The sequence below is a fragment of the Hominenteromicrobium sp. genome (genome assembly GCF_046974225.1).
Classification (GTDB): domain Bacteria; phylum Bacillota; class Clostridia; order Oscillospirales; family Acutalibacteraceae; genus Hominenteromicrobium; species Hominenteromicrobium mulieris.
In genome coordinates this window covers 1-87402 of record NZ_JBKWAE010000012.1, presented here as the reverse complement: position 1 = coordinate 87402, position 87402 = coordinate 1, and the positions used below count along the sequence as shown (strand labels likewise).

The following is an 87402-nucleotide window of genomic DNA, read 5'->3' as shown; positions in this document are numbered from 1 at the left end:
TTTTCGCCGATGAGCTGCTCTAAGCGCATATCGGACGGGACGGTGAAACGGAGCGTCTCATAATCCGACGAGAAAGCGGATTTTGCGAAGAACAGCAAGCCGTTGAACGCCTCGGCATCGCACGCGAGGAAACCGCCGGGGCTTTGGAACGTGTGGGTGCAGTCAAGATATGTGACGCCGTCTTCTTCGATTTTATGGGTAATCATCAGGCCGCGCGGCTGATTTTCGTTATTGTACCAGACGAATGCGTAGCGCTTATCGTTCCAGAGGTTCGCTTTTTCGAGACTTTTATCATACGTTTCGCGGACGGCGGAGAGGTTGTGGTCTGCATAGAACGCGTTATAGACGGTGAGAAGCGGGGTGAAATCGCCGCCGGGGAAGATCTGCTCGACGTGCCCGCCGACATCCTGCGGCTTCATCGCTGTGAACGGCACCGACCAGCGGTATTCCGGCGCACCGGCTTCAAAGCCGAACTTACGGTAATACTGCATGCTGAACGGATACAAAAAAGCGAACGTGAAATCGTTTGCGTACATGTCTTTGAGAGAGGCCGTCATGCAAGCGCGGATAACGCCGCCGCGGCGGTACTGCGGCAATGTAGAAACACCGCCTACACCGCCGAGCTTATACGTGCCGCCGTCGAAGCGGCAGAGGTACTCACGGCTGTTCACAACACCGCAGATGGTCTCATCGTCGTCTAAAAATGTGCCAAAGCAGCGGTTGCGGGCGTCTTCCCTCTTTTCTTCTTCGGTGCGCTCACGGGCGGCGCTTTCTTTGGCTTTTTCGAGGTCGTAATCTCCCTCAAAGGCGACAGCCATGGTGAGATTTGATTTCCAGTTTTCTTCCGGGCGCAGTAATCTTGTTTTCATACAACCTTCCTCCGTTTTGCAAAAAAACCGGCAAGCGAAAAGGAACTTGCCGGTTTTTGTCTTTATATTGTGATATATATTAAATATATTCTAGTATACGGGCTTATTCCGAAAGGGCACGGATGATTTCATCCATGTGCATGCCGCGGGAACCTTTGCACAGCACGGCATCACCGGGATGCAGACGGTCTTTCAGATACGCGATGGCTTCCGCATTCGAGGCGAACCACACGCTGTTCTCACGATTTTTAAAGCCCTCGACGATGTACTTTGCGAGCGGGCCGACGCCGATAAGGACATCGGTGCCGTTTTCCGCCGCAAACGCACCGGTTTCATAGTGGCCGCGCTCTGCGTAATCGCCGAGCTCCAGCATATCGGCAAGTACGGCGTACTTTTTGCCGGTCGCTTTCAGGCCGCCGAGAATTTTCAAAGCGGCACGCATGGAATCGGGGCTGGCGTTATAGGTATCATCGATCAGCGTGACGCCGTGCGCTTCTTTAATCTGCTGGCGCATGGCGGGCGGTGCATAGGTGCGGATGGCCGCGACGGCTTTTTCCTCCGGAACGCCGACTTCCACAGCGACCGCGACGGCGGCAAGGGCGTTGCGCACGTTGTGCTCGCCGGCAGCGGGGACGTACATTTCTACGCGTTTACCGTCGTGCACACAGATAAACCTTGTTCCCTCCGTATCGGCCTCAAGCTCTACGGCGCGCCAGTCGCAATTTTCACCGAGACCGAAGCGCACGATCTGCTTTTCCGGGGTGCTTTTTAATGTGGAAAGCAGGTCGTCATCGCCGTTTACGAACACCTTGCTGCCGTTTGGCAGGTAATCCGTGATGCCGAACTTCTCTTTCATGATGTTCTCGCGTGTTTTCATAAACTCGATGTGCGACACGCCGATATTCGTCATGACGGCGATGTTCGGCTTTGCGACTTTTGCGATGCGCTCCATCTCGCCGGGCATACTGACACCCATTTCGACAACGGCGGCTTCGTCCTCCGGCGTGATGCGCAGAACGGTCATGGGCAGGCCGATCTGGCTGTTCGCGTTGCCGGCGGTTTTCATCGTTTTGAGACCGGCGGAAACAGCTAAAGCGACCATTTCCTTTGTAGTGGTCTTGCCTACGCTGCCCGTGATGCCGATGACCGGGATATTGAAGCGCTCGCGATAGCGTTCCGCGACCTTTTGCAGTGCCGCGCGGGTGTTTTCAACGTAGACAACATCGCCTGCGGGGGCATCGAGCGGCTCTTCGGAAAAAGTCGCTGCCGCGCCCGATGCGAAGACCTGCGGGATAAAGCGGTGTGCATCGGTGTTTTCGCCGCGGATGGGCACGAACATTTTGCCGGGCGTCGTCTCGCGGCTGTCGGTATAAAACGACGTAACGGTATTTTCGCCGCTGCCGACGAGCCTGCCGCCGCACATTTCGGCGATCTCAGATACCTTTAAATTCATAAATGCAGTAGTTTCCTTTCGTTTAGCGCACCGAAGCGAGGGAGCCCATCGGATCCCACGGCTGGAGCGTGATCGGCTCTTGCTCAAGCGCTTTGCGCTGTTCTTCTGTGAGGTACTTTTTATCGACGACGACCTGATACATATACTCGTCGAACCAAGCGTCGCTCATGATGTAGTAGCCGTCTACACCGGCATCCTTGCCCCAGCTGTTTTCGACTCTCCAGCGGTTCGGCTTACCGTTATCGTCGAGGTTGACGCCCTGGAAGACCATGGCGTGCGTCATGAGGCTCTGGCCGTAATCGAGGCGCTGAGCTTTATCCATGGTGAACTCGGTGTTGAAGAGCGTTTCGAGGTCAAGAGCGTTCAGATCCATAACGCCGCCGTCGCGAACGCTGCGCTTGCCGACATCGCAGCCGAACCAAACCGGCAGGCCGTCCTTCATCTGGGCGATGGCTGCCGCTTTCAGGTCTTCAATGGGCAGGTTGAGGTACTTGACGGGTCGGCCCTCTGCGACGTTACCAAGGAACGCGACGGTGTAGGTCTTGCCATAGGGCTTATCGGACGTCGGCGCATTGATGAGGCTGATGTACTGGGAAAGATCCATATCGACGTACTTTTTGAAGAACGACTGCGGAGTGATGCCGAGGTCGCGCACGAAGCCGTTCGGGGTCTTGACCTCGAAATCGAACTTCACAGGCGGCTTGCCGAGGCTGATGCACAGCATGTTATAGATGGTCTGCATCATGTCGTCCTTCTTTGCACGGAGTTCTTCCATGGAAGCGCCGTTCTGATACGCGGTGCGCAGCGTGCAGGCAAACTCACGCAGCTTTTCGGTGAGGTAGCCGATGATCTCACGCGTGGAGGAGGATGCGGCGGTTTCCGGCATGATTTCCTTCGGCACGACGCCGTACTTCTCTACGAGGTTTGCGAACATATCCCACTGACCGCCGTCGCCGAGCGGACCGGAAAGCAAATATGTAACAAGGCGGCCTGCGGTGGGCTCGTTGAGCGTCTCTAAGATGCTCTCGAGGAAATAGTTGCTCTTTTCAAGCTTATCGAAAAACAGCGCGTAGTTCTGGGAGAGCTCAAACGTTTTGACGCCGAGCTTTTTGATGATGCGAAAGCGCATGGTGTTGAGCGCCGCGAACATCCAGCAGCGGCCGCTCTGCTTCTGATTCGTGATGTCGCCCTGCTCCAAAGAAATGTTGAACGTATGGCGCATTTCGCGGGCGTTCTCAAAGCGCACGGCGGCGTTGTTGACCCCATTCTTCGTGACAGCATCCATGGCGATACGGTTCGCGCGGTCACCGTCGAACGCGGTCTCATAAGAAGCGAGCTGTTCCAGTGTGATTTCCTTATTCATTTCTGCACAAGTCCTTTCCCGAAAGTAATTTATGAGCTTTATTTCATGGAATCAAGGATTTCCCGAATGACGACACGCTCGTCAAACGGGTATTTCTTACCCTCGATCTCCTGATAATCTTCGTGACCCTTGCCTGCGAGGACAATAATGTCGCCGGGTTGTGCGTTTTCAATGCACCAGCGGATGGCTTCGCGGCGGTCTGGAATTTCAATGTATTTGCCGTCGGTCTTTGCAAGGCCGACCTTAATGTCCGCTAAAATATCGAGCACATTTTCGTAACGGGAGTTATCTGCCGTGATGACGGAGAGATCGGCTAAATTGCCGCTGACCTCGCCCATCTCGAAACGGCGCACCTTGGGGCGATTGCCGCCTGCGCCGAACATGCAGATGAGGCGCTTCGGGTTATAGGCGCGCAGCGTTGTCAAAATGCTCTGCATGCTGACGGCGTTGTGCGCATAATCGATGAGCAGAGTGAAATCGCCGGGCATCGGCACAGGCTCCACGCGGCCCTTGACCTTGACGGTTTTAAGCCCCTGCTGCATGGCAGTGACGGGGATATTCAAAACGCTGCATGCCGTGATGGCGCACAGGGCGTTATAGACGTTGAACTTGCCGGGGATGGCGACATCCGCGGTAAAATTCAGCTTGCCTGTGACGGAGAAGCGCACGCCGAGGAACCCCGGTGTTGTAACGAGTTCTTCCCCATGCGCAACAAAATCGGCCGATTTATCGTAGCCGTAGGTAACAATATTGCACGTATGATTTTTGATGATGCCGGTATAATTCGGGTCATCGATATTGATGATGCCGGTGCGGCACATGCGGAACAGCATGCTTTTGCACGCCATGTACTCTGCCATATCTTTATGCTCTGCGCCGCCGATGTGATCCTCGGAGAAATTCGTGAAGAGGCCGAGCTCAAACGTGAAGCCTGCAACGCGGTGATCTTTAAGACCGATGGACGAGACCTCCATAACGCAGTATTCGCAGCCGGCGTCGACCATTTGGCACATGAACTTCTGCACCTCGTAGTTTTCGGGTGTGGTGTTATCGGTTTGAACGAGGGTATCGCCGTACAGTACGCCGATAGTGCCGATGACGCCGGTTTTATGGCCTGCGGCCTCCAGAATGGAGCGCATCATGAACGCGGTGGTCGTTTTGCCCTTGGTGCCCGTGATGCCGATGACGTGCATCTGCTCTGCGGGGTGGCCGAAGAACTCGGCGCTCAAATATGCGAGGGCAAGGCGGGTGTTCTCCGTTAAAATGACCGGCACAGGCGCTTCCACGGGCTCCTCTGCGATAATGACGGCGGCGCCTTTTTCCGCTGCCATTTTCGCATACTTATGGCCATCTGCATTCGCACCGCGCAGGCAGACGAACGCGCAGCCCGGCACAGCCTTGCGGGAATCGTACACAAGGTCGGTAATGTCGACGTCCGGCACCTGCTCTGCGCGGTACTCGATGGCGGTTAAAAGTTGTTTCAGTTTCATTTTTATCCCATCCTTTTTCGTGAATTCGGATGATGTATACCGACATGGTATACTATGTGCTTATTATAGTCCGTCTGCGTGGTTCTGTCAAAGAAAAAAGAGAGCTGCGCGTAAAAATGTGCAGCTCTCTCATTTAATTTTCGGTATTTGCGGGTTCGTCGTTCAAAAGACGCTCGTACAGCTTTACGCTGTCGTTGCGGTAATCGATCTTTTCCTGCTTTTTGAACGCAGCGCCGTCTTCTGTACGGACGGCGACCTTGAGCTCACCGAGGACGGAAAGCACGCTTTCTTTCGTTGCGCCCTCCTCGTTATAGTGGTTGAGCTCTAAGTTGTTCAGCGCCGGAATGTCCTTCCAAAGGTAATAGTCGTTATCGGTGCCGTCTACGGGGCCGAAAAAGCCTTCTAACTCATCCTGGTCGAGGTATTTATAGCTTTCGTCATCGTAGGCGAAGATCATACTGTCACCGGCGGAGGCATCGGTCGCGAACTTGACGAACGAGGCTTGCAGCTCTGATGTTTCAAACTCCGAGGTGCCGCTTGTATTGAAGCGGCAGAAATTCATGGCGACGTATGTTTTGCCGTCGCCGTTGCGGTCGTCTGCATATTTCTCGAAAAGCTCCTGAATATCGGTTTGCAGGTCGCTCGGCACGGTATACTGCGTCATGACGGTGATGGTATAATCGGGTTTCGTTTTGGATGCGACCGAATACACAAAGTAGCTAACGACGGCAATGGCGAGCACGACGAGCAGAACATGCACCTTGTGGTAATCCCACCAGTTTTTGCGTTTATCCGCCGCGGTCTGCGGCTTGATTTCGTTTTTATGAATGGTGTCTTCCGTATCGTCCAGCAGATACCGCTCTCGTGCCATGTGATTTCCTCATCTCTTCTTTAATATTCTTTGGCTGTGTGGTTTTTGAAAAAGCTTGAGCATAACTTTATTCGTTTGCTTTACGGTGGCTTTATGCAATTTTATGTTTATTTTACGACATTGTTCTTTCTAAAAAGCCAATTCGCTGTGAACAAATTGTAAAATACAAAAGCACTGCCCGCAAACACAGGCAGTGCTTTTATTGTAACACAGATTAAATTTGTGTCAAGCTTTATCGAACTCAGTCTACGACCTCGTAACCCTTATCTTCGATGGCTTTCTTGAGCTCGGCATCGGAAATTTCAGCATTGAGCTGAATGACCGCCGTGCCCTTTTCGTGGCTGACTTCTGCGGATGTGACCTGCGGGAACGCCTCCAGACACTTTTTAACAGTGGCTTCGCAATGCGGGCACATCATGCCGTTAATCTTAATTGTTTTTTCCATGGTTTTTGTCTCCTTTACCTCGATGGTTTTCATTTCGGCGGGTTTTGCCGATTTTATTTTTTTATCGTGCTTCGTGCTGCGGATGTTAAATAAATTCAGACGAAGCGCGTTTGTGACGACACAGAAGCTCGAAAGGCTCATGGCTGCCGCGCCGAACATGGGGTTCAGCTGCCAGCCGAGCAGGTTAATGAACACGCCTGCCGCGAGCGGGATGCCGATGATGTTATAAATGAACGCCCAGAACAGGTTTTCGTGGATATTGCGCAATGTGGCGCGGCTTAAACGGATGCCCGCAGGAACATCGGACAGGCGGCTCTTCATGAGCACGACGTCCGCGGCGTCGATGGCGATATCCGTACCGGCGCCGATGGCGACACCGATGTCGGCTCTGGTAAGGGCGGGCGCGTCGTTGATGCCGTCGCCGACCATCATGACTTCCCCCTGCTCCCTGAGCTTGCGGATGACGTTTTCCTTGCCGTCCGGCAGGACGCCTGCGATGACTTCATTAACCCCTGCCTGTCGGCCGATGGCCTCTGCGGTGCGGGCATTATCGCCGGTGAGCATGACGACGCGGATGCCCATGTTCTGCAATTCGCGGATGGCCTGCGGGCTGTCTTCCTTGATGACATCCGCCACGGCGATAACGCCGATAAGCTTACCGCCCTTGCTGAAATACAGCGGGGTTTTGCCGGACTGCGCGAGGGCTTCGGCCTTTTCTTTAAAATCTGCGGGGACATCTGTCTGCGTGGAGATGAACTTCAGGTTGCCGCCTGCGAGGACTTCGCCATTCAGGGCAGCGGTGAGGCCATTGCCGGGCTTTGCCATGAAGTCTGTGACTTCTTTTGCCTGCACGCCGATCTCCTCAGCGCGCGCCATGATGGCTTTGGCGAGCGGGTGCTCGCTCTTTTTCTCGAGCGCACTTGCGGCTTCGAGAAGGTTTTTTTCAGCAATACCCGGGGCGGGTAAAATATCCGTAACGCGAGGCTCGCCGCTTGTGATGGTGCCGGTTTTATCGAGCGCGACGATCTGCACCTTGCCGGTTTTTTCGAGCGAAACGGCGGTTTTGAACAGTATGCCGTTTTTCGCGCCCATGCCGCTGCCGACCATGATGGCGACCGGCGTTGCGAGGCCGAGTGCGCACGGGCAGCTGATGACGAGCACAGAGATGCCGCGTGCAAGCGCGTAGCCGAACGTCTGCCCAACGAGCATCCAGACGATGAACGTAACAACAGCGATGCAGATGACGGTCGGGACAAACACGCCGGAAACCTTATCGGCGATCTTCGCGATCGGCGCTTTCGTTGCGGCGGCATCGCTGACCATGCGGATGATTTGAGAGAGCGTGGTATCTTCGCCGACGCGCGTTGCTTCGCAGCGCAGGAAGCCGGACTGGTTCACGGTCGCGGCGGAAACAGCATCGCCCACGGTCTTATCGACCGGGATGCTCTCACCGGTGAGGGCAGATTCATTGACGGCGCTGGCGCCTTCCAAGACGATGCCGTCTACGGGGATATTCTCACCGGGGCGCACGACAAACACATCGCCGCGGCGGACCTCGGAAACGGGCACGGTGACCTCTTGACCGTCCCGCACGAGCACGGCGGTTTTCGGCGCGAGGTTCATGAGACTCTTTAAAGCATCGGTCGTGCGGCCTTTGGAGCGCGCTTCCAGCATTTTGCCGACCGTGATGAGCGTTAAGATCATGGCGGCAGACTCGAAGTAGAACTCGTGCATGTAGCCCATGACAGCGGCCATATCACCGCGCATCTGGGCATCCGTCATGGCGAACAGCGCGTAGGTGCTGTACAGGAACGACGCGCCCGAGCCAAGCGCCACGAGGGTATCCATATTCGGTGCGCGGTGGATGAGCCCCTTAAATCCGCTGATGAAGAACTTCTGGTTGATGACCATGATGATGATGGTAAGAAGCATTTGGATAAGGCCCATCGCGACGTGGTTGTCTTTGAGAAAATTCGGCAGCGGCCAGCCCCACATCATGTGCCCCATGGAGATGTACATGAGGACAGCCAAAAAGCCGACGGACGCGATGAGTCTCTTTTTGAGTTTTGGAGTTTCGCGGTCTTTCAGGGCATCTTCTGCAGCAAAGTTGGGGCTTGTGCTATTCTGTGCCGCACCTTTTTGGGACGCGCCGTAGCCGGCATCTTCCACGGCCTTGATAATACTTTCCGGCGAAGCCGTGCCCTCAACGCCCATGGAGTTCGTGAGCAGGCTGACCGAGCAGGACGTAACGCCCGGCACTTTGCTGACCGCTTTTTCCACACGGGTGCTGCACGCTGCGCAGCTCATACCCGTGACGTTATACTGTTCCATTTTCTTCCCTTCCTTTCATAAAAATGCGCCGAAAATTATCGCATCAGCTTTTGCAGTGTGGCGACAAGCTCATCGATGACTTCATCGTTTCCTGCACGGATGTCGTCCGCAACACAATTCTTGATGTGGTTTGCGAGCAGCTCTTTCGTAAATGCGTTGAGCGCCGCGTTGGCTGCCGCGACCTGCACGAGGATGTCCGGGCAGTAAGCGCTTTTCTCCACCATGCCGCGAATGCCGCGGATCTGCCCTTCGATGCGGTTTAATCTGTGGATGAGTTTTTTGTACTCCTCATCGGAGCGGTGCTTTGTTTTATGACAGCCGCAGCACTTCTCTTCGGTTTTTTCTTCGGTGCAGCCTGTGCACGCTTCCGTATCGGTTGCATTGCTTTTGCAGCAAGCGTGCATCTCTTTTTCTTCTGTATGTTCCAACGGAATTCTCCTTTCCGATTTCGCTTTATATACCCTCTTGGGGTATCTTGATTATATACCCACATAGGGTATATTGTCAACTCTTATTTTAGCTTTTTTTCAAAAATATTCTGCCCGGATTTTCGACCTGCATTTAAAGTAAAAAGCACCGCTTGGCTTTTGGCTCAAAACGGTGCTTTGGGTGTTAATCTTAGCTTGACTTACACTTCGTATTCCATTTTCTCCGGCGTCCAGTCCTTGAGGACCTCGAGCATATCGACGGCAGTTTCTTTGGCGCCCTTGAGGTCGTGCTCTTTGTAGTTGCCGCACTCTTCGCGGCGGCTGCCGGGGATCTCTCCCTCAAAATCGCGGATGAACGCGAAGGATTCCTGCACGAGATGCAGGGCATCTAGGCGGCTCACGTTGTCGCGCAGGAGGAAATAGAAGCCCGTGCGGCAGCCCATGGGGCCGACGTAGATGACGGAATCGGACAACGCGGAGTTGCGCGCATACGTGGCGAAAAGATGCTCGAACGTGTGGAGCGCGCCGTTTGAGAGGTAATCTCCGGCGTTCGGCACTTTCATGCGCAGGTCGTAGGTTACAACATCGCCGTCGATGCGGGAAACGTACATGCCTTTTTTGAGCTTATCATGATTGACGGAAAAGCTGGCGATTTTTTTCATACTCTATCATCACTTTCTTTATAAATTCACGGATTTCTTAGAGTATACCACGCTTTTCTTTGAATTTCAATTCCGTCTTATTTTTCGACGGTGACGGTTTTCGGCTCGTAACCGGCGCGCCAGACGGTCTGCTTCAAAACGACTTCTTCGACGGGCTTCTTTGTGTAGATACGAGCGAATTTGCCGGCGAGGTCGACCTTTGCCATGCGGTCCGGCTGCTCGTTGAACGCGTTTTCAATGCGCATGGCGCAGTTTTTGCAGTGCATACCCTCGATGTCCATGCGGTAAACGTGGTCGTAGTCGTTCACGTTCGTATCCTGCGGCTTGACGTGCTTCACTTCATCGCCGCCACCGCCGCAGCAGCCGTTCTTCAATTTTTTGCGATAGCTGATGACCGCAAAAATACAAATAGCCGCAATCACCACACAGATGATGATCGTAGCAGGGCTGATGTCCGCGCCGGTCGCATTCAAAATATATGTACGCATTTAAACCGCTTCCTTTTGTGAAAATAGTTCTTGTGAGAGAAGACTCTCATATACCCTTTGGGGGTATCTTGATTATATACCTCGGCAATATAAAATGTCAAGAGAAAAAGTTAGCGATTTCTAACTTATTTTGAATTCATGTGTTGCTGCGCGTGTGGAAAATAAAAAATGCCGCCCGGCACTGTTCTAAACACAGCAGTCGAGCGGCGTTTTCGTTTACTTTTTACGGTTTCGCGTTCCAGAGGGTAACTTTCCCGGTTTCGCGGGTCTTGTTCATATCGATGATGCGCTGGTTCGACGAGCCGCGAAAGCGCAGGGAAATGTCCTTGAGTTCATCGACGAATGCGCCGTCGACAAGCACGTCGAGCAGGGACAGGAATTCGTCCGTGACCTCGCAGCGGTTGCGGCCGCCGTCTTTCAGCATATCGGTCTCCAGGGTGGAACCGGAATAGCACCAGATGTCCTTTTCGGGGTATAGCTTGCGAACGCGGTGCAGAAACGGCACCAAAGCGCGTTGATTCTGCGGCTCCATGGGCTCGCCGCCGAGCAAAGTTAAACCGTTGATGAAACCGGGTGCAAGGGCTGCGAGCACCTCGTCTTCCGTTTCTTTTGTAAACGGCTTGCCGTAGTTGAAATCCCACGTTTCGGCGTTGAAGCAGTTTTTGCAGTGGCGCGTGCAGCCGGAGACGAACAGCGTGACGCGCACGCCGATGCCGTTTGCGATGTCGGTTTTTTTGATCTCACCGTAATTCATGATGGTTTCCTCTATTCATGAAATACCGCACAAAGCGCCTGCCCTGTGCGGTACTGTTTATTCTTGATTTTGACTTAATTACAAGTGCAGCACGCGCTCTTTGATTTCGGCGGTACGGCCCTGGTTCCAGAACTGGGTGCCGATGTAACCGCAGGTGCGGCGGGCGACGTTCATGGTATCCTGGTCGCGGTTGCCGCAGTTCGGGCACTCCCAGACGAGCTTGCCGTCATCCTCGACGATCTGAATCTCACCGTCGTAGCCGCACTTCTGGCAATAATCGCTCTTGGTGTTAAGCTCGGCGTACATGATGTTATCGTAGATATAGCGGATGATCTGCAGGACGGCTTCGAGGTTATTCTGCATGTTCGGGACCTCGACATAGCTGATCGCACCGCCGGTGGAAAGCGCCTGGAACTGCGACTCGAAGCGGAGCTTTTCAAACGCATCAATATGCTCGGTGACGTGGACGTGGTAGCTGTTTGTGATATACGGCTTATCCGTGACGCCCGGGATGATGCCGAAGCGGCGCTGGAGGCACTTTGCGAACTTGTACGTGGTGCTTTCAAGCGGCGTGCCGTACAGACCGAAGCCGATGGTGGTCTCTGCCTTCCATTTTTCGCACGCAGCGTTCATGTACTTCATGACAGCGAGTGCAAACGGCGTTGCGCTGGGGTCCGTGTGGGATTTGCCCGTCATGTAGCGCACGCACTCGCACAGACCGGCATAGCCGAGCGAAATGGTGGAATAGCCGCCGTAGAGAAGCGCATCGATGGGCTCGCCTTTTTTGAGACGGGAGATTGCGCCGTACTGCCAGAGGATTGGCGCGGCGTCGGACAATGTGCCCTTCAAGCGGTTGTGGCGGCACATGAGTGCGCGGTAGCACAGGTCGAGGCGCTCATCGAAGACCTTCCAGAATTTTTCCATATCGCCGCCGGAGCTGAGCGCAACATCGACAAGATTCAGTGTGACGACGCCCTGATTGAAGCGGCCGTAGAACTTATAGTTGCCGTTTTCATCCTTCCACGGGCTTAACGCGCTGCGGCAACCCATGACCGGGAAGCAGTTGCCTTCTTTGAGCTCTTTCATCTTCTTTTCGGAGATGTAGTCCGGCACCATGCGCTTTGCGGTGCACTTTGCGGCAAGCTCGGTGAGGTAATAGTATTCGCTGCCGGGGGTAATGTTATCCTCCTGCAAAACATAAATGAGCTTCGGGAATGCCGGGGTAACCCACACACCCTTTTCGTTTTTGACGCCCTCATAGCGCTGGAGCAGCACTTCCTCGATAATCATGGCGAGGTCGCGCTTTTCGCGCTCGTTTTTCGCCTCGTTCAGATACATAAACACGGTGATGAACGGCGCCTGACCGTTCGTCGTCATCAAAGTCACGACCTGATACTGGATGGTCTGCACGCCGCGCTTGATCTCCTCACGCAGACGGCGCTCCACCATTTTGGAGATTTGAGCCTCATCCGGGGAAACGCCAAGCTCGCCGATCTCGACTTCGACCTCACGGCGGATTTTCTCGCGGGAGATCTGCACGAACGGCGCGAGGTGTGCGAGGCTGATGCTCTGGCCGCCGTACTGGTTACTTGCAACCTGCGCGACGATTTGCGTGGCGATGTTGCAGGCGGTGGAGAAGCTGTGCGGCTTTTCAATGAGCGTGCCGGTGATGACCGTGCCGTTTTGCAGCATGTCTTCGAGGTTTACGAGGTCGCAGTTGTGCATGTGCTGCGCGAAATAGTCCATATCATGGAAATGGATGATGCCCTGCTCATGTGCTTCGACGATTTCGCGCGGAAGCAAAATGCGGCGCGTGATGTCTTTGGAAACCTCGCCGGCCATGTAATCGCGCTGGACGCTGTTTACGGTTGGATTTTTATTCGCGTTTTCCTGCTTGACTTCCTCGTTGTTGCACTCGATAAGGCTGAGAATCTGGTTATCGGTGGTATTGGCGCGGCGCGCAAGCGAACGCGTATAGCGGTAACAGATATACTCCTTAGCGACATCGAACGCACCCTGCCCCATGATCTGCTTTTCTACGAGGTCCTGTATTTCTTCCACGGACGCTGCACGCCCCATGGCGACGCACGCTCCTTCGACATTTGCAGCAATTGTGCGAATTTGCTCGTTCGTAAGTCTCTGACGCTCGTCGATCTCTTTATTTGCCTTGGAGACAGCGACGATAATCTTCGTGATATCGAACGCTGCTTCCGAGCCGTTTCTCTTAATAATCTTCATGTTCCTTACCGCTCCTTCATACCGCCCGCGGGAGCTGCATGTTTCCAGCCCCTTTGGTTTTCATAATCAGTTTCCATAATTTTCTTTATATTGAATATTTATGCGTAACCACAAGATATTGTGTTCGTTTTTGCGGTTCCTGCCGCAAGCACCCTACCAGTATACACCTAAGTTGGCATCTTGTCGAGTAGTAAATGCGCTTTATTTTAAATTTCTTTTTGTACCCTTTTACCCATTGTGCAATAAAGCGTGAAAGGACACTGCAGAGCGGCGCGGCAAAGCGCGGGTTTGGATGTAAAAAAGGGCGGTCATTGACCGCCCTTGCAGGAACCCATGCAGCTGGGTTCCCTACGTTTTGAATGTCCCCCGGACATTCAAATCAACCTTCCTAATTTTATGTAGGCAAAGAGATTTCGCTTTCTGATAAAAGCAACTTAGGGCGCTGTCCTAAGTACCCGCAGTCTTTTGAAAAAGGCTGGCGAAAACTTTTGACCACCGTTACGGGAAGCTTCTTTTCTTACTCTTCCTCTGCTTTTTCCGGCAGAAGATCTGTCATGCTTTTGAGGCTGATGCCGAGTGTGGACATATTGTGCAGGAGTGCGGAGGTAGTCGGCTGGATGATTCCGCCTACGCCGAGCAGGATAAGCATGAGGTTGAAGCCGACGATGAAACGGTAGTTGCGGTGGATGCGCGCCATGAGCGCAGTGCTGAGCTGACGCAGGGTGACGAGCTCATAGAGATCGCCTGCCGCAACGGTGATGTCCGCGATCTCTCTGGCAATGGCGGCGCCGGTATTGATGGCAACGCCGACGCTTGCTTCGGACAGCGCCGGAGAATCGTTCACGCCGTCGCCGACCATGATAACGGTGCGGCCCATTTCTTTTTCGCGGCGGATGAAGTTCGCCTTATCCTCCGGCAGCACTTCGGCGTAGAACTCGTCCACGCCGACCTCTGCTGCAACGGCTTCGGCGGTCTTGCGATTATCGCCGGTCATCATGACAACCTTCTTGATGCCGCAAGCGTGCAGAGCGCAGATGGCGTCCTTTGCTTCCTTACGCAGCGGGTCGGAGATACAGATGACGGCTGCGAGCACACCGGAAATGCACAGATAAAGGTGCGAATACTCGGCCGGAAGTGCGTTGAACTTCGCTTCTTCGCCCTCCGGGATCACGCAGCCCTCGTCTTCAAAAACGAAGTGCGCGCTGCCGATGATGACCTTTTTGCCCTCCACAGTGCTGGAAATGCCGTGCGCGACGACGTATTCCACGCGAGAATGGTACTCTTCGTGGGAGAGGCCGCGGTCCTTGGCTTCGGCCACGACAGCGTTTGCCATGGAGTGCGGGTAATGCTCCTCAAGGCAGGCGGCAAGGCGCAGCATTTCGCTTTCCTCACGGTCGCCGAACGTTTCGATCATGGCAACACGCGGTGTTGCGTACGTCAGCGTGCCGGTTTTATCGAACACAATGGTATCGGCGTTTGCAACGGCCTCCATGAAGCGGCCGCCCTTGACGGAAATATGGTGTGCGCTGCTCTCGCGCATTGCGGACAGCACCGCGATCGGCATGGAGAGCTTTAATGCGCAGGAGAAATCGACCATCAGCACGGCGAGCATCTTTGTGACGTTGCGTGTGAGCAGATAGGTCAGCGCCGTGCCGCCAAGCGTGTACGGCACAAGCTTATCGGCAAGGCGGGAAGCCTTGTCTTCTGCGGTGGATTTCAATTTTTCGGATTCTTCGATCATGTGGACGATGCGGTCATAACGGCCGCCGCCCATAGCTTTTTCGACGCAGATGACGCACTCGCCCTCTTCGGCGACGGTGCCGGCATACACGTAGCTGCCGACGGACTTCTGCACCGGCAGAGATTCGCCGGTCATAGAGGCTTGATTGACCAAAGCTTCACCCTCGACGACCTTACCGTCAAGCGGAATCATATTGCCCGTGCGCACAACGATGCGGTCGCCCGCCTGAATGTCGCCGATCGGCATGAGCACCTCGGTGCCGTTCGTCTTGAGCCAGACCTTATCGACATTGAGGGACATGGCGCCCGCGAGGTCGGCAACAGACTTTTTGTGCGTCCACTCCTCGAGAATCTCGCCGAGGCGCAGCATGAACATGACGGAGCCTGCCGTATCGAAATCGCCGCGCACAAGAGAAACGGTGACGGCAGTGGCATCAAGCACAGCAACGGAGAGATGGCCGTGCAGCAGCGCCTTAACGCCCTCTTTGATGTACTTTGCGGAGCGGATGATGGCAAGCATCATGCGAATGGGCGCCGGGAAGAACATTTTAGCCATGGCGCGGCGCAGCACCGTGAAGACGAGCTTGTCTTCAAACTCGCGGTTCAATGCGCGGGCGGTGTGATCCGGCACAAGCTCCATGCTTTCGGCTTTTGCGAACGAGAATGTCGCGAGCGCACGAATAAGGGATGTGCGGTCGTTTTGATAGACGATGACGGCGTCCTGTGTGCGGTCGTAGACCTTAACTTCCTTTACGCCGTCCACGGCGCGCAGGTAATACTCTAAAACATCGGCTTCTTTCAGCGTCATGCGGCCGCAGACGAGATGTACACGCATGTGCCCGCGCGCTTCATGCAGAATTTTACACTTCATAACTTTATCCTTCTATGCAACAATATATTGGAAGCTCCGAAAAGCGGAGCGGATGAACGAAAAAAGAGAGCCGCTTTCGGCGGCTCTCCGGTAATTCAGACCCGGGATAGACCCGCGATCAAGCTTCGGTGGATTCTTCCGCGGAAGCAGCTTCTTCCGTGCATGCGCAAGCTGCATCTTCGATGACCTCTGCGGCAGCATCGGCAGCGCGCTGCTCGTTGATCTCCTTAGCGTCGGTCAGGATGTCGTTTGCGTTCTCCTTGATGGTCGTGACCGTTGTCATGACACACTCCTTGGCACGCAGAGCAGCTGCAGTGGTCTCGGTGTAGACCTTCTTAGCATCCTTGCTGCTGAGCACCTTGATGCCGGCGGTACCAAACAGAACACCTGCTGCGAAAAGACCGATTTTTGCCCAATTCATAAAAATACCTCCTGTATTGCGGGCCGCATTTTAACCATGCGGCTCATAAAATTATTTTTTCATGTGTCCGCTGATGAGAGTCAGCACAAAGAACAAAACGGTAAGCCTTGCAAAATGCTTATGCATTTTCATATTCATTCACCACCTTGTTTGTTCTGGCAAAAGAATAGCACGATTTTTACCTAACTTCAACAGTTTTCACACAAAAAACACAATTTTCTATTATTTGTAAAAAACAACCTGCAAGTTAGCCGTACCATTTTGGACAATTTGTTAAAACAGAATCGGTTAGTTTAAACAACCACAGGTTTCATGCCGGATTTTGCGGTTTCAGTACAGACGCGCACACGATGTACATACAGCTCAAAAGAAACATTTTGGCAATTTTCGAACCAAAAAGACGAAATTGCTCCATTTAGACTTTCGATATAACTTTTTCTTTCCGCAGCATTGGAATACAGCGGTTTACATTGCGCTTATAGGAACAATTAGACGCGCCACAGGTATTCTCTATTTCCCACTCTGTACGGTACACGAGGACTGACAACAAAACACTGTGCGTCGGTATGGCGCTTGCAGGCAAACGCAGCGGCAAAAGTTACCGCGTTTATATCGTGATGGGCGATGGCGAGGAATACAAGAGCATCATGCACGACTTTGACGAACGAGAGGAGGCGCAGTGCCATGAATAAAATTCCGAACCGGCAGGCCATTTGCGACACACTGATGAAATCCGCCGCGCATGACCCGGACATTACCGAGCTGTACCTTTCCACCATTGACAGTTAAAGTCTATTGAATTTCAAAACGCATATTCGCAAGGCAAAACCGCGAATGTGCGTTTTTTCACTGTTTTTACACCTTGCGGTTGACAACGCACGCGGTTTTGTAATAGACTGGAGATAACGCCGAAATGCGGCGAAGAATCTTGGGATAAGAGGTAAGTTTACTATGAAAAAAGGTGCGAAACGCAACCAAATTATCAGCGAGCTTTTACATGTGACGGACGAGGAATTCACGGATGAGGAACTGATTCATCAGCTGATTGCAACGGAAGTCACAAAAAACGCAGACAAGGACGAGCACATGACGTTTGGGCAGCGTGCCGCGGACGCAGTGGCGCGCTTTGCGGGCAGTTGGGCGTTTATTTTCAGTTTTATCGCCGTCATGGTCATTTGGATGGTCATAAACCTCGTTTTGGGTTCGAGAGCATTTGACGAATACCCGTTTATTCTATTAAACCTCGTACTTTCGTGCATTGCTGCCGTGCAAGCGCCGCTCATCATGATGAGCCAGAACCGCCAAGAAGCGAAAGACCGTCAGCGTGCAGAGAATGACTATAAGATCAACTTAAAAAGCGAGCTCATCATCGATGATCTGCACAAAAAGCTCGACCTTGTTCTGGAAAACCAAAAGAAGATCAATCGCCGCTTGGATAAGATTGAAGCGGAGATTGCGCCGGAAAACAAGGAAAAATAACGCTTTACACATAAAAATTTGGGAAATCGTATTAAAAAAGCATCACCATCCGTAAAGGAACGACGGCGGATATCTCCGCCGTTTTGGAACAGAAAAAGCAGATGCACCCGATGTGGATTCGGGGCATCTGCTTTTTGCTGTCTTTCGATTTCAAATTTTACTCTGCTTCGCTCAAAAGCATACGGTCATTATCGAGGGCTTTGCCGGCGGCTTGCTTGAAGCGGTCGAGGAGGTCGGCAACAGTCATGTGGGCACGCTCTTCGCCGGTGACGTCCAGAATGATCTTACCGGCGTTCATCATGATGGTGCGGTTGCCGAGCTCCAGTGCGGACTGCATATTGTGCGTAATCATCATACACGTGAGGTGGTTTTCCTCCACGGTGTTTTTCGTGATCTCGAGCACCTTTTCGGCGGTGGCGGGGTCAAGCGCGGCGGTATGCTCATCGAGCAGAAGGAGCTTCGGCGGGTTATATGTGGCCATCATAAGCGTGAGCGCCTGACGTTGGCCGCCGGAAAGCAAACCCACGGGCTGGGTCATGCGGTCTTCGAGCCCCATACCGAGCAGGGAGAGGCGTTCGCGAAACGCCTGTCTGTCCTTGCGGGAGATGGAGCTGAGCCAACCGCCGTGCCCCGCTGCGAGCGCGAGGTTTTCTTCGATGGTCATGCCCGGTGCGCTGCCGCGCATGGGGTCCTGAAACAGGCGGCCGATACTGCGGGCACGCTTATACTCCGGCATGAACGTGATGTCCTTGCCGTCAAGCTCAATCTTGCCGCTGTCCGTGAAAAAGCTGCCGGAAATGGCGTTGAAGAGCGTGGATTTGCCCGCGCCGTTTGCGCCGATGACGGTGATGAAATCGCCCTTTGCGGCGTGGAAGCTGAGGTCTTCGATCGCCTTTTTGGCGTTGACCGTGCCGGGGTTGAAGGTCTTCGAGATATGCGTGAGTTTAAGCATGGGTGCGCTCCTTTCCGAAACGGCGCTTCAGATACGGAAGCTGTTTTTTGAGGTACGGCCCGGAGATTGCCAGAATGACAATAACGGACGAGACGAACTTGAGCATGAACGCGGGCAGGTTGAATCGCAGCGCGATGGTATACACAAGGCGGAACACGAACGCACCGACGACCATGCCGAAGATACGCAGCGGAATTTTGCCCTTGCCGAAGAATGCGCCGCCGATGAGGAGCGATGCCAGCGCAACCGTAACCATACCGGTGCCGATATCGATGCTGACAGACTTTTGCGACTGCGCGAGCAAGCAGCCTGAAAGCGCCGTAAACGCATTGGAAATGCACAGGCCGATGATGGTCGTTTTAACCGGGTTGATGGACGAGGAGCGAACCATGTCCGGGTTATTGCCCGTCGCACGAATGGCGAGGCCGAGGCGTGTGCGGAGGAAAAGTCCCAAAACGACCGCCACGAGTACAACCGTGATGGTGATGACGATAAGCTTATATTGCCCCGCAAGCGGTGTGTTTTCGAGCACCGAACGCATTTTGGTGAAGACCGTATCGGAATTATTGAGGTTCAGAAGCGACGCGCCGTTCATGATGCCGATGTTGACGGAATAAAGCGCGGTATTGACGATGATGCCGGCAAGCAGACTATCAATGCCCATTTTCGTCTGTAAAAGAGCCGTGACGAAGCCGGAGACCATGCCGATCGCCATAGCGGCGGGGATTGCCAGAAACGGATGCCCGGAAAGCGCGACGGACGCGCCGACGACCGCGCCGAGCGTGAAGCAACCGTCTGTGGAAAGGTCGCATACGTTCAGCATGGAATAGCTCAAAAACAGTGCCAAAACAGTCAGCGAGCTGATGAGACCGAGCTCCAGCGCTGTCTGCCCAAGGGTCAGGATTGAATCGAAAGACATACAAAAACTCCTCGTTTTGCAGATTTGTGGTGATATGCCGAAGCCACGCGCCCGAAAACCGGGTGCATGGCAGCGGTGATTGCATTCTTATGGGTAAGTAAGGTATTGATGAAGTATGGTAGTATGAAGTGTTTGAAAGCTTATGGGGTAGGATAAGCTTTTGAGAGATTTAAATTAAGACTCGAGATCGCTGAAGCTCTCTGCGGTCGTGATCTCCTCCACTCTCGTGCAGTACGGGGCAAAAGCTTCGGAGACGGTATCGAAGTCGAGGCCGAGCTTTTCGCAGATTTCGGTGTTGACCGTTGCGGTGCCGTTGTCGAATGTGATGACCGGTGTGGCCGCCGGGTCTTTGCCTTCGGTGAGGATGGAAGCGATCATATCTGCGGTCTCACGGCCGAGGTTTGCGTAATCGACGCCGTAGCCGAGGAACGCGCCGTTGAGGGCGAAGGAATCGGCGCCGGTGTAGTGCGGGATGCCTGCGTCGGCAAAGGTCTCGTAAATAGCGAGCTCTGCCTTCATGATGGTGTTATCGGTCGGGGTGAACACGGCGTCTACACCGTCGGAAACGAGAGCCTGTGCGGCGAGCGCGACTTCTTCAGCGGTCGTTGCGGTGCGCTCTACATATTCAACACCTTTGTCGTCGAGGTACGCCTTTGCGTGCTCGATGGCGGCGGTAGAGGAATCCTGTCCTACGTCGTACAAAAGGCCGATCTTCTTGGCATCGGGGTTCTGGGCGAAGATGAGGTTCATGACGGAGTTGGTATCGAGGTTATCGGAGGAGCCCGTCACGTTGCTGCCCGGCTCTTCAAGGGAAGCGACAAGACCCGCGCCGACCGGGTCGGACACGGCGGCGAACACGACAGGCGTTTTGCTGTCTTCGGTTGCAGACTGCATCGCCATGGCGACCGGGGTCGCGACACCGACCATGAGATCTACGTTATCGGCTGCAAAGTTTGCGATGATCTGATTCATGACGTTCGCGTCGGCGTTACAGTTGTCGTACTTCACGTTGATTGTGATGCCCTGCTCGCTTTCGATCTCGGCGAGACGTGCATTGATGTTCTCAACGATCTGGTTTAAGGAAGCGTCATCGACGTAATTGCAGATGCCGATGGTGTACGATGCGCCGGAAGATTCTTCGCTTGCGGTGCTCTTTTCACTCGTCACACTGCTTTCGGAAGCGGCGGACGAAGAAGCGTCGCTTGACGCGGAGGACGTGGAAGAAGCTGTGCTCTGACCGCTGCAAGCGGCGAGGCTGAGGGTCATAGCGGCAACGGTGATCATGGCAAATACGTTTCTGAGTTTCATAAATTTATCGATCCTTTCAGGTTTGTTTTAATGCGTTCAAATGCGGGTTCAAAATTTCGGATGCAGCGCGGCTGCGCCATCGTTTTGTGTAAACAAACATGAAATAACCTCCCTGAAAAACAAAAAATCCTGTCCCTGCAATCACTTGCTGGGACAGGATCAAAATTCCTGCGGTGCCACCCGGCTTGGTATGTGAAACACACACCCTCTTACGCGTACCATCATACGCAGACCTTTGTTTACGGAGAGCCACACTCCGTCTCACATACTCAGGAAATCCTTTTCTGTTCGCCCTCAGAAGTCCATTCCGCTTTATCTTTCCGCCGTGATCCCACCATCCACGACTCTCTGTGAGAAAAGTTGCCTAAAGCGTACTCACTCTTCCTCAACGGTTTAGTGCATTGTAGCACACATTTTTTAGGTTGTCAATTAGGTTTTTGAAAAAATCTTGATTTTTTGTAAAAAAGATAAATTCTGTTAAAAATGGCCCATCAGCAATGCTCAAGATTTATAAGCCACTCGGCGCAGGCGTTCTCTACGACGAGCCTTGCCGCAAGGGCGGAATTGCCCGGAGCTAAGCCATACCCACCGCTCGTTGCGAGTGGCAGAGTCCCTATCGCCTTATTATGCAAATCGTATTGCGGTCATCCTGTGACCTTTTTGTTATTCAAATGCAGCACGCGGTCGCACTTTTCGGAGATGAACGCATCGTGCGTGACGATGATGCAAATTTTGTCTTGGCAGACCTGCTTCAGAGCCTCAAACATGCCCTCTGCGGAGGCTTTATCGAGGTTTGCGGTGGGCTCGTCGAGCACGAAGACCGGGCGGTCATCGTAGAAAATGCGCGCCAAAGCGACCTTGCGGCGCTGACCGCTGGAGAGATTCTTGCCCTCCGGCTCGATCTCGCACTCCGCTGTTTTTTCGTTTACAAACTCCGTGAGGTTGGCGAGTTCGACAGCCTTGCGGAACTTTTTCTCGTCAAACGGCTGATCCATGCAGATATTCTCTTTGAGCGTGCCCGCAAAAACGGAGACAAAGCCGGAATCGTAGCTTAAATAATTCCGAATCTCCGCGCCGTGCACGGTTTTATTGCCGATTTTGAGCTCGACCTCGCCGCCCGTGGGTGTATAGAAGCCGATGAGCAGCTTTGTGAGCGTGCTTTTGCCGCTGCCGTTTTCGCCGGTAAGCGCAACGATCTCGCCCGTGTGCACCTGCGTTTCGGCGTGGGACAGGATAACTTTTTCTTCGTCATACGCAAAGGAGAGGTCTTTGGCGGTGAGCGCTGCATCACCTGCATTCTGAACAGAGGGCTTTGCCGTTTGCGTGGTGTCTTCGGTCGGCATGGAGAGGATTTCCCCGATGCGGTTTGTGGAGACCTTCACTTCGTTGACCTCGGCCATCCAGCCCGAAATGTGCAGGAACGGGCCGTAGAAGAAGCTGACGAGGTTCACGACGGCGATGAGCGTGCCGACGGTCGTTTCGCCGCGCACGACAAGGAACGAGCCCATGCCGAGCGCGATGATGAACATGCCGACGCCGAGGAAGTTATTGAGGAAACCGATAGCGCCCTGCAAAACGCTGAGTTTTCCGACGTACTTCTGCTTTTGCGCGTATGTATCCCCCACGCGCTTCTGCACCCAGCCGAGCACGCCGTAGGACTTAAACAGCATGTACTGGCTCAAAAACTCCTGTAAGATATTGCGGTTTTTGTCTTCGTTCTGCATGATCTGAATGCTGTTCATCTCAAGCTTCGGGGAGATGCGGATCATGGTGAAAATGAGGATCGGCACAATGACGATCATGACGACCGCGAGTTTCCACTCGAGAAGGAACATCAGAATAAAGCTGACGACGAACGTGAAGCTCTCGAAAAAGATGCTCGGGATGAGCGTTTTGGAGTAGAAATTCGAGAGGGTTTCCGCGTCTTTTGTCATGCGCGTGAAGTAGTTATCCGCTGCGCCGCTGTCGAACGTCCTAAGGTCTGTGCGGTATAGGTGCTCCACCATGGCGCTGCGCAGAGAAAGCTCCATGCGGCAGGAAAGCTTGCCCTGAAAAACGGACGTAACGACCTGCGAGATGCCGAGCAAGAGCAAAACGCCGACCGCGATGATAAGACATGTGGTGAGCGGCATGGCGCTTGCGTTTGTGGCGATGTCGAGGAACATTTTCATCAAAACAGACACCGCGATGACGGAAACGCCCAGCAGCACGGAAAAAATAACGAGCAAAATAAACTGCGGAACGTTTTGACGGATGAGGTGAAGGGAATACCGGTTTTGCTCTTTCTTCATTTCAAAATCTCCTTTTTGTTGTCTGAACTCATCATGTGACAACATGAAAATTCAGCCGTTTATTTGTTTTTGTGCAAAAGATCGACTTGCTCTCCCGTTTAACGCCAGTATACTATATCATCAAAAATTTGTCTACTTTTTTGCAAAACCATCTATTTTAACAATCAATTCGTCGAAATTTCCGCAAAATGACGAAAGCCGACGGCAGGGGCTTTTTCGCTCTGCCATCGGCTTTTATAAGATTAAAATACTTTTAATCCGTAAGCTGTGCTTTTTGCGCGCGGGCAAACCACGGGTACAAAAGGCCCGAGTAGTGCAGCTTAAAACGCGTTTTGAAGCTTGTATTCTTGTTCGTCGTGACGAGGTGCTCCAAAAAGCTCTGTACCGTGCGCTCCTCATACACCTCGAGCGCGATGCCGCCGTAGACCGCCTTTTCCAGCAGCTCGCACACGCGGGTGTAGCTGCCCGGTTCGATATTCGGAAACGCGTTCACGATAGCCGCGTCTACCTCTGCGGTGTTCCAGCCGATGCTGGCTTCTATGTTCCAAAGGCGCAGATAGCAAAGAATCTTTCTGCCGAGGAACAAAATGCGCTCCTGATTTTTGGCGCTCCTGAACTTTTTGATTTCCGTCATATAGATCACGCCGCGAGCAATCTCGAAGAGCAGAAAGAGGACGGTCAAAAGCAGCACGAGCGCCGCCGCGATGCCAAGCAGCAGATTTGCGGCATTGATCGCCGTGCCGACCGGGTCTGTAAACGGGCCGGAGTTATTGCCCGGCTTCGTGACCGGCGAAACATCAATCCGGCTGTCTTCAAGTGCGGCCGTTTTGTGCACGTTATCCGGCGTATCGACCATATCCCGCAAGGTGACGGCGTCATAATAATAGCCCGGCGTGGTATCGATCGGCAACCAGCCGACGCCGTCAAAATATACCTCGGCCCATGCGTGAGCGTCCTGCCCGGTGAGCGTGGTGTCGCCGCTTGCAATCCGTTCTGCGGGGGCGTAATAGCCCTCCACGTAGCGCGCGGGGATACCGTGCGCACGCAGCGCCTGCACGGCGGCAGAGGCATACTGCACCGCGTTGCCGCTGTGACTTTTCGTTAAGAACCAGCGGATGGGGTCGGTGCCAACCGGCGCGGCTTCGGGGCTATCCGTATACGCGGCCTGCCACTCCAGCACGTCGCGCACGCGGCGCACAGCGCTGTACACGCCGTCCGTCCGGGATTCATAATTGTCCCAGAACATGGACTGCAAAAGCGGCAGAAGGTCTGCTTCCACAGCGGTGTATGTATCGTACACAAAATCACGATAAACTTCCTCGGCCTCACAGTAGGCGGCCTGTGCATCGGTCACGGGGTCTGTCACCCACGCTTCCGCCACGGTCAGCTCCGAGGGGCGGGAGCCGGAGCGCTCATCAAACGTATATTCATGCACGCCGGTGAGCATAAAGCTGTTAAAGCGCGTGTCTTTTTCTTCAAACGCGCCGCTCCAATCTGTTCCGGAAACAGAGGACGGCGTGTAGACGTAGGAGCGTTCCGCGCCGCTTACTGTGACACTGACGCGGTTTTCGGACGGTTTGCTGTCCGATGTTGACAGGCTGTAATACTGCGAGACCTGCATGAGCGGGTCAAAATTATGGTCTTGAAGCCACTTTAAAATGCCGCTCTGTTCACCGCCGTAGGCTGCATCCGGCATGGCGCGCCATGCGCCGTCTTCGTAATCGCCGCCGACAAAGCCGCGCAGGTAAAAGCTCTTTTTCTGCCCGCTCTGCACCGTCAGCATCTCCTCTCCGGTCTCGTGCAGTATATCGGCTTTGGAGATATCGCCCTCGGGCAATGTGGCTTCGCCGTAGCGCAGCGTATGCACGCCCTCTTCGGTGTTTTCACGCAGCGTATCAACCGCGGAGATGTTGCCCGCAGGCAGCACCAGCGCAAAACCGATAAGAAACACCGCTGTGACCGCCCACATCACACCGGCGTGCAGCGTGCGGTAAGCAGCTTTGCAGGAGGTATACTCGCCGAGCAGGCCGCACAGCAAAAGCGCCGTTGCAAGCGGACTGAATGCCTCGCCGACAAGCCCGATGAGCACCCATATAAGGCAATAAACGGCAACAGGACCGCGTCTGCCGCCGCGCGTACACAACCAAGATACGAGCGCGCACAGCATTGTCAAAAGCAATGTGAAGGCGATGATGTCGCCTGCGAGGTCTGTCGTCGGCAGCAGTGCCGCGCCGCCCTCATGCGCCGCATTCCAACGCGTGATAAGGCGATTCACCCAGCTCATACCGCCGGAAAGCGGGTTGCCGGTGACAAAGCAGACCGGCAGAAAAACAAGCCACGGCACAGCCGCCGCGGCACGGTATATGTTCTTTTTCGCACCGAGATAATCCCCTGCGATGCAGCCCAGAAGCACCGTGACGGCACCGCCGAGCGGCAAGACGAAAAGACCCTTTAAATCAACATTCCAGATGACCATGAGCGCTATGAGCGCGCCCGCCGTAAGCAGGGCCGCGCGCAGGGAGCGCCACAGCAGATACGCTGCTTTGTTTTCGTTTTTTTCCGGGTAGACCGTAACGGTCTGCGGATGTTTCATGCGCGTCCCCTCTCTCAGCACAAAATGCGGTAAACTTCATCTTCGATTCGCTCGGCAGGCAGCTCTACCACTTCGTAGCCGCCGCCCACCGCAATATGCTGCAATTTGCCGCCGGACACCGCACTGATGACGGTAGTGCCGATGCGACCCTCAAGCGGTTTTAAGGACGCGGTGTATGGACCCGCGGTGAGCAGCACCAGGCGCGCATACTGACGATCCATCTGCTGTGTGAGGAAATACCGCATGCCGGCGCCCTCGGTTTGCTGCAGTGGGAAGCACATCCAGTGCATGAGCATCTGCTGGAAATCCTTCTGCGTGCGCACCTCGTAAATTTCGAGGCCATTACGCGTAGGCACGGCGGCGCTGAACGTGATGTGCTGCTGCACAAGCTGCGTGCCCACGGCCGCTGCTACGGCTGCCGCGGCGTTCAGTTCTTCGAGCGGCGTCGGTTCGCCGTTTTTCTCTATGCCGAAATCCATAAGCAGCACGATGTTATACAGCGACGGGTCGCTTGCCTGCCGCAGAATGAGCGTATCGGTCTTGCCGGAAAGCTTCCAATGAATGGATCGGACGTCATCGCCCGGCACATACTCGCGCAAATCGAACATCTCGCTTGGGTCGTTGCCCTTGCGGTTCTGCATTTTGCCTTCGGGCTGCGGCGTACCGGCCGAAGCCTGCGAAAGCAACAGCTGTACCTTCATGCGGCGCGGGTAAATGACCGTGCGCACAGGGGCAAACGGTGCTGTCTGCACGTTAAAGAGATTCAGCACGTCGCGCACGCAGATGCGTTTGCAGGAAAAGCGCAGCTCGCCGCACTGCTCTGCGGGCACCTTGATCGTGTAGTTGCTCTGCCCCGATGTGAGCGGAAGCAAAAAGCGCCTTTCTTTTTTGGTGCCAAGCAGCGTGCTCTGCGTTTCAAGCTCCAAAAAGATCTCCTGCGCGGCAAGCAGCTTTTTATCGGAATTTACGATGATGTTCAGGTTAACGTCCTTGCCTTGCTGACCACCGGGGCGAACACGCATAGAAACGCGAATGCTGTGTGCATCATGTAAAACGAGCACACCGTTAATAACCATGAGCAGCAATAAAACGATCAGCACCGTCAGCAAAAACGGCTTACTGTATAGGAACAGCAGCACTGCTGCCGTCAATAGGACAAGCCCATAGGCCAGTCTGTTTTTCCACATATCCGCTTACCTTTCCGTACCGGGCTTGATCTGCTGCAAAATCTCAGCCAGAATATCGCGCACCGTTATGCCGTCCACCTGTGCCTGCGGGCGCAGAATGAGACGGTGTGCGCAGACATCGAAAAACACGCTCTGCACGTCTTCCGGCACCACGTAGTTGCGCTCGCGCAAAACGGCACCGGCACGCGCCATTTTGACGAGTGCGGAAACGCCGCGGGGCGAAATACCAAGCTCAACGAGCGGGTGCACACGGGTGGCCTCGCAAAGGCGGATGGTGTAGCTCAGCACGCTGTCCGCAACGCGCACGGAGGTGAGGTAGTTCTGCACCTCCAAAAGATTCTGCGCGTTCGTGACGGGGCGCACATCGGAAAGCGGGTTGGAATAACGCTGTGCGTTAATGATGCGCATCTGGTTTTCAAGGCTCGGGTAGCCGATGGAAAGGCAGATCATGAAACGGTCGAGCTGCGATTCCGGCAAAGACTGCGTACCGGCGGAACCGACCGGATTCTGCGTTGCGATGCAGATAAACGGCGAGGGCAGCACGTGCGTTTCGCCGTCTACCGTAACCGTGTGCTCCTCCATGACCTCCAGCAGTGCGGACTGCGTTTTCGGGGAGGTACGGTTGATCTCATCGGCGAGCAGCAGCTGGCAGTTTGCCGCACCGTCGCGGTACTCAAAGTGGTTTGTTTCGCGGTTGAACACCGTGAAGCCTGTGATGTCGGACGGCAGGGTATCCGGCGTAAACTGGATACGCTTGCTGGAAAGGCCCAACGTTTTGGAGAACGCCACAGCGAGGGTCGTTTTACCGACACCCGGGCAGTCTTCCAAAAGAATATGGCCGCCGGCATAAATGGTCATCAAAACTTTTTTTACGATCTCGTTCTTGCCGATAAAGGCTTTGCTGACCTCTGCAAGGATAGCTTTGGATTGCTCTACGATCATTCTGACAGTTCCTCCTCATTTGTATCCGATGTATTCGACACGCTGCCGCTTTCCGTCGGTTGCTCTGTTGCTTTTTCTTCGGGCTCGGAGTCGCTTTCCGTTTCTCCCGCGGTGGTGGAAGTACCTTCCGTTCCGGGCACATTGGTGTCCGGGTTCTCCGTACCGCCTGCGTCCTTGCCGGTAAATCCGTTTTCTTCTGTCCCTTCCGAGAGTTCTGCGTCTTTCGCTTTACCCGGATTTTCGGTCTCGCCTTTTTTGTCCTCTGTGTCGGTGTCTTTATTGCTGTCATCCTTCTTGACAGGCTCTACACCGCAGGTGAGGGTATCGCCGTCACTGAGCAGCTCCAGACCCATGATGCCGCGCAGACGGTTTTCTGCCGTGAGCAGCTTTTCATAAATAACGGCTTCAATCTCGTCATCGGTGGGCTCCTCGCCTTTTTCCTCCAAAAGCCGGTTGGCGATGATACCGCGCATTTCCGCAAGGTCATGGTAGCCTGCAAACGGGAAAGTCCACGCCGTAATGTACTGTGCCTGCAGCTCGCCGTCACCGTTAAAATCTACGACCATAAACGAAACTCTCTCGTCTTCTATGCCAAAGGTGAACGGTGTGCCGACTTCAAAACCTGCAAGCTCCGGTATACTGTTCATGAAGGAATAGATTGTCACATTCTCAGACTCTACACCGGCCAGCATGTTCTGGTTGAGGCCAACCAGGTCATCGAGCAGATATAGCTTCTCAAGCGCTTTCGCATTGGAAAACGCGCCTTCTGCGATGTAGTCGAACGCCCAACCGGACGGCAGGCCCATATTATCGCCGGAAACAAAAATGCTCTGCAAATTGCTCGGCGAGCCGATGAGCGTGATCGTCCCGGCACCTTCATTTACGCGGTACGGGAAATACTCTGTAGGCTCTGTGGCGTTTTCAATACCGAAATAAGCGCGCATGCGGTTCTCCGACGTGAGCAGACGGTCATACATTACAGCATCCACCTCTTCATCGGACGGATAGCGCATCGTCTCATTTAGCAGCTTCATCTGCACGTCATCCCACATATACTGGTAAGCGCTCTTGTCCAACATATCGAGATAGCCTAAGAATGGATACCGCCACTTTTTGATGAAATCCCCTTCGGAGCCTTTCGGGATGGAGATATGCAGGTTTTGAAGTTCTTCCTCCTCTGTCCAACTCGGATTAAACCGGAAGTCATAGCCGGTCATGGAAAGTTCCAGCTCCGGCGGCGTATACGAATTGAACTGCAGCAAACGCAGGGCGTTGCAGCCGTTGAAGGCATACAGTGGTATGGAGGCTGCGCCGTTCCAGAACGACACAGAGTTGAACTCCATTTTTTCAAGGTTCGAGCAATATGCAAATGCGGTGGCTTCTATGGAGCCGAGCGTACCGACAAACGTGACAGAGGTAATCCCCGCACAGCTATCAAACGCACCCTGCGCCATCTGAATCGTCCACGTGCTCCATTCCGAGCCGACGGACACATTGCCGCTTAAATCGGATTTATATAAACTGTACGCATCGAAGTAATAGAGATCCGAAAGGTCTTCCCAGTTTATGGTGAATGCGCCGCTTTCGCTTGTTACATCTGCCATGGCGTAGTTGAAAAGCTCCGCTGTGGTGCTTGGCAGCGTGACTTCGCTGTTCACCGTTTTGCCGGAGCGTAATGCAAGCCAAGGTGCAGGCGGTGTACTGTTTCCGTCTTCATCTTCCGAACCGGCGTCCATGCCATACAGCATATAGGTGCCGCCGATATCGACCAATTCATAATCCGCCACACCGCTTTCTGCCGTAAAGCTGGTGCAATGGCTGCTGTAACCGATGTTATCTGTCGGTACATAGAAGTAATAGTTATTGTAGGCAGAACTGTAATGGTTATCTTTTACAACCGGGTCGTAGCCGTTCACCATGTAGCCGCAGTAGGCTCTGGAGCCGACAAAGCGCAGCGAGGGGCAATTATCCAAAGATTCATCGCCGATGATAACCGTGCCCGTCGTTTCGATCATGACGCCCTCGAGAGCATCACAGCCGTAGAACGCGCGGTTGCCGATCTCGGTGACAGCTTCCGGCAGAATGGCCCATTGCAGGGAATCGCAGTTTTCAAATGCGGAGGTGCCGACGGTCGTGATGATGACTTCGGTGCCGTCATCGGCCGTGACGATACCGTCAAAGCGCGTGACGTCGGCCGGTACGGAGAGCAGTGTGCCGGACTTTTCCCCGTTTGCGTTCACTTCGGTGTAATACTCGTAGCCGTCTTTCGTCGTTGTGAGCAGCGAGAGGAGAAGGTCTTCCGGCGCGCCGGAATCCGCAAGCTGCTTTGAGAGCATATCCACCTGCGTCTGTGTACTGCACAGCACGCGTTTGATATTGCTTCCCGCAAAGCAATCCTTATCGAGTGTGAGGATCGTCATTTCTTTCGGGATAACGAGCGTATCAAGGTCGCTTGACAGCGCGAAGGCGTTTTCGCCGATGCTCTTGATGGCCGTTGTGAGCTTGAGACTGCTGCCTGCACCCACGACTGCACCGAGCTTACCCTCTTTGGTATACACCATACCGCCCGAAACCATATACATCGTATCGGGGGCCGAAGCCTTGGCGAGCGTGTTGCCGGACTCCGGCGAGAATGCTTTGCCGTCGGTTAAAAGCATCTGCTCGAAAAGATTGTCCTGCACGAGGACTTCACAGTCTGTGAGGTATGTATAATCGATATCCGGCAGTTCTTCTGTTTCGGCCTCCAGATGAATCCTTTTCAGGCTGTTGTTTGCCGGAATATCCATTCTTCGAATGGTATTCGGCACGGAGATTTCCTCTACCTTATACGGCAGAGCGCGGATTTCTGTTCTGTTCTTATTCAGCAGCATGCCGTCTTCCGTGGAGACGTAGACCGGGTTGTTTTCGTCCACCACATAGCCTTCGCCAACCAAAAGGTTACCGGCGGTGCTGTTGATATAAAGGACGGTATCCGGCACTTCGAGGTAATCTACCTCAAGCTTCTCGCTCCAATCGAGATCAATGGCCTGCACATACTGCGGTACAGAGAGGCGATGTGCCGCCATGTTCTCGCTTGTTTCGTTCTTCCACCAATCGACCATACGCGTATACTGCGGCGTGTAGGATTTCATGGTTTGAAGATAGACGAGCGTGTTATACATGAAATTTATGTCATAGGTATCACGGTCCATCCAGTAGGAGTTGAGCGCGATATCGAAGCCCTGCGGCACATCTACAAAATCTGCCGGCTCCAAAATGTGGCGGCCCTTTTCTATGGGGTAGAACCACGATACAAGCTCGCCGTGCTCCATCCAGCCCGGGAAAAGCTTGTCCATGGAAACCATGGCATCAAAGCCGAGGAACGTTTTCTGATAAGAGAACAGGTTTTCTTCGGAACCGACCGTCGGGTACTGGTCTTCGTTAAGGACGGCAGACGAATCGATGGTGGCGTTTTCTTCTTTGATCTGCTCGGAAAGCAGGAAGAAACGCACTTGCTCAACGGTATACGGCACGAGATACTCGCGCCATGCACTTTTTTGCGAAAAGCGATATTCTGTGCGGATCACAACATTCAGATCGGATACATCTTCCGGCAGCGTAACCGGGAAATCCTTAATCCACGTTTTGCCGTTATCGTATGAAATGCCGGTGACGCGCACGTATTTATCGTAAGCATCGGCATCCCAGTAATACGTGACCATATCGGAGCCGATCACATAGGTATCGAGCAGGCAGTAAATATCCTCCGCCGAAACGGTCTGGCCGGCGTAAAGGCTGGGTACACCGTAATCGTATGGCTTCATAATCGTGATTATCGGCTCGCCGGTCGTATCATCCGTATTGATACCCGGTACGTGATCTTCGTCATACGGTTTATTCGTGATATGGTCGGAGCCGGAGCCCGGGCGCGGTGTCGGCTTTACGAGCACAGGGTCCTTTGCGGTATCTGCCGGACGCGGTGTAGGTGCCGGAGTCGGGGCAGTGGTAGGCTGCGGTTCTTCCGTTTCATTCGGCGAAGTTGTGGGCTGCGGAACAGATGTCGGGTTTGCCGACGCGCCGGCTCTGCCGTGGAGCCGCCCGGGTTGGTGCCGTTATTATCCTCGCCGGGGGTATTGCTGTCCCCGTTATTATTGTTGCCACCGTTTGACGGCAGCGGGTTCGGCACCTGCGTAGGATTATTGATAATGATATCGGCATTATCCTTATCATCGATGATGTCGTAGCCGGGAGTCTGCGTATTGCCGTTTTCCGGCTGCTGCACCGTCGTTTGCTGCGCATTGCTCTGCTGCGGCGGCTGTGTATCTGTATCCGTATTCGGCTTATTGATTGTCAGCGAATTCTGGTTTTCCGCATCGGGTACCTGCTGATCTTCAAAAAGATAATCTGCACGCTGCGAATTCTGCGGACGACCCTGCGCATCGGCGCTCTGGTCTTTTTCCCAGTAAGCGCTTTCATCCTCCTGCGTGCCGGAATCGCTGTTTTGCGTGTCCTTATCTTCCGGAAACAGCACCTGATTCGTTTGCAGGTCTCTCTTCTGATCGGACGGCACATAAGTATTCCCAAGCCGCTGATACGCCGCCACACTGCTTACGCACAGTGCCACCGCGGTGAGCACCGCAGCCGCAGTCTTTATGGACTTTCTCTTATCCATGCGTTCACCTATCCTTATTCAAAAACACACCGATCTCTTTTTGCAGGCGCCTAAAGTCGACCGGCTTTGAGAAATGACTGTTCATACCGCTTTCTTTGGAGAGACGCTCGTCCTCCACGAAAGCATCTGCGGAAAGACCGAAGATCGGAATCGTCTTCGCGTCTTCCCTATTAAGCGCACGAATATGCCGTGTAGCTGTGCGGCCATCCATGACCGGCATCTGCACGTCCATTAAAATGAAATCGTAATGACCGGCAGGCTGCGCAGAGAAGCGTTCTACCGCGACCTCGCCGTTTTCTGCAACGTCCACTTCGGCACCCATCTCCTGCAAAATCTCAACGGCGATCATTGCGTTGATTTCGTTATCTTCCGCAAGGAGGATGTGACGGCCCTTGAAGCTGTCCTGCATTTTCTCTTCTGCATCGTCTTCGGACAACGCCTTGACCTTTGCGGTCTGCTCCGGCGCTTCGGCTTCGGGCAGGTGCAGGTACACGGAGAAATCGGAACCCTTGCCCGGCTCGCTTTCGACAACGATTTCACCGCCCATTAAACGCACAATGTGGTCGGTGATGGCCATGCCAAGGCCGGTGCCGCCGTAGCGCTTCGTGGTTTCTATGCTTTCCTGCTCAAACGGACGGAAAATGCGGTTGATGAATTCCGGCGCCATGCCGATGCCGGTATCGTGCACGCGAACCATGAGGTCTACATGACCTGCACTCCGCATCATCTGGCGGAACGTGACGATGATCTCGCCCTCGCTTGTGAATTTTACGGCGTTTGAAAGGAAATTGATGATGGCCTGACTGATGCGCAGCTCGTCGCCGATCACGTAATCGACGGTCATATCTTCAAAGCGCACCTCGTAGTGCACGCCGCGGGCTTCGAGGTTCTTTGCAAACATATCATAAAGGCGGTCGGCGAGCTGGCGCAGGCTAAACGGCTTGCTTTCAAGCTGCACGCGGCCCGCTTCGATACGGGACATATCCAAAATATCGTTGATGAGCGAAAGCAGGTGGTCGGAAAGCTCGTCGACTTTCTCAAGATACTGCATCGCGGGGTTATCTTTTTCAAGCTTGCCCTCTGCCAGCGTAAGCATGCCGATGATGCCGTTCATCGGCGTGCGGATCTCATGCGACATGCGGGAAAGGAACGTGGTTTTCGACTGGTTGGCTTCCTCCGCCTGCATCAGGCGCTCTTCATAGCCCTGTATGCGGCGGTGCATTTCAGTCGTTTTGTGAAAAGCGAAAAAGTCGTATCCTTTTGTGCCGCTTTGCATAACGTGCACAGTGATCCACTCGCCGTTCTGCATGCGGAATTCTGCGGTCATCGGTTCTTTTCCGTCCCACGCGAGATAGTCCCGCCAAATGTTGCGACCGCTTTTGCGGTCGTGCAGGCACGGCTCAAGGCTCGCAATGTCCTCCTGCAGACGTGCGAGAGAAATGCCAAGCAGACTTTCGATATCGCCCATCTCGTAGACCGGCATTTTGTCTGAACGGCGCATCAGGAGACATACTTCGTCATCCTGCTTAGATAAGTCGCACATGAGCACGTCCTGCACGCTGTGGCCATCCGGCTCTGCGGCACGATTTTTCTTTTTACCGCGTGCAAAGCACAGCAGCCAAACCGCCAGAATAACCTCAAGGCAAAGAATGATGATAAGCCAGAAATTATTTCCGAGCGTCTCCAAAAGTTTTGTGAACATATTCATGCGGCATTCTCCTTTTTTCCTCTATTGTAAGCTGCCGCCGCAGCGCGCGACCTATTCTCCTCCAAACCGTTCCGTCGCATTACACAGGGAACCAAACGCAAATAAAGCCGGTCTATAAAACCGGCATATTTACTAAGTCATATAATATCGCTTGCAATTCATAGAAAAGAAGATCGTTTTGGGTGCAGAAACCAAAGCGGGAGCGCAAAAGTACTCCGGCTTACAGGCTTTTGAACGGTTTTTTCTTCTCATAAAATACATACGGTCTCTTTTCTCAATTCTTTTGATCGCGCTCAAATTCCACTCAATCGAGCTTTTCGATGGCCTCCACGATCTCCTTCTGATCTTTGCAGACCTCTTCAAAAAGCGATTCGTCCGTCAGCGGAACGGCGCCGCGCACGGCCTCCGTTAAAGCGGATGCCGATTTTTGCAGGCGATCGAAGCCGAGGTTCTGTGCCACACCCTTTAAGGTGTGCGCCGCAATGAAAACATCTTTCCAGCTTTTGGCTTCCACAGCCGCTGCAAGCCGGTTATAGGTCGGGTCGTTTGCGTATTTGCGCACGAACTTGCCGATCATTGCCTCATTCGGGATGCGTTTCATCACGTTTTTGAGGTCGCCGCCGATTTTCTGATATAATTCTTCAAGCTCCATGATCTGTCACCTTTCTGCAACTTCTATCTGCTTTCCGCATGATTAGCGTTCGCGTGTTTCGCTTTATTTTCGTACATGCGCAGGTCTGCCTGCCGAATGGCTTCGGAGAGCGGGTGTACGCGGTATACGCCGCCAAGGCTGACATCAAGCTTCACCTCGGGGTAATCCGGCAATTTTGTCTCCTGCACGGCGCGTCTGAGCTGCTTTAAACGCTCATAAAAAACCTCTTCGCCGATCTTGGAGAAGATGAGGAGGAATTCGTCCCCGCCGTAGCGGATGAGCGTATCGCTGCCGCGGATGCCGGAACGGATTGTATTCGCGATGGTTTTCAGCGCTTCATCGCCCACAGGGTGGCCGTATGTATCGTTAATCTGCTTAAAAAGGTCAACATCCACGATTGCTACGGCATCTGCGCTTTCCAAATTGGACTGGAAACTCTCAAGATACAGTCTCGTGTACGTTCCGGTCAAGGCATCGCGGTAGAAGTTCATAAACGAAGAACGCGTTGGCGCATCGTTGTCGCCGCCGCAGCGTGCGCACTCCGCTTCGTCTTCATGCGAAGCAATCTCCAGTGTGCAGGTACGTCCGTTGACGTTGATATGTTTAGAAAGCACGAAGTACATTTGCCTGTCACGCATTTCCAGCTTGGTGACCCACTCTTTTCCTTCCAGAGAGCGGGAAGAAATACAGTTTTCGCACGGCTCGTTTCTGCCCCAAATTTCATAGCAGTGTATCGGCGTAGTGATTACTTTGCCGTCTTTATCCAGCTCAAGGTTCTCGTTCGTTTTCGGATCAACAAGGCGCACAACCTCAAACACGCGGCTCAAATCTTTCAAAAGATGAGACACACTATATTCAGAGCATTTTTCGAGCGCTTCTTCTCCGCGCCGCACCATTTCATCCTGAATATCTTCAAAGCGTCCAAGCACGCCGGCATAATTTTTGTATTTAGTTGTCCAAAGCGATTTTACCGTAAGGCGCTGCCAGCGATATTCACCGTTAACGGGGATCTGCACAATCATTTTCACTTCCGGTCTTTCCGGCGTTGTTGCTTTCAGCTTTTCACGCATCGCGAGCCAATCCTTTTCAGAGAGCAGCGAAACGTCGTTCCATTCCGTCAGATACATGGATTTTTCTCGTTGATCGACCGGCGCATTCCAATCTTTGAGATGTACGGTATTTGTCCAGTGGTCAAATTCAAACTGGATACCGCCGCACTGCTCTGCGAAGAATTCCGCCTTTTTCTGCTCGAAGGTGAGCAGGCTGTGCGCACGGTTATTAGGCATAAGTTCTTTTTGCTCGAGCATTTCATCGGAAAGGCGCTTTGCTTCCTGACGGTAATCGAACCGTCTGGGGTCTGTGTGCATGTTCTCGAAAAGCTGATCCTGCACGTCCAAAAGGCACTGTATCAAAAGCGGATTGAAAGCGCCGCATTCGCCGTTTGTAATCATTTTAATAGCGGTCGCGTGGTCGAACGACTTTTTGTAGCAGCGTTCGCTTGTAAGCGCATCGTACACGTCTGCCATGGCAACGACCTGCGCGGAAATCGGAATCTCATCGCTCTTGAGACCATCCGGATAGCCGCGGCCGTCCCAACGCTCGTGGTGCCAGCGGCAGATCTCATGCGCCAGATTCATCAGCGTTTCGGATTGCTGCGTACCGAGGTCACGCAGCATCGAGTCACCGATGGCGGCGTGATTCTTCATAATCTCCCACTCTTCGGGGTCAAGCTTGCCGGGTTTATTTAAAATCGCTTTCGGAACGCTGATCTTACCGATGTCGTGCAGTGCGGAAACCGAAGCGATCATAGAGATATCCGTTTCCGTCAGCGGGTATTTATCCGTGATCTCAATCAAGCGGCGCAGGAGAATGTCCGTCATCATGCGCACATGCAGAATATGCTGGCCGCTTTCGTTGTTGCGGTATTCGATAACATGGCTCAAAATATTGATCATCGTGTTGTTCGTCTTTTCACGCTCGTAGACCTGCTCCTCCACAAGGCGCACAAGGCGCTTTTGGCGGGCATACAACATGAGCGTATTTTCGACACGGCGGCGGACGACCGTCAGATCGAACGGTCTGCTGATGTAATCCGAAGCGCCGAGGTCATAGCCGCGGCGGATGAAATCCACATCGCTTTCGGACGAGATGATGATAACCGGCACCTCGCTGATCCAATGCCGCAGATTCATAATCTCCAGAACGCCGAAACCGTCCATTTTCGGCATGTTGATGTCGAGCATCACGAGGTCGATATCCTCGTTTTTTTCGAGGATATCGACGGCTTCTGTGCCGTCTTTTGCCATGACATATTCATATTTATCGCTGAGTATTTCCTCAAGGAGCATTTGGTTCATTTCCGAATCGTCCGCGATGAGTATTTTTTCCTTTAAACTCATAGATTTCTCCTTGCAGCGCTTTCTGTTTCGTCTCACAATTTATTCTTTATCGGAAAGCGCTTTCATTTTTACCGATAGAATGACTTGCCAAAGACAGAATTCGCTATATTCTCTGCAAATTCGTCAAAAAGTGGATAAAAAGCAGCAATTCTATCTATTCTGTACAATAAAGAACACTATTTAAATACACTGTTTTTCTATTTTATCATATTTGCTTTTTACGTGCAAGAAAAATCGCAAGAAAAATCGCATGAAATCATACTTTTCAAAAAACAAAGCGTATACAAATTCTTTATTGCAAAAACACCGCGCCTGCGGAGCATTCCGTTTGGCGCGGTGTTTCTCAGTTTTCTGTATTGCGGATGTCTTCGGCGCGGGCGCGGCCCTCTGCGGTGTCTTCGGTCGTCACATTGAGCTTTTCCACTTCAAAGGTGGTTTCGGCCAGCGTGTTTTTATTTTCGCTGTCTTTTACGCTCAGCTGCACTGTGAAAAGGGCAGTAACATCGTCATACGTTAAGCTTCCTACCTCAGCTTTAATACCGTAGGGGTACGCCTTTGCGGGCAGAATGTCCTTGCCGCCAAGCTGCACATGCCCTTCCGGCGTAGTGGTAAACGCGGTGTAATCGCCGCTGCCGAACTGCTGGCTGAAAAAGCCCGTAACGCTGCCGCTGCCGTCTACTTTCAGTGTGCCGGAATAGCGCAGCTCATCGCTGATGGTGGTCGTAAGCGTGGAGCACAGTACCTGCGCTTCCGAATATGAAACGGATTTTGCGTAGGAGCGCACGCCGAGCTGCACCCCCAACACCATCACCATGCTGACAAGCACCAAAATGGCGACTGTGCAGAGCATTTCCACGAGCGTTAAGCCTTTTTTATCTTTCAGCTTCAAGTTCCCGCCCCCTGCTCTTTGCTTTCCCTGTAATACGTGTAGCCGTTTTCGCTTGTGTATTCATCGACTTGAACATGGATGATTTTTGTGGCACTGTTTTTATCCTTAATGATCAGCGTTTTGGTTTCGCTGCCCTTGACGGCATTCTTATACGTTAAAGCCACATCGGTTTTGCGCACCTTGGCATTTACCTTGGATGCCGTGGAAACTGCGGTGGAGAGAAAAAGCATAACGAGCACCACGACCACGATGGCCATGAGCGTTTCCACCAGTGTTTCCGCTTTTTGTGAACGCAGCTTTTTCAACCCGTTACCTCCTTTTGCAGCTTTGCCTTATTCCATTCGAGTGTTCGGGTGACGACCTGCGTGGAGCCCGTATCGCCGGAGGTTCTTTCCTCCGTCAATTTGCCCTCCATAGTCAACACCATGCGGCAGGGGTGTTCGGAACCCACACCGTTTGTGAATGTTGCAGTGAGGTTATACACCTTGCTGCTTTCGTCACTGCCGGTGCCGACTGATACAAGGATTTCTGCCGATACATCTTCATAACCGTCTACGGAGAACGTGTAGGTCTTTGCATAAGTGGACGTCGTGTTCACACCTATAAACCGTGCGCCGATGTCATTGATCATATCTCCCACCGCACATGTGGCCTTTATCGTATCATTCGTCGTAGTGGTCGTTCCATCCGCATGCGTCACCGTGGTCGTAACATCTTTATACCGGCCCGTAAGGCTTTGGAAATCGTCGCGCACGAGCTCGGCGGCAGAGCTGACCGCGAGGTAGGCCTGCTGCTGTTCTTTTTCCGAGCGCTTATTTACGGCGGCGCTGGTGGCGGCGGAGATGATGACCGCGCTCACCATGATGCCGACCAGCATAAGCAGCAGCGCCATCAGCATGGAAGCGCCCCTTTGGCTATTCAGTTTTCTGCGGATCGCCTGCATTTTCGGCACCTGCCTTTTTGTTGATTTACGGTTCAACGGTCTCGCCGCCTGCTGCGGTATCTTCCCAAACGGCGTAGAGAGTGAGTTCGGTCTTATTCTCCATCGCCATAGAACCTATGATGTTCCCGATCAAGCTTGCATCTGTATAATCAGCCGTTGTACTTGAAGCATCAAACGCCCAACCCTTAAAGGTGGATGCTCCCTTTTTGAACGTATTCTGCGGAAGGCTGTCCGTCGTTTGAATCTTATCATAAGCATACGAAACAGCAGGCATCGTACCCGAACCGCCGTTGGCATTAAACTGGATGGTATAGGTGTTCGGAACCGCCTTGATCTCGGTATCTGCGAAGATCTCGGGGAGATTATCAAAGTCAAACGTATAGCCTAAAATAGCTGTTGCCAACTTGTTCTTTTCTTCTTCCGTTAACGTCGGCTTTTCTCCGTAAGATACCTTTTTCTCCAGCACCGAATCGCCGTTTACCGTTACAAACTTCACCTTATACTCATTGGAAACAATAGTGTACGGGGTGATGAGGTTGTAGGTCACGTCGCCGTTTTTGAGGACGATCTTTAGGGTAATCTCACCTGCCGCGGCGGATTCCACCTTTACAGCGCGGTATTGGAATTTCGTGTCGTTCGTTTCTGTCGTCCACTTATCGTTTACCGTCACTTTGTAGGTGTGATTTTCATCGGTCGTGATGCCGTCTTCACCCACGGTGTAGGTCGTTTCCCCTGCGGTGATCTCGATTTGATCGACCGTAAAGCCTTTCAAATCGGTATACGCATCCGTTGCGTAGAGGAACAGCGCACTTCCCTGCATGGCGGGGCGGTTTTCCGGGTATTCAACGGTCGTACCGGTGTAGGAGGTCGTGGATTTTTTCGGCGTGTGCGGCAAAGAAATCTGGTTATAGACGCTGCCGTTTGTCAGGCCAAGCACATCACTTGGCTTTGTTGTAGCGCTGATATACAGCGTAGCCGTGACCTCTTTTGCGGGCTCCGCGGCAGTTGCCGCGCCGTACGGATATGTGCACGTGATGCTCACCGTGGCTTCGCCCGCAGCAAAGCCGGTAAGCGGCAAGGAGAACGTGCCGTCTGCGTTCAGCTTGATATCGTCCTTACTGCACTCGATGACATCCTGCTGCACGCCGTTGTTATCGACAGCAATCTCCCATCTAAGCGTCTTTTCGGTCTCGACAAGCAGCTGCTTGTCGTTTGCGTCCTTTACGGTCAGCGTGATCGTATCGGTGTCGCCGGAATAAACCGAAATGTTCGTAGAAGAAGCCTCCAGCTTGAGCGATGCCGTAACTTCGATTGTAAGGCGCGCGATGTAATTGCCGAGCTTCGCCTCTGCGACGACCGTGCCGACATTCTGCCCGATGAATGTGACATCGTAGCAGTTATTCTCACGATTATACACAATGCGGCTGACTGTTGCTGCGGCCTTATCGTTTGTGAGTTCGTTTCTGTTTTCGTCGTACAGCTTGATTTCCGGCGGCACTGCGCTCGTATCTACGTCGCTGCTGGCGATAAGCAAATGTGTCTGCAAAAGCGCCTTGCCGTCTTCGTTGTCGTTCAAAGTGCTGTCTTCCGCTTTCGTTTTGATATCCGCAAGCAGGTCGAGCTTCCGGGAATTTTCTTCCCATAAGAGACCGATGCGCGGCCAGCGGCCGTAATGCAAATTGACTGTGCTGCCGAAGATATCGGTCTGTGTCAGAACCGTCGGGAACGGATAGTTAAGCCCCTGCAGCGCCGTATCATTGCCCGGGAAGCTATATTTGCCGTCGATGTTCTGCCCCTGCTCGGTGATGGTGACGGTGGAGAAGCTCTTATAGCTTGAGCCGGACTGGTAGTTCTTGTTCAGTTTCGTTAAGAAATCGCTGCTCTGCATTTCGGCATACGTTAAGTACGGGGTGGAATCGTTGTACAACATAATCCTACGGTCATACCAATCCAAAGTCCGGTTGAGATTTAGGTCACTCCAACTTTGAGGATTTTTGCCATATGCACGATAATCGTCTGTCTCTAATACGGCAGACTCAAGCGCATAGCAATTATAAATCTCAATATAGTCATTATTAACAGCAGTAAATGCCTGCTGCATTTCACCATTAGAAGCGATTGCTTGCGTACTCTTAATAATGTTTTTTTCTCCCCACTGACCACCACTGCGTCTTGGCATGTCAACATAGCTATAAGAATTATAAACTCTCATGACATTTTTGACTGTGCCTATCAAGCTATCAAGACCGTCATTGCGCAAAACGATACCGCCGACTAAGCCGCCCATCCAAATATTTGCACCTGCATTCCAATTTTTGTACCCCATAGAAGATATGCTGCTCATGGAACCACCGGCATAGCAATAATTCACTGTTCCGCGGGAAACACCGGCAATACCGCCGACGCGCAGATTTTGATAACCGCCATTATAGCCGATATTGATAATAATGTCTGTTACAGCGGAGCAATTTGTAATATTCATGTTTGTCATGCCGACAAGGCCGCCGACACTGCCGCCGCCCCAACCCGGGGCGTTTGCATGGTTATCCTGAATGGTATAGCCGGAAACCGTACAGTTTGTAAATACACTTGCAGGATTGTCTCTGCCGGCCGCAAAGCCGACAAGACCGCCAACGCAATACCAGCTCACACCGTCTTTTGCGGCTTCGATTACATTGCCTTCATTCGAGTATACGACCACATTTTTAACCGTTGCACCGACCGTGATGCCAAAAATACCAACACATTCCGCATTGCTGTGAATTTCAACATTTTTGATCGTATATGCCTGTCCGTCATAATGAGAAGCAAAATATGACATTGTCGGATCAGCTTTTGCTGTATCGCCTGCATTATCATACATGCTTCCGATAGGCGTGAAGTTATTGGTCTTACCGAGTGTACGGTATTCCGAGGAAGCATTCAAATCGTGTGTTTGATTCCAATACAGCTCTTTGCCGCTTCCCGATACCGTGCGAGTATCGCCGTAAACCTGATACGTGTATTTATCCTTAAACGTATTCCAATCCCATTTGTTCTGAGACACAATGGAGGTGCTTGTATTGTGCTTTCCGGAATTCCAGTTGATAAACTGCAGCTGCGAGACGGAGCGAATCTCGTAAGCGTTGCCGTTGGCGCCGGGTTCGACGTCACCTGTTTTTGTCATTTTGTTCTGTACTTCGGAGCTATCGAGGCTCATAGAGTTTGCAAAGAACGGGTTGACGGTGTAGATGTATACGGTAGCATCTGTTCCGCTGCCGTAATCCAGCCACCATGTGCCGTTTGCTTTGCTGCCGGTCAAATACATTTTGTCTTCGCCGGTTTCATATGCGACAAACGTATAGCCGGGCATCTGCTTACCGAGCGCTTCGCCGGCTTTTGCATTTTCTGCAACGCTCATGAAGTTTTCATTGAAGTATACAGCACTTAATAAAGTCTTCAAATTATTGCTGTTCGCATAGAAATAGCCGTAGCCGTAATGCGTTACAACGCCGCCGTCGTCGTGCTCTTCACAGAGAGAATCGCCCTTTAAGATGTCGTTGTTTGCGCTGGAAATTTCATTGCCCTGGCTTGTGCCCACGTAGCTGAAGTGGTAGCCGCTGTTGCTGCCGCTGTCTTCATATTCCCAGTAGAACACACCGAGCGTACCGATGTCCTTCTGCACGGGCCAATCGCCGTAATGCACGGTCTTCCCTGCTGCATTGCGCACGACTGCCGGGTAGATATAATAATCGCCGGTCGTTTCTTTGGCATTATAGGTGCAATCTGCCTTTTTGAAATTGCTGATTGTTTTGTTTTGCAGCTCGCTGCCCGTAAGGGGCTCACCCGCCGCGTTATCTTTGAATTCGTTCGTGGAGGTGTTGTAAGCATAAAGCGTGCCTCTATACGAATACGTGCCGCCGTCCAGATAATAGCACTGGTATGCCGAACCGCCGGTATGCGCAAAGCCGTAGGACTCCGCATCGCCGGAAGCTGTCAGCGCCGTAGCGCTGTAGCTGCGGCGAATCATGCCGCTGGCGTTGTTCGCCGCAAAGCCCGCGACCCACACGGTGCTGTTTCGCGCGCCGCGCACCTGAATGCTGCCAAGCGCGTAGGAATCCGAAACAGAGGCGTGGTTCACGCCCGCAAAGCCGCCCGCATAGGTGTTAGAGTTCGTATTTGCAAAGCGAATGGACGGGCAGTCCGAAGCGCTGTTGCGGATGGTGCCGTAGTTGCTGCCGACAAAGCCGCCGAGCGAAGCCGTGCTGGCGCTGTAACCGTAATACTCCATGGTATAGCCGGAAACCGAGCAGTTTGAAACCGTGCCGCGGTTATAACCGACGAGCACGCCCATGCTGACGCGCGACGCACTGCCGGAAGCCGAATTACCGCCCTGCGCATTGACATAGGCCACCGTGTTACTGCCGTCGCCGACAAGGAACACATTGCGCACCGCGGCAGCGGACGACGTATAACCGAACATGCCGATGTAAAGGGATTTTGCTTTAAAGGAAATTTCCCCTATCGTATTGCAGCCGCCGTTATACACAGCCGTAAACGGTTTATCCCCTGTGCCGATCGGCGCCTGTGTGCTAATCTTTGCAGGCACAACGTCATCATATTTTGTCCACTCATACCTGCTGTAATCGATGTTGAGTTCCTGACGGAACACACTGTCCTTTACGGCATCCGCATACTGCGGGTAGTAAAGGCTCAACGCATACAGCTGGCGGGCGGAGCGGATGCAGACCGTTTCCGGCGCTTGCGGCTTATTTTCGTTGACCGTCACCGTTTTTGCGAAATGCGGATTGTAGTAATACTCCGTATTCGTGTTGTTTGCGGTGTCTTCTATCGTGATCTTCTGGTAGAATGTATCCGGCTCTGCGGTGTCGATATACTTGGTGTTGACGACCTCTTTTGAGAGCGGATAGAGATAATACTTCGTATTTGTCGCGTCGTCAGTCGTTTCAATTGCGCTACCAAACGATACCCGTGCCGTTTGGTCGTTTGCATACGTCACGGTAACGTTATCGGTCGCATCTTTCTTTTCGATATACGCCAGCGCATAGCCGTCGCCGACGACAAACTTACTCGTTTTGAGCGTGGAAAGGTTCGCGCCGTAGAAGCCGTAAGTTTCGTCTTCGTAGCGCTCGTAATAAACCAGTGCGCCGGATTCAAACTCCGCCTGCCAGTCGCCGTAGTGGTTCAGCTTTTCAAGGCGCGGATACGTGTAATACGTAAGGCCCTGATCCATCAAGTTATACGGAAACGTAGCCGCGCCGGAGGACGACGTGAACGCCTCGGAGATTTCTTTTTTTGCAAAGCCCGATTCACTGAGTTCTTTATAGGTTTTCGGCTTGGTTTGATTGTCGTTTTCCCACTTGCTTGTGCCGCCTTCGGAAAGACCGCCGTCTGTCAGATAATATACCTTTGAGGCACTGCCCATTGCATTGACCGTGGAATGAACCTTTGCGTTTTCTTCAACATTGTAAACACACGCAGAATAACCGCCTGTAGCGTTCACATTGGAGCCGCCTACTAAGCCGAAAGCATCGACGGTCGCCGTTTGGTAACCCGCTGCATAGAAATCCTTTAAGGTGATAGAGGTTCCCGTTGCGGCCACTTCAGACCCGCCCTCTGCCTTTGCGATAAGGCCGCCCGTTCTGGCTGCCGTCAAATAGCAATCCGCATAGGAATCGGTTATCGTTGCCGCATGATACACGGCACCGATGAGGCCGCCTGCTGCGCCGCCGTCTGCACGAATGACCGTAGACGCGGAGCTGTCCGTAACGGATACGCTGCCCGTTTTCGTCACCATGCCGATAAGTCCGCCGACGACTTTACCCTCGAGCCACGGCTTCACTTTTTCCGGGGAATCGACCGTTTCGATATCTGCGAGGTCGCCCTTTTTGGAGCTGAGGTATACACGGGTATTTGTGATTTTCACGGTATCGGAAACAGAACCGATGAGCGCACCGACGTTCTGGCCTCCATTATCAATCCTCATGCCGGTAAGCGTCACGTTTTTGATCTCACCGTTAAATGTACTGAACAGACCAACATCGCTCTTAGACGTATCTGTAATATGCAAATTCGAGATAGAGGAATACAGCTTTACGTTATCGACCTCGGAATAGCCGTCATAGCTTTTGAGATACTTATTTGTGATGGGCGTAAAGGTGTCGCGGTAAAAGGAATACCAGTCTTCGTTGTCGGCGGTATCATCCGCAAAAGAAAGGTCACTGACCTGCACGGCGCTGGTAATCGTCTTGGAAACATGGGAGGCCTCGTCCAAATTCTGCAAATGGCGGCCGTAGGCGATGAGCGCCGTGCCGGCCGGGGTGCCTTCGGCATAGCGGAACAGGCTGTTCGTTTTGCGGGTGTAGCTTTTGCCGTCCACATTGGCGTTTTGGCTTTCTACGGAAAGCGTGACGGTGATGTCTGTGCCGCACGCAAGCTTATGGTCGGTCTGATTATAGAAGCGCGTCTTTTCGCTTTCCAAGCTATCCATAACCCACGTGTAGTACCAAGTTTTGCTGTTCAGCTGGCGAAGCTCGCTGTATTTTACGACCTTTACATATTCGTTCCGGCCGTCCGAAACCTTGATATTGAACGTCAGCTCATCGGCATAGGGGTTGTTGCAGTAGAACGTTGCCGTCAGCTTCTCGCGGTTATCGATGGAGATGTCCGGCTTTAGAGTGTCGGTTGTGCCGGAGATCACACGCGCACCGCCGTAGTAGCCGATCTTCGCACCGTTGTGCAGGCGGGTTTGACGCACACGCATACGGTTTAAGTATGTGGGCAGCGTGGTGGAGACATCACCGCTTGTGATCTCCTCTTCGCTGTAAAACGCGCCGTACACACTGCCGCTTTCGGGGTCGTACTCGATAACCCAGTGGTTGTTCCAAAGCTCGGCATCTACGGAAGATTCCGGCAGAACGGAAGCTGCCGCCTTGCCGACCGCCACGCGGTCTGCGGAAACGACGTAGCAGAGCGTGTCTTTTGTGATGGCGTCTTCCGCATCTTCTTCGGGAGCATCCAGCGGAATGAGACCAACCTTTGCAACGCCGTTATCCTTTTTTTCATCGTACTGATAAAGGCTTTCGTAGCCGCCGGCGCGCAGCTCGGACATGCGATTCTGCACGGCAACGTAAAGGATCTCCGCTTTACTGTCGAGTTCTTTTTGGCGCAGATTCTTCCGGATCGTCACAAGCGAGAGAACCGCCACGGCAAACAGCACGATGACAATGGCCACAACGATCAAAAGCTCGGACATGGTAAAGCCGGCTTTCCCCTTTCTTCTATTTTTCAAATTCTTCATATCCCGTGAAAAATTCATGCGTTTTGCTCCTGAGAAAAATATGGAAACCGTAAAACAGTATAAGTCTTTTTAAACACAGAAAACCGGCAAGCAAAAAACAGCTTCCGGCCTGTGTTGCACCAGCTATTTTTGAAGTTCAAAATACGTAATATACAGGTTTACCTGCACATTGCCGGAGCTGCCGGAATTTTCAAACTGCACGCTGATGTCCGATATTTGGTTTGTAAAATCGCTGTTATGCAGCGCATCAATGATGGCGCGCGTTTCGGCGTAGGTGTTCGTTGTAAAGGCCATGTTGATGGGGCGGCACATGATGTAGCCATCGTTCAGTGCCGAGACCTGACCGAAATCCAGCGAATAATCGACGGAAGCCGAAAGAATGCTGTTCAACTCAACGAGCAGCTTGCCGGAATTGTCATAATTCGGGATGGGCGTGGGGTCGCCCTCGGCATAGATTTCCTCGAGCTCCTTCTGCATCTGGCTCATGCGCGTCAAAAGCGCGGTGTTCTGCAAAATCTCGTCCTGCTCCGCGGCCGTTTCGGACTGATACTCGTCGATGGAATTGTTGATGGGCTCCAAGATGAGCTTAAAATATGCGATGACGATGAGCAGCACGGTGAGGACGAGCAGCATCACTTTTTCGCGCGTTGTAAAGGCTCTTTTCATGCTGTGGCCTCCCCTTCCGCCGTGTCAGCCGGCTGTAATGTGATCGTCACGGAGAAATCGAGGTCTTCGCCTGCCGTTTTTTCGGTGGAGGCGATTGTAAGGTCAGCAGCCTTTACAATGGGCTGCTGCTGTAAAATCTCAAACATGGCGGAAATCTCCTGCAGATTCAAGCCGGACATGGAAACAATCATCACGTCGTCCGAAATGGTGACGGCCTTTATAGTGCCGTAGGGCTGCAGATAGTTCTCCATGAGGTCAAGCACTTCCTGTCTGTCCACAGAAACGAACGCGCCGGAATCCTCCTGCTGCATCCATTTTCTGGAATAGGTGCGGTACTCCTCTTCGACCTCGGGGTATTTCTCCACGGCGCTCTGCATTTCGGTATACTGGGCATGCACGGTGTTGTAAGCACTTTCTGCGGCACTTTGGCGCGCAAGCTGGTCAAGTACGCCGAATTTCACGACGAGCACCACAAGCACGATAATGACCGCCGTGCCGATAGAAAGCGTCATGACGCTTTGGGAGTGCGACTCGCGCTTTGCAAGGTTGACGGTTCTTTTGGTGGGGTATTTTACGGGCTTTTTGGCGCCGTTCCCCATGCCGAGTTCAAGCTTCATTCCAACGCCTCCTTACTTTTGCAGCGCGCAGCCGATCGCTTTGATGTAAAGCCACGCCGCTTCCAATGCGTCGTGCTGAGGAAGCAGCTCCTCGGCGTTATGTACGTCCAGATCCGTCACACGGCAGATGGCCGCGCGGATCTGATCTACCGCCACACCGCCGCCGCAAAGATAAATTCTCCGGAGCGAGCGCTCGCGGTTATTGTAATTATAGAAGTTGACGGCCTTCATGATTTCGATCGCCATGCGGTTAAACAGCTCGGCGCTCACGTCTTCGGAAAGCACGTCGTTGTAATCGGACAAAATGTGTGCGTGTGCCATGTGAATATCCACGCCGCGCACATCGGAAATCGTCTGCTCAAGGTCGCGCAGGCCGAGGTCGCCGGAGCGCTTCGTGGTGAAATTGCCGTCCTGCAGAATGTGCATACGGATGCCGTTGTGGCCGAGGTCTACAAAGCAGTAATCGCTGCCCGCGGGCGCATTTGTGCGCTGCATGTAATCCTCCGTCAGCGCAGCGTAGGCGCATTCCTCCGGCATGGCGACCTTCAAATTGAAGCCCGCACGGCGCAGCATGGCGCGGTATTCTTCCACGGTGCTTTTTAAGGTGGCGCAAACGAAAAGCTGCAATTCTTTCACATTGCCCTCTTCGTCTTTCACCGTATCCTGCACGGCGTAGTCGAAATAATACTTATTCTTTTCCTGCGTCAGGTAATCTTTAAATTCAAACGGCAGGTTATACAACAGTTGGCCGTCCGTCATGGCGGGCACGGTCACGTTGCGGGTGAACACCAGCGTGCCGGGCAGAATGACCGCCGCCGCACCGCGGGAGATGCCGTTTTCTTTCGCCATTTCCTTGATAAAATCCGCCATGGCGTCCATGGAGACGATTTCGCCGCCGGAGACCATATTATCCGGCAATTCTTTTGCCATAACCTTTTTCAGTTTGCCGCCTGTAAAGCATACGGCTTTTACCATGCACTCACCAATGTCGAATGCCGTGATTTGTCCGGGCATGGTACAGACACCTCGCTTTCTTCTTTATCCCTATCCGTCAAGCTGTAAAGCTTTTGTTCTTTCTGTTAAAATAAGCTCAAATACACGCCGATGATCTCGCTGCCGCAAAGGAGCGTGAGAATCGCTGCCGCCGAGATGGACGGCCCCCACGGAAAAAGCTTTCCGTCTTCTTCCTCTGCCCCGTCTCCTGTGGTACGTTTTTCCGGGAAAATAAACGCGAAGACGATGCCGAGCACGCACGCGATGAGCAGGCACAGAATGTTCCGCTGCCAGCCGAGAAACAAGCCGGTGAGGAACAGCAGTTTAATATCGCCGCCGCCCATGGCTTCCATTTGGCGCACTTTTTCGTATAAGAGCACGATGAGCAGTAAACCGCCGCCAACGGCGAAGCCGCCGAGCAGCGCATCCATAAGGTTTTCGAGCACATTCCCCTGCAAAAACAGGAAAACAACACGCACGACGATCCCCGTCACGATGAAACGGTCCGGGATCATATACCCCTCCAAATCCGTGAATGCAGCGGCGAGCAGCAGGCACGCCAGCAAAATGTATTCAAGGGCTTGGAGCGAAATATCATATTTTAGCACGAGCAGCAAAAACGTAAGCGCCGTTAACACTTCCGCAAAGACATGTCCCGCAGAGAGCTTTGCGCCGCAGTATTTGCAGCGGCCTTTGTGGATAATGTAGCTCACAACGGGAATTAAATCTCCCGCGCCGAGCACGTGGCCGCAGACGTCGCAGTGCGAGCGCCCGTGTAAAACAGATTCGCCGTGGACGATACGCCACGCCATGCAGTTGAGAAAGCTTCCCATGCACGCGCCGAGCACCACCGTAAGCACACAAATATAAATTGTAATCGCCGGTGAAACCCAAAGCATACTGCGTCCCCTTTTTATGAAAACCTAAAGTGAAAAATCAAATGAACAAATCGCGGGGGAGCCGCAACCCCCGGCCCCCTCAATAGATTTGTTTCAATTAAGAGTTGTAAAAAACGCTGATTAGGCGAGATTAGTCACCAGTGCCAGCGCCAACTTTGATATCAATCGTGTTGGTATCATAGTGATATGTGTAAGTAACATTCTGACCCTTTTCCCACTTATTTACAGACTTGCCTGCAATTTCAACATTATCAGACGGTTTACCCTGTGTGGTATATGCATCATCGCCAGCCGTCGTGGAAACAGTACCATCTTTCTTCAGCGTGAAGGTAGCAGGAGTAGTACCAGTTGTACTACCCTCAACATTATGAGCTTCATCGGTCAAAATCTCAGTCATAACAGCAGCATAGCCGGAACGGATGTTAGCTTCGTCGGTTGCAACTCTTGCCTTATTCAGAGAAGAAGCAAAGGTCGGGATAGCAATAGCAATGAGGATTGCGATGATTGCAACAACAATCAGCATTTCCATGAGCGTGAAGCCCTTCTTATTCTTCATCTTACGCATTTTGTTCATCATAAGAACCATTCTCCAATTCATTGAAATTTTGCTCGCCCCAAAGATGTGCTTTTGGGGGTTCACCATCGAAATTTATGTATTCCGCCGGTTCGGGTTGGATCGCCGACGGGGTACAGCGAAATAAATCAAACGATGCTGCCATACATGGTGAACATCGGCAGGTAAACGGCCAGCAGCAAAATGACGGTGACGACCGCCAAAACAATGGTGATGGCCGGCTCTAACATAGAGAGCAACCGCTGCGTGAACACCGAGACCTCGTTATCGAAGTAATCACCGATGACGGTGAGCGTTTCTTCCATGTTGCCGGAGCGTTCGCCCACGCCCACCATTTCGGTGAGCAGCTTTGGAAAATACGGAATCTCGTTCATGCAGTCCACCAGGCTGCGGCCCTGCTCCACGCCCTGCCGCACTTTGCGGATGGACACCGCGAACATGTAGTTATCTGCCACATTTGCCGTGACCTCCAGCGCTTTCGTAATCGGCAAGCCCGCCGTGAGCATGGTGCTCATGGTGCTTGCAAACTGCGAAGCGGCGTTCAGACTGTGCATTTTTTTGAGCGGTGAGCGCTTTAGCTTGTTTTCCGCAAGGAACGCACGCCCCTTTTCGTTCTTTTTCAGCAGAAGCCTGCCGATGAAGAACGCGAGCACAATCAAAATAAGCGACCACCAGTAGTTCGTGAGAAAATCCGACGTTGCGATGAGCCCCTTTGTGATGCCCGGCAGCTCGGTACCGAGCTCCAGAAACACGCTTGTAAACGCCGGCACGGCTACCACCATAATGATGATGAACACGATGACGGCGACGCAAATGACAATTGCCGGATACGTGAGCGTGCTGATGATCTTCGCTTTCATTTTAGCGGTTTTATCGTAATACTTATGTAGTTTTTTAAAGCATTCTTCCAGTGTGCCGGACTGTTCGCCCGCGCGTACGGTCTCAATAAACGTGGTCGGAAAGCCCGTAGCGTTGTTTTCAAAGCTTTGCGCAAGGCTGTAACCGCCGGAGACGTCCTCCGCGACCTTTTTCAGCATTTTTTGCAGTTCTTTGGTGCGCGCCTGTGCCGCAACCATCTCCACGCAGCGCACAATGGGCAGACCGGAAGTCAAAATGATGGCGAACTGCGAGCAAATGATGGCAAGCTCCTTGTCTTTGATTTTCTTCGTGCCGATCTGTTTGTTCCAGCTCTGCGTCTCTTTGACTTCTTCTATTTTGGTGATGACGGAGCAGGTCTCGCGCAGCTGCGCGACCGCTTCAAACTCGTTATACGCTTTGATGACGCCGGAAAGCTTTGCGCCGTCCGGGGAAAGCCCTTTGTATTTATAGGTCGTCAAGCCCGCTCCCTCGCTTTCTTCCTAAATTTAGCCGCGTCTTCCCTTGGAAAACGCTTCTCGGTCTCTGGCGTAGCCGAGCGCCGTTTCATACGTTACGGTGCCCTCGCGCACCATTTTCAGCAGGGCATTATCCATCGTAATGCTGCCGTCCTGCGCGTTCATGGTAATGAAGCTGTCAATCTGCGGGGTCTTGCCCTCGCGGATTAAATTTTTGATGGCGCTGTTCACCATCATGACTTCGCACGCCGCCGCCCGGCCGCCTGCGCGCTTCGGCAACAGCTGCTGCGAAAGCACCGCACGCAACGTAGTGGAAAGCTGCAATCGAATCTGACGCTGCTGCCCCTCCGGGAACACGTTCACCATGCGGTCAACGGAATCCGCTGCGGAGTTTGTGTGCAGGGTGGCGAAGACCAAGTGGCCCGTTTCCGCCGCCGTCAATGCGGTCTCAATGGTATTGAGGTCGCGCATCTCGCCGATGAGGATAACGTCCGGGTCCTCACGCAGGATAGACCGCAGGCCGTCTGCGTAGCTTCTGGTGTCTTTGCCGATCTCGCGCTGGTTAATGATGCACTGATCCGGCTCGTAGATGTACTCGATCGGGTCTTCCAGCGTGATGATGTGGCTGCGCCGCGTATGGTTGATGCGATTTAAAATCGCCGCCAACGTCGTGGATTTGCCGGAACCCGTTTCACCCGTGACTAAAATGATGCCGCTGCGGTACTCCGGGAATTCGGAAACGACCGGCGGCAAATTCAGCGCCTCGATCTCCGGGATGGTATCCGCCAAAATACGGATCGCCGCCGAAACCGCCCCCTGCTGGCGGAACAGGTTGATTCTGGTTCGCGCTCCGCACGGAAACGTCCGTGCCAAATCAAGCTCGCCGATGCATTCGATCTCGTGGAAAAGGTCGCCCGCAAGGCATTTTGCGTAGTATTCGCAGTCTTCCCACGTGAGGACTTTCTCCGTGAGGTTCTGCACCTTGCCGTCTATGCGGCATTTCACCGGCAGGCCGGTGACAATATGAATATCGGAAGCGCCTTTTTGCTGCGCCTGCGCGATGATCTCGCTGATTTCAAGCATATTAAAACCATCGCCGAAGCGCGGCGACTGCGTCCTTTCCGAAAGTTATGAGCAAGTTTTCAACAGATTTTCAGCAGAATGTCAATCCGCTGTGGAATTGATGGCGCGCGCGGCTTCCGCTGCGCTGATCTCGCCGCGCAAAACAAGGTTACGGCAATTTTCGCGCATCGTGACAAAGTTCGTCTCCTCTGCTGCCCTTAAAAGCGCATCGTACTTTGCGCCTTCCGTAACCATGCGGCGAATGCGCCCGTTGAGCATGAAGATTTCAAAGACGGCACGGCGGCCCTTGTAGCCGGTGTGGTAGCACTCCTGACAGCCCTCGCCGCGGTAGAACTGCACGTTGGCGTCCTCCGGCAGGCCGAGCATGGCAAGCTCCTCCGCCTCCGGCCTATACGCCTTCTTGCAGTGCGGGCAGACCTTGCGCACAAGGCGTTGGGAGATGACGCCGCGCAGCGCGCTGGAAATGAGGTACGGCTCCACGCCGATATCGACCAGGCGGTCGATGGCGGAAACAGCGTCGTTCGTATGCAAAGTAGAAAGCACCAAATGGCCCGTAATAGCAGCACGAATGGCAATGGCGCCCGTCTCTCCGTCGCGAATCTCACCGACGGAAATGACATCCGGGTCCTGACGCAAGATGGCGCGCAGTCCTGTCGCAAACGTCATGCCGGTCTTTTCGTTGATCTGGCACTGGTTAACGCCCGGAATGTTGTATTCCACCGGATCCTCCAGCGTCATGAGGTTCGTTTCCTCATTTGCAAGCTCCTGCAGCATGGCGCACATCGTCGTGGATTTACCAGAACCGGTCGGGCCCACAATCAAAATCACGCCGCTGCTGTTTTTGAGCAGCGCATCATACTTTTGCAGGTCTGTGCCCTCAAGGCCGATGGACTGCTTCGTGATCGTATGCCCGGATTTATCGAGCAAACGCAAAACAATCTTTTCGCCGTAGATCGTCGGCATGGACGAGATACGCAGGTCGATCTCGTGGTGACGCACCTGCACCATGGCACGGCCGTCCTGCGGGATCTTACGCTCGGAAATATTCATGCCGCCCATGATCTTCAGGCGGGAAATAACGTTGCTCTGCAAATTTGCGGGCACGGTCAAAATCTTTCTCAAAATGCCGTCGATACGCATGCGCACCACCATTTCGCCCTCCTGCGGCTCAAGGTGAATGTCGCTCGCGCGCTCCAAAAAGGCGCGCTCAATGACGGAGTTTACAAAGCGGATCGTTGGCGCGGCAGACGCGTTGCCGGCATCCGTCTGGTTCATCTGCACCGGTACGATATCCGGTGTGGATGTGCCGACCTCGCGCTTCATTTCTTCAATGGCGCGGGCCGTGCCTTCGCTGCCGTACAATGTGCCGATGGCCTGCTCGGTCGCGCGGCGCGTGGAGATCATCGGCACAACGCGCTTATGCGAAGCGGCCTTAATCTCTTCCTGCGCAACGAAGTTCAGCGGATCGCTCATGGCGACAAAGAGCTCGTCTTTTACAAGCTTTACCGGCACCACGTTGTATTTTTTCGCGATGGCGCGCGGCACAAATTTGGCGAGCTCCAACGGAATGGAGATCGCCGTTAAATCGATGAAATCGACACCGAGCTGCATTTGCAGTGCTTCAATGAGCTGCCGCTCCGTGATGATATTATTTTCGATCAGAACATCGCCGAGACGCTCTTTTGTCTGCTTTTGAATGGTCAGCGCTTCTTCAAGCTGCTCCTGCGTAATGGCACCAGCCGCGATCAGCAGATCGCCAAGTCGCATATAAGCCATGGAACGTCCTCCCTTTCTAAACCGAGCTTCGTATTTCGTATATTTATGCTGCTTTTCGCATAATCGAGCGATTTTATATGCTTAAAATGCGAAAGCCGCGTCTGAAATTCTCTTTTTCTGCATAAAACGGCAAAATTGCAAAATTTGCGCTATTATTTTATCATATCAACACTATGATTTCAACCTTCTCGTGGAGAAAATTCCCACAGGAATATATTCTATTTCCAGAATCATTTTGTGAAGTTTCTGCACAGTGGTGCTTTTGATTGGAGCAGGCACACCGCAGCTCATAAAAAGACGGCGGCGCAACCGCTTTTACAGGCACACCGCCGTTTTATGGCTTTTACCGGTTGTTTTTCTTACAATATTTGCGCACCGCTTTTGTGATCTTTTCAAGGTCGAGCGGCTTTGTGAGGTGCTCGTTCATACCGGCTTTGCGGCTGCGGGCGGCGTCGTCGGAAAACGCGTTTGCCGTCATGGCGAAGATCGGTACGGTCTCTGAATCCGGGCGGTCGAGCGCGCGGATTTTCTCTGCCGCCTCCAAACCATTCATCACGGGCATCATGATGTCCATTAAGATGAGATCATACGTACCCGGGGCCGAGGCGTTGAATTTCTCCAGGCCCTCTGCGCCGTTCCATGCTTTTGTGACCTCGGCGCCGCTGTCCTCAAGCAGGAACGCCGCAATCTCCATGTTCACTTCGTTATCCTCCACAAGCAGCACATGCAGCCCGCGGAACACGGTGGTATCGATTTCTTCCTCCGGCTTTTCGGCATCAGACGCCGCGGGGTCGAGCTTCAGCGGAATCTCCGTGATGAATGTGGTGCCCACGCCCTTTTCGCTGACCACGGTGACGGTGCCGCCCATGGCATCGACGAGTTTTTTCACGATGGAAAGGCCGAGCCCCGTACCCTGATACGTAGTGCGTGCACCGGAATTTTCCTGCGAGAATGGCTCAAACATATGCTTTTGAAATTCTTCGCTCATGCCGCAGCCGTTATCTTCACAGATAAAGCGGTAGCGAACGGTGTTCTCTGTTTGTGAAACGATGCTGCACGTAGCATGTACATAGCCGCCGGCTCTGCCATACTTGATGGCGTTGCCGCCGATGTTTTGAAAGATCCGTCTTAAATGCAGCGGGCTGCCGATGACATGCTTTTCGCGCTTATCTTCCATTGTGAGGGTACACGTAATACCGCGCGCCTGCGCTTGCGTGGAGAGCAGCGTGCCCACATCGTGCAGCAGCTCGTTCAAATTGAACGGCACTTCCTCAAGCTGCATTTCGCCGGATTCCAGCTTGCTCATATCGAGCACATCGTTTACAAGCTCTAAAAGAAAATCCGAAGACCGCATAATCTTTGCGCGGCATTCCGCCTGCTTTTTCGCGTCATTCGGGAAACGGTCGGCAATCTGTACCATGCCGCGGATGCCGTTGATCGGCGTGCGGATGTCATGGCTCATGCGGCGCAGGAAATCCGTTTTGGCGGCGTTTGCAAGGGTAGCTTCCTCTGCTGCGCGGCGCAGGTTTTCCTGATATTCCATATCGCGCTCCTTTTGCTTCGAAACATCGCGGAACAAAAGCATGAGTGAGCTCGGCTTTTCCCGGTGCGTAAAGCGGCGCTGCGGCACAAGAAGCAGCTGGTACCACTTGCCCTCCACATTTTCCATTGTGAAGCCGTCAAAAGCCTTGCCCTCTAAGCGCTGCTGAGCGGTATCGAGGTCCGTAAACGCACGGAATTCCTCCCGGTACGCCTCGGCTACGCACTCGGTGTTAAACTTTTCCAGCATGGCTTTTGCGCTTAAAACACCGTTTGTGATTGCTTTCATGCGCTCACTCTGCACAATGGGCTCCCATGTATCATCCTGCGGGTGAATGAGCAGGTTTGACAGGTAGATGCTCGAAATGGCGCTGACAAGGTGATATTCCTTTTCCATACGCAGTAAGCGGCGCTTTTTACTGTACTGCCGCCAAATAAGGTACCCCATGCCGCAAAACAGGTAGATTGCCGTAAACAGCAGCATCCAACCGCGGCGACTTGCGTAGACTACGCGACTCGGGAAAAAGGCATACAAATAATAATCTCTGTACTGGGTGAACATACCGTACCATGTGCCGCTGTCGTTTTTTAATTGCAGCAATGTGTCCGGTGTAAGTTGCTCCCCTCCAACGAGCACGTCAGCAATAGGATAATACTGCACAAGCGTGTTCTCCAGCTGCTCGCAATTCGTGCTGATAACGCGCATGCCGTCCGTGATGACGACGGTCACATCCTGCCGGAACATTTCAGCATCCAGCATATTGGAGAGAGAAAGCTCATTTTTATCGTTTTGAAAGCGCGTGACATCCGTATAGCAAATAACGAGGCCCGGTTTATCCTGCCGTGCGGAAATGGCGTAGTTATACGTATTGTCGTTTATACAGATCTGGTCGGCATAGGTTTTCTGCGGATAGTGCAAAATATCCGCCGCATTTTTGTCCCCTATTATCTGGCTGAGCAGCAGACTTTCATCCTTGCCCGCTTTGTCGTAATGAGCCAGCACGGAGAAATTTTCATCCAAAACAAAAATGCCGGTCAAATACTGAAATTTCGCATAGTGCTGTAAGCGATTTTCGTTTAAAAGCGCATCTTCCTCTTCGTAACGGTACGCCGTCAGTGTTTTGACTTTGGTCAAAATATCCTGCAGCGCTTCGGTGGTATTGGCCAAGCGGTAGTTGTCGTACTTACGGCAGTTCGTCTGCATAAAAGCGAGTACGTCCTCAACATCCGCTTTCGCCTTGTTCTGTTCATACTGTGTTACGCCTGCAAATACCGGCAGCAGCACAACAAAGCCGAGAAGAAGCGTGATCATCCACCGCATGACCGTTTCCATGCTCGGCTTATGGAGCTTCGGTTTTGTTTTTCCCTTGAACTTCGGCATCATTCGGTACCTCCGTTCACATTTTTTTCGGCATCTAACCCATATTTTTTCACAATAGCGGCCATTGTGCCGTCTTCGCGCATTTCAAGCAGCGTCTGCGTCAGCTTTTCCGCCAGTACTGCATCGCCGTCCGGTTTAAATGCCACGCCCACGGCGTCGCTGTACATGTTCATGTTGAGGTAGCGGTAGCCGTCCGGGTATTCGTCCGTATATAATCTCAGCGAGCTTTCATGCCCGATGGCCGCATCCGCATAGCCCTTGCGCAGCGAAGTAAACACCTCGCCCATCGTGCTGAATGTGGAAAGGTCCGTAATCTCCGGCAAATTCGGGTTCAGCCCTTTTAAAATGATCTCCTCGCTTATAGAGCCGGCCTGCACCGCCACGCACTTTCCGGCAAGGTCTTCAAGTGTTTCAATCTCGCTGTCCGCCGGCACCACGACCACGCGCTGCGTGTACATATACGGCCCTGCCCAAATAAACTTATCTTCGTTGCCTTCCATCGTCAGGCAACACCAAAGGCAATCCACATAGTCTTCATTCAAAAGCTCAAAGCCCTTGTCGATATCGAGCTCCACGAAGATCGGCTCATACCCGATACGCGCACAGGCTTCCTCGGCAATCTCCACGTCGATGCCGGTATAGTGGCCGCCGATATTGCGGTAAAAATACGGCGCATACGTTGTGCCGCCGATACGTATTTTCGGTTTTTCCGTCTCCGGTTGCTGTGCCGTATCGCTGCATGCGCAAAGCAGCGCCATAAGCGTGGCAAAAAGCAAAAGGATCCAAGCCTTTTTTCGCATATTTTTTCCTCTGTTTTCTATGTGATGTGATTTGAATACGGCACTCCAAAACCGCTGTTTTTCGGGGCTGAGCCACCGTTGCTTTTCTCAAAATACGCTCTGCTTTATAGATTTAGTATAGCGTACTTTCCGCTGATTTTCAATTATTTTTTGTGTTCTGTGCATAAATAACTTGTTTTTCTGCATTTTCGACGCGACGTGTGCGTAAAGACAATTCCAATGTGTAAAAAGCCGGAAGAATCTGTGCGTTTTATCTTGTTTTCCGTACCTTATTATGCTAAAATCAAGTCAAAAACACCAGTCTTTACGAACCCCCAAACCGCTATAGAAAAGGAGTTGCAACTATGAGGTATCTCGCTAAACGTGTGGAGCGCATTTGTGATGAGCTTTACCGTCTGCGCATCGTGCAGCGCATTCCGCTGACCGACCTTATCTGCAAAAAGGGCACGTATATCCGCCCCGAAGCAGCAGATGCCGCTACGCCGCCGTGGACGTCGTTTGACAGCCGCACCATGCACTGGTACGGCCCGGACGAGCACTATTGGTTCCGCACGGAATTCACCGTGCCGAAAGCGCTTAACGGCAAGGCAATGTGGCTGAATGTGCGCACGCAGATCGAAGGGGACGACGGCAAAAACCCGCAGTTTTTGCTGTTTGTGAACAACGTGCCCGTGCAGGGCATGGACATGAATCACCGTGACGTGCTGCTTTCCCCGAAAGCGATTTCCGGCGAAAAGCTTGTGTTCGACTTGCAAGCGTACACCGGCACCATCCACAACGAATTCAATCTCTTTATGGAAATTCAGGAGATTGACCCGGAGATTGAAGCGCTGTATTATGACTTGAAAGTGCCGGTCGAGGCGTTTTCGCGCATGGAAAAGGAAGACCGAAACCGCATGCTGCTGGAAAACGCGCTGAACGAAGGCATAAACCTGCTCGACCTGCGCACGCCATACAGCGAGGAATTTTACGCTTCCGTGCGCGCGGCTTCCGCATATCTAAAAAAAGCGGTCTACACCGACCTTGCGGGACACGACGACGTGATTGCGAGCTGCATCGGCCACACGCACATCGACGTGGCATGGCTGTGGACGGTCGCCCAGACGCGTGAAAAGACCGCGCGCAGCTTTGCAACGGTTTTGAAGCTTATGGATGAATACCCGAATTATCACTTCATGTCCAGTCAGCCGCAGCTTTATTATTTCTTAAAAGAGCGTTATCCGGAGCTGTATGCGCGCCTGAAAGAGCGCGTGAAGGAAAAGCGTTGGGAGCCGGAGGGCGGCATGTGGCTGGAAGCCGACTGCAACCTGACGAGCGGCGAAAGCCTTGTGCGCCAGTTCATTCACGGCAAGCGCTTCTTCCGCGAGGAATTCGGCGTGGATAACCGCATTTTGTGGCTGCCGGATGTGTTCGGCTACTCCGGCGCGCTGCCGCAGATCATGAAAAAGAGCGGCATCGATTACTTTATGACGACGAAGCTTTCGTGGAACCAGTTCAACGAAGTGCCGTTCGATACATTTGAGTGGCGCGGCATTGACGGCAGCGAAGTGCTGACGCATTTCATCACCACGCTCAGCATCGGCCAAAACGTGCAGAACTTCTTCACCACCTACAACGGCATGCTGCACCCGGATGCCATTATGGGCGGCTGGGAACGCTACCAAAACAAAGACATCAACAACGATATTCTCATCGCTTACGGCTACGGTGACGGCGGCGGCGGCCCGACCCGCGATATGCTGGAGACGAGCAAACGCATGGAAAAAGGCGTTTTGGGCATCCCGAAGGTGCGGCAGGTCTTCGCGCGGCAATATTTTGACGAGCTGAACGAGCGCGTAAAAGACAGCAACCGTCTGCCCACGTGGGAGGGCGAGCTCTACCTCGAGTATCACCGCGGCACGTACACCTCCATGGCGCGCAACAAGCGCGGCAACCGCAAAACAGAGCTGGGACTCATGGACTTGGAGCTTTTGAGCGTACTGGCAGCACCGCAGCTCCCCTACCCCGTGGAAGCGCTCGACAGCTTGTGGAAAAATACGCTTTTGAATCAATTCCATGATATTCTGCCCGGCACCGCCATTCACGAGGTCTACGAGCAGACGAAAAAGGAATACGATGCGATGGCGGAGACGATCTCTGCGCTTTCTGCCGACCGCATGCAGGTGCTTGCGCCGCAGGGAGAAGGCATCACGGTGTTCAATACGACGGGTAAAACGCGCAGCGATATCGTTGTACTTGAAAATTGCACCGCAAATGCACTTTCCGACGGCAAAAATACTTATCCCGTGCAGCAGACCGAAAACGGTGCTGTGGCGTTCCTGCCCGACTTGCCGCCGAAGGGCTACAAGTGCTTTGCGCCGGTCGAAGCAGGCAGCTTTGAAAACACGCTGCACATTGACGGCAGCACGATCACGACGCCGTTCTACACGGTTGAATTTGATGAAAGCGGGCTCATCACGCGCCTTTATGACCGCAAAAACGACCGCGAGACCGTGCAGCCCGGCAAATATGCGAACCTGATGCGCATGTACGAGGACAAGCCGATGCACTACGACAACTGGGACATCGACTGCTACTATACGGAGAAATTCTGGGACGTCACCGACGTGCAGCGCATGGAATGGACGGAACGCGGCCCCGTGCGCGCAACTCTCGAGATTGAGCGCAAGGTCAGCCGTTCGGTCATCTGCCAGAAAATTCACTTCTACGCCGCGTGCCCGCGCATCGACTTTGAGACGACGGTCGACTGGAAAGAGCACCAGCACCTCCTGAAAGCCCACTTCCCGATGGACGTACACACGGACGAAGCAACATTTGAGATTCAGTTCGGCAACGTGACGCGCAAAACACATCAGAACACGAGCTGGGATCAGGCACGCTTTGAGAGCTGCGGCCAAAAGTGGATCGATGTTTCCGAGGGTCACTACGGCATCAGCCTGTTAAACGACTGCAAATACGGTCACTCCGTGCACAACGGCGAAATGGCGTTGACGCTCATCAAATCCGGCACAGAGCCGAACCCTGTCGCCGATCAGGAGATGCACGTATTCACCTACGCGCTCTACCCACACGCCGAAACATGGCGCAGCGCGGAGACCGTAGCGCAGGCGTACTTCCTGAATCAGCCTGTGCGCGCCACCGCAGGCGGCATAGCAGGCGAAGCGTACTCTCTCGCGAGTGTGGACGCCAAAAACGTCATTTTGGAAACCGTCAAGCAGGCGGAAGACGGCGACGGCGTGATCGTGCGTCTGTACGAATGTGAAAACGCCCGCACAACGACAAAACTGCATTGGAACCGCCCCATCGCTTCCGTTACGGAGTGTGACTTGCAGGAGAATGCGCTCACGGATGTCCCGGTCGAAGGCGGTACATTCAAATTCACCATCAAGCCGTATGAGATCAAGACGTTCCGCATCCGTTAATCAAAAATAAAGCACCGGCGGCTGTACCCGAGCTGGGCGCAGCCGCCGGCTTATTTTATGAGGTGATATGTTTTGAGGAGCGCCACACGCCGCTTGCCGATCTCGACACTTTTTCTAAGACTCGTACGGTTTTGAATGTTTTCCTTACCGTAGCGTATAAGACGCCTTCCCCATGCGGCAGGCAAGCTATGCGGCGCGCAATGCAGCGCTTTTGCAGAGGGGAACGCCGCACGCAGTACGGAAAAGCGCTCGCGTTTTCCTGTATTCTGCACAGCCGCCGCGTGCAGCGTCATGTTCGCACTGTGCAAGCGGCTCTTTTCTGCCGCACCGTGCACGCCGCCTGCCAAAATATCCTCTAAAAGCGCAGTTTCATCCGGCGCAGGGTGCACACGAAGCAGCGCTAAGCTTTCCGTTTTCTCAAAGCCGAGATATTTCTCGCCGATTTCAAAGAGCGCCGTCAAAAATTCGAGTGCCGAAAGCTTTTCGCAGCAGCGGCGCAAATACAGTTTGTCAAGCTCCTTTTCATGCTTTTCGGCAAACAACAGCAAATCACACACCGCGCGGATGCCGCACCCGCCGTGCAGAAAGTGCTTTAAGCTGTGGCACAAAAGGTACAAAAACGTCTCGTTCGCGCCGAGCGTATAAATTTCTTCGCCCTGCACGGAAACGGTTTCCGTGCGCAGCCTTTCATGCGCAAAAAAGGCTTTCATGTGCCCGTACGCATCGTTTTCCGGGAACGCCGCGCCGTGCAGTTCTAAAACGAGCGGACTGCCGGGCAGGTAAAATGTCTGTTCAAGCGGATCGACACTCTCCCCTGCTGTGCGGCAGCCGAGCCGCAATAAGGCATTGCGTGTGCGGTCAAATTCACCCGAAACCGCCAGTAAATCGACATCCGAGAACAGCCGCAACTCCGGCTTCGGGTACAGCGCAGCGCACACCGGGCCTTTCAGCACGAGCGGATGCAATTTCATTTCGCGCAGCTTGCTGTAAAGCTGTAAAAATACCTGCGTTTTCAAAATCTGCTCTGCCGTTTGGCAAAACGCCATTTGACGCGCAGCTTTCAGTGCCTTGCCGCACGCATCAAGAACAAGCGGCAGCACGCCGTGGCGCACCGCCTGGCGCAAAAGCTCCGTCTGTGTTTCCTGCGGCAGCACACCGAGCGCCGCTTTTTCGTTATGTATCGCTGCTTTCAACGCGTTTAAAAGCAAACTATCCGCCTGTTTCATCGCCTGCTCCTTTTACTCTTTCGATATGCCCAAAGTATAGCAGGACAAAACCGCGCAATAAAACGAAAAAAGGCACCCGCCGTGAAAAATCACAAGCGAGCGCCTCTTATGTTATCTCAAGCTAAAGTTCGTTTTATGTACGAATTACATCGTAACAAAGACAAACTTAATGACGAAGAGCGCAGCGATAATGGTGATACCGATGTCGTTCTTCTTGTACTTACCGGTGAAGAGCGTGATGAGCACATAAGCGATCGCGCCGATACCGATACCGTTGGAGATAGAGTAGGTCAGCGGCATCATGATGAGAGCGAGGAACGCCGGAACCGCGCTGCGCAGGTCGGACATATCGACCTTTGCGAAGCCCTTCATCATCAGAACGCCGACATAGATGAGTGCCGGAGCCGTAGCGCAGGTCGGAACAAGAGAAGCGACCGGGCTGAGGAACAGGCAAACCGCGAAGCAAATTGCAACAACAAGGCTCGTAAGGCCGGTTCTGCCGCCGGCGCCAACGCCAGCAGCGGACTCAACGAACGTGGTGCAGGTGGAAGTACCGCAAACAGCGCCCGCAACCGTTGCAACGGAGTCGCTGGTCATGCACTGGTTAACGTTGATCGGATCGCCGTTCTTGTCCAGCATGTTTGCCTGAGAAGCGGTGCCGTACAGGGTGCCGATGGTGTCGAACATATCGACGAGGCAGAACGTAACGATGAGCATGATTGCGGAGAAGATGCCGCCGAGCTCAGAGCCTGTGAACGCACGCTTCCAAGCGTCAGCCTGGAACACACCGGTGATGCCGATGGAGCCGAAATCCTTAAAGGTCTGGCCGATCTGGCTCATGTCGAAGGTCGGGGTCGTGCCGGAAAGAAGATAGTACAGAACGGAAATGCCTGCGATGCTGATAAGCACGCCGCCCTTGACGTTGTGCTTTTCAAGAATTGCAATGGCGAGCAGACCGAGGAATGCGAGGATAGCCGGCATAAATGCCTTTGCACCTTCAACATCCGCAAAGAATGCGCCTGCCTTCAGTGCGCCGTGGATATCGACGAACTGAACGAGCGTGTACTGGTTAGTCTGGATGATGCCGACATTCTGGAAGCCGAGGAAAGCGATGAACAGACCGATACCGGCCGGGATTGCTTTCTTGAGGCAGTCCGGAAGAGCCTTTGCAACCTTGACGCGGAGACCCGTGACAGAGAACAGCAGGAAGACAATACCGGAAACCAGAATGATGACGAGGCCTGCATGGTAGCCCTTGATGACGTCGCCGCCGGAGATGATTTCCGGCAGAATGAAGGATACGAAGAAGAAGGAGTTCAGACCCATGCCGCAAGCCTGTGCAAACGGCATCTTCGCATACAGAGCCATCAGCAGCGTACCGATGATTGCTGCCAGAATGGATGCGACATACACAGCGTTCCAAATCTGCTGGAAGGCCGGGTCGGCATCCGGAGCCAGATGGTTGAAGCTAACAATCTGGTTCGGGTTCGTGACTACGATGTAAGCCATCGCGAAGAACGTCGTGAGACCGGCAATGATCTCTGTGCGGACGTTCGAGCCACGCTCGGAAATTTTGAAGAATTTGTCCAAGGATGTTCACTCTCCTATAAATTAAAGAATTTCCTGTTCTTCGTTTTTTTGACCAGTTATGGTTTGCACACATCGGAAAAACAGGAATTGTTACCTATAGTATAGCCTCTAATTTTGCGAAAATCAAGAGAAAACCGAATAAAAAGTCACATTCTGTTCATAAGCTGTTTATGATTTGGAAAAAAAGAGTTTTTTGTGCATTTCGGCTAAGGCTATCCTGTATTTTGCTGTTTTTCTCGAATTGCACTGCCGTTTTTGCGTTTTAAAATGCGCTTCTTTTTGATCACCTATAAAGTTTTCATGAATATGCCCCTATCGCTTGCTTTTTTATGCTGTTCCATGCTATACTGATTTATATGCCGCGCGCGGGGAATCCGCGCGAAAGAAAGGAAAGTGTTCCCGAACCATGAACCTACTCACAAAGCTGTTCGGCAGCTACAGCAAGAAAGAATTAAAGCGCATTGAACCGCTTAAGCAAGCGGTGCTCGCGCTCGATGACAAATACACAAAAATGACAGATGAGGAGCTGAAGGGCCAGACCGCCGTGTTGAAAGAGCGCCTCTCCCTCGGCTCTTCCCTTGACGACATCCTGCCCGAAGCGTTTGCAACGTGCCGCGAAGCCATGTGGCGCGTGCTCTCCATCAAGCCGTTCCCGGTACAGATTATCGGCGGCATCATTTTGCATCAGGGTCGCATCGCCGAGATGAAGACCGGCGAAGGCAAGACGTTCACCGCTGCCCTCCCGGCGTACCTCAACGCTTTAAGCGGCAAGGGTGTGCACATCGTCACCGTCAACGATTACCTTGCAAAATATCAGGGCGAAATGATGGCGCGTGTGTTCAACTACCTCGGCCTCACCGTAGGCCTTGCCATTCCCGGCATGGAGCCGGACGAAAAGAAAAAAGCCTACGCCTGCGACATCACATACGCAACGAACAATGAGATCGGCTTTGACTACCTGCGTGACAACATGGTCACCTACAAGGAGCGCAAGGTGCAGCGCGGCCATAACTTCGCCATCGTGGACGAGGTGGACTCCATCCTCATCGATGAGGCGCGTACCCCGCTCATCATTTCCGGCCAGGGCGAGCAGTCCACGGAGCTTTACAACGTCGCCGACCGCTTTGCCAAAACGCTGCGCCCCATCCGCGTGGCGGAGACGAACGAAAAGGAAGACAATGACGAGATCTACGAGGATTACGATTATATCATCAACGAAAAGCAGAAGACCGCAACGCTCACCAAGCGCGGCGTAAAAAAAGCCGAGCAGTTCTTCAGCTTGGAAAACCTCACGGACCCGGACAACATCACCATTCAGCACCACATCAATCAGGCGATCAAGGCGAACGGCATCATGCAGCGCGATATTGATTACGTCGTGCGCGACGGCGAAGTTATCATCGTTGATGAATTCACCGGCCGTCTGATGTACGGCAGACGCTACAACGAAGGTCTGCACCAGGCCATTGAAGCGAAGGAAGGCGTGAAAATCGCGCGCGAAAGCAAAACGCTTGCAACCATCACGTTCCAGAATTTCTTCCGTCTTTACAACAAGCTCTCCGGCATGACCGGCACGGCCATGACCGAGGAATCCGAGTTCAGCGAAATTTACAAACTGGACGTTGTAGAGATTCCGACAAACAAGCCGATGATTCGTGAAGACTGCCCGGACGTTGTTTACAAGACCGAAAAGGGCAAGTTCAATGCCGTTATCAACGACATCATCGAGCACCACGAAAAAGGCCAGCCGGTGCTGGTCGGTACCATCACGATTGAAAAATCCGAGCAGCTCAGCGCCATGCTGAAGCGCCGCGGCATCAAGCACGAAGTGCTGAACGCAAAGTACCATGAAAAAGAAGCCGAAATCGTCGCACAGGCAGGCCGTAAGGGCGCCGTGACCATCGCAACGAACATGGCCGGCCGTGGTACGGATATTCTGCTCGGCGGTAACGCAGAGTTCATGGCGCGTGCCGAAATGCGCCGCATGCAGTTCTCCGAGGAGCTCATCGGCGAGGCTTCCGCCTACGGCTACACGGACGATGAAGAGATTTTGAATGCCCGCAAGACATTTGCGGAGCTCAACAAAAAATACAAAGCGGAGATTGCGCCGGAGGCAGAGGAAGTTCGCAAGCTCGGCGGCCTGTACATCATCGGCACGGAGCGCCACGAATCTCGCCGTATCGATAACCAGCTGCGCGGCCGTGCGGGCCGTCAGGGCGATCCCGGTAAGAGCCGCTTCTACATCTCTCTTGAAGACGACCTCATGCGTCTGTTCGGCGGCGACCGCATCCAAACCATTATGGACCGCCTGAATGTGGACGAGGACATGCCGATCGAAGCGTCTATCCTCTCCAACACCATCGAAAACGCACAGAAGAAGGTCGAGGGCAGAAACTTTGCCATTCGCAAGAACGTTCTGCAGTATGACGACGTGATGAACCGCCAGCGCGAGATCATCTATGAGCAGCGTGACCGTGTGCTGAACGGCGACAACGTGAAGCCGCAGATTATGTCCATGATCGATCAGGCCATCGAAGCGAACGTCAAGCGCTTCTTGCCGGAGAACACCCTGCACGACGACTGGGATCTCCGCGGTCTGCGCGACCACTACCTCGGCTGGATGGTCAATCCGGATGAGCTGCACTATGAGGGTCAGGCGTTTGAGGATCTCGAGCAGCAAACGGTCATCGATTTTCTCAAGGAGCGTGCACACAAGCTTTACGACCTGCGTGAAAAGGCGTTCACCCCGCCGATCATGCGTGAAGTGGAGCGCGTGGTGCTGCTGAAGAACGTCGATACGCAGTGGATGGATCACATTGATGCGATGGATGAGCTCCAGAAGGGTATCCGTCTGCGCGCCTACGGCCAGCAAGACCCGGTCATTGCATACCGCGAAGAGGGCTTTGACATGTTTGACGCGATGATCGACACGATCCGCGAAAACACCGCCCGCATGATTCTGACTGTGCGCCTGAAGACGCCGGAAGCACCGAAGCGTGAAGCCGTCGCCAAGGAGACTGGCACAACGTCCTCCGATACGCCGGCCGTCAAGCAGCCTGTGCGCAACAACGGCAAAAAGCCCGGCAGAAACGACCCGTGCCCGTGCGGCAGCGGCAAAAAATACAAGAAATGCTGCGGCAGAAATGAATCCTGATTTATCATTAAGCTTATGAAAGACTTAGCTTCTTTACATTTAGATAACCACGACAGCCGTTTGAAGTACTACCACCTGTTCATGACCATGCCGGCGGAAACGGAAATTCCACATTACGATCTGCCCGCGGGGTATTCGTTCACGACCTATGCCCCCGGCGACCGCGATACGTGGATCGAGATCGAAAAATCTGCAAAAGAGTTTTCGACCTTCGAGGAAGGCGTGGACGCATGGCAGCGCTACTACGGCAAACACGAAGACGTTCTGCCCGACAGAATGTTCTTCATCGTCGACCCGAATGGCAAGAAAGTCGCGACCGCAACGGCGTTTTTCGATGAAAAGCTGCCCGGCGGCTGGCTGCACTGGGTTTCCGTGCGGCGTGATGCGCAAGGCAAGGGGCTTTCCCGACCGCTCATCGCCCATACGCTGCACCGCCTGCAGGCACTCGGCTACAAAGAGCTGTTCGTGCCCACCCAGACGACCACATGGGTCGCCGCAAAACTGTATCTTGATTTCGGCTTCCGTCCCGTGCCGGAGAATTTGGAAGAAAATTACTTCGGCTGGCGCATGCTGAAAACGCTGACCGACCACCCGGCATTAAAAGAGCTGGAACCCGTCGAGGTTGACGAATTACTGAATAAATAAGCAAGCGACCGCTTTTCGAGTATTCGGAGAGCGGCCGTTTTGTATTCTTAAAATTGAGTACACATTGTAAATTCTTATTAGTTTTGTTAATAATTCAAGTTCGCATCATTTTTCTTGAAAATTTCAACAATTATTATTGACGCATAAATTTTAAAATGTTAATATTTTATTGAAAAATAAAAAAGGTGTGATTTCAACGTATGAATAAGCGCTCTGTTTTTTTCCTCAGTATTTTGCTCTTGCTTTCCGGCTGCGCAGCGCACAAGGTCAATGTGCCCGCACTCGAATTCGGCGGCACAGAGGGCGACGTTTCCGTGCTGCGGCTCTATTTTGACGGCGACTCCCCTGTTTTTCTTGAAAACGGGTTCACCGACCTCAGCGCTCTGTACGTCACCGGGCAGTACAGGCACGTATTTGACCTTGAGGTGCTCGAAATGACGGATACGGAGACCATTTACGAGTTGCCGCGAAGCTACGACCCGCTCGACAATGTGACGGGCATTTTGATTTACAGTGATTACGCTTATGCCGCCGTGCGTGAGGACAGCAATTTGCGCCTGCATCCGCTTTCCCCCGGTGCGCCGGAGAAAACTTGGGAGGATTTTTGCACCGCCGCGCAGAGCTATGCCAAAACGCACTCCGAGCTTTCGGGTGTGGAAAACTACGGGTTCGATTAAATTTAACTTAAGCATGACAAAAGCCCTACCGGGAATTTTCTCGGCAGGGCTTTGCTGTTGCTGTTTACTTTTCCAGTGCCTCGCAGCGCTCGTAAATTTCAAACGCGGCTCTGGCATTGTGGTACGGGCACTTCCACGGGCCGCACAGCAGGTGCGAATTTTCCTCGTCCGGGGAATTTTTGCCGCTTGCAAACCACTCGCCCAGCGAGTGGTTTTCTAGGTAACAAAAAGAACAGTTGCTTGTAAAAAGCAACTGTTCGACAAATTAGGCTGTATTTATTTTCTCACTTGTTTTGATAAATGAAGTTCATTATCATCTACATATCCAAGTTTATTATATACAGTTTGTGCAACAAGATTTTCTTGTCCTGTTAGAAGTTCATATTTGTCAAGTGGATAATTCTTACTACAATAAGCCTCTGCAAAAGTAATCATCTCACTCGCTAAGCCTCTTTTTCTGTATGCTGGTTTAACATACACTTCTGTAATTTCAGGCATATATTCATCATAGCAGAACGATTTTTTAAGCTGAACACAAACAAATCCAACTAACATATCATCTTCATCAGCAACGATAACAACTTCCTGTTTATTATTCATAAGGGAATTTCTAATATTGTCTATGCTTGTGTCGCTCTCACCATTAAATTCAACATTTAAGATGTTTAATTGCTCTGCATCATTTATAGTTGCTGTTCTTACCATAACAACCTCCACAAATTTAAGTTTGTCTAATTCTTTCTACGCTCATTATAAGGGATTTTCTAATAGACTTCAAGTGTTATTATACTTCTTGGTGGGAGCGGGTATGTTCTTATTCTTCCTCTGTGTCCTCTTGTTCTTCTTCGCTCTTAAAGTAATCCGTATAGTATTCCTACATACATCGGGTCTTTTGGATTATAGTCACGATGCAAAGCGGCTAATACATCATCCATTTGTTCTTTGGTTTATCTGCGCCGTACTTTCCGAGCACTTCGGCAGCTTCCGTCAACAGCCAGGAACCCTCAATGTCATGGCCGAACGAAACCTCGCCCGGCAGCGGCTCCATTTTATCGTTGAAGAACATGACAAAATGGTGGTGCTCGGTGTCGTAAATTCTGCGTGCGGTGATCTCGATGAGGTTCACAAGGCTCTCCTCCACGCAGGCATCGTGGCGAATACGGAAGTAGCACGTCATCGGCTCCAGAATGTGGATGTGCGTGTTCATGGAAAGGTTGCCCGCCTCCGTAATGGCGCCGTTGCTGCTGCCCGTGCCGCGTGCGTTTTCAAGGTAATAGTTGCCCTCTTTGCACACGTTTTCGATGTAATCATACGTCATATCGGCATATCTGCGTGCTTCCTCGCTGCCCGTTGCGCGGACGTACTCGGAGAACGCATACAGCAAAAAGCCCTGGCCGTAGGTCATTTTCGTGTCGTCTTCCACAGAGCCGTCTGCGTGCAGCATCCAGAAACCGCCGCCGTTTTTGTGGTCCCAGAAGCGCTCAACGATGTAGTTAAACGCGCGGTCGGCGAGCTCCTTATACTTCTCGTCGCCGAAAATGCGGTACGCGCCCGCAAATGTCCACAGCAAACGTGCATTCAGCACGAGGCCCTTGGACGCGTCCTTGTGAATAACCTTATCGACCGTCACGGCGCCGTAAAAGCCGCCGTTTTCATGATCGATGGTATATTGCTCCCAGAACGGGAAAATAGAACCGTGCAGCAAATCCTCTTTCATTTCATCGCGCAGCTTTAAAAGCTTTTCCATCACTTTCACCCTTTCAAATCACTATAAATTTAAAGCAGCGACTCGGCTGAACGAAGCCAAAAGCCGCTGCTTTACAATCAATATTTGTCCAAAATACAGTCCAGAACACTGACTTCTTTGCCGTTTTTCATGTAGACGCGTGTGACGCGCTTTGAGATGTCGCACACCACTTCGTAGTGGATTGTCTCCATGATGCCGGCAATTTCCGCCGCGGTGATCTCATCCTCGCCGTCGCGACCGATGAGCGTTACGGTATCCCCTACCTTCGCCTGCGGCACGGCGGAAACATCCACCATGCACTGGTCCATGCAGACTTTACCTAAAATCGGGCAGCGCGTACCGTGAATGAGCACACTGCCGCGGTTCGAAAGCCTGCGGGAGTAGCCGTCCGCGTAGCCGACCGGAATGGTCGCGACGCGCATGCGTTCCTTTGCGGTGAATGTGCGGTCGTAACTGATGTCCGATCCGGGCTCAATCTCCTTCACGTGCGAAATGACGGAGTGCAGGCTGAGCACCGGGCGGAAATCCGCGTGATGCTCCACGCTGAGCGACGGTTCCATGCCGTATAAAATCACGCCCGCACGCACCATATCGAGGTGCATCTCGGGGTAATCGAGGATTGCACCGCTGTTCGCGCAGTGGTGAATTTTAAACGTGATGCCCTGCTTTTCAAGCTCCGCGATGAGCGCCATAAAGCACGAGAACTGCTTCAAGGTAAATGCCTTGCCATTCTCGCCGCCATCTGCCACGGCAAAATGCGTGAAGATGCCCTCCGGGATAAGCCCCGGGCGGCGGCACGCTTCTGCCACAACGCTTACGGCCTCTTTGTCGCGCTCAATGTCCTGAAAATAGAATCCGAGGCGGCTCATGCCGGTATCAACCTTGACGTGAATCTTCACCTTAACGCCGCTTTTTACGGCGTTTTCGGAGAGCGCCGCGCAGTATTCTGCAGAATACGCGCACTGCGCAATGTCGTTTTCGGCAAGCACGTCTGCGGCTTCCGCCGGGGTATAGCCCAGCACGAGCAGCGGCAGCTTGATGCCCGCACGACGCACCTGCAAGGCTTCCTCAATGTTGGAAAGCGCCAGCCAGTCTGCGCCGAGGGCTTCGTATTCCTCTGCCATGCGCACCGCGCCGTGCCCGTAGGCATCCGCCTTAATCACACAGCAGACCATCGACCGGTTGCCGACATAGCGGCGAATTTCCTTAAAATTGTGCGCCGCCGCGTCGAGGTCGATCTGCGCCCATGTTCTTTTCTGTAAAATGTCCATAACCAAATTGTCCTTATACGCGGCTGCGCGGGCAGCATTTTGCCCGCGCATACCGGAATTTTATAAGGCGTTTCTGCCTTTTATTACTTGAAGTAACGCACGCCGCTCTCAAAGATCTGCTGATCCTTTTCGCCCGGCACGTTAAAGTAGAGGTTTTCGCCCTTGCGTTCGCTGTGGCCCATCTTGCCGAAGACGCGGCCGTCCGGGCTTGTGATGCCCTCAATGCCGCACACGGAGCCGTTCGGGTTCCATGTGATGTCGCCGCTCACCTTGCCGCACGGCGTGGTGTACTGCGTGGCAATCTGGCCGTTTTCGATGAGCTTTTTCAGCGCTGCGTCATCCGCTACAAAGCGGCCCTCACCGTGGGAGACCGGGATGGCGAAGACATCACCTGCGTTGACGCCGGAGAGCCACGGAGACTTCGTGTTTGTCACGCGAGTGTAGACCATGCGGGAAACGTGGCGGCCGAGCGTGTTAAACGTCAAGGTCGGATCGTCGTCCTTGAGGTCCACGATCTTGCCGTAGGTGACAAGACCGAGCTTGATGAGCGCCTGGAAGCCGTTGCAGATACCGAGCACAAGACCGTCGCGCGTATCGAGCAAGTCCGTGACCGCCTGTGCGATTTTCGGATTGCGGAATGTTGTCGCGATGAACTTGCCGGAACCTTCCGGCTCGTCGCCGCCGGAGAAGCCGCCCGGGATCATGATGATCTGGGAGGAACGGATTGCCTTTTCCATGCGGTCGATGGTGTATTCGATGTCCTTTGCGCAGAGGTTCTGCACAACAAGGATCTCGGTCTCTGCGCCCGCCTTTTCAAACGCACGCTTCGTGTCGATCTCGCAGTTGGTGCCCGGGAATACCGGGATGAATACCTTCGGCTTTGCGACACGGATGACCGGGGAGCCGGTGTACTTGTGGTTATCGAGCGGCACATCATATTCTACGGCGACGGTCTCCGCTTTATTCGCGAAGATTTTTTCGAGCTTGCCGTTCCAGGTCTCAATGAGGTCGTCCAAGTCGAGCGCTTTGCCGTTCAGCTCAATCTTTGCCGTATCGGTAACGGTGCCGAGCACAACAGCGTCGAATGTATTCTTGACGCTCTCAAGCGCATCTGCCGGAACTTCCACGACGAGTGCGCCAGCCTTCGGGGCAAAAAGCAGCTCTGCGTTTTCGGCAGTCTTCTCGAACTTGAAGCCGAGCTTGTTGCCGAACGCCATCTTCGCAACGGCAGCAGCTGCGCCGCCTTCCTTGACGACGTGTGCGGAAAGAACAGAGCCGTCCGCGATTTTTGCGAGCACGTTCTTGTAGTATGCCTTCAAAGCTTCCCAGTTCGGGAGCTCGGTTTCCTTGTCCTCCGGAATCGGCAGCAGCACGGCGTAGTTGCCGGCGTTCTTGAGCGCGCCGGAGATCGTCTTGCTGGCCTTCGTCATCGTCACCGCAAAGCTGACAAGCGTCGGCGGGACATCGAGGTCTTCAAAGGAGCCGGACATACTGTCCTTGCCGCCGATGGACGGCAGACCGAGGTTCAGCTGCGCGGTGAGTGCGCCGAGCAGGGCTGCGGCAGGCTTGCCCCAGCGCTCCGGCTTATCGTGCAGGCGCTCGAAGTACTCCTGGAACGTCAAGCGGGACTTCATCGGATCTGCGCCGACGGCTGCGAGTTTCGAGAGACTCTCCACAACGGCGTACGCTGCGCCATGGAACGGCGAGAAGCGCGCAATACCCGGAATATAGCCGTAAGCCATAGCGGTGGCGTCATCGGTCTCACCCGTGAGCAGCGGAATCTTCGCAACCATGGCGTCTTCCGGCGTCAGCTGATACTTACCGGCAAACGGCATCAAAACGGTGCCGGCACCGATGGAAGCATCGAAACGCTCGGAAAGGCCCTTCTGGCCGCAGACTTCGAGGCGGGAGAGGTTCTCTGCGAACGCCTCGTCCAGCGATTTGTTTTCAAGGCAAGCCGGTACGGCGTTGCGGTAGTTTTTCGTTTCATCCGGTGCGGTGATGAATGCGTCTGCGTTCTGCGTCACACCGTTCGTATCGAGGAATGCACGGCTCAGGTCGACTACGCGGTCGCCGCGCCACTCCATCTTGAGTCTCGGCTCTTCGGTGACGATGGCCACGACCTGCGCGTCGAGGTTTTCCTCCTGCGCCTTGGCGCGGAATTTCTCCACATCCTTCGGGTCGAGCACGACTGCCATACGCTCCTGCGATTCGGAAATCGCAAGCTCGGTGCCGTCGAGGCCCTCGTACTTCTTCGGGACTTTGTTCAAATCAATCTCAAGGCCCGGTGCAAGCTCGCCGATGGCGACGCACACGCCGCCCGCGCCGAAGTCGTTGCAGCGCTTGATGAGCGTGGAAACCTCCGGGTCACGGAACAGACGCTGAATTTTGCGTTCGGTCGGCGGGTTGCCCTTCTGCACCTCTGCGCCGCAAACCTCGATGGATTCGAGCGTATGCGCCTTGGAGGAACCCGTTGCGCCGCCGCAGCCGTCACGGCCCGTTGCGCCGCCGAGCAGCACAATGATATCGCCGGGCTTCGGCTCGAAGCGCTTGACGTTTGCTTTCGGAGATGCGCCGATGACCGCGCCGATCTCCATGCGCTTTGCAACATAACCGGGGTCATAAAGCTCCGTGACCTGACCGGTCGCAAGGCCGATCTGGTTGCCGTAGGAGGAATAGCCCGCCGCAGCGCCGGTGGTAATCTTTCTTGTGGGCAGCTTACCCTTCATCGTATCCTTAAACGGAACAGTCGGGTCGCCGCTGCCGGTAACGCGCATTGCCTGATAAACATACGCTCTGCCGGAGAGCGGGTCGCGGATCGCGCCGCCAAGGCATGTTGCCGCGCCGCCGAACGGCTCAATCTCCGTCGGGTGATTGTGGGTCTCATTCTTGAACTGCACGAGCCACTGCTCGGTCTTACCGTCGATCGTGACCGGCACTTCAATGGAACAGGCGTTGATCTCGTCGCTTTCGTCCAGATCGTCTACCATGCCGTGCTTTTTGAGGTATTTCGCGCCGATGACCGCCATGTCCATGAGAGAAACGGGCTTGTCCTTGCCTTTATACAGCTCTTCGCGGGCTGCAAAATACTCGCCGAGTGCCTTTTCGATGGCGCCGCTCAGCTTGCCCTTTTCGATCTCGATGTTGTTGAGACGCGTAAGGAATGTGGTGTGGCGGCAGTGGTCGCTCCAGTAGGTATCAATCACGCGCAGCTCCGTCACGCTCGGGTCACGGTGCTCTTCGTCGCGGAAATAATCGCGGCAGAACGCGAGGTCTTCAAACGTCATGGCAAAGCCCATGGTGCCGTAATATTTTCTAAGCTCCTCGTCGCTCCAGGAGATCATGCCCGTGACGCGCTTAACGTCTGCCGGCACATCGATCTTCATGTCAAGCGTCTCCGGCTTTTCCATCGATGCCAAACGGGATTCGACCGGGTTCACGATATAGTTCTTAATCTTCTCCATTTCCTCTTCGGAAAGGTCGCCCTTAACGGCGATCACTTTTGCATAAGCGACCTGCGGGCGCTCGCCCTGCGTCAAGAGCTGTACGCACTGGGAAGCGGAATCCGCACGCTGGTCGTACTGACCGGGCAAAAACTCCGTTGCGAAGACGTGATATTCGCTGCTGATCTTGTAGTTTTCGTCGTACACGTTGTCCACATTCGGCTCGGAAAGGATCGTGCGGGCTGCCGCCTCGAACTCCTCGCCGGAAAGACCGGAAACATCATAGCGGTTCAAAATACGCAGGTCCTCAATAGCCTTGAGGCCGAGATTCTGACGAAGATCCGCCATCATGTGGCGTGCTTCAACATCGAATCCCTTTCTTTTCTCCACAAATACGCGTGTGACCATGTTTGTGACCATTCCTTTCTTCTGGGGAAAAATCAGGATTTGTACTGCCGCAAAAAACGGCACTTGTGACAAAGTAATCTCTTACTATTTTATCACAGGTGCCGTTTATAAGCAAATATAGATTATAGCAAATCACGCCCTGTTTTTGAGTGCAATTTTGTGCTATTTTTTGGTAGTGTCGTTCAGGTCTTCCACACTAAGCGCCACTTTGTGCTGAATGGGCTTCCATTCAATGTTCGTAAACACCGCGTAAACCATTGCAATCGCATAGGTGAAAATAAACAGCGGGAACAACAGCCAACCGAAGAACATCGCTTTTTTCGATGCACGGATGCGCTTTCTCTGCGTGATGCACGTAATGCCGCCGACGAACCACAGCGTCAGTATAGAACCGAAAATACCGCTGCACACGGAAAGCACGCAAACGCCCATATCCGGCGTGCGCGTCACAATGCCCGCCGCGACCATAATCGCGTTAAACACGATTGAAACACAGGTCAAGACAAGGCACGGAATGTTGTTCATAATCATATCGAAGCAGGCAAAACTGCCATCCACAACGGTTTTTTTCAGCATTTTGAAGCCGTATCGGCTGAAAACCTGCAAATAGCCCTTAATCCAGCGGGCACGTTGCGTAAAGGACTGCCCAAGCCGCGTGGGCTGCTCGTCATAAATAATGGCGTTTTCGCAGTAACCGACCGTGTCGTCCTTTAAAATGCGGTCCACGGTGAACTCAAAGTCCTCCGTCAGCAGGAAATGCTTCCAACCACCGTTTTCGCGTGCAATCTCGCTGCTGAACAAAAAGCCGGTGCCGGAAACGCAGCTGCTGGTACCGAACATCATACGGGCGCGATTGAGCTGCGTCGCTTCGCGCAGGAAGAAAATGGAGTAACCCGCGCTGATCCAGTTGTCGCCAAAGTTTTTCGAGTTGCGGTAGGACGTGACAACCTTGCAGCCGTTGTCAAAAACGTTATTCATCTCGGAAATAAAATTCTCATCCAGAATATTGTCCGCGTCAAAGACGAAAAAACCGTCGTAGGCATATTCGCCGAAATTCTTAAAAATGTTTTCTAATAAGAAACGCAGCGCATAGCCCTTGCCCACGGCATACGTATTGTGGCGCTCGTAAACGACCGCCCCGGCTTCGCGCGCCGCCTGCGCGGTGTTGTCCGTGCAGTTATCCGCCACAACAAAAATATCGATAAGCTCCTCGGGATACTTCTGTGCGCGCACACTGCGGATGAGCTGCGCAATGACGGCTTCCTCATTGCGCGCGGCAATCAGCACACCGTAGCGGTGCAGCTTCTTCGCTTTGAAGACTTTCTGCTTTTTTAAAAGCGCCGCCGCAAGGTAGACCGCCTGGTACGCGTAGCACGCCATAAATAAAATAGAAATGATAAAGTTCACATATGACAGTGTTTTCATGGTTTCTCCTTTTCTGGCCTTGGTGCAGGACCAACGTCATCGTCTGTTTTCAGATTTCCAATTCTGTCTAAATCTCCGTATTCAAAGCGCAATGCGCAACTGCCATCCGCTTTCATTCACATTCTATTCACAGTTTTCAGTATTTTCATTATACGGCATAGAAAAGGAATAAACAATAGAAATGTGCGATTCTTATGAGTTTTGTAAGAAACCTTAAATTTCTGCGAACAGTGCACCAAATTTTACGCACTTTTTCGTGATATTCACGAAAGAAAAATTAATTTTAACTTTTTCGCAAAAAAGACTTGCATTTTTCGGGGACTTGCTATATAATAATCGAGCAACAGAAAATTGGGCGCTTAGCTCAGCTGGCTAGAGCACCTGCTTGACGTGCAGGGGGTCAGCGGTTCAAGTCCGTTAGCGCCCACCATATTTTGTTCTAATGTATACGCACAACTGTTACTTACGTTTCGGTTGTGCGTATCGATTAAAACAAAGTATTTCGTTTTAATAATCCTGATTTTGGTGACCCTTCATCAAACGATTTTCCTGTACGTGCGGCACGATCAGTTCTGTCCGGTCGTGTTGTTCCGCGTGATTCCCTTTGCAGAGGCGTGCAAATGCACACTGATTTGCGCCGGGTATTCTCGCTTGTGGGTTCATTCGGTTTTCAAGGTGCGAAATCAGAAATAAAAAAGGCTCTCCAGACAAGCATCTGAAAAGCCTTGAAATATCGTTTGGCTTGTGCTATAATCTAACTAAGTGTTAGACATGAAGCACCCCTCTTGTAAAAAACGTCCTATCGGCGTCTTTTCGCGAAGTTTTCAGATGGTCGTACATCTGGAATCAATAAAAGATTTGGCGATCTTTTATTGACCGAGAAGCGTCCGTAGCGGACGTTTTCTTTATTTCTGCCTAAAATTATAGCACTTCTTTCCCCGCTCGTCAACGCAAAATAAGATTGTTTCTGTATTTTCAACAAGGTATCGCAATTTTTCTCACCACTTCTTACCAATTACTTTACATGGAGGTATTATTATGAACAGTGATTACACATTTTTGGAAGCCATTCACTTAATTATCAACTTTTATACAAGTCCAAAAGGTTATTTTATAGACGAAGATTTTGAATACCCAGAAGTTCGTAAGTTTATTGATGCCGGTTGTGCCTCGTTAGGTGAAGAACACAAAGAAAAGTATCTTCTGAACGAAAAGGGAGCTTCTATCCTTCACCCGTATATTGAAGAAATTTCCAGTAAATTCATTCAGTTCATGGAACGAAAACAAAATACAGCTACCATTAAAGAAACAGAAAATTGGTTTTCAAAGCAGTACTCATTAGACTCAGAGACCAGTAGGGAGATTTGCAACTATATTTGCCTCAATTTACCTACTTATGGGTACACAGTTATCTTATCGCAACCAAATATAGGCGGAGATTTCTATCGTATCGAAAAATGTAACCGCTAAATTGGGAACCGCAACATTGCCGTTTTTCGCGCTTGACAAAATATCAAAAGCGTTTATAATTAGAAATAGAAAGAGTGCTGCCGATGAACGGTTAGCCCTCAGTACAGCTTAAAGAAATGAGCCGAAACCTTGGGAGAGGGCGGCTCATTTCTTTTTATGTTTACGATCACGAAACAGTTCGATCAACGCAATAACGACAAGTGCCAACTGGCACAAATCGCTAAAGTTCAGCTCGAGCTTCATAAGCGTCATCCCTCTCTCCGTGTTGGATTGAGGGATTTTTTCATATTCAAGAAATGTTCCCTCACACGGTACACCGAAGTGTATCTGAGGGCTGAACCGTCCACCGTTATGGCAGCACCCGAACCGCTATCACGGTCCTTTTAAATTCTACCAGAAATTCTTTTATCTGGCAAGTTTTATATTCACACAGAAAAAGCCGGCAACATTGCCGGTTTTCCTTTATGCATCAACTATTGTATTTTTAGTTCACTGTGGATCAATTTTAAGTCATCGCCTTTTGTCTTAAGAAAGGTGTTTTCTTCGTAAAAAATGAACACGCGTAACTTTACTTCAAAAATATCGGGAATAACATAAAAAAGGCGACTAACTAAAACATCTTCATTTTCGTATACATCGCAATCGACTTTCGGAAACCCAAACATTTCTTCTATTGACCACGCGATTTTTCCTTTTTTCCATTGCAAATATTGTCGATACAATTCTTCCTTAAGCACTATAACTCATCTCCAATCAAGTAAACTTACAATTTCTTCGTTCTTTCTATGAGATTAAGCCAATATCATAATAGCATTGCAATTTTTATTTGTCAAATAATTTATTCAAAATAGGTATTGACTTATAAATCGTTTTACTGTAATCTATTACTTGACAGGAGGTATCTCCACTATGGCTATCGATACCATGAAAAAAGGCTCAATCGAAATGCTCACGTTGTTTTTGCTGTGTGAAGAAGACACATACGGCTATCAGCTTGTGCAGAAGATCAAAGAGCGAAGCAAAGGTTTAATCACAGTGCAGGAGGGGTCATTTTATCCGCTTCTGTATCGCTTGGCAGACGATGGGTACATCACCGGTCAGGAGATCGTAACACGCATGAGCACGGGGCGCTCCCATATGCGTGTGATTTATCATATTGAAAATGCCGGGCGCGAACGGTTAGCATCTTTAAAAAAGGATTACGAAACCGTTCAGCAAGGAATTCATAACATTCTTGATTCTTAAATTGGGGGGATATGGGATGAGCGAAACCGTAAATGTTGTCCACGACTATTTGCGTCAAATAGACAAAGAAATGACGTGTGACAAAAAGAAGAAAAAGCAGTTTTTGCAGCGACTGCAAAATGACATGTAAGATTTTGCTGATAGCGCAACAACTACGCTGACCGAAAATGACTTAGAAAAACATTTCGGCACACCACAAAGCATAGCCGAAAATTTTCTGAGCACTGAACCGTACAATGAAGTAAAACGAACATTTAAGCACCGAAAAGCTGTGCGCGTTTTTGTAATCGCCACAGTTGTATTTGCTCTTGTGTGCGTTTTGGGATATATTCTGTTTGATAACTGGCGGGAACGACAGTTCGAGGATGGGCATATCGTTACAAGACTTTATGAAGAAGTCGAAGGAACGCCGCCTCCAGAGCCGGAAGGCACGAGAGTTTATTAAGAAAAGAGGTAAAAAAATGAAACGTATATTAACAATTATCTGTTGTTTAACACTTTTACTTGGTATTATACCTTTCTGTGTATCTGCATCAGAAACAGCATCGCAGAACATGCAAACAGTCGAATACCTTGAAGACGGCAGTTATATCGTGACGGAGTTAGAAGTAACACCGGCAGTTGCACGAACGGCAAGATCATATACAAAAAAATCCACCTATTACACGGCAAGCAATACAGCAGTTTTTGCAGTCTCGTTGACTGGTAATTTTAATTATACGTACAACGTGAGTTGCACTGCTACAAGCCAGAGTGTTTCTGTTTCTATCTACGATAACTCTGCATCTTATGTTACGAAAACTTCTTCCCGCTCAGGTGCGACCGTATACGGTTCCGGTACAGTTTATTATTTAGGGAAAAACAGAACGCTTTCTTTAAGCATTACCTGCGATAAATACGGTAACATTTCTTAATTTGCGTACAAGGTTTCACTCAAATCCCATATTAAAGGCGGCTACTTTCAGTTGGAAACAGCCGCCTTTCTTTTTTAACATTCTCATATCTATAAACACTCAAAGATTACAGCAAAAACCTGCCTATTCTAAAACAGGCAGGTTTTATCTTGTAGCCTTTATTATTCCAGCACCCCGCCGTCCATTTCATGCACCGTGTCGCACAGTGCCGCAATGTCCTCGTGGTTGTGGCTCGCAAGCAAAATCGTCTTCCCTTGTGCCTTGAGCTCCAACAGCAGTGCCCGTATATCCTGCACACCGGCGTTATCCAGTCCGTTCATCGGCTCGTCCAAAATGAGAATCTCTGGGTCTTCCATGATTGCCTGCGCAATACCAAGGCGCTGCCGCATGCCGAGCGAGTATTTTCCCACATGCTTGCGGCTTTCGGGGTCAAGCCCCACCGTCTTCAGCACATTCAAAATTTCTTCCTTGCCGATCTTCCGCCGTATGTTCGCCAAAAAGCGCAAATTCTTGTACCCGCTGTAATTCGGCAGAAAGCCCGGCGCTTCAATAATGGCTCCAATGTCCTCCGGCATGTCCACGTCACGTCCCACGCGCTTGCCGTTCACGAGGATCACGCCCTCCTCCGGGTGCATCAGACCGCAGATGCACTTAAAAAGCACCGTTTTGCCGGAGCCATTGCGCCCTACGATGCCATGTATCTGCCCCTTTTCAAACGAGATCGACACATTTTTCAAAACCACTTGGTCGCGAAAGCGCTTCACCACGTTTTGTACTTCAATACAAGTTTCCATAGGAACTTCTCCTTATGATATTATAATATCTTTGTTTCGTATAATCATAAAAGAACATAACCAGAAGATTAAGATTGAAAGGCAAAAAAAAGCAAATGCATATTGAATAGATGGCATACAACTAATTCCTAAAAAATCTAAAGAATCTAAATTAACCCATGAAATTGGAGAAAAATATGTCATCGTATAGCCTGAAGCGTTAGATGAAAGAAATTGAAACAGAACAAACATCGAACCAACGATAGAACCTATCAATTTACTAAAAGCTAAATTTAATAAAAACACTATGCTACCAAGAAAAATTGCAGCAAGACACGATAAAGTAATCGAAAATACCATTGCATTTTTAGGGCTAAAATGTAAAATCAACGCTTTAGAAATTTGAATCGGTAAATCGACTAATTCCGCAGCATTTGTATTCGCAAGCGTATAAAACACCCGGCCCCAATCTTGCAAAGCCACACAATCAAATAAGTTCATTACTATTGTAATAATAACTACAAATAGAACATACGAAATAGATATTATAATCGTGTATAATAATTGACCGAACATCCATACAGTACGACCACATCGCAAAAAAAGCAAATAAGCATTCTCCTCAATGTACGGTGCATCGCAAAATAATAAAACCAGGAGTAAAAATAGCACCAAAACACAATTTCGGTTTGCCATTATAAAAGGAAAGAGCCAAGGGGTTATCGGTTCTCCTGCTATCAATATATACTGATGCAGCGCATCCCCAATCATTAACAAATATAGTATTGTAATAATTCCAACAATAAATATTCGTGAATCCGAGAGCAATCGACGCACACCATATAGAAAGACATGGTATATATTAAGCAAATTATTCATTCCATACTCCTATTCGCTTCCATTATAAATAACGCACTGGAAGCTACTATAACTATTACAAAAACTACCAAAGAAGTCGCGGTACCAAGTGTTTCCCCTCTTATCAATAAAGCAATATCGAGCCATTGAGGTAACCCCAGTATCCGGCATAAACGCAACCACAAATAATATAGAATAATCGGGGAAAATAAAATAATAAGTATATTTTTAGTTCGGGATGATATATACAACGCCATACTCGAAAATGCAGATGCAGATATTGATTTAATAAAACTTTTTCTAAATATATATTCCAATACACTACATCCATACAACGATAAAACCTGTTCAGAAAACTCATCTGTTGTAAAAGGATAGCGCATTTCCAACGCACATATAAATAAAAAATCGCCGATCAAAGAAACTGATATTGCCGTAAATACTGTTATTACTACCTTTGATAGTAGATATGCTATTTTACCAGAACGCAACAAAACATTTCTCTGATAATTTTCGTTTTTATCAACTCTAAAAAGAATTGTTCCCGGTAAAACAGATAACAAGAGATACAATGTTTCGATGCCCATTATACCTGAAATCATATATAAATAAGCTACGCAATTAGCTGAACCTAAAAGCATATCCCAGTACACACTCAGAAAATTAAAGAAAGCAACTCCTAAAACAGCAAATACAAATCGCTTAGTGCAATAGCTACGATATGCATCTTGTATAAAAGTGCTAAATAATTTTTGCATATTACTCCTCCGAAATTTCTAATCCCGTTTGAGCATCGATCATATATGAAAATTCATAAGAATAGGCGGTGTCATTTGATGACCTCATTGTGTCATCCCCTTCCGCAAGTACAACTGCTTTCCACGCCGGATAGAAGAGTACCTCTTTATGTGCCGTATCAGCAAACTGAGGATAATATCCTAGCGCTATACTTTTAATTGTATACTGTTCTGATACAATCAACTGACCAAGCTGCCTTTCTATTTCCTCTTTCGCTTGATTCTCGGTCATAATTTCTTTCTTTTCGAGTTCTTCAACTATATTTATACTATTTGAAACAACAAGCAATTGTAACCCGTTTTCTGTAACTATTGAAATTATTTCTTCTCCAGTTATCATAGTGCCTTTTTCAGAGCTTCCATGAACATCCGTAAAAACTTTTTTATCATTCAGCTTCGGTACAGCATATAAGAAATAACAGTCTTTCCATCCATCCAAATTCTCATTGCCACCAAATTTATCTATCATAACTTTTTCTTTTTCCTTGAGTGTTTCAGAATCAAGATTATAGCAATTCACCAAATAATTGTTTTTCAATCCAATAGCCTGTAATATTTTATAAAAGTCTTGTAAAACTTCATTATGGCTCTTGAAGTTTAAGTCTCCATCTTTTTCAAACTGATTTGCGTTATACATCTGATCAGTTTCATTATATCGAAAAACTTGTAAAACAGGTAAAACTTCTTTTACATCTGAACTTAAATATGAAATCATACCTTCATCTACTGTAACTGTACATTTTTCATCTGTAATAATATATCCACTCTCTTTCGGTCCCACTCCATACTGTGTAATTTTATTTTCACTAAGTTTGAAAGCACTATTTATAACATCTTCAGAAAATATGGAAGTAACTCCTTTAAACACCGACATTGATAAATTCACATTATCCTTTAGTATTGGTTGTGAGCTGACAAATTCTTTTCCAGAGCTAATATCTTTGGATTCACTAGTAATATTCAAACTATTTGTACTTTCTGTTGTTCTACATGAAGCCAGTAAAATCAACACACACAGTATAAGCAGTAATTTAATTTGTTTCATAATAAGCTCCTTTATTGATAGGAGTGAAGCAAAATTAAATTTTGCTTCACTCCGGCATCATCTATTACGGTTCCCAGTTCAATGTCAAAGCTGCATACTGATATGGATTGCTGTCGGCATATTGCGCTGCGCATTTGTACGAATAGCCAAATACTCCATATCCGGAATAATACAAGGGTGTAAACTTACCCGCATATCTCGTTTCAACTAATGAAGACGCATATACATTATTTGTATCTCGGGCTCGAGCATAAATCAACTCTGTCCCTTGACTCCACGCATCAGAAACATTTTTATCGGGTTGGATATTAACCTTAAAATAATTTTGTGTATTCAATTTTACACAAGCATTTGTAAGATAAGCTCCTTGATTTTTGTACACACGTATCGTGTCTGTCCAAGCATACGCGCTCGCAGACATGGAAAACGCAGAAACCGCCATTAAGCAAGCTGCCACACCGGCTATAAGCCTTTTCTTTAACATACAATTGCCTCCTTAAATTATGTAGATTTTGCAAGGAATGTGTCGACCCATCCCTTAATTTATGGTCATAATATCACATAAAATTATAGTTGTCAATATAATTTATGAAAAATAGGTAACAGTATTTGCTTAAATCAATCAAAAATTTACTTTTTCATTGCCGGTTTTTGTTTTTCTTTCCTTTCACTGCTAAACTGAATTAACCCTAACGGGAATTTTTATCTAACAGGAGAGGTTTACAATGGAAAGAAAAGTCTGTACCATCGGAGAATGGCTGGATGTTTGGTATGAGGTATACGCCGTGCCGGAATATGCCTCGAAAACGCTCGAAATCTACCGAGATGCCCGAAAAAGACTATCGCGGAGGTTCCCAGAAATCGAAAGCACACTTCAAAGTGCGCCGGAATTCGCCGCGTATCGCCGCACATGCTGCGCCATACCTTCGCGACCCGAATGATTGAAAACGGCTCGGATGCTAAAAGCCTTGCCCTCATCATCGGCCACTCCAACCCTGCCTTTACGCTCCGCCGGTACGTTCACCCGGATCACACATCCCTCTACGAGCAAATGTGCCGTCTTTCAAGCATACAGCAGTAAACCGGCAATATTGCCGCTTTTTAAAACAGAAAAACCTACTCACCACTATCGGCGGGTAGGTTTTACCTTTGCTATCCTCTGCTTTTTATGCGTAATGAACGATTTGGTTAAGGGTATAGAGCTGCGTTTCGTTTTCTGCCGCATGATCGATAATTTTCTTGTCAAATCCGTTTTCAGAAAATAGTGCATAGTGAAACTTGGCTTTTTCTTTCAGCGGAGAAAGCTTTGCCACCGTGTCACAGTACTCAGAATAGGAAAACGGTACGCCTTTGAATTTACATTCACCCACCAGATATTCCTTTGCCCCTCGGTCAATACAGAGTATGTCAATCTCCGTCTCTGCTGTCCGCAGTCCGGAAGCTGCTTTCTCGTCTCGTACCGTAGTCTTTCCAAACCAACGTCCCATCTTTGCATAACGGAAAGGCAGCTCGTTTTTCTTCTGCATTTCACGAACAAATTCCCGGCAAATATCCTCAAAAGTAAAGGAAGCAAACTTGTGGAGAGCCGGTTTTACAACATACTCGTATACGCCGTCCACATCGCCGTCCTCAAGCTGTGAAAAATTTGCAAAACCAAAGGCATACCAGAAACGGAAGAAGTTATCTGTCAGACGATAGGCTCCTCGACCGGAATTTGCCTGTTCCTTGGTCTTAGTATCCACGGAAAACTCCCGTTCCACAATTCCAAGCTCTATGAGATTTTTCAAGTAAACACTGGTTTTGGAAGTATCCTCCACAAGCGACTTTTGACTGATGTCGTTGAGCTTGGTATTGCCCAACGCAACAGCTTCAATGATAGAGTTGTAGATAGGTGTTTCCCGCAGCTCCTGATGCAACAAAAACTCCACCTCGCTGTAAAGGATGCAGCCTTTGGTCAGAATATTGCGCTTGATGTTCTCGTCAATGGACAGCCCGGGATTCCATTGGCGCAGATAATGTGGGATACCACCAAGAACAGCATAAGCCAGCACCTTATCACGGTCAGAATAATCTGGAAAGAACTTTGCGGCATCATAAAATCCCATTTCCTTCATCTTGTAGATACCCGTAGCCCTGCCGTAAAGTGGGTTTTTCTCTGCCAGCAATTCCTTTTCGATAAAGCTCATGGCACTGCCGCAAAGGATAATCATTACGTTGGCATCCCGCAGCTCCGCATCCCAGAGATTTTGAAGAATAGAGGGAATACTCTTGTTACCACGGCACATATACGGAAATTCATCGATCACCAACAACTTTTTCCGGTCACCGTATGGTAGCTCCCGTACCGCACGGAATGCTCTTTCCCAATCGGTAAATTCAGTAATATAGCTTTTTGCAGGAATGTCTTCTCTCAGCACCCGAGCAGAAAAGTTACGAAGCTGTACCGGATCAGTCGTTTGCGTGCAGGAAAAGAAAACATGGGGCTTTCCCTTACAGAATTCCCGCAGCGTCTCGGTTTTTCCTACACGCCGTCTGCCGTACAGCACAATGAGTTGACCGCCATTCTCTGAATATTTATCATTCAAGAATTTCAATTCTGTCTCTCTCCCGATAAACATCGGCACACCTCCAAGTAATACAAATTTAGATTTAGTAAATCTTGATTTGATATTATTATATTCAAGATCAGTGAAAAAATCAAGAAATTTTTCAAGATTTGCATAACAAGTTCATTACCCCTGTATGTTTCCTATTGCCCACGTGTGAAAACTCATTAAGTTCAATAACACGAAATGCAAATAAGTCGCTGCAACAAATTTTTCGGAGCAAAAGCGGCAATATTGCCGCTTTTTAAAATGGAAGAACCTACTCACCATTGTGAAGTGCCCCCAAAAAGTTAGACAATATTCTGAAGTAAGAATTGTTCAAGCAGCCGAAAGGCTTGCTGTCTGTGAATTGCAGGCGGCAAGCCCTTTAGCTTTGCCTTGATCCTG

63 protein-coding genes and 1 tRNA gene are annotated in these 87402 nt (G+C 51.6%); 11 read left to right on the top strand and 53 right to left on the bottom strand.

Annotated elements, in window-relative coordinates; all coding sequences use genetic code 11:
- The 13 genes from ACLTX1_RS09795 to ACLTX1_RS09735 all read right to left on the bottom strand — a co-directional run.
- Positions 1 to 869, bottom strand: an 869-nt coding sequence (locus tag ACLTX1_RS09795; RefSeq protein WP_412330865.1) for a GNAT family N-acetyltransferase, incomplete at its 3' end; no start/stop codon positions are given.
- Between the two features lie 103 nt (positions 870 to 972).
- Positions 973 to 2322: a UDP-N-acetylmuramoyl-tripeptide--D-alanyl-D-alanine ligase gene (locus ACLTX1_RS09790; RefSeq protein WP_412330864.1), complete on the bottom strand. Its 1350-nt coding sequence runs from the start codon at positions 2320 to 2322 to the stop codon at positions 973 to 975.
- Positions 2323 to 2344: 22 nt separating this feature from the next.
- A complete protein-coding gene (locus ACLTX1_RS09785; protein WP_395589972.1) occupies positions 2345 to 3685 on the bottom strand; it encodes an aminopeptidase C in 1341 nt (446 codons plus the stop codon).
- A 38-nt stretch (positions 3686 to 3723) separates the two neighbouring features.
- Positions 3724 to 5175 (bottom strand): UDP-N-acetylmuramoyl-L-alanyl-D-glutamate--2,6-diaminopimelate ligase, encoded by a 1452-nt coding sequence (locus ACLTX1_RS09780; protein ID WP_412330863.1) that lies wholly within the window; start codon positions 5173 to 5175, stop codon positions 3724 to 3726.
- Between the two features lie 133 nt (positions 5176 to 5308).
- Positions 5309 to 6046, bottom strand: coding sequence for a hypothetical protein (locus tag ACLTX1_RS09775; protein ID WP_412330862.1), 738 nt, complete (start codon positions 6044 to 6046; stop codon positions 5309 to 5311).
- Positions 6047 to 6287: 241 nt separating this feature from the next.
- Positions 6288 to 8822: a heavy metal translocating P-type ATPase gene (locus ACLTX1_RS09770; protein WP_412330861.1), complete on the bottom strand. Its 2535-nt coding sequence runs from the start codon at positions 8820 to 8822 to the stop codon at positions 6288 to 6290.
- 35 nt (positions 8823 to 8857) lie between these two features.
- The gene (locus ACLTX1_RS09765; protein WP_412330867.1) at positions 8858 to 9226 is read right to left on the bottom strand and encodes a metal-sensing transcriptional repressor; all 369 of its coding nucleotides are present in this window, start codon (positions 9224 to 9226) and stop codon (positions 8858 to 8860) included.
- Positions 9227 to 9450: 224 nt separating this feature from the next.
- Positions 9451 to 9912, bottom strand: a complete 462-nt coding sequence (locus tag ACLTX1_RS09760; protein WP_343285099.1) for an S-ribosylhomocysteine lyase — start codon at positions 9910 to 9912, stop codon at positions 9451 to 9453.
- Between the two features lie 77 nt (positions 9913 to 9989).
- Positions 9990 to 10400: a heavy metal-associated domain-containing protein gene (locus tag ACLTX1_RS09755; RefSeq protein WP_343285100.1), complete on the bottom strand. Its 411-nt coding sequence runs from the start codon at positions 10398 to 10400 to the stop codon at positions 9990 to 9992.
- Between the two features lie 223 nt (positions 10401 to 10623).
- The gene (gene nrdG / locus ACLTX1_RS09750) at positions 10624 to 11154 is read right to left on the bottom strand and encodes an anaerobic ribonucleoside-triphosphate reductase activating protein (protein WP_395506525.1); all 531 of its coding nucleotides are present in this window, start codon (positions 11152 to 11154) and stop codon (positions 10624 to 10626) included.
- Between the two features lie 78 nt (positions 11155 to 11232).
- On the bottom strand, positions 11233 to 13392 hold the full coding sequence (gene nrdD / locus ACLTX1_RS09745; RefSeq protein ID WP_316687260.1) for an anaerobic ribonucleoside-triphosphate reductase: 2160 nt from the start codon (positions 13390 to 13392) through the stop codon (positions 11233 to 11235).
- 517 nt (positions 13393 to 13909) lie between these two features.
- A complete protein-coding gene (locus tag ACLTX1_RS09740) occupies positions 13910 to 16003 on the bottom strand; it encodes a heavy metal translocating P-type ATPase (protein ID WP_395506527.1) in 2094 nt (697 codons plus the stop codon).
- A gap of 118 nt (positions 16004 to 16121) precedes the next feature.
- Positions 16122 to 16424: a DUF6110 family protein gene (locus ACLTX1_RS09735; protein WP_308449680.1), complete on the bottom strand. Its 303-nt coding sequence runs from the start codon at positions 16422 to 16424 to the stop codon at positions 16122 to 16124.
- A gap of 566 nt (positions 16425 to 16990) precedes the next feature.
- On the opposite strand from ACLTX1_RS09735, the gene ACLTX1_RS09730 reads away from it, so the two are divergent.
- Both ACLTX1_RS09730 and ACLTX1_RS09725 read left to right on the top strand, forming a co-directional pair.
- Positions 16991 to 17116, top strand: a complete 126-nt coding sequence (locus ACLTX1_RS09730) for a hypothetical protein (RefSeq protein WP_308449679.1) — start codon at positions 16991 to 16993, stop codon at positions 17114 to 17116.
- Positions 17117 to 17375: 259 nt separating this feature from the next.
- On the top strand, positions 17376 to 17903 hold the full coding sequence (locus tag ACLTX1_RS09725; protein ID WP_343285105.1) for a DUF1003 domain-containing protein: 528 nt from the start codon (positions 17376 to 17378) through the stop codon (positions 17901 to 17903).
- 157 nt (positions 17904 to 18060) lie between these two features.
- Here the strand turns inward: ACLTX1_RS09725 and ACLTX1_RS09720 are convergent, their stop codons facing one another.
- From ACLTX1_RS09720 to ACLTX1_RS09595, 26 genes are all read right to left on the bottom strand, one after another.
- On the bottom strand, positions 18061 to 18855 hold the full coding sequence (locus ACLTX1_RS09720; RefSeq protein ID WP_176819890.1) for an ABC transporter ATP-binding protein: 795 nt from the start codon (positions 18853 to 18855) through the stop codon (positions 18061 to 18063).
- The gene (locus ACLTX1_RS09715; protein WP_308449677.1) at positions 18848 to 19774 is read right to left on the bottom strand and encodes an ABC transporter permease subunit; all 927 of its coding nucleotides are present in this window, start codon (positions 19772 to 19774) and stop codon (positions 18848 to 18850) included. Before ACLTX1_RS09715 ends, ACLTX1_RS09720 begins: the two co-directional genes overlap by 8 nt.
- A 174-nt stretch (positions 19775 to 19948) precedes the next feature.
- The gene (locus ACLTX1_RS09710; RefSeq protein ID WP_412330860.1) at positions 19949 to 21082 is read right to left on the bottom strand and encodes an ABC transporter substrate-binding protein; all 1134 of its coding nucleotides are present in this window, start codon (positions 21080 to 21082) and stop codon (positions 19949 to 19951) included.
- A 644-nt stretch (positions 21083 to 21726) separates the two neighbouring features.
- Positions 21727 to 23373: an ABC transporter transmembrane domain-containing protein gene (locus tag ACLTX1_RS09705; protein ID WP_412330859.1), complete on the bottom strand. Its 1647-nt coding sequence runs from the start codon at positions 23371 to 23373 to the stop codon at positions 21727 to 21729.
- Between the two features lie 253 nt (positions 23374 to 23626).
- Entirely contained in the window at positions 23627 to 25966 is a 2340-nt protein-coding gene (locus ACLTX1_RS09700; RefSeq protein WP_308449674.1) for a transglutaminase domain-containing protein, read from the bottom strand.
- Between the two features lie 14 nt (positions 25967 to 25980).
- Positions 25981 to 27153, bottom strand: coding sequence for a DUF58 domain-containing protein (locus tag ACLTX1_RS09695; RefSeq protein ID WP_308449673.1), 1173 nt, complete (start codon positions 27151 to 27153; stop codon positions 25981 to 25983).
- 6 nt (positions 27154 to 27159) lie between these two features.
- The gene (locus ACLTX1_RS09690) at positions 27160 to 28095 is read right to left on the bottom strand and encodes a MoxR family ATPase (RefSeq protein WP_308449672.1); all 936 of its coding nucleotides are present in this window, start codon (positions 28093 to 28095) and stop codon (positions 27160 to 27162) included.
- Positions 28092 to 32024 carry a leucine-rich repeat protein gene (locus ACLTX1_RS09685; RefSeq protein WP_343285108.1) on the bottom strand — a complete coding sequence of 1311 codons (3933 nt, stop codon included), beginning with the start codon at positions 32022 to 32024 and terminating at the stop codon, positions 28092 to 28094. The genes ACLTX1_RS09690 and ACLTX1_RS09685 overlap by 4 nt, the downstream gene beginning before the upstream one ends.
- Complete coding sequence (locus tag ACLTX1_RS09680) at positions 32015 to 32746, bottom strand: hypothetical protein (RefSeq protein WP_308449670.1); 732 nt, start codon at positions 32744 to 32746, stop codon at positions 32015 to 32017. Before ACLTX1_RS09680 ends, ACLTX1_RS09685 begins: the two co-directional genes overlap by 10 nt.
- Before the next feature lie 4 nt (positions 32747 to 32750).
- Positions 32751 to 34454: an ATP-binding protein gene (locus ACLTX1_RS09675; RefSeq protein WP_308449669.1), complete on the bottom strand. Its 1704-nt coding sequence runs from the start codon at positions 34452 to 34454 to the stop codon at positions 32751 to 32753.
- A 304-nt stretch (positions 34455 to 34758) separates the two neighbouring features.
- Positions 34759 to 35106, bottom strand: coding sequence for an Hpt domain-containing protein (locus ACLTX1_RS09670; protein WP_308449668.1), 348 nt, complete (start codon positions 35104 to 35106; stop codon positions 34759 to 34761).
- A 23-nt stretch (positions 35107 to 35129) separates the two neighbouring features.
- Positions 35130 to 37505, bottom strand: a complete 2376-nt coding sequence (locus ACLTX1_RS09665) for a diguanylate cyclase (RefSeq protein ID WP_412330858.1) — start codon at positions 37503 to 37505, stop codon at positions 35130 to 35132.
- Positions 37506 to 37848: 343 nt separating this feature from the next.
- Positions 37849 to 38394 carry a prepilin-type N-terminal cleavage/methylation domain-containing protein gene (locus ACLTX1_RS09660; RefSeq protein ID WP_308449666.1) on the bottom strand — a complete coding sequence of 182 codons (546 nt, stop codon included), beginning with the start codon at positions 38392 to 38394 and terminating at the stop codon, positions 37849 to 37851.
- Positions 38391 to 38699 (bottom strand): hypothetical protein, encoded by a 309-nt coding sequence (locus ACLTX1_RS09655; protein WP_308449665.1) that lies wholly within the window; start codon positions 38697 to 38699, stop codon positions 38391 to 38393. Before ACLTX1_RS09655 ends, ACLTX1_RS09660 begins: the two co-directional genes overlap by 4 nt.
- Positions 38696 to 39373, bottom strand: a complete 678-nt coding sequence (locus ACLTX1_RS09650; protein ID WP_412330857.1) for a hypothetical protein — start codon at positions 39371 to 39373, stop codon at positions 38696 to 38698. Before ACLTX1_RS09650 ends, ACLTX1_RS09655 begins: the two co-directional genes overlap by 4 nt.
- Positions 39363 to 46655 (bottom strand): type II secretion system protein, encoded by a 7293-nt coding sequence (locus ACLTX1_RS09645; RefSeq protein WP_412330856.1) that lies wholly within the window; start codon positions 46653 to 46655, stop codon positions 39363 to 39365. Before ACLTX1_RS09645 ends, ACLTX1_RS09650 begins: the two co-directional genes overlap by 11 nt.
- A 105-nt stretch (positions 46656 to 46760) precedes the next feature.
- Complete coding sequence (locus ACLTX1_RS09640; RefSeq protein ID WP_412264392.1) at positions 46761 to 47303, bottom strand: hypothetical protein; 543 nt, start codon at positions 47301 to 47303, stop codon at positions 46761 to 46763.
- The gene (locus tag ACLTX1_RS09635; protein ID WP_412264390.1) at positions 47300 to 47920 is read right to left on the bottom strand and encodes a hypothetical protein; all 621 of its coding nucleotides are present in this window, start codon (positions 47918 to 47920) and stop codon (positions 47300 to 47302) included. The genes ACLTX1_RS09640 and ACLTX1_RS09635 overlap by 4 nt, the downstream gene beginning before the upstream one ends.
- A 12-nt stretch (positions 47921 to 47932) precedes the next feature.
- Complete coding sequence (pilM, locus tag ACLTX1_RS09630; RefSeq protein ID WP_395506538.1) at positions 47933 to 48934, bottom strand: pilus assembly protein PilM; 1002 nt, start codon at positions 48932 to 48934, stop codon at positions 47933 to 47935.
- Positions 48935 to 48999: 65 nt separating this feature from the next.
- Entirely contained in the window at positions 49000 to 49812 is an 813-nt protein-coding gene (locus tag ACLTX1_RS09625) for a prepilin peptidase (protein ID WP_412330855.1), read from the bottom strand.
- Between the two features lie 130 nt (positions 49813 to 49942).
- Positions 49943 to 50341, bottom strand: a complete 399-nt coding sequence (locus tag ACLTX1_RS09620) for a hypothetical protein (protein ID WP_373367782.1) — start codon at positions 50339 to 50341, stop codon at positions 49943 to 49945.
- Positions 50342 to 50514: 173 nt separating this feature from the next.
- Positions 50515 to 51723: a type II secretion system F family protein gene (locus ACLTX1_RS09615; RefSeq protein WP_308449658.1), complete on the bottom strand. Its 1209-nt coding sequence runs from the start codon at positions 51721 to 51723 to the stop codon at positions 50515 to 50517.
- A gap of 27 nt (positions 51724 to 51750) precedes the next feature.
- Positions 51751 to 52803, bottom strand: coding sequence for a type IV pilus twitching motility protein PilT (locus tag ACLTX1_RS09610; protein ID WP_176820317.1), 1053 nt, complete (start codon positions 52801 to 52803; stop codon positions 51751 to 51753).
- A gap of 81 nt (positions 52804 to 52884) precedes the next feature.
- A complete protein-coding gene (locus tag ACLTX1_RS09605) occupies positions 52885 to 54579 on the bottom strand; it encodes a GspE/PulE family protein (protein ID WP_412330854.1) in 1695 nt (564 codons plus the stop codon).
- Between the two features lie 343 nt (positions 54580 to 54922).
- Entirely contained in the window at positions 54923 to 57502 is a 2580-nt protein-coding gene (locus ACLTX1_RS09600) for an ATP-binding protein (protein ID WP_412330853.1), read from the bottom strand.
- Positions 57499 to 58299 (bottom strand): ABC transporter substrate-binding protein, encoded by an 801-nt coding sequence (locus ACLTX1_RS09595; RefSeq protein ID WP_308449655.1) that lies wholly within the window; start codon positions 58297 to 58299, stop codon positions 57499 to 57501. Before ACLTX1_RS09595 ends, ACLTX1_RS09600 begins: the two co-directional genes overlap by 4 nt.
- Before the next feature lie 344 nt (positions 58300 to 58643).
- Between ACLTX1_RS09595 and ACLTX1_RS09590 the strand changes: the two genes are divergently transcribed.
- Positions 58644 to 61721 carry an alpha-mannosidase gene (locus ACLTX1_RS09590; RefSeq protein ID WP_308449654.1) on the top strand — a complete coding sequence of 1026 codons (3078 nt, stop codon included), beginning with the start codon at positions 58644 to 58646 and terminating at the stop codon, positions 61719 to 61721.
- Between the two features lie 50 nt (positions 61722 to 61771).
- Here ACLTX1_RS09590 and ACLTX1_RS09585 read toward each other — a convergent pair whose 3' ends face one another.
- Both ACLTX1_RS09585 and ACLTX1_RS09580 read right to left on the bottom strand, forming a co-directional pair.
- Positions 61772 to 62947 carry a nucleotidyltransferase family protein gene (locus ACLTX1_RS09585; RefSeq protein WP_308449653.1) on the bottom strand — a complete coding sequence of 392 codons (1176 nt, stop codon included), beginning with the start codon at positions 62945 to 62947 and terminating at the stop codon, positions 61772 to 61774.
- Between the two features lie 144 nt (positions 62948 to 63091).
- Complete coding sequence (locus ACLTX1_RS09580; RefSeq protein WP_308449652.1) at positions 63092 to 64537, bottom strand: NCS2 family permease; 1446 nt, start codon at positions 64535 to 64537, stop codon at positions 63092 to 63094.
- 406 nt (positions 64538 to 64943) lie between these two features.
- Here ACLTX1_RS09580 and secA point away from each other — a divergent pair, with 406 nt between their 5' ends.
- The 3 genes from secA to ACLTX1_RS09565 all read left to right on the top strand — a co-directional run bounded on the left by secA (position 64944) and on the right by ACLTX1_RS09565 (position 69013).
- On the top strand, positions 64944 to 67691 hold the full coding sequence (gene secA / locus ACLTX1_RS09575) for a preprotein translocase subunit SecA (protein WP_308449651.1): 2748 nt from the start codon (positions 64944 to 64946) through the stop codon (positions 67689 to 67691).
- 15 nt (positions 67692 to 67706) lie between these two features.
- Complete coding sequence (locus ACLTX1_RS09570; RefSeq protein ID WP_308449650.1) at positions 67707 to 68336, top strand: GNAT family N-acetyltransferase; 630 nt, start codon at positions 67707 to 67709, stop codon at positions 68334 to 68336.
- 200 nt (positions 68337 to 68536) lie between these two features.
- A complete protein-coding gene (locus tag ACLTX1_RS09565; protein WP_308449649.1) occupies positions 68537 to 69013 on the top strand; it encodes a hypothetical protein in 477 nt (158 codons plus the stop codon).
- Positions 69014 to 69289: 276 nt separating this feature from the next.
- On the opposite strand, the gene ACLTX1_RS09560 is transcribed toward ACLTX1_RS09565, so the two are convergent.
- The 5 genes from ACLTX1_RS09560 to ACLTX1_RS09540 form a co-directional block, all read right to left on the bottom strand.
- Complete coding sequence (locus ACLTX1_RS09560; RefSeq protein ID WP_308450105.1) at positions 69290 to 69718, bottom strand: N-acetyltransferase; 429 nt, start codon at positions 69716 to 69718, stop codon at positions 69290 to 69292.
- 214 nt (positions 69719 to 69932) lie between these two features.
- Positions 69933 to 70760, bottom strand: coding sequence for an AGE family epimerase/isomerase (locus ACLTX1_RS09555; RefSeq protein WP_412330852.1), 828 nt, complete (start codon positions 70758 to 70760; stop codon positions 69933 to 69935).
- 77 nt (positions 70761 to 70837) lie between these two features.
- Positions 70838 to 72031, bottom strand: a complete 1194-nt coding sequence (gene alr, locus ACLTX1_RS09550) for an alanine racemase (RefSeq protein WP_412330851.1) — start codon at positions 72029 to 72031, stop codon at positions 70838 to 70840.
- 83 nt (positions 72032 to 72114) lie between these two features.
- A complete protein-coding gene (locus ACLTX1_RS09545) occupies positions 72115 to 75882 on the bottom strand; it encodes a phosphoribosylformylglycinamidine synthase (RefSeq protein ID WP_412330850.1) in 3768 nt (1255 codons plus the stop codon).
- A gap of 162 nt (positions 75883 to 76044) precedes the next feature.
- Positions 76045 to 77307 carry a glycosyltransferase family 2 protein gene (locus tag ACLTX1_RS09540; protein ID WP_412330849.1) on the bottom strand — a complete coding sequence of 421 codons (1263 nt, stop codon included), beginning with the start codon at positions 77305 to 77307 and terminating at the stop codon, positions 76045 to 76047.
- Positions 77308 to 77660: 353 nt separating this feature from the next.
- Here ACLTX1_RS09540 and ACLTX1_RS09535 point away from each other — a divergent pair.
- Both ACLTX1_RS09535 and ACLTX1_RS09530 read left to right on the top strand, forming a co-directional pair.
- Positions 77661 to 77737 (top strand) — tRNA-Val (locus ACLTX1_RS09535).
- A 608-nt stretch (positions 77738 to 78345) separates the two neighbouring features.
- A complete protein-coding gene (locus ACLTX1_RS09530; protein ID WP_412330848.1) occupies positions 78346 to 78777 on the top strand; it encodes a hypothetical protein in 432 nt (143 codons plus the stop codon).
- A gap of 473 nt (positions 78778 to 79250) precedes the next feature.
- Here ACLTX1_RS09530 and ACLTX1_RS09525 read toward each other — a convergent pair whose 3' ends face one another.
- A complete protein-coding gene (locus ACLTX1_RS09525; protein WP_412330847.1) occupies positions 79251 to 79514 on the bottom strand; it encodes a hypothetical protein in 264 nt (87 codons plus the stop codon).
- Between the two features lie 172 nt (positions 79515 to 79686).
- Between ACLTX1_RS09525 and ACLTX1_RS09520 the strand changes: the two genes are divergently transcribed.
- Both ACLTX1_RS09520 and ACLTX1_RS09515 read left to right on the top strand, forming a co-directional pair.
- A complete protein-coding gene (locus ACLTX1_RS09520; RefSeq protein WP_412330846.1) occupies positions 79687 to 80022 on the top strand; it encodes a PadR family transcriptional regulator in 336 nt (111 codons plus the stop codon).
- 461 nt (positions 80023 to 80483) lie between these two features.
- Positions 80484 to 80936: a hypothetical protein gene (locus ACLTX1_RS09515; protein WP_316518232.1), complete on the top strand. Its 453-nt coding sequence runs from the start codon at positions 80484 to 80486 to the stop codon at positions 80934 to 80936.
- A 161-nt stretch (positions 80937 to 81097) separates the two neighbouring features.
- On the opposite strand, the gene ACLTX1_RS09510 is transcribed toward ACLTX1_RS09515, so the two are convergent.
- The 5 genes from ACLTX1_RS09510 to ACLTX1_RS09490 all read right to left on the bottom strand — a co-directional run bounded on the left by ACLTX1_RS09510 (position 81098) and on the right by ACLTX1_RS09490 (position 84893).
- The gene (locus tag ACLTX1_RS09510; RefSeq protein ID WP_412330845.1) at positions 81098 to 81730 is read right to left on the bottom strand and encodes an ATP-binding cassette domain-containing protein; all 633 of its coding nucleotides are present in this window, start codon (positions 81728 to 81730) and stop codon (positions 81098 to 81100) included.
- A gap of 12 nt (positions 81731 to 81742) precedes the next feature.
- A complete protein-coding gene (locus ACLTX1_RS09505) occupies positions 81743 to 82588 on the bottom strand; it encodes a hypothetical protein (RefSeq protein WP_412267093.1) in 846 nt (281 codons plus the stop codon).
- The gene (locus ACLTX1_RS09500; protein ID WP_316518227.1) at positions 82585 to 83325 is read right to left on the bottom strand and encodes a hypothetical protein; all 741 of its coding nucleotides are present in this window, start codon (positions 83323 to 83325) and stop codon (positions 82585 to 82587) included. The genes ACLTX1_RS09505 and ACLTX1_RS09500 overlap by 4 nt, the downstream gene beginning before the upstream one ends.
- Before the next feature lies 1 nt (position 83326).
- Complete coding sequence (locus ACLTX1_RS09495; RefSeq protein WP_412267097.1) at positions 83327 to 84409, bottom strand: hypothetical protein; 1083 nt, start codon at positions 84407 to 84409, stop codon at positions 83327 to 83329.
- A gap of 64 nt (positions 84410 to 84473) precedes the next feature.
- Entirely contained in the window at positions 84474 to 84893 is a 420-nt protein-coding gene (locus ACLTX1_RS09490) for a hypothetical protein (RefSeq protein ID WP_412267099.1), read from the bottom strand.
- 294 nt (positions 84894 to 85187) lie between these two features.
- Between ACLTX1_RS09490 and ACLTX1_RS09485 the strand changes: the two genes are divergently transcribed.
- Positions 85188 to 85490 (top strand): tyrosine-type recombinase/integrase, encoded by a 303-nt coding sequence (locus ACLTX1_RS09485; RefSeq protein ID WP_412330866.1) that lies wholly within the window; start codon positions 85188 to 85190, stop codon positions 85488 to 85490.
- An 85-nt stretch (positions 85491 to 85575) separates the two neighbouring features.
- Here the strand turns inward: ACLTX1_RS09485 and ACLTX1_RS09480 are convergent, their stop codons facing one another.
- Complete coding sequence (locus tag ACLTX1_RS09480; protein ID WP_412330844.1) at positions 85576 to 87027, bottom strand: ATP-binding protein; 1452 nt, start codon at positions 87025 to 87027, stop codon at positions 85576 to 85578.
- Positions 87028 to 87402 lie beyond the last annotated feature (375 nt).

Bases quoted from the DNA above. Each gene is read 5' to 3' on its own strand.
- ACLTX1_RS09790 (WP_412330864.1), bottom strand. From the start codon at position 2,322: ATGAATTTAAAGGTATCTGAGATCGCCGAAATGTGCGGCGGCAGGCTC.
- ACLTX1_RS09785 (WP_395589972.1), bottom strand. From the start codon at position 3,685: ATGAATAAGGAAATCACACTGGAACAGCTCGCTTCTTATGAGACCGCG.
- ACLTX1_RS09780 (WP_412330863.1), bottom strand. From the start codon at position 5,175: ATGAAACTGAAACAACTTTTAACCGCCATCGAGTACCGCGCAGAGCAG.
- ACLTX1_RS09775 (WP_412330862.1), bottom strand. From the start codon at position 6,046: ATGGCACGAGAGCGGTATCTGCTGGACGATACGGAAGACACCATTCAT.
- ACLTX1_RS09770 (WP_412330861.1), bottom strand. From the start codon at position 8,822: ATGGAACAGTATAACGTCACGGGTATGAGCTGCGCAGCGTGCAGCACC.
- ACLTX1_RS09765 (WP_412330867.1), bottom strand. From the start codon at position 9,226: ATGCACGCTTGCTGCAAAAGCAATGCAACCGATACGGAAGCGTGCACA.
- ACLTX1_RS09760 (WP_343285099.1), bottom strand. From the start codon at position 9,912: ATGAAAAAAATCGCCAGCTTTTCCGTCAATCATGATAAGCTCAAAAAA.
- ACLTX1_RS09755 (WP_343285100.1), bottom strand. From the start codon at position 10,400: ATGCGTACATATATTTTGAATGCGACCGGCGCGGACATCAGCCCTGCT.
- nrdG (WP_395506525.1), bottom strand. From the start codon at position 11,154: ATGAATTACGGTGAGATCAAAAAAACCGACATCGCAAACGGCATCGGC.
- nrdD (WP_316687260.1), bottom strand. From the start codon at position 13,392: ATGAAGATTATTAAGAGAAACGGCTCGGAAGCAGCGTTCGATATCACG.
- ACLTX1_RS09740 (WP_395506527.1), bottom strand. From the start codon at position 16,003: ATGAAGTGTAAAATTCTGCATGAAGCGCGCGGGCACATGCGTGTACAT.
- ACLTX1_RS09735 (WP_308449680.1), bottom strand. From the start codon at position 16,424: ATGAATTGGGCAAAAATCGGTCTTTTCGCAGCAGGTGTTCTGTTTGGT.
- ACLTX1_RS09730 (WP_308449679.1), top strand. From the start codon at position 16,991: ATGGCGCTTGCAGGCAAACGCAGCGGCAAAAGTTACCGCGTTTATATC.
- ACLTX1_RS09725 (WP_343285105.1), top strand. From the start codon at position 17,376: ATGAAAAAAGGTGCGAAACGCAACCAAATTATCAGCGAGCTTTTACAT.
- ACLTX1_RS09720 (WP_176819890.1), bottom strand. From the start codon at position 18,855: ATGCTTAAACTCACGCATATCTCGAAGACCTTCAACCCCGGCACGGTC.
- ACLTX1_RS09715 (WP_308449677.1), bottom strand. From the start codon at position 19,774: ATGTCTTTCGATTCAATCCTGACCCTTGGGCAGACAGCGCTGGAGCTC.
- ACLTX1_RS09710 (WP_412330860.1), bottom strand. From the start codon at position 21,082: ATGAAACTCAGAAACGTATTTGCCATGATCACCGTTGCCGCTATGACC.
- ACLTX1_RS09705 (WP_412330859.1), bottom strand. From the start codon at position 23,373: ATGAAGAAAGAGCAAAACCGGTATTCCCTTCACCTCATCCGTCAAAAC.
- ACLTX1_RS09700 (WP_308449674.1), bottom strand. From the start codon at position 25,966: ATGAAACATCCGCAGACCGTTACGGTCTACCCGGAAAAAAACGAAAAC.
- ACLTX1_RS09695 (WP_308449673.1), bottom strand. From the start codon at position 27,153: ATGTGGAAAAACAGACTGGCCTATGGGCTTGTCCTATTGACGGCAGCA.
- ACLTX1_RS09690 (WP_308449672.1), bottom strand. From the start codon at position 28,095: ATGATCGTAGAGCAATCCAAAGCTATCCTTGCAGAGGTCAGCAAAGCC.
- ACLTX1_RS09680 (WP_308449670.1), bottom strand. From the start codon at position 32,746: ATGGATAAGAGAAAGTCCATAAAGACTGCGGCTGCGGTGCTCACCGCG.
- ACLTX1_RS09675 (WP_308449669.1), bottom strand. From the start codon at position 34,454: ATGAATATGTTCACAAAACTTTTGGAGACGCTCGGAAATAATTTCTGG.
- ACLTX1_RS09670 (WP_308449668.1), bottom strand. From the start codon at position 35,106: ATGGAGCTTGAAGAATTATATCAGAAAATCGGCGGCGACCTCAAAAAC.
- ACLTX1_RS09665 (WP_412330858.1), bottom strand. From the start codon at position 37,505: ATGAGTTTAAAGGAAAAAATACTCATCGCGGACGATTCGGAAATGAAC.
- ACLTX1_RS09645 (WP_412330856.1), bottom strand. From the start codon at position 46,655: ATGAATTTTTCACGGGATATGAAGAATTTGAAAAATAGAAGAAAGGGG.
- ACLTX1_RS09640 (WP_412264392.1), bottom strand. From the start codon at position 47,303: ATGAAAAGAGCCTTTACAACGCGCGAAAAAGTGATGCTGCTCGTCCTC.
- ACLTX1_RS09635 (WP_412264390.1), bottom strand. From the start codon at position 47,920: ATGAAGCTTGAACTCGGCATGGGGAACGGCGCCAAAAAGCCCGTAAAA.
- pilM (WP_395506538.1), bottom strand. From the start codon at position 48,934: ATGCCCGGACAAATCACGGCATTCGACATTGGTGAGTGCATGGTAAAA.
- ACLTX1_RS09625 (WP_412330855.1), bottom strand. From the start codon at position 49,812: ATGCTTTGGGTTTCACCGGCGATTACAATTTATATTTGTGTGCTTACG.
- ACLTX1_RS09620 (WP_373367782.1), bottom strand. From the start codon at position 50,341: ATGGAAATGCTGATTGTTGTTGCAATCATCGCAATCCTCATTGCTATT.
- ACLTX1_RS09610 (WP_176820317.1), bottom strand. From the start codon at position 52,803: ATGCTTGAAATCAGCGAGATCATCGCGCAGGCGCAGCAAAAAGGCGCT.
- ACLTX1_RS09605 (WP_412330854.1), bottom strand. From the start codon at position 54,579: ATGGCTTATATGCGACTTGGCGATCTGCTGATCGCGGCTGGTGCCATT.
- ACLTX1_RS09600 (WP_412330853.1), bottom strand. From the start codon at position 57,502: ATGATGCCGAAGTTCAAGGGAAAAACAAAACCGAAGCTCCATAAGCCG.
- ACLTX1_RS09595 (WP_308449655.1), bottom strand. From the start codon at position 58,299: ATGCGAAAAAAGGCTTGGATCCTTTTGCTTTTTGCCACGCTTATGGCG.
- ACLTX1_RS09590 (WP_308449654.1), top strand. From the start codon at position 58,644: ATGAGGTATCTCGCTAAACGTGTGGAGCGCATTTGTGATGAGCTTTAC.
- ACLTX1_RS09585 (WP_308449653.1), bottom strand. From the start codon at position 62,947: ATGAAACAGGCGGATAGTTTGCTTTTAAACGCGTTGAAAGCAGCGATA.
- secA (WP_308449651.1), top strand. From the start codon at position 64,944: ATGAACCTACTCACAAAGCTGTTCGGCAGCTACAGCAAGAAAGAATTA.
- ACLTX1_RS09570 (WP_308449650.1), top strand. From the start codon at position 67,707: ATGAAAGACTTAGCTTCTTTACATTTAGATAACCACGACAGCCGTTTG.
- ACLTX1_RS09565 (WP_308449649.1), top strand. From the start codon at position 68,537: ATGAATAAGCGCTCTGTTTTTTTCCTCAGTATTTTGCTCTTGCTTTCC.
- ACLTX1_RS09560 (WP_308450105.1), bottom strand. From the start codon at position 69,718: ATGGTAAGAACAGCAACTATAAATGATGCAGAGCAATTAAACATCTTA.
- ACLTX1_RS09555 (WP_412330852.1), bottom strand. From the start codon at position 70,760: ATGGAAAAGCTTTTAAAGCTGCGCGATGAAATGAAAGAGGATTTGCTG.
- alr (WP_412330851.1), bottom strand. From the start codon at position 72,031: ATGGACATTTTACAGAAAAGAACATGGGCGCAGATCGACCTCGACGCG.
- ACLTX1_RS09545 (WP_412330850.1), bottom strand. From the start codon at position 75,882: ATGGTCACACGCGTATTTGTGGAGAAAAGAAAGGGATTCGATGTTGAA.
- ACLTX1_RS09540 (WP_412330849.1), bottom strand. From the start codon at position 77,307: ATGAAAACACTGTCATATGTGAACTTTATCATTTCTATTTTATTTATG.
- ACLTX1_RS09530 (WP_412330848.1), top strand. From the start codon at position 78,346: ATGAACAGTGATTACACATTTTTGGAAGCCATTCACTTAATTATCAAC.
- ACLTX1_RS09520 (WP_412330846.1), top strand. From the start codon at position 79,687: ATGGCTATCGATACCATGAAAAAAGGCTCAATCGAAATGCTCACGTTG.
- ACLTX1_RS09515 (WP_316518232.1), top strand. From the start codon at position 80,484: ATGAAACGTATATTAACAATTATCTGTTGTTTAACACTTTTACTTGGT.
- ACLTX1_RS09510 (WP_412330845.1), bottom strand. From the start codon at position 81,730: ATGGAAACTTGTATTGAAGTACAAAACGTGGTGAAGCGCTTTCGCGAC.
- ACLTX1_RS09505 (WP_412267093.1), bottom strand. From the start codon at position 82,588: ATGAATAATTTGCTTAATATATACCATGTCTTTCTATATGGTGTGCGT.
- ACLTX1_RS09500 (WP_316518227.1), bottom strand. From the start codon at position 83,325: ATGCAAAAATTATTTAGCACTTTTATACAAGATGCATATCGTAGCTAT.
- ACLTX1_RS09495 (WP_412267097.1), bottom strand. From the start codon at position 84,409: ATGAAACAAATTAAATTACTGCTTATACTGTGTGTGTTGATTTTACTG.
- ACLTX1_RS09490 (WP_412267099.1), bottom strand. From the start codon at position 84,893: ATGTTAAAGAAAAGGCTTATAGCCGGTGTGGCAGCTTGCTTAATGGCG.
- ACLTX1_RS09480 (WP_412330844.1), bottom strand. From the start codon at position 87,027: ATGTTTATCGGGAGAGAGACAGAATTGAAATTCTTGAATGATAAATAT.